General features: G+C 70.7%; 108 protein-coding genes and 3 tRNA genes (1 of these 111 cut by a window edge). 78 read left to right on the top strand and 33 right to left on the bottom strand.

All coding sequences use genetic code 11. The features are described 5' to 3' along the window. The 3 genes in view from ASG73_RS14910 to ASG73_RS14900 are tightly spaced (at most 52 nt apart) and all read right to left on the bottom strand, a layout consistent with a single transcriptional unit that may run on beyond the window. Positions 1-510 carry the 5' portion of a DUF3152 domain-containing protein gene (locus tag ASG73_RS14910; protein WP_055996944.1) on the bottom strand. Its footprint begins 345 nt before the window's first position, so the window shows 510 of its 855 coding nt (coding positions 1-510); the start codon lies at positions 508-510; the stop codon falls past the left edge of the window. A gap of 5 nt (positions 511-515) precedes the next feature. After that, positions 516-2,054: a TM0106 family RecB-like putative nuclease gene (locus tag ASG73_RS14905; protein WP_055996941.1), complete on the bottom strand. Its 1,539-nt coding sequence runs from the start codon at positions 2,052-2,054 to the stop codon at positions 516-518. Between the two features lie 52 nt (positions 2,055-2,106). After that, positions 2,107-3,657: a dolichyl-phosphate-mannose--protein mannosyltransferase gene (locus tag ASG73_RS14900; protein ID WP_055996938.1), complete on the bottom strand. Its 1,551-nt coding sequence runs from the start codon at positions 3,655-3,657 to the stop codon at positions 2,107-2,109. Between the two features lie 59 nt (positions 3,658-3,716). Between ASG73_RS14900 and rsmI the strand changes: the two genes are divergently transcribed. The 7 genes from rsmI to ASG73_RS14865 are packed head-to-tail and all read left to right on the top strand — an operon-like array spanning position 3,717 to position 9,587. After that, positions 3,717-4,553: a 16S rRNA (cytidine(1402)-2'-O)-methyltransferase gene (rsmI, locus tag ASG73_RS14895; RefSeq protein ID WP_055996935.1), complete on the top strand. Its 837-nt coding sequence runs from the start codon at positions 3,717-3,719 to the stop codon at positions 4,551-4,553. Positions 4,554-4,571: 18 nt separating this feature from the next. Next, positions 4,572-5,348: a histidine phosphatase family protein gene (locus ASG73_RS14890; RefSeq protein ID WP_082567287.1), complete on the top strand. Its 777-nt coding sequence runs from the start codon at positions 4,572-4,574 to the stop codon at positions 5,346-5,348. A 9-nt stretch (positions 5,349-5,357) separates the two neighbouring features. Further along, on the top strand, positions 5,358-5,948 hold the full coding sequence (locus ASG73_RS14885) for a TlpA disulfide reductase family protein (RefSeq protein ID WP_055996932.1): 591 nt from the start codon (positions 5,358-5,360) through the stop codon (positions 5,946-5,948). Beyond that, positions 5,945-6,721: a cytochrome c biogenesis CcdA family protein gene (locus tag ASG73_RS14880; RefSeq protein ID WP_082567286.1), complete on the top strand. Its 777-nt coding sequence runs from the start codon at positions 5,945-5,947 to the stop codon at positions 6,719-6,721. Before ASG73_RS14885 ends, ASG73_RS14880 begins: the two co-directional genes overlap by 4 nt. Next, positions 6,721-8,286 carry a cytochrome c biogenesis protein ResB gene (resB, locus tag ASG73_RS14875; RefSeq protein WP_055996929.1) on the top strand — a complete coding sequence of 522 codons (1,566 nt, stop codon included), beginning with the start codon at positions 6,721-6,723 and terminating at the stop codon, positions 8,284-8,286. Before ASG73_RS14880 ends, resB begins: the two co-directional genes overlap by 1 nt. Further along, a complete protein-coding gene (ccsB, locus tag ASG73_RS14870) occupies positions 8,283-9,257 on the top strand; it encodes a c-type cytochrome biogenesis protein CcsB (RefSeq protein ID WP_055996927.1) in 975 nt (324 codons plus the stop codon). The genes resB and ccsB overlap by 4 nt, the downstream gene beginning before the upstream one ends. A gap of 9 nt (positions 9,258-9,266) precedes the next feature. Continuing rightward, on the top strand, positions 9,267-9,587 hold the full coding sequence (locus ASG73_RS14865) for a DUF4229 domain-containing protein (RefSeq protein WP_055996924.1): 321 nt from the start codon (positions 9,267-9,269) through the stop codon (positions 9,585-9,587). Between the two features lie 208 nt (positions 9,588-9,795). Here the strand turns inward: ASG73_RS14865 and ASG73_RS14860 are convergent, their stop codons facing one another. The 5 genes from ASG73_RS14860 to ASG73_RS14845 all read right to left on the bottom strand — a co-directional run bounded on the left by ASG73_RS14860 (position 9,796) and on the right by ASG73_RS14845 (position 13,949). After that, positions 9,796-10,686, bottom strand: coding sequence for a 1,4-dihydroxy-2-naphthoate polyprenyltransferase (locus ASG73_RS14860; protein ID WP_055996920.1), 891 nt, complete (start codon positions 10,684-10,686; stop codon positions 9,796-9,798). Between the two features lie 22 nt (positions 10,687-10,708). Continuing rightward, complete coding sequence (menE, locus tag ASG73_RS14855) at positions 10,709-11,857, bottom strand: o-succinylbenzoate--CoA ligase (RefSeq protein ID WP_055996916.1); 1,149 nt, start codon at positions 11,855-11,857, stop codon at positions 10,709-10,711. After that, positions 11,854-12,012, bottom strand: a complete 159-nt coding sequence (locus tag ASG73_RS17965) for a hypothetical protein (protein WP_156466313.1) — start codon at positions 12,010-12,012, stop codon at positions 11,854-11,856. Before ASG73_RS17965 ends, menE begins: the two co-directional genes overlap by 4 nt. Positions 12,013-12,190: 178 nt before the next feature. Next, complete coding sequence (locus ASG73_RS14850) at positions 12,191-12,961, bottom strand: NYN domain-containing protein (protein WP_235499472.1); 771 nt, start codon at positions 12,959-12,961, stop codon at positions 12,191-12,193. Positions 12,962-12,992: 31 nt separating this feature from the next. Continuing rightward, positions 12,993-13,949, bottom strand: a complete 957-nt coding sequence (locus tag ASG73_RS14845) for a 1,4-dihydroxy-2-naphthoyl-CoA synthase (protein ID WP_055997621.1) — start codon at positions 13,947-13,949, stop codon at positions 12,993-12,995. Positions 13,950-14,065: 116 nt separating this feature from the next. Here ASG73_RS14845 and ASG73_RS14840 point away from each other — a divergent pair, with 116 nt between their 5' ends. After that, entirely contained in the window at positions 14,066-14,521 is a 456-nt protein-coding gene (locus ASG73_RS14840; protein ID WP_055996910.1) for a DoxX family protein, read from the top strand. A 57-nt stretch (positions 14,522-14,578) separates the two neighbouring features. Here the strand turns inward: ASG73_RS14840 and ASG73_RS14835 are convergent, their stop codons facing one another. Next, positions 14,579-16,003: a GntP family permease gene (locus ASG73_RS14835; RefSeq protein WP_055996908.1), complete on the bottom strand. Its 1,425-nt coding sequence runs from the start codon at positions 16,001-16,003 to the stop codon at positions 14,579-14,581. A 278-nt stretch (positions 16,004-16,281) separates the two neighbouring features. Between ASG73_RS14835 and ASG73_RS14830 the strand changes: the two genes are divergently transcribed. From ASG73_RS14830 to menD, 7 genes are all read left to right on the top strand, one after another. Then, complete coding sequence (locus ASG73_RS14830) at positions 16,282-17,115, top strand: hypothetical protein (RefSeq protein WP_156466312.1); 834 nt, start codon at positions 16,282-16,284, stop codon at positions 17,113-17,115. Positions 17,116-17,154: 39 nt separating this feature from the next. Continuing rightward, positions 17,155-18,147, top strand: coding sequence for a GTP pyrophosphokinase (locus ASG73_RS14825; RefSeq protein WP_055997618.1), 993 nt, complete (start codon positions 17,155-17,157; stop codon positions 18,145-18,147). Positions 18,148-18,181: 34 nt separating this feature from the next. After that, positions 18,182-18,586 (top strand): VOC family protein, encoded by a 405-nt coding sequence (locus tag ASG73_RS14820; RefSeq protein WP_055996903.1) that lies wholly within the window; start codon positions 18,182-18,184, stop codon positions 18,584-18,586. Next, positions 18,583-19,590 carry an o-succinylbenzoate synthase gene (locus ASG73_RS14815; protein WP_055996900.1) on the top strand — a complete coding sequence of 336 codons (1,008 nt, stop codon included), beginning with the start codon at positions 18,583-18,585 and terminating at the stop codon, positions 19,588-19,590. Before ASG73_RS14820 ends, ASG73_RS14815 begins: the two co-directional genes overlap by 4 nt. 94 nt (positions 19,591-19,684) lie before the next feature. Beyond that, on the top strand, positions 19,685-19,981 hold the full coding sequence (locus tag ASG73_RS14810; protein ID WP_055996896.1) for a hypothetical protein: 297 nt from the start codon (positions 19,685-19,687) through the stop codon (positions 19,979-19,981). Then, positions 19,978-21,429 (top strand): PGAP1-like alpha/beta domain-containing protein, encoded by a 1,452-nt coding sequence (locus ASG73_RS14805; RefSeq protein WP_055996893.1) that lies wholly within the window; start codon positions 19,978-19,980, stop codon positions 21,427-21,429. The genes ASG73_RS14810 and ASG73_RS14805 overlap by 4 nt, the downstream gene beginning before the upstream one ends. A 29-nt stretch (positions 21,430-21,458) precedes the next feature. Further along, entirely contained in the window at positions 21,459-23,204 is a 1,746-nt protein-coding gene (gene menD, locus ASG73_RS14800) for a 2-succinyl-5-enolpyruvyl-6-hydroxy-3-cyclohexene-1-carboxylic-acid synthase (protein ID WP_055996890.1), read from the top strand. A gap of 57 nt (positions 23,205-23,261) precedes the next feature. Here the strand turns inward: menD and ASG73_RS14795 are convergent, their stop codons facing one another. After that, positions 23,262-24,563, bottom strand: a complete 1,302-nt coding sequence (locus tag ASG73_RS14795) for an isochorismate synthase (protein WP_055996887.1) — start codon at positions 24,561-24,563, stop codon at positions 23,262-23,264. 41 nt (positions 24,564-24,604) lie between these two features. Here ASG73_RS14795 and ASG73_RS14790 point away from each other — a divergent pair, with 41 nt between their 5' ends. From ASG73_RS14790 to ASG73_RS14710, 17 genes are all read left to right on the top strand, one after another. Beyond that, a complete protein-coding gene (locus ASG73_RS14790) occupies positions 24,605-25,297 on the top strand; it encodes a demethylmenaquinone methyltransferase (RefSeq protein ID WP_055996884.1) in 693 nt (230 codons plus the stop codon). A 119-nt stretch (positions 25,298-25,416) separates the two neighbouring features. After that, on the top strand, positions 25,417-26,727 hold the full coding sequence (locus ASG73_RS14785; RefSeq protein ID WP_082567283.1) for a geranylgeranyl reductase family protein: 1,311 nt from the start codon (positions 25,417-25,419) through the stop codon (positions 26,725-26,727). 78 nt (positions 26,728-26,805) lie between these two features. After that, positions 26,806-27,168: an NADH-quinone oxidoreductase subunit A gene (locus ASG73_RS14780; protein WP_055996881.1), complete on the top strand. Its 363-nt coding sequence runs from the start codon at positions 26,806-26,808 to the stop codon at positions 27,166-27,168. Between the two features lie 16 nt (positions 27,169-27,184). Continuing rightward, positions 27,185-27,772, top strand: a complete 588-nt coding sequence (locus ASG73_RS14775; protein ID WP_055996878.1) for a NuoB/complex I 20 kDa subunit family protein — start codon at positions 27,185-27,187, stop codon at positions 27,770-27,772. Further along, positions 27,769-28,599 (top strand): NADH-quinone oxidoreductase subunit C, encoded by an 831-nt coding sequence (locus tag ASG73_RS14770; protein WP_082567282.1) that lies wholly within the window; start codon positions 27,769-27,771, stop codon positions 28,597-28,599. The genes ASG73_RS14775 and ASG73_RS14770 overlap by 4 nt, the downstream gene beginning before the upstream one ends. Next, positions 28,599-29,954, top strand: coding sequence for an NADH-quinone oxidoreductase subunit D (locus ASG73_RS14765; RefSeq protein ID WP_055996875.1), 1,356 nt, complete (start codon positions 28,599-28,601; stop codon positions 29,952-29,954). Before ASG73_RS14770 ends, ASG73_RS14765 begins: the two co-directional genes overlap by 1 nt. Further along, the gene (gene nuoE / locus ASG73_RS14760; RefSeq protein WP_055996872.1) at positions 29,954-30,835 is read left to right on the top strand and encodes an NADH-quinone oxidoreductase subunit NuoE; all 882 of its coding nucleotides are present in this window, start codon (positions 29,954-29,956) and stop codon (positions 30,833-30,835) included. The genes ASG73_RS14765 and nuoE overlap by 1 nt, the downstream gene beginning before the upstream one ends. A gap of 53 nt (positions 30,836-30,888) precedes the next feature. After that, a complete protein-coding gene (gene nuoF, locus ASG73_RS14755; RefSeq protein WP_055997610.1) occupies positions 30,889-32,154 on the top strand; it encodes an NADH-quinone oxidoreductase subunit NuoF in 1,266 nt (421 codons plus the stop codon). Continuing rightward, positions 32,151-34,529 (top strand): NADH-quinone oxidoreductase subunit G, encoded by a 2,379-nt coding sequence (locus ASG73_RS14750; RefSeq protein WP_055996869.1) that lies wholly within the window; start codon positions 32,151-32,153, stop codon positions 34,527-34,529. The genes nuoF and ASG73_RS14750 overlap by 4 nt, the downstream gene beginning before the upstream one ends. After that, the gene (gene nuoH, locus ASG73_RS14745) at positions 34,526-35,920 is read left to right on the top strand and encodes an NADH-quinone oxidoreductase subunit NuoH (RefSeq protein ID WP_055996866.1); all 1,395 of its coding nucleotides are present in this window, start codon (positions 34,526-34,528) and stop codon (positions 35,918-35,920) included. The genes ASG73_RS14750 and nuoH (ASG73_RS14745) overlap by 4 nt, the downstream gene beginning before the upstream one ends. Further along, entirely contained in the window at positions 35,913-36,542 is a 630-nt protein-coding gene (nuoI, locus tag ASG73_RS14740) for an NADH-quinone oxidoreductase subunit NuoI (RefSeq protein ID WP_055996863.1), read from the top strand. The genes nuoH (ASG73_RS14745) and nuoI overlap by 8 nt, the downstream gene beginning before the upstream one ends. Beyond that, positions 36,539-37,306 (top strand): NADH-quinone oxidoreductase subunit J, encoded by a 768-nt coding sequence (locus tag ASG73_RS14735; RefSeq protein WP_055996861.1) that lies wholly within the window; start codon positions 36,539-36,541, stop codon positions 37,304-37,306. The genes nuoI and ASG73_RS14735 overlap by 4 nt, the downstream gene beginning before the upstream one ends. After that, positions 37,303-37,602 (top strand): NADH-quinone oxidoreductase subunit NuoK, encoded by a 300-nt coding sequence (nuoK, locus tag ASG73_RS14730; protein ID WP_055996858.1) that lies wholly within the window; start codon positions 37,303-37,305, stop codon positions 37,600-37,602. Before ASG73_RS14735 ends, nuoK (ASG73_RS14730) begins: the two co-directional genes overlap by 4 nt. Before the next feature lie 9 nt (positions 37,603-37,611). Next, positions 37,612-39,495 (top strand): NADH-quinone oxidoreductase subunit L, encoded by a 1,884-nt coding sequence (nuoL, locus tag ASG73_RS14725; RefSeq protein ID WP_055996855.1) that lies wholly within the window; start codon positions 37,612-37,614, stop codon positions 39,493-39,495. After that, on the top strand, positions 39,495-41,168 hold the full coding sequence (locus ASG73_RS14720; protein WP_055996852.1) for an NADH-quinone oxidoreductase subunit M: 1,674 nt from the start codon (positions 39,495-39,497) through the stop codon (positions 41,166-41,168). Before nuoL ends, ASG73_RS14720 begins: the two co-directional genes overlap by 1 nt. Then, entirely contained in the window at positions 41,168-42,733 is a 1,566-nt protein-coding gene (gene nuoN, locus ASG73_RS14715; protein ID WP_055996849.1) for an NADH-quinone oxidoreductase subunit NuoN, read from the top strand. The genes ASG73_RS14720 and nuoN overlap by 1 nt, the downstream gene beginning before the upstream one ends. Positions 42,734-42,737: 4 nt before the next feature. Next, a complete protein-coding gene (locus tag ASG73_RS14710) occupies positions 42,738-43,742 on the top strand; it encodes a polyprenyl synthetase family protein (protein ID WP_055996846.1) in 1,005 nt (334 codons plus the stop codon). Between the two features lie 70 nt (positions 43,743-43,812). Here the strand turns inward: ASG73_RS14710 and rarD are convergent, their stop codons facing one another. Both rarD and ASG73_RS14700 read right to left on the bottom strand, forming a co-directional pair. Beyond that, a complete protein-coding gene (rarD, locus tag ASG73_RS14705; protein ID WP_055996843.1) occupies positions 43,813-44,751 on the bottom strand; it encodes an EamA family transporter RarD in 939 nt (312 codons plus the stop codon). A 30-nt stretch (positions 44,752-44,781) separates the two neighbouring features. Beyond that, positions 44,782-45,297: a class F sortase gene (locus ASG73_RS14700; RefSeq protein ID WP_055996840.1), complete on the bottom strand. Its 516-nt coding sequence runs from the start codon at positions 45,295-45,297 to the stop codon at positions 44,782-44,784. Here ASG73_RS14700 and ASG73_RS17960 point away from each other — a divergent pair. After that, the gene (locus ASG73_RS17960) at positions 45,296-45,595 is read left to right on the top strand and encodes a hypothetical protein (protein ID WP_055996838.1); all 300 of its coding nucleotides are present in this window, start codon (positions 45,296-45,298) and stop codon (positions 45,593-45,595) included. The two genes, ASG73_RS14700 and ASG73_RS17960, sit on opposite strands and share 2 nt — an antisense overlap. On the opposite strand, the gene ASG73_RS14690 is transcribed toward ASG73_RS17960, so the two are convergent. Further along, positions 45,589-47,649, bottom strand: coding sequence for a PhoX family protein (locus ASG73_RS14690; RefSeq protein WP_082567278.1), 2,061 nt, complete (start codon positions 47,647-47,649; stop codon positions 45,589-45,591). The two genes, ASG73_RS17960 and ASG73_RS14690, sit on opposite strands and share 7 nt — an antisense overlap. Before the next feature lie 161 nt (positions 47,650-47,810). Here ASG73_RS14690 and ASG73_RS14685 point away from each other — a divergent pair, with 161 nt between their 5' ends. Both ASG73_RS14685 and ASG73_RS14680 read left to right on the top strand, forming a co-directional pair. Further along, positions 47,811-48,968, top strand: coding sequence for an alanine racemase (locus tag ASG73_RS14685; RefSeq protein ID WP_055997607.1), 1,158 nt, complete (start codon positions 47,811-47,813; stop codon positions 48,966-48,968). Continuing rightward, positions 48,965-50,272, top strand: coding sequence for a D-arabinono-1,4-lactone oxidase (locus tag ASG73_RS14680; protein ID WP_055996836.1), 1,308 nt, complete (start codon positions 48,965-48,967; stop codon positions 50,270-50,272). Before ASG73_RS14685 ends, ASG73_RS14680 begins: the two co-directional genes overlap by 4 nt. A gap of 108 nt (positions 50,273-50,380) precedes the next feature. Here ASG73_RS14680 and ASG73_RS14675 read toward each other — a convergent pair whose 3' ends face one another. From ASG73_RS14675 to ASG73_RS14655, 5 genes are all read right to left on the bottom strand, one after another. Next, a complete protein-coding gene (locus ASG73_RS14675; protein ID WP_055996833.1) occupies positions 50,381-51,484 on the bottom strand; it encodes a 2-oxoacid:ferredoxin oxidoreductase subunit beta in 1,104 nt (367 codons plus the stop codon). After that, positions 51,481-53,358 carry a 2-oxoacid:acceptor oxidoreductase subunit alpha gene (locus ASG73_RS14670; protein ID WP_156466311.1) on the bottom strand — a complete coding sequence of 626 codons (1,878 nt, stop codon included), beginning with the start codon at positions 53,356-53,358 and terminating at the stop codon, positions 51,481-51,483. Before ASG73_RS14670 ends, ASG73_RS14675 begins: the two co-directional genes overlap by 4 nt. Positions 53,359-53,481: 123 nt before the next feature. Beyond that, a complete protein-coding gene (locus ASG73_RS14665; protein WP_055996830.1) occupies positions 53,482-53,928 on the bottom strand; it encodes a hypothetical protein in 447 nt (148 codons plus the stop codon). Then, positions 53,925-54,422 (bottom strand): DUF4870 domain-containing protein, encoded by a 498-nt coding sequence (locus ASG73_RS14660; protein ID WP_082567276.1) that lies wholly within the window; start codon positions 54,420-54,422, stop codon positions 53,925-53,927. Before ASG73_RS14660 ends, ASG73_RS14665 begins: the two co-directional genes overlap by 4 nt. 231 nt (positions 54,423-54,653) lie before the next feature. Beyond that, positions 54,654-56,159: a M20/M25/M40 family metallo-hydrolase gene (locus ASG73_RS14655; protein ID WP_055996826.1), complete on the bottom strand. Its 1,506-nt coding sequence runs from the start codon at positions 56,157-56,159 to the stop codon at positions 54,654-54,656. A 128-nt stretch (positions 56,160-56,287) separates the two neighbouring features. Between ASG73_RS14655 and ASG73_RS14650 the strand changes: the two genes are divergently transcribed. Genes ASG73_RS14650 through htpX form a run of 12 tightly spaced genes read left to right on the top strand, consistent with a single transcriptional unit; the run spans position 56,288 to position 66,981 of the window. Next, positions 56,288-56,644 (top strand): NADH-quinone oxidoreductase subunit A, encoded by a 357-nt coding sequence (locus tag ASG73_RS14650; protein WP_055996823.1) that lies wholly within the window; start codon positions 56,288-56,290, stop codon positions 56,642-56,644. 13 nt (positions 56,645-56,657) lie between these two features. Then, the gene (locus ASG73_RS14645) at positions 56,658-57,239 is read left to right on the top strand and encodes an NADH-quinone oxidoreductase subunit B (protein ID WP_055996820.1); all 582 of its coding nucleotides are present in this window, start codon (positions 56,658-56,660) and stop codon (positions 57,237-57,239) included. 1 nt (position 57,240) lies between these two features. Next, entirely contained in the window at positions 57,241-57,810 is a 570-nt protein-coding gene (locus ASG73_RS14640) for an NADH-quinone oxidoreductase subunit C (RefSeq protein WP_055996817.1), read from the top strand. A 20-nt stretch (positions 57,811-57,830) separates the two neighbouring features. Continuing rightward, entirely contained in the window at positions 57,831-58,988 is a 1,158-nt protein-coding gene (locus ASG73_RS14635) for an AAA family ATPase (RefSeq protein ID WP_055996814.1), read from the top strand. Beyond that, positions 58,985-59,941 carry an NADH-quinone oxidoreductase subunit NuoH gene (nuoH, locus tag ASG73_RS14630; RefSeq protein WP_055996811.1) on the top strand — a complete coding sequence of 319 codons (957 nt, stop codon included), beginning with the start codon at positions 58,985-58,987 and terminating at the stop codon, positions 59,939-59,941. Before ASG73_RS14635 ends, nuoH (ASG73_RS14630) begins: the two co-directional genes overlap by 4 nt. After that, the gene (locus tag ASG73_RS14625; RefSeq protein WP_055996809.1) at positions 59,938-60,471 is read left to right on the top strand and encodes a NuoI/complex I 23 kDa subunit family protein; all 534 of its coding nucleotides are present in this window, start codon (positions 59,938-59,940) and stop codon (positions 60,469-60,471) included. The genes nuoH (ASG73_RS14630) and ASG73_RS14625 overlap by 4 nt, the downstream gene beginning before the upstream one ends. Continuing rightward, on the top strand, positions 60,468-60,986 hold the full coding sequence (locus ASG73_RS14620) for an NADH-quinone oxidoreductase subunit J family protein (RefSeq protein ID WP_055996806.1): 519 nt from the start codon (positions 60,468-60,470) through the stop codon (positions 60,984-60,986). Before ASG73_RS14625 ends, ASG73_RS14620 begins: the two co-directional genes overlap by 4 nt. Continuing rightward, positions 60,983-61,282: an NADH-quinone oxidoreductase subunit NuoK gene (gene nuoK / locus ASG73_RS14615; protein ID WP_055996803.1), complete on the top strand. Its 300-nt coding sequence runs from the start codon at positions 60,983-60,985 to the stop codon at positions 61,280-61,282. Before ASG73_RS14620 ends, nuoK (ASG73_RS14615) begins: the two co-directional genes overlap by 4 nt. Next, entirely contained in the window at positions 61,282-63,126 is a 1,845-nt protein-coding gene (locus ASG73_RS14610; protein WP_055996800.1) for an NADH-quinone oxidoreductase subunit 5 family protein, read from the top strand. Before nuoK (ASG73_RS14615) ends, ASG73_RS14610 begins: the two co-directional genes overlap by 1 nt. Next, positions 63,123-64,601, top strand: a complete 1,479-nt coding sequence (locus tag ASG73_RS14605; protein ID WP_055996797.1) for a complex I subunit 4 family protein — start codon at positions 63,123-63,125, stop codon at positions 64,599-64,601. The genes ASG73_RS14610 and ASG73_RS14605 overlap by 4 nt, the downstream gene beginning before the upstream one ends. After that, the gene (locus ASG73_RS14600) at positions 64,598-66,106 is read left to right on the top strand and encodes a proton-conducting transporter transmembrane domain-containing protein (RefSeq protein ID WP_055996794.1); all 1,509 of its coding nucleotides are present in this window, start codon (positions 64,598-64,600) and stop codon (positions 66,104-66,106) included. The genes ASG73_RS14605 and ASG73_RS14600 overlap by 4 nt, the downstream gene beginning before the upstream one ends. A 23-nt stretch (positions 66,107-66,129) precedes the next feature. Continuing rightward, positions 66,130-66,981, top strand: coding sequence for a zinc metalloprotease HtpX (gene htpX, locus ASG73_RS14595; protein ID WP_055996791.1), 852 nt, complete (start codon positions 66,130-66,132; stop codon positions 66,979-66,981). A 72-nt stretch (positions 66,982-67,053) separates the two neighbouring features. Here htpX and ASG73_RS14590 read toward each other — a convergent pair whose 3' ends face one another. The 3 genes from ASG73_RS14590 to ASG73_RS14580 form a co-directional block, all read right to left on the bottom strand. Next, positions 67,054-67,530 carry a (2Fe-2S)-binding protein gene (locus tag ASG73_RS14590; RefSeq protein ID WP_055996788.1) on the bottom strand — a complete coding sequence of 159 codons (477 nt, stop codon included), beginning with the start codon at positions 67,528-67,530 and terminating at the stop codon, positions 67,054-67,056. 10 nt (positions 67,531-67,540) lie between these two features. Beyond that, positions 67,541-69,862, bottom strand: a complete 2,322-nt coding sequence (locus tag ASG73_RS14585; protein ID WP_055996786.1) for a molybdopterin cofactor-binding domain-containing protein — start codon at positions 69,860-69,862, stop codon at positions 67,541-67,543. A gap of 145 nt (positions 69,863-70,007) precedes the next feature. Then, the gene (locus ASG73_RS14580) at positions 70,008-71,252 is read right to left on the bottom strand and encodes a PucR family transcriptional regulator (RefSeq protein ID WP_156466310.1); all 1,245 of its coding nucleotides are present in this window, start codon (positions 71,250-71,252) and stop codon (positions 70,008-70,010) included. A gap of 104 nt (positions 71,253-71,356) precedes the next feature. On the opposite strand from ASG73_RS14580, the gene pepN reads away from it, so the two are divergent. Beyond that, on the top strand, positions 71,357-73,825 hold the full coding sequence (gene pepN, locus ASG73_RS14575) for an aminopeptidase N (RefSeq protein WP_055996780.1): 2,469 nt from the start codon (positions 71,357-71,359) through the stop codon (positions 73,823-73,825). 52 nt (positions 73,826-73,877) lie between these two features. Here the strand turns inward: pepN and ASG73_RS14570 are convergent, their stop codons facing one another. Then, a complete protein-coding gene (locus ASG73_RS14570) occupies positions 73,878-74,888 on the bottom strand; it encodes an NADPH:quinone oxidoreductase family protein (protein ID WP_156466309.1) in 1,011 nt (336 codons plus the stop codon). A 64-nt stretch (positions 74,889-74,952) separates the two neighbouring features. Between ASG73_RS14570 and ASG73_RS14565 the strand changes: the two genes are divergently transcribed. From ASG73_RS14565 to ASG73_RS14550, 4 genes are read left to right on the top strand one after another with little or no spacing between them, the layout of a single operon-like run. After that, on the top strand, positions 74,953-75,477 hold the full coding sequence (locus ASG73_RS14565; RefSeq protein WP_055997596.1) for a methylated-DNA--[protein]-cysteine S-methyltransferase: 525 nt from the start codon (positions 74,953-74,955) through the stop codon (positions 75,475-75,477). Further along, positions 75,464-75,955: an RNA polymerase sigma factor gene (locus ASG73_RS14560; RefSeq protein WP_235499471.1), complete on the top strand. Its 492-nt coding sequence runs from the start codon at positions 75,464-75,466 to the stop codon at positions 75,953-75,955. The genes ASG73_RS14565 and ASG73_RS14560 overlap by 14 nt, the downstream gene beginning before the upstream one ends. Beyond that, positions 75,952-76,551 (top strand): methylated-DNA--[protein]-cysteine S-methyltransferase, encoded by a 600-nt coding sequence (locus tag ASG73_RS14555; RefSeq protein WP_055996777.1) that lies wholly within the window; start codon positions 75,952-75,954, stop codon positions 76,549-76,551. The genes ASG73_RS14560 and ASG73_RS14555 overlap by 4 nt, the downstream gene beginning before the upstream one ends. A 60-nt stretch (positions 76,552-76,611) precedes the next feature. Continuing rightward, on the top strand, positions 76,612-77,574 hold the full coding sequence (locus tag ASG73_RS14550; RefSeq protein ID WP_055996774.1) for a phosphotriesterase family protein: 963 nt from the start codon (positions 76,612-76,614) through the stop codon (positions 77,572-77,574). A gap of 19 nt (positions 77,575-77,593) precedes the next feature. Here the strand turns inward: ASG73_RS14550 and ASG73_RS14545 are convergent, their stop codons facing one another. Genes ASG73_RS14545 through ASG73_RS14535 form a run of 3 tightly spaced genes read right to left on the bottom strand, consistent with a single transcriptional unit; the run spans position 77,594 to position 80,366 of the window. Further along, positions 77,594-78,184, bottom strand: a complete 591-nt coding sequence (locus ASG73_RS14545; protein ID WP_055996771.1) for a dienelactone hydrolase family protein — start codon at positions 78,182-78,184, stop codon at positions 77,594-77,596. Between the two features lie 32 nt (positions 78,185-78,216). Then, positions 78,217-79,026: an enoyl-CoA hydratase-related protein gene (locus ASG73_RS14540; protein WP_055996768.1), complete on the bottom strand. Its 810-nt coding sequence runs from the start codon at positions 79,024-79,026 to the stop codon at positions 78,217-78,219. Beyond that, on the bottom strand, positions 79,023-80,366 hold the full coding sequence (locus ASG73_RS14535) for an MFS transporter (protein WP_235499470.1): 1,344 nt from the start codon (positions 80,364-80,366) through the stop codon (positions 79,023-79,025). The genes ASG73_RS14540 and ASG73_RS14535 overlap by 4 nt, the downstream gene beginning before the upstream one ends. Before the next feature lie 106 nt (positions 80,367-80,472). On the opposite strand from ASG73_RS14535, the gene ASG73_RS14530 reads away from it, so the two are divergent. Genes ASG73_RS14530 through ASG73_RS14515 form a run of 4 tightly spaced genes read left to right on the top strand, consistent with a single transcriptional unit; the run spans position 80,473 to position 84,114 of the window. Next, entirely contained in the window at positions 80,473-81,150 is a 678-nt protein-coding gene (locus ASG73_RS14530; protein WP_055996763.1) for an HAD family hydrolase, read from the top strand. Positions 81,151-81,189: 39 nt separating this feature from the next. After that, on the top strand, positions 81,190-82,410 hold the full coding sequence (locus ASG73_RS14525) for an acyl-CoA dehydrogenase family protein (RefSeq protein ID WP_055996760.1): 1,221 nt from the start codon (positions 81,190-81,192) through the stop codon (positions 82,408-82,410). Next, on the top strand, positions 82,407-83,423 hold the full coding sequence (locus ASG73_RS14520; RefSeq protein WP_200946860.1) for a phosphotransferase family protein: 1,017 nt from the start codon (positions 82,407-82,409) through the stop codon (positions 83,421-83,423). Before ASG73_RS14525 ends, ASG73_RS14520 begins: the two co-directional genes overlap by 4 nt. Before the next feature lie 10 nt (positions 83,424-83,433). Continuing rightward, a complete protein-coding gene (locus tag ASG73_RS14515; protein ID WP_235499469.1) occupies positions 83,434-84,114 on the top strand; it encodes a TetR/AcrR family transcriptional regulator in 681 nt (226 codons plus the stop codon). Positions 84,115-84,196: 82 nt separating this feature from the next. Here ASG73_RS14515 and ASG73_RS14510 read toward each other — a convergent pair whose 3' ends face one another. Then, complete coding sequence (locus ASG73_RS14510; RefSeq protein WP_055996754.1) at positions 84,197-84,982, bottom strand: SDR family oxidoreductase; 786 nt, start codon at positions 84,980-84,982, stop codon at positions 84,197-84,199. 133 nt (positions 84,983-85,115) lie between these two features. Here ASG73_RS14510 and ASG73_RS14505 point away from each other — a divergent pair, with 133 nt between their 5' ends. Genes ASG73_RS14505 through ASG73_RS14495 form a run of 3 tightly spaced genes read left to right on the top strand, consistent with a single transcriptional unit; the run spans position 85,116 to position 87,594 of the window. Further along, positions 85,116-86,117 (top strand): NADP-dependent oxidoreductase, encoded by a 1,002-nt coding sequence (locus ASG73_RS14505; protein WP_055996751.1) that lies wholly within the window; start codon positions 85,116-85,118, stop codon positions 86,115-86,117. A 20-nt stretch (positions 86,118-86,137) separates the two neighbouring features. After that, positions 86,138-87,091 (top strand): NADPH:quinone oxidoreductase family protein, encoded by a 954-nt coding sequence (locus tag ASG73_RS14500; protein WP_055996748.1) that lies wholly within the window; start codon positions 86,138-86,140, stop codon positions 87,089-87,091. Next, a complete protein-coding gene (locus ASG73_RS14495) occupies positions 87,088-87,594 on the top strand; it encodes a thioesterase family protein (protein ID WP_055996745.1) in 507 nt (168 codons plus the stop codon). Before ASG73_RS14500 ends, ASG73_RS14495 begins: the two co-directional genes overlap by 4 nt. 103 nt (positions 87,595-87,697) lie before the next feature. On the opposite strand, the gene ASG73_RS14490 is transcribed toward ASG73_RS14495, so the two are convergent. Continuing rightward, positions 87,698-88,168, bottom strand: a complete 471-nt coding sequence (locus ASG73_RS14490) for a MaoC family dehydratase (RefSeq protein ID WP_055996742.1) — start codon at positions 88,166-88,168, stop codon at positions 87,698-87,700. Positions 88,169-88,276: 108 nt separating this feature from the next. On the opposite strand from ASG73_RS14490, the gene ASG73_RS14485 reads away from it, so the two are divergent. The 9 genes from ASG73_RS14485 to ASG73_RS14445 are packed head-to-tail and all read left to right on the top strand — an operon-like array spanning position 88,277 to position 101,060. Continuing rightward, positions 88,277-89,038, top strand: coding sequence for an SDR family oxidoreductase (locus tag ASG73_RS14485; protein ID WP_055996739.1), 762 nt, complete (start codon positions 88,277-88,279; stop codon positions 89,036-89,038). Beyond that, a complete protein-coding gene (locus ASG73_RS14480; RefSeq protein ID WP_235499468.1) occupies positions 89,038-89,856 on the top strand; it encodes an SDR family oxidoreductase in 819 nt (272 codons plus the stop codon). Before ASG73_RS14485 ends, ASG73_RS14480 begins: the two co-directional genes overlap by 1 nt. Then, positions 89,853-91,376, top strand: coding sequence for a class I adenylate-forming enzyme family protein (locus ASG73_RS14475; RefSeq protein ID WP_055996736.1), 1,524 nt, complete (start codon positions 89,853-89,855; stop codon positions 91,374-91,376). The genes ASG73_RS14480 and ASG73_RS14475 overlap by 4 nt, the downstream gene beginning before the upstream one ends. 16 nt (positions 91,377-91,392) lie before the next feature. Further along, complete coding sequence (locus ASG73_RS14470) at positions 91,393-92,610, top strand: acyl-CoA dehydrogenase family protein (protein ID WP_055996733.1); 1,218 nt, start codon at positions 91,393-91,395, stop codon at positions 92,608-92,610. After that, positions 92,603-93,790 (top strand): acyl-CoA dehydrogenase family protein, encoded by a 1,188-nt coding sequence (locus ASG73_RS14465; protein ID WP_055996730.1) that lies wholly within the window; start codon positions 92,603-92,605, stop codon positions 93,788-93,790. The genes ASG73_RS14470 and ASG73_RS14465 overlap by 8 nt, the downstream gene beginning before the upstream one ends. Beyond that, positions 93,787-94,911 (top strand): acyl-CoA dehydrogenase family protein, encoded by a 1,125-nt coding sequence (locus ASG73_RS14460; RefSeq protein WP_055996727.1) that lies wholly within the window; start codon positions 93,787-93,789, stop codon positions 94,909-94,911. Before ASG73_RS14465 ends, ASG73_RS14460 begins: the two co-directional genes overlap by 4 nt. A 45-nt stretch (positions 94,912-94,956) precedes the next feature. Further along, positions 94,957-96,153, top strand: a complete 1,197-nt coding sequence (locus ASG73_RS14455; RefSeq protein ID WP_055996724.1) for an acetyl-CoA C-acyltransferase — start codon at positions 94,957-94,959, stop codon at positions 96,151-96,153. Between the two features lie 29 nt (positions 96,154-96,182). Beyond that, positions 96,183-99,371: a carboxyl transferase domain-containing protein gene (locus ASG73_RS14450; RefSeq protein ID WP_055996721.1), complete on the top strand. Its 3,189-nt coding sequence runs from the start codon at positions 96,183-96,185 to the stop codon at positions 99,369-99,371. Positions 99,372-99,386: 15 nt separating this feature from the next. Beyond that, positions 99,387-101,060 (top strand): AMP-binding protein, encoded by a 1,674-nt coding sequence (locus ASG73_RS14445; protein WP_055996718.1) that lies wholly within the window; start codon positions 99,387-99,389, stop codon positions 101,058-101,060. Positions 101,061-101,072: 12 nt separating this feature from the next. Here the strand turns inward: ASG73_RS14445 and ASG73_RS14440 are convergent, their stop codons facing one another. Further along, positions 101,073-101,669 (bottom strand): TetR/AcrR family transcriptional regulator, encoded by a 597-nt coding sequence (locus ASG73_RS14440; RefSeq protein WP_055996715.1) that lies wholly within the window; start codon positions 101,667-101,669, stop codon positions 101,073-101,075. 10 nt (positions 101,670-101,679) lie between these two features. Then, positions 101,680-103,350 carry an AMP-dependent synthetase/ligase gene (locus ASG73_RS14435; RefSeq protein ID WP_055996712.1) on the bottom strand — a complete coding sequence of 557 codons (1,671 nt, stop codon included), beginning with the start codon at positions 103,348-103,350 and terminating at the stop codon, positions 101,680-101,682. Positions 103,351-103,453: 103 nt separating this feature from the next. On the opposite strand from ASG73_RS14435, the gene ASG73_RS14430 reads away from it, so the two are divergent. Continuing rightward, the gene (locus ASG73_RS14430) at positions 103,454-104,800 is read left to right on the top strand and encodes an MFS transporter (RefSeq protein ID WP_055996709.1); all 1,347 of its coding nucleotides are present in this window, start codon (positions 103,454-103,456) and stop codon (positions 104,798-104,800) included. 82 nt (positions 104,801-104,882) lie between these two features. On the opposite strand, the gene ASG73_RS14425 is transcribed toward ASG73_RS14430, so the two are convergent. Beyond that, a complete protein-coding gene (locus ASG73_RS14425; RefSeq protein ID WP_055996706.1) occupies positions 104,883-105,377 on the bottom strand; it encodes a YajQ family cyclic di-GMP-binding protein in 495 nt (164 codons plus the stop codon). Between the two features lie 80 nt (positions 105,378-105,457). Here ASG73_RS14425 and ASG73_RS14420 point away from each other — a divergent pair. After that, positions 105,458-105,540, top strand: a tRNA-Tyr gene (locus ASG73_RS14420). A gap of 82 nt (positions 105,541-105,622) precedes the next feature. Here the strand turns inward: ASG73_RS14420 and ASG73_RS14415 are convergent. Together ASG73_RS14415 and ASG73_RS14410 are read right to left on the bottom strand one after the other, a co-directional pair. Then, on the bottom strand, positions 105,623-106,282 hold the full coding sequence (locus ASG73_RS14415) for a hypothetical protein (RefSeq protein ID WP_055996703.1): 660 nt from the start codon (positions 106,280-106,282) through the stop codon (positions 105,623-105,625). A 115-nt stretch (positions 106,283-106,397) separates the two neighbouring features. Next, entirely contained in the window at positions 106,398-107,141 is a 744-nt protein-coding gene (locus ASG73_RS14410; protein ID WP_055996700.1) for a ParA family protein, read from the bottom strand. 47 nt (positions 107,142-107,188) lie between these two features. On the opposite strand from ASG73_RS14410, the gene ASG73_RS14405 reads away from it, so the two are divergent. From ASG73_RS14405 to ASG73_RS14370, 8 genes are all read left to right on the top strand, one after another. Next, complete coding sequence (locus tag ASG73_RS14405) at positions 107,189-107,815, top strand: DNA-3-methyladenine glycosylase I (RefSeq protein WP_055996696.1); 627 nt, start codon at positions 107,189-107,191, stop codon at positions 107,813-107,815. Between the two features lies 1 nt (position 107,816). Continuing rightward, complete coding sequence (locus ASG73_RS14400; protein ID WP_055996693.1) at positions 107,817-108,254, top strand: acyl-CoA thioesterase; 438 nt, start codon at positions 107,817-107,819, stop codon at positions 108,252-108,254. Between the two features lie 70 nt (positions 108,255-108,324). After that, a tRNA-Thr gene (locus tag ASG73_RS14395) sits at positions 108,325-108,397 on the top strand. Positions 108,398-108,434: 37 nt separating this feature from the next. Further along, positions 108,435-108,508 (top strand) — tRNA-Met (locus tag ASG73_RS14390). Between the two features lie 169 nt (positions 108,509-108,677). Beyond that, positions 108,678-108,848 carry a 50S ribosomal protein L33 gene (gene rpmG / locus ASG73_RS14385; protein ID WP_055996690.1) on the top strand — a complete coding sequence of 57 codons (171 nt, stop codon included), beginning with the start codon at positions 108,678-108,680 and terminating at the stop codon, positions 108,846-108,848. A 90-nt stretch (positions 108,849-108,938) separates the two neighbouring features. Then, positions 108,939-109,385 carry an FAS1-like dehydratase domain-containing protein gene (locus ASG73_RS14380; RefSeq protein WP_055996687.1) on the top strand — a complete coding sequence of 149 codons (447 nt, stop codon included), beginning with the start codon at positions 108,939-108,941 and terminating at the stop codon, positions 109,383-109,385. 2 nt (positions 109,386-109,387) lie between these two features. After that, positions 109,388-109,822 carry a MaoC/PaaZ C-terminal domain-containing protein gene (locus tag ASG73_RS14375; RefSeq protein WP_055996684.1) on the top strand — a complete coding sequence of 145 codons (435 nt, stop codon included), beginning with the start codon at positions 109,388-109,390 and terminating at the stop codon, positions 109,820-109,822. After that, positions 109,822-110,895 carry a UDP-N-acetylmuramate dehydrogenase gene (locus tag ASG73_RS14370; RefSeq protein ID WP_055996681.1) on the top strand — a complete coding sequence of 358 codons (1,074 nt, stop codon included), beginning with the start codon at positions 109,822-109,824 and terminating at the stop codon, positions 110,893-110,895. Before ASG73_RS14375 ends, ASG73_RS14370 begins: the two co-directional genes overlap by 1 nt. Before the next feature lie 77 nt (positions 110,896-110,972). Here the strand turns inward: ASG73_RS14370 and ASG73_RS14365 are convergent, their stop codons facing one another. Further along, positions 110,973-112,469 (bottom strand): S8 family peptidase, encoded by a 1,497-nt coding sequence (locus ASG73_RS14365; RefSeq protein WP_235499467.1) that lies wholly within the window; start codon positions 112,467-112,469, stop codon positions 110,973-110,975. Positions 112,470-112,552 lie beyond the last annotated feature (83 nt).

Below are 112,552 nucleotides of genomic sequence, written 5' to 3'. Positions count from 1 at the left end.
GTCGGCATCGGTGGTGGTGACGCGCTGGAAGCGCCAGTGCCCACGCGCCGTCCAGCCTCGCGGGTGGCGCAGGGTGCGGTCGACCGCGGTGGCGAAGCCCCTCGGGGACACCCGAGCACCCTGCTCGACCTCGATGCGGTAGGTGATCAGCTCGCCCTTGGTCCCGCGGACCGGGCTGCGCGTGGGCACGGCTCGGTAGCGCCCGGTGGAGCGGTAGGTGCGCTTGCTCGACGAAGGGGTGGCGCGGGTCGGTGACGTCGTGGTCGACGAAGTGGTGGCGCGGGTCGGTGACGTCGTGGTCGACGAAGGGGGAGTCGTCGACGTCGTCGAGGTGGCGCCGGCCGGGCTCGCCGGCCCGGGCGAGGTGCTCTGCTCGGACTCCGAGGCGCGAGCGCCCTTGAGCCCCACCGCGATCGCGACGATCAGCACGACGACGGCGAGGACGGCAGCCACCTGGCGGCGCCGGGCCTGGTCGACGTCGCGAGGTGCGAGTGGGCGGTGTGAGGGCACGAGCCTCAGGATACGTGCGCGTGAGCGATCAACCAGTCACGCAGTCGCAGCGTGGAGAGGCAGTCGTACTCGTTGTACTGGCGCAGATCCTCCAGTCGGACGGCCGCCTCTGCCGCATCGCCCACGGCGACCGCCTCTCGGTAGCGCTGGTACTCGATGATCGAGTCCCCGCCGGCGGTCACGCCGTCGGCGTCACGCAGGTCATCGCCCATGTAGAGCGGCTCCAGCCGCTTGATCGAGTACGACGGGCTGCCCACCCGCACCGCCGACTTGACCGCGGCATAGAGGTCGACGAAGACGCCGCCGTCGAGCAGGTCGGCGACCTCCTGCTGGCAGACCTCGTGACGGGCGGCCAGTCGGGTGAGGGCGGTGCGCTCGTACGGGGAGTAGTGGAAGACGTGCAGGTCCGGCCAGCGCTCGAGCCGCTCGCGCAGCCAGTCGACGAAGCCGACGAGTGCGGCGCGCTCCTGCTCGCGGTCATGGGCCCAGAAGGGGACGAACTCCCCACTCGCCGTGAGGGACCCGAAGAGGTACTCCAGCCCCTGATCGGTGAGGGTCGCGCCCTTCCACAGCGGGTCGCCCTCGAAGTCGAAGAAGACATCGCCCTCGCTCGGCAGGGGGAGCGCCGCGAGCGCGGCCGGGTCGTGGATCTCGTAGGGCAGCGGTTGACCCGGGCTCGGCTCGGTGAGCTGGAGCGTGGCCTGGCTGCGGATGCTGACGAGCCGCGAGTCGTCAACTCCCGCAACGGGGTCGGTGCCCTCAGCGAGCTGGGTCATGGTGGTGATGCCCGCCTCCAGGAGCAGCCGCCGGATCGAGGAGCTGACCCCCGCCACGAGCCCCACATCGCCGCGCGAGGCGAGCTCGGCCCGGCAGGCGTCGCAGTGCAGGCAGGCGCGCCAGCGCGCATCTCCCCAGGTGACGGGTCGCGTCTGCTCGACATGGGTGTCCAGGACCTCGAGCAGACGCTCGCGGACCTCGGCGAGCTCCTCCGCCAGGTCCTCGCGCAGGGTGTCGTGGTGGGTCCCGTCGCCGAGGATCAGGCGGACGAAGGGAGCGACCTGCACCCCGGCGTCGGCGAGCGCCTCGGCGTAGGCGGCGACCTGCAGGAGCGCGTGCGGCCGAGCGCTGCGAGCCAGCTTGGTCTCGGCGACGACCCACCTCCCGTGGTCATCGCGCAGGAGGTGGTCGGCACGGCCGACGAAGCGCTCGCCACGCACGGCGGCCTGGTGCACGAGGCGGGTCCGGGGGTCCCGGAGCGTGCCGAGGACCTCGTCGGGGCCCAGGCGACGGGCATCGACGACGCCGTCGCCGGCGAGTCCGCCGACCTCGACGGTCAGCGCCTCGGTGACCTCACGCTCGTAGTCCCGGCCGAGGTCGCCGAAGCGCTCCCGGATCGGGTCGGGCTCGACCGGCACGCTCGCGCGGCGCCCCAGCCGCACGTCAGCGGTCACGAGCAGCCCGTACTCGCACTCGCGCCCGTATCTCAGGTCACCCGCGGTGATGACCGCGGGCTGGGGGAGACCGTCGACGAGGGGGAAGTCCATGGCCTCGAGGGTACGAGGAGGCTGCGACAGCGCTGCGTCACACCCGGCTGCGTCACACCCAGCTGGGGAACCACATGCGCCAGCGCCACTGGTCGTACGGGATCACCTGAGCGGTCCAGATCGGCCAGTAGAAGGCGAAGTTGGCCAGGACGATCAGCAGGTAGATGCCCACGGCGATCTGCCCGATGCGGCGTCGGCGGGCATCGGCGCCCGGTGGGCCGAGCGCGAGGCCGAGCATGAAGACCACCGCGAGGATCACCCAGGGCTCGAAGGCGATCGTGTAGAAGGTGAAGATCGTGCGGTGCTGCAGGAAGAACCACGGCACCCAGCCGCCGACGAACCCGGCGAGGACCGCCCCGGCGCGCCAGTCGCGCTTGAAGGCCCAGTGGTAGGCGAGGAAGAAGAGCGCGGCCGTCGCCAGCCACCAGATCGAGACGGAGCCGAGCGAGGTGATCGCCTTGGAGCACTTCTCCACGTGGCAGCCGGTCATGCCCTGCGTCGGCGACTCGTAGAAGAAGGAGGTCGGTCGGGACTGGATCATCCACGACCAGGGGTTGGACTGGTAGGTGTGCGGCGAGGTCAGGTGATCGTGGAAGTCCAGGACCTGCACGTGGTACTGCCACAGCGAGCGAAGGGCGGGGGGCAGCCACTGCACGCCCTCACCCGGGTGGTCGGCGGCCCAGGTGCGGTCGTAGCCCGTGCGCGTGACGAACCAGCCGACCCACGACGCGAGGTAGGTCGCGAGGACGACGAGGGTCATCGACAGGCCGGCCCAGACCCCGTCCTTGCCGATGCCCGCGACGACCCAGTGACGGGCGCCCGCCGCCCTTCGTGCCCCGATGTCCCAGAAGACGGTCATCAGGCCGAAGGCGGCGAAGAAGTACAGACCGGACCACTTCGTGCCGCAGGCCAGACCCAGCGAGAGTGCGGCGACGAGCCGCCACGGCCGCCACCAGAGCATCGGCCCGGTGCGGAAGCTCGACGAAAGCGTGGCGGCCCGCTCCGCCAGTCGGGCTCGCGACCAGTCCCGGTCGATGAGCAGCGCGCCGAAGGCGGCCAGGGCGAAGAACATCAGGATGATGTCGAGCAGACCCGTGCGCGAGTGGACGAAGTGGTGCCCCTCGAAGGCCATCAGGAAGGAGGCGATCGCCCCGAGCCAGCTGGACCCGAAGAGGCGCCGCGCGATCCGGCCGACCATGAGGATCGAGATGGTGCCCAGGAGGGCGACCGAAAAACGCCAGCCGAAGCTGGACGTCGGTCCGAAGATCCACTCGCCGAAGGCGATGATCCACTTGCCGACCGGCGGGTGCACGACCATGTCGCCCTCGGTGGCGTTGAAGATCGCGGTCGTGCCCTGGGTGAAGAGGGGGTCGACCTTTTCGCCGTCGCCGTTCCAGCGCTGCTCGACGCCGTAGTCGAGCATCGAGACGCCCTGCTTGACGTAGTAGGTCTCGTCGAAGACCAGCTGGTGGGGGCGACCCAGGGCCGAGAAGCGCAGGAACCCGCCGATCGCGGCGAAGAGCAGCGGACCGACCCAGCCCCACAGGACATCGGTGGGGCGGAATCCGAGCAGGCGCTCACGCAGCTGCTGCCCCCGGTCCATGCGCGCCATCGTAGGCGAGCGAATGGCTCCTCGCGGCGAGGTGCTGGGATGATGCCCGCATGCCCCTCGTCCTCGCTGCCACACCCATCGGCGATCCGCGCGACGCCAGCCCGCGTCTGCGGGAGGAGCTCGCGGGGGCGGACGTCATCGCCGCGGAGGACACCCGGCGCCTGCGCGGCCTCGCCGCCCGGATCGGTGTCGACCTGCCTGCGCGCGTCGTCAGCTACCACGAGCACAACGAGGCCACCAAGACCGCAGAGCTGCTCGAGCTGGTGCGGGAGGGCCAACGGATCGTCCTCGTGACGGACGCCGGGATGCCGTCGGTGTCCGACCCCGGCTACCGCTTCGTGCGCGCCTGCATCGACGCCGACCAGGTCGTGACCTGCGTCCCCGGTCCGAGCGCCGTGCTCATGGCGCTGGCCGTCTCGGGGCTGCCGGTCGACCGCTTCTGCTTCGAGGGCTTCCTCCCGCGCAAGGCAGGGGAGCGGCGCTCGGTCCTGCAGGAGGTCGCGGCGGAGCGCCGCACGATGGTCTTCTTCGAGGCGCCCCACCGCATCGCCGCGTCGCTGGAGATCATGGCCGAGGTCCTGGGCGCCGACCGTCAGGCCGCCGTCTGCCGTGAGCTGACCAAGACCTACGAGGAGGTGCGCCGGGGCGGCCTCGCCGAGCTCGCCGAGTGGGCCGCCGAGGGGGTCAAGGGCGAGATCACGATCGTCGTCGGTGGGGCCGAGGAGAGGAGCGTCTCCCTCGAGGACGCGGTCGCCGAGGTCCTCGCCCGCAAGGACCGCGGCGCCCGGCTCAAGGACGTCTGCGCCGCCGTGGCCACGTCCACGGGGCACGGCAAGAAGGCCCTCTACGACGCCGTGCTGGCCCACCGCAGGTCCCTCTCAGACTGAGGTGGGACAATCCCGGCCATGACCGAGCCGCTGCCCGAATCAGGCACCGACCTGCCCGTCGACACCGAGACCGCAGAGACCTCAGCCCAGGCCGCAGAAGCCGCCAGAGAAGCCGCAGAGGGCGCCAGCGAGGCCCGCGCCGAGCACGGGGCCCGGCCCGGGAGCGAGCGCACCGTCGTGCACCTGCTGCGTCACGGCGAGGTCGACAACCCCGACAAGGTCCTCTACGGGCGTCTGCCCGACTACCACCTCTCGGCCCTGGGTCGGGAGATGGCCGAGGTCGTCGCGGAGCACCTCGCGGACGCCGATCTGGCACTCGTCGTGCACAGCCCGCTGGAGCGCACCGCCGAGACCGCGGCGCCGACGCTCGCCCGTCATGGCCTGACGGCCGTCGTCGACCCCCGGGTCATCGAGGCGGGCAACAAGTTCGAGGGGCGTCGCTTCCGCAAGCGCCTGCTGCTCGACCCGCGCCGCTGGTGGTGGCTGCGGGACCCGACCAAGCCCACCTGGGGTGAGCCCTACCGAGCCATCGGCAAGCGGATGATGGCCGCCATCGAGGACGCCCGCGACCACGCTCGAGGCCAGGAGGTGCTGATCGTCAGCCACCAGCTGCCGATCTGGACCATCCGCAGCGTGCTCGAGCACCGCAACCTCTGGCACGACCCGCGCCGGCGCAAGTGCAACCTTGCCTCCCTCACCTCGGTGACCTTCACCGGGGACGAGATCACCGATGTCACCTACAGCGAGCCCGCTGCGCACCTCTACGCGCACGCCGCCACGACCCCTGGAGCCTGACCCCCCTCGATGAAGACCCGTCGCCTGACCTCCACCCTCGTCGCCTCCGTGAGCGCGCTCGCCCTCGTCGGTGGGCTGTCCGCGTGCGGTGAGTCCGCCACCGAGAAGGCCGCCAAGGAGGTCGGCTCACGCAACGGCGACGGGTCGATGACCCTCTTCGCGCCGCAGGATCGCGGCGCGCCCGTGGAGCTGGCGGGTGACACCATCGCCGGCAAGACGTGGGACAGCGCGGACGAGCGCGGCCAGGTCGTCGTGGTCAACCTCTGGGCCAGCTGGTGCGGGCCGTGCGCCAAGGAGGCCCCGCACCTCGTCGAGGCCCACCAGGAGACGAAGGGGGAGGACGTCGAGTTCGTCGGCATCAACTACCGCGAGTCCTCCAAGGCGACCGGCCTGGCGCAGGCCAAGGAGTGGGGCTTCACCTGGCCCTCCGTCTACGACAAGTCGGGCAAGAGCGCGATCGACATGCAGGGCAAGATGACCACCCAGCCCTCCACCGCGGTCCTCGACCGTGAGGGGCGGATCGCGGCCGTCGTCCTCGGTCCGGTGACGACCTCGACCCTCGTGGGGGTCGTCCAGGACACGCTGGCAGAAGCCGGATGATCACTGCCCTCCCTTCGCTCACCGCGGCCTCGTCCTCGCTGAGCGACCAGATCAGTGGTGGAGCCCTGCCGCTGGCCGTGCTCGTCGCGGCGCTGGCCGGCCTCGTCTCCTTCGCCACGCCCTGCGTGCTGCCACTCGTCCCCGGGTACCTCGGCTACGTCACCGGCCTGTCCGATGTCGCGCTCGAGAAGCGGGGCAAGGGACGGATGCTCCTCGGGACGCTCCTGTTCATCCTCGGGTTCACCGCGGTCTTCATCCTGCTGTCGATGTTCGTCGCCGGCGTGGGGCAGGTCCTCGGCGAGCACCGCGAGCTGCTCATGCGCGTCGGCGGCGTCCTCGTGATCCTCATGGCCTTCGTCTTCCTCGGGACGGGCACGCAGCGCACCTTCCGACTCCCGATCAAGCCGGTGGCCGGACTCGCCGGAGCGCCGCTGCTCGGTGCGGTCTTCGGCCTCGGCTGGGCCCCTTGCATGGGGCCGACCCTCGCGGCGGTCCTCACGCTCAACCTCACCGGTGACGCGTCGACCACCCGTGCCGTGATCCTGGCCGTCGCCTACTGCCTGGGGCTGGGCCTGCCCTTCCTGCTCATCGCTGCTGCCTACGAGCGCTGGGCGCCCGTGTCGGCCTGGCTGCGCCGCCGCCAGCGCGCGATCCAGGTCGTCGGCGCGCTGCTGCTCATGGTCATCGGCCTGCTGCTGGTCACCGGCGCCTGGGACGGCCTGACGCAGTGGCTGCAGATCCACCTCCTCAACGACATGGAGCTCATCCTCTGATGGCCCGCAGCACCCGGTCCACGCCTGACGTGACGCAGCCCAAGCTCGGGCCCATCGGCTACCTGCGGTGGGGCTGGCGACAGCTGACGAGCATGCGCACCGCGCTCTTCCTGCTCCTGCTGCTCGCGATCGGCGCCGTGCCCGGCTCGGTCTTCCCCCAGCGCAGCCTCGACCCGGCGCGCACCGCCGACTGGATCGCCCGCCACGAGACCACCGGGCCGACCCTCGACAAGCTCGGTGCCTTCGAGGTCTACTCCTCGCCGTGGTTCTCCGCGATCTACCTGCTGCTCTTCATCTCGCTCATCGGCTGCATCCTGCCGCGCACCGCGGTGCACTGGAAGGCCTTGCGCAGCAAGCCTCCTCGCGCGCCGAGGAGGCTCGCTCGGCTCGAGGCCCATGCCGACGGTGAGGTCGACGGCAGCCTCGAGGAGGTCCGCGCGGCCGCCACCGCGGCGCTGCGTGGGCGCCGCTACCGGGTCGCCAGCCACGACGACGCGTCCGTGTCCGCGGAGAAGGGGTACGCCAAGGAGACCGGCAACCTCATCTTCCACACGGCGCTCGTCACCCTCATCATCGGCGTGGCCGTCGGGCACCTGTGGGGCTGGAAGGCCGACATCGTCGTCCCCTCCGGGGACTCCTTCGTCAGCACGGTGACGCGCTACGACACCTTCGCCCCCGGGCCGCTCGTCGACGAGTCCACTCTCTCCCCCTTCGCCATCGAGGTGGAGGAGATGACGGCCGACTTCAACGACCGTGAGCCCGGCGCAGCGACCTTCGGCCAGCCGCGCGACTTCGAGGCGCACGTCAAGGTGGTCGAGGAGGACGGCAACGCCTTCACCGACAGCGTCAAGGTCAACCACCCGCTGGAGATGAAGGGCGCGACCGTCTTCCTCCTCGGCAACGGCTACGCCCCCGTCGTCACGGTCAAGGACAAGGCGGGTGAGGTCCTCTACCAGGGGGCCACCCCCTTCCTCGCGCAGGACGGCAACTACCGCTCGACCGGCGCGATCAAGGTGGGGGCCGCCAAGGAGCAGTTCGGCTTCGTCGGGCTCTTCCTCCCCACCGCCTTCATCGACCCCGACCAGGGCCCGATCTCGGTCTTCCCGGACACCAAGAGCCCGGCGCTCGCGATGAGCATGTACACCGGCGAGCTCTACCCCGACGGCCGTCCGCAGTCGGTCTTCACCCTCGACACGGCATCGATGGAGAAGGTGGAGACCAAGGACGGCAAGGACGCGCTGCGACTGTGGCTGCAGCCCGGCGAGGGCGCCACGCTGCCCGACGGCAAGGGCACGATCACCTTCGACGGTGTCGAGCGCTTCGCGGGCTTCTCGGTCCGGCACGACCCCGGCAAGGGCCTGACCCTGTGGTCGGCGCTGGCTGCTCTGGCCGGCCTGATCGCGACGCTGACCATCAAGCGCCGCCGCGTCTTCGTGCGACTCGTCCAGGAGGGCGAGGTCGTGCGTGTCGACGTGGGCGGCATGAGCAAGGACGACGACGAGGGCCTCCTCGAGATCGTCCAGGAGATCCGCGACGAGCTCGTGGGACAATCGAGGACATCATGACGAACGAGATGCTGGCCCAGAACGCCAACTACGCGCTGGCCTCGGCCGCGCTGGTGATCACCGTGGCGATGCTCTGCTACGCCCTCTACCTCGCGCAGGCCGTGCCCGTGCGAGAGCAGGCGACGGCGGACGCCAAGGTTCCCGCGACCGTCGGGGGTGGCGACTCCGCCGAGCCCGGCACCACAGACCCGGACGAAGGGGGTGCTGCCGCGGAGGTCGTGAGCGAGACCCCTGCTCGGGCCCGCAAGGCGGCCGGCATCGCCCAGTCCCTGTCGTGGCTGGGCGCCGCTCTGCTGCTGCTCTCGTGCATCTTCCGTGGGCTGGCCGTGCAGCGCTTCCCGCTGGGCAACCTCTTCGAGTTCAGCATCGCCGGCGCCTTCTTCGCCATGGCGGTCTACTGCGTGGCGACCCTGCGCCGTGACGTGCGCTGGCTGGGCGTCTTCGTCACCGCCTTCGTCACGCTGCTGCTGATGGTCGCGTCGACCGCCTGGTACGTCGAGGCCGACGAGCTCGTGCCCTCGCTGAAGTCCTACTGGCTGCCGATCCACGTCACGGTCGCGACCCTGTCCGTCGGGATCTTCGTCGTCGGCGCCATCGTGTCGGCCCTCTACCTGATGAGCGACCGGGGGGTGGGCGGTGAGCGCTTCTGGCGCAAGCTGCCGGACGCCAAGTCCCTCGAGAAGTTCTCCTACTCGCTGCACATCATCGGCTTCCCGCTGTGGACCTTCACGCTCATCGCGGGCGCGATCTGGGCCCGCGAGGCCTGGGGCTCCTACTGGAACTGGGACCCCAAGGAGGTGTGGACCTTCGTCATCTGGACCGTCTACGCCGCCTACCTGCACGCCCGAGCGACCAAGAACACCTCACGTCGCACGGCGAACTGGATCGCCATCGCCGGCTTCGCGTGCATCGTCATCAACTACACGGTCGTGAATTTTTACTTCATCGGCCAGCACAGCTACGCCCAGTGAGGCTCTGACATGGTCCGCTACACCCTGCTCCGCATGATGATCTTCTTCGGCTGCCTCGCGCTGCTGTGGCTGGTCGGCCTGCGCGAGCCCACCGAGCTGCCCTGGCTGGTCGTCGGCGCAGCGCTCGCCTCGATGATCATCTCGGCGGTCGTCCTGCGGCCCTTCCGGGCCGAGATGATCCAGCAGATCCAGGACCGTCAGGCCGCCAAGGAGAACGCCCGCTCGGCGCGCACCGACACCGACGAGGCCGTCGAGGACGCTGCTCGGGAGCGCTCGGACGCCGCACCTCTGGCGAAGTCGGCCGACGAGGAGCCCGAGACCTTCCGCTGAGTGGCGACGCGCCCGGCCTCGGATTGGGTGTCGCCCAAGGTCTTCGGTGAGTGTCCCTACCCGGCGTCGTTAGGGGGGCCTGGCGTCGTTGTGCCGGCATGGCCGACGACCGGTTGTCGGCCATGCCGGCACATCGACGCCGGGCGTGAGCGCCGGCCACGACGAAGGCCCCCGCTCCGGTGAGCGAGGGCCTGTCGGGCGAAGGGGGTCAGCGCGCGAGCGGGGCGAAGAGCCAGACCGCCCACATCAGCTCGGCGAAGCCGGTGAGCGCGAGTGCGGGGATGAGCGCGCGGCCGGTCTCGCCGGAGCGCACGGCCTGGATGCCCGGCCAGGCGATGACGAGGCCGAGCAGGCCGAGCGGGGCCCACGGGCGCCAGAAGGCCATGAGCAGGGTGCAGACGATCGCGACAGCGAAAAGTCCGAGGTAGAGCTGGCGGGTGCGGGCATCCCCGAGGCGCACCGCCAGGGTCCGCTTGCCCGTCACCGAGTCGGTCGGGATGTCGCGCAGGTTGTTGGCGACGAGGATCGCCGTGGCCAGTGACCCGACGGCGATCGCGCCGAGCACGCCCACGACGGTGAGGGTCCCGATCTGGGTGTACAGGGTGCCGAGGGTCGCGACGAGCCCGAAGAAGATGAAGACGTAGACCTCGCCGAGGCCGCGGTAGCCGTAGGGGTTGTCGCCGCCGGTGTAGCGCCAGGCCGCGATGATCGCCAGGACGCCGATCGGGATGAGGATCCACGCCTGGCTCAGGGCCACGAGCGTGAAGCCGGCGAAGGCCCCGAGCCCGAAGAAGGTGAAGGCCGCGATCTTGACGTTCGCCGGGTCGGCGAGACGCTGGCCGACCAGCCGGACCGGGCCGACTCGCTCCTCGTCGGTGCCGCGGATGCCGTCGCTGTAGTCGTTGGCGTAGTTGACGCCGATCTGCAGGCAGCAGGAGACGAGCATGGCGAGCAGCGCGAGCCCGAGGTTGGCGCCCGGCAGCCCCTCCTCGGGGTTCCGGTGGGCTGCTGCCGCTGCGGTACCGACGATGACGGGGGCGATTGCTGCGGGGAGGGTTCGCGGACGGGCGCCGGCGATCCACTGCTTGATGGTGGCCACGATCGCCGATCCTACGAGGCGGTCAGGCTCCGAGCAGCCGCGCCACGGCGGTGCGGTCCGGTTTGCCCGGGCCGCGCATGGGCAGCTCCGCGACGACGAGCACCCGACGGGGGAGGGCAGCGGCCTCGAGATGGGGCCGCAGCATGTCGCGGATCTCGGCGACGCCACCCTCCGGGACCGGGCCGACCGGCGGCCCCCCGGGGGAGGTGACGACGGCCAGCGCCACGGACTGACCCCACTGCGGGTCGGGCACGCCCACGACGACGGCTTCGGTCACCGCGGCGATGTGCGCCACGACGGCCTCCTCGACGACGCGTGGCGCGATCTTGAGCCCGCCGGTGTTGATGATGTCGTCGGCGCGACCGGTGACGCTCACCCGACCGTCACCGTCGACGGACCCGAGGTCGCCGGTGCGGAACCAGCGCTGCCCCCCTTCGGTCGTGAAGGCGTCGCTCTCCCGGCCGAGGTAGCCGTGCGCGACGACTGCGCCGCCGAGCTCCAGGACGCCGTCGGCGCCGGCGCGGGCCGCGACGCCCTTGAGGGGCTTGCCGTTGTAGACGCAGCCGCCGCCGGTCTCGGACATGCCGTAGGTCGTGACGACCCGGACGCCCTCGGAGCGGGCCCGATCGAGCAGCGTGCGCGGGGTGGCCGCGCCGCCGACGAGGATCGCGTCGAAGCGTCGCAGCGCCTCCAGCCCCAGCGGGTCCTCGACGAGGCGGGCGAGCAGGGTCGGGACGAGCGAGGTGTAGCGGCGCTCCCCGTGCATGCCCGCCGTGGCCTGGACGAGGTCGAAGGGGGTGACGCTCCCGGGGTCGAGGACCACCGGGGTGGTCCCGGCGGCGACGCTGCGCAGGAGGACCTGCAGGCCCGCGATGTGGTGCGCAGGGAGGGCGAGCAGCCACTGGCCGTGGCCGCCCAGGCGCTCGGCCGTCGCGTCCGCGCTCGCGATGAGGCCGGCCGCGGTGAGCAGCGAGAGCTTGGGGGTGCCGGTCGAGCCGGAGGTCGCGATGGCGACAGCCAGATCGTCGGGCAGGTCGCCGGCGGGCAGGTCCGGCGACGTGTCCGGTGCGTGCGGGTGGATCGGCGCCGTCCCGGTCAGCGCGCGCTCGAGCGAAGGGAGTGACTCGAGGACCGCGGGTCCGGTGGGGAGGGGGAGCGTGGTGATGGTCATGGGCGGGTCATCCACTTGTCCGCGAAGTGTGCGCGCACCACGTCGGAGGGGATCGCTCGCGACGGGTCAGCCTTCAACGAGTCGTAGGCATCGGCCACTTCGGTGAACAGCCATGGCTCAGTGGAGGGGTCGACGTCCTCGATGCTTTCCCGCATGGACCGAGTTTAGGTGGTCAAGCCGGTCGGACGACGAGGCCTGTCCACAGCGCACGTGCAGGCACCCAGACCTCAGAGCGACCGAAGCTGAGCGGGCGCGGTGGGTGCGCGTGAAGAAGGTCTGAGACCCCCTGGTGCGCACAACGCCGAGGCGACACGGGACCGGTCGTCTCCACGGTCACCGCAGTCGCGCGCAGTTGTCCTTCACCTCGACCTGACTTGTGTAGCGGCCGAGGAGATCACTGAAGCTGCCTGCCTCGTAGTCCCTCTCCTTGAACGTCGAGTCGATGCGCAGGATCTGGTTCTTCAGGGCGCTGAGAGCGTGCCAATCACGTTCGGGGTGCTGCGCAATCAGGCCCTGGAGCGCCTCGTTGATCAGTGGGTAGGGCCGACGCGGTGTGCGTGGCCCGTGACTCGGTGTCGGCGCGCCCTTCGATGCATGCGGAGCGTCGTCCTTCGCCTGTGCTTCGAGTTTCTCCCTGTCGTCCAGCAACTCGTCGTAGTCGATGTAGACGTCGCAGGCACTGGCCAAGGTCTTGCTGATGCTGCCCGCGACGCCCACGCCCAGCACCACACGGCCAAGGCGGCGGGCTCGCTGGGCGAGGGGAACAAAGTCGGAGTCGCCAGCGGCGATCACGACGTGCGTGATGTCGGGATGCAGGTAGAGGTCCTCGATGGCGTCCACGGCGAGCCGGATGTCGGCGCCGTTCTTCGTCTTCGCAGCGGGGAAGAGCTGGACCAACTCGACCGCACGGGCCACGAGTTGCTCCTTGTAGTCCGCGTTCTTCTTGACCGACCAATCGGCGTAGGCCCGCGAGATGGTCAGGCGCCCATAGCGGGTGGCGAAGTCGAGCAGGACGTTGATGGCCACCTCTGCCGAGTCTCCGGACTCCTTCACCTGACTGGCGCGGGAGATGACGACGTTGTCGAAGTCGATGTAGATCGCCACGCGGGACTCGGGCTGACCCATCAGCAGAACCTCAGAAGTACCAGGGGAAGGGCGACCAGTCAGGCTCACGCTTCTCGAGGAACTGGTCGCGTCCCTCGACGGCCTCGTCGGTCATGTACGCCAGGCGAGTCGCCTCGCCGGCGAAGACCTGCTGGCCCATGAGCCCGTCGTCGGTGAGGTTGAAGGCGAACTTGAGCATGCGGATCGCGGTGGGCGACTTGGCCATGATCTCGCGGGCCATCGTCAGAGCCTCGACCTCGAGCTCGGCGTGGTCGACGACCGCGTTGACCGCGCCCATCTCGAACATCTCCTGACCGGTGTAGGTCCGGCCGAGGAAGAAGATCTCGCGAGCACGCTTCTGCCCCACCATCTTGGCGAGGTAGGCGCTGCCGTAGCCACCGTCGAAGGAGCCCACGTCGGCGTCGGTCTGCTTGAAGCGCGCGTGCTGGCTGGCGAGCGTCATGTCGCACACGACGTGCAGCGAGTGACCGCCGCCTGCCGCCCACCCGCCGACGAGGGCGATGACGACCTTGGGCATGGTGCGGATGAGGCGCTGGACCTCGAGGATGTGCAGGCGCCCCCCTTCGGCCTTGACGCGACGCTCGTCGATGCCCGCGACGCTGTCGTCGCCGGTCGGGTCGGCCGCGTACTGGTAGCCGGAGCGGCCGCGGATGCGCTGGTCGCCACCGGTGCAGAAGGACCAGCCCTCGGTGGTCGCGCTGCTGCCCTCGCGCGGGGTCGGGCCGTTGCCGGTGAGCAGGACGACGCCCACGTCGGAGGTGCGACGGGCGTGGTCGAGGGTGCGGTGGAGCTCGTCGACCGTGTGCGGACGGAAGGCGTTGAGGATCTCCGGCCGGTCGAAGGCGATGCGGACGCACCCCACGTCCTTGGCCCGGTGGTAGGTGAGGTCGGTGAGGTCCTCGAAGCCGGGGACCACCTCCCAGGCCTGTGGGTCGAAGGTCTCGCTGACGTTGTCCAGTGCGCTCACGGGGGTGAGCCTACTGACCGGCACGCTCCGGTCGATGGGCGCCCGATTGCGCGCGGCCGGTCGCATTCGTTAAAGTGACAACTGTTGTAAGTGCAATCAATCGGAAGGACGCGCACATGCGCCGCCACCAGATCGACTCCGCCCTCCTCGTCCTCCGGGTCGCGGGCGGGCTGACCATCTTCCTCCACGGATGGCAGAAGCTGACCGGAGCAGGCTTCGGCGGGGTCGGGGACATGTTCGCCGGGATGGGTGTGCCGCTCGCCGGCGTGGCGGGTCCGATGACCCTCCTCGTCGAGCTCGTCGGCGGGATCCTCATCGTCCTCGGGCTCGGCACCCGCGTCGTCTCGGCGATCTACGCCGCCGTCATGCTCGGGGCGCTCGTCATCGTCCACCTGGCCGCCGGCTTCTTCGTCGCCGAGGGTGGCTACGAGCTGGTCCTGATCCTCGGCGCCGTGGCCGCTGCGCTGGCCCTCGCCGGCCCGGGAGCGTGGTCGCTCGACGCGGTCATCGCCGGGCGCCGTCGTGCGGACGCGACGGTCGACGACACAGAGCGCGAGCGCGTCGCGGCCTGACCGCGCACGACCGTCGGGCCGGAGCCCCCTTCGTCACGACGACAAAGGGGGCTCCGCTCATGCGACGAGGCTGATCAGCAGCACCATCGGCAAGGAGACGACCGCGCCGAGCGAGGTGGCGAGGGTCAGCGTCTTGAGCGCGCCCTTGGTCGACAGCCCCAGCAGGCTCTTGAACATCCAGAAGAAGTTGCTGTTGACGTGCAGCGCGAACATCGCGCCCGAGGCGATCGCCAGGCCGATGACGACCGGGTCGACACCCGTCGAGGCGACCACCGGGCCGATGATGCCGGCCGCCGTGATCGCGCCGACCGACACCGAGCCGATGGCGAAGTGCAGCAGCGCGGCGATGAACCAGGCCAGCAGCACGCTGATCAGCACCGGTGCGCCGGCGTCCGCGGAGAAGAGGCCCTTGAGCGTGTCGCCGAGGCCGGTCGCCTTGATGACCGCGCCGAGCGAGCCGCCGATGCCGGTGATGAGCAGGATCTCGCCGGTGGTGCGGAAGCCGCTGGACAGCGCATTCTCGGTACCGTCCCCGCCGAGCGTGGTCCGGCCGATGAGGAAGGCGATGAGCAGACCGATGAAGAGCGCGATGTTGGCGTTGCCGAAGAAGGCGATGACGTCGTTGCTGCGCTTGAAGAGCTCCATGAAGGCGCCGAAGGCGATGAGGACCAGCGGCACGAGGATGGGGGAGAGGCGCACGAGCAGCGGGAGCCGGAGGGCGCGCTCGGGGACGGCGTCCGGGTCCTCGACATCGGTGGCGACGTGGTCGGCGTCGCGCGGGGTGGACTCGGCATCGGCGCGGGCGAGGTAGGTGCGGTGACCCGGGTTGTCGGGGTGCTCCTCCTCGTCGGGGTCGATGTCGGTCAGCTCGTTCCAGAGGCCGGCGCGCAGCAGGAGGCGGAAGAGGAGCGTCGTCACCAAGGCCGTGGCCAGCCCGATGGGGGCGCCGAAGACGAGGTAGCGACCGAGTGGGACCTCCAGGAGCCCGGCGACCGCGACAGCGGCCAACCCCGGGACGACGAAGACGTAGCCGGCGAAGATGCCGATCCCGATGGCGCCGGCGAGCCAGGGCAGGCCCTTCTTGCGGTCGACGACCGGCGCGGCCTGGCGGGCCATGGGGGAGGCGAGGACGACCTGCACGTCGACGTAGATCGACGGGAAGATCGTGGCCAGCGCTGCCGCCATGGCGTACGGGAGCTTGCCGCCCACCCGGCGGGCGATGATCTCCACGAGTGCGCGGAAGGTCCCGGTGGCCTGCAGCAGCGAGCCGATGAGCACGCCGAAGCCGATGAGCAGGCCGACCTCGCCCATGATCTCGCCGAAGCCGCCGGTGATCTCCGTGACGGTCTTCTCCAGGCCCACCCCTGCCGACAGCCCGAGGAAGACCGAGGCGATGATCAGCGAGATCACCGGATCGACCTTGAAGCGGATGATGAGCAGGATCGCCAGGGCGATCGCGATGAGGGTCAGCGCAATGGTCACCCGCCGAGCCTACGCGTCTGTGACGCCCCTCACAGGACGGGCTCAGGTGCGGTTGATGTCGAACATCCGCCTCGTGGCAGCTTCGCGGCGCTCGCGATCAACCACGTGGCCAAGGCGGTCAGCACCGTGCTGTGACCGTCCACATCCCGCACGCCGGGCCGGGGTCCGTCCACAGCAGGCGAAGGGGGGTCCCCCTCGCTCTTCGTAGGCGGTGGGGTGGAGTGCACGGCCACACACCGGGGGCGGCCACGACGGGAGGACAGCACATGGTCGACGGGATGATCAGGGAAGCGGACGGGCTCTTCGGACCTGAGCGCTGGTACGTCGAGCACGAGACGCACGACGAGGACGACGGGTACGACCAGCAGGCAGCGCGTGGAGGTCTCGGCGAGCTCACCGAGATCGTGGTCATCGACGGGCACGTCGTCGAGTCCTGCCGGCGGCCGATCAGTGGCAGTGGGTACGAGTGCGCTGCGCTCGAGCTGGACCACCTGCGCGGGAGGGCGCCCGCGCCGATCGTCCAACGGGTCGAGGTACGTGTGCCTCCGCACGAGGCGATGCTCGACTGGCTCACCCGGGTCGTCGGCGGGGAGCGGCCGCTCGCCGAGCTCGACGCCCAGCCGCTCCCGGCCTCGTCGCCGGTCGACGTCGGTGGGTTCCCGGACCAGGAGCGCGAGCTCGCGCAGGCGGTCGACGAGCAGCTCGCGCGGGCCTCCGCCGGGTGGCTCGTCACCGACGAGGTGCTCACCGCGTGTCGTCGCCTGCTGACGGCAGCCGCGACGGCGGGCACGTTGCGCCTGTGGCGCGACCTCGAGCCCGCCAAGGTCGCCGCTGTCGTCGTGCACTGCATCGTCAAGGCCAACGGCCTGGCGGGGGCGGGGGCGCCCTTCACCGTCGCGCACTGGCTGCGTGACCTCGGGACGACCCAGGCACCGTCGAGCCGGTCGGCGACCCTCGCCACGACGATCGGCGGCAGTCGCTGGGCGCACGGGCAGACGCCGACCGAGGTCCCTGACGTCTACGTGCTCGGGGACGCAGGCATGCTCGTCAGCCGATTTCGCCGGGAGCTCATGGACTACCGCGACCTCGCGGTCAGGATCCGCGAGGAGTGACTCGCCCCCAGCGGGCGAGCCGTGGTGCACCATGTCCCCATGGCGAGCACGCAGTCGACCCGGATACGCCGGGCTGTCCAGAGGTACGCCGCGAGCCAAGAGGAGCTGCGCGGCGTCACCGACGCCTATGTCGCGCTCGTGACCCGGCTGCTGGACGACGCCGGTATCAACTACCTGGCGGTGACGGGCCGGACCAAGTCGGTGGAGTCCTTCGCCGGCAAGGCCGCACGACGGCTGCAGGGCGGCCGACTCGCACACCCCAAGCCGCTGAGCGACATCACCGACCAGGTCGGTGTGCGCGTGGTGACCTATGTCCTCGCCGACGTCGACGCGGTGGCGCAGCTGCTCTCCTCCCAGCTCGTGGTGCGCGAGGACCGGGACATGGGCCAGGAGACGGCCGATGCCGGACGCTTCGGCTACTCCAGCCGCCACCTGCTGGTCGCCCTCGACGAGGAGCGCGCGGAGGCGGGCATCCCGACGGATCGACCGGCCTCGGTGCAGATCCGCACGGTGCTCCAGCACGCCTGGGCCGAGTTCGAGCACGACGTCCGGTACAAGGGCTCGGTCTCGGCCGAGCACGCCCCCGACTTCGACCGCCGCTTCACCCTCGCCGCCGGTCTGCTCGAGCTGGCCGACCAGCAGTTCTCGGCCATCAGGGACCGCCACCGCGAGGAGCTCACCTCGCCGGCCGAGGGCGCTGACGACGACCCCCGGATCAGCCCGACCGACCTGGCGGCCTTCCTCGCCGGCCAGTTCACCGACGCCGGCTGGTCGCGCACCGACCACTACGCGTGGATCAGCGGGCTGCTGCTCGAGCTGGGCATCGGCTCGCTCTCCGAGCTGCGTGAGGTCCTGCGCGACGTCGACGTCGAGTCGATCGAGGGACACATGGGCTATCGCTACCCGCCCGGCGCAGTCCGTCGCCTCGACGACGCGCTGCTGTCCGTCTACGGCGACCACTACGTGGCGCTGCACGGCAATGCGCACCGCATCCCGCTGCTGACGGCCCGGCTCGGCCGGCTCGCCGACTGATCCGCGGCGGGGCTGCCGGGTTACCGTCTGCCCCATGGCCCTGCACCTGTACCAGCTCTCCGTCGACGCGCATGACCATGCGGCCCTCGCGAGGTGGTGGGCCGACGTGCTCGGGTGGCGCGTGGACTACGAGGACGAGCACGAGTGCAATGTCGTGCCCCCCGAGCACACCGACGACCCGGTGGACGACACGGCGAGGTGGATGACGCGCCGGACCTCGCTCGTCTTCGCCCCCGTGCCCGAGGGCAAGACGATCAAGAACCGCCTGCACATCGACCTGGCCCCGCACATCGACCAGGACCGCGACGCGGAGATCGAGGCGCTGCTGGCCAAGGGAGCCACTCGCGTCGACGTCGGCCAGACCCACGATGTCACCTGGACCGTGCTCGCCGACCCGGAGGGCAACGAGTTCTGCGTGCTCTCCTCCCGCGACCGATGAGCCGCGTGCAGCCCACGCAGTGGCCGGACTCCGTCGACGAGCTGCTCGACGGGCTGCGAGTGGTGACCCTGCCGCTCAACACCCGCTTCCGCGGCGTCGACGAGCGCGAGGTCGCGCTCGTCCAAGGACCCTGCGGTTTTGGAGAGTTCGCCCCCTTCGTCGAGTACGGACCGACCGAGGCGGCGCGCTGGCTCGACGCCGCGGTCGAGGCCGCGTGGACGACGTGGCCCGACCCGGTGCGCACCGAGGTGCCGGTCAACGCGACCGTGCCCGCGGTGCCGGCCGAGCGCGTCGCACAGGTGCTGAGCCGGTACGACGGCTGCACCACGGCCAAGATCAAGGTCGCCGAGCGCGGCCAGGTCGAGCAGGACGACATCGACCGGGTGGCCGCCGTCCGCGACCTCATGGGGCCCGACGCGCGGATCCGCGTGGACGCCAACGGCGGGTGGTCACTCACCCAGGCGGCCGACATGCTGGCCAGGTTGGCCCCCTTCGAGCTGGAGTACGCCGAGCAGCCGTGCGCCGACGTGCGGGACCTCGCCCATCTGCGGATCGACTTGGCGCACAACGGTGTCGATGTGCCCATCGCCGCGGACGAGTCCATCCGCAAGGCGGAAGACCCCTTCGAGGTCGCCCGTCTGCGTGCTGCTGATGTCATCGTCGTCAAGGTCGCGCCGCTCGGCGGCGTGGCCGCTGCACTGCGCATCGTCGACGAGTGCGGCCTCCCGGCCGTCGTCTCCTCGGCCATCGACTCCAGCATCGGACTGCGGGCCGGCGTCGCCCTCGCCGCCGCGCTGCCGAGCCTCGAGCATGCCTGCGGACTGGGCACCGGCGCGCTGCTCGCGGCAGATGTCACGACCGCCCCACTCCTGCCCGTCGGCGGTGTGCTGCCCGTGCGTGAGGTGGTCCCCGACGAGGAGCTGTTGGTGCAGCACGCGTCTCCTGCCCACCGTGAGCGGTGGTGGCGCGAGCGGGTGCGCGCGGCCTGGGCCGCACGCGGCTGAGCGCTCGTCCACATCCCGGCCAGGGGTGTGGTCAGACATGCACAGCGAGGCGAAGGGAGCCCCGCTCACCGCGTCGAGGCGGTGGGCTGGGTCCATGGACATGGGGACATTCCTTCCGGGGGAGCTGAGCGGAGTCGCGGCCCGACTGGATCGGAGCGCGCAGCGACTCGAGGTGTGCGCGGCGCAGGTGCGCGTCGCGACGGCGACGACCTGGCGGGGCGGGGCCGCGGACCTGCACCGTGACCGGGTCACCGGCCACGCCGACGACATCACGACCCTCGCGAGTCGAGTTCGCGAGAGCGCGCGCCTGGTCCGCGAGCTGCAGGCCGTCGCCGAGTCCCGGCTGCGGCTGATCGGCGACGTCGACCTGACCGTCGGGCTGCTGCCGTGAGCGGCATCGAGGTCACCGGAGGTGTCGCGGGCCTGTCGGTCGGGCTCGCCGAGCTCGAGGACTCTGCCCACAGGCTGCGCGGCATCGGGACCCAGCTGACGGAGATCGCCGTGTCGGTGGCCTCGGTGGCGACCGAGCCACGGCTGGTGCTGGCCGGGGTGCTTGCACCGCGTGAGCTCATGGCCGTCGAGCTGGCCCTGCTCGGCTGCTCAGGCGCCTCAGGGGTGGCCGGCGCAGCGGCCGATGTCGTCGCCACCTCGCTCGCGACGACCACCGCGGTGCGGACCTACCGGGCGGGCGAGGGCGCCGCCGAGGCCCTCACCGACGGCATCGCGACCGCAGCCGGGCGCTGGGTGGGGCGGAGCGCCGGCCCGGTGCTCCTCGGAGCGGGGGTGGTGGTCGCGCCAGTCGCCGCCGCCGTGCTGTCCGTGCCCGCCGGCCGAGATGCCGCACTGGCCGTGGGGCTCGGCCTCGGTCGAGAGGTGGACGAGATCCTCTTCGACCACCCTTGGCTCGTCCCGGTGGCAGCAGACGGGCTCGACGGACTGGTCCTCGGGCTCGGCGAAGGGGTCCCCGCCCTCGGCGTGCTGATGGCCCGGCGCAGCGGCCGGGCAGGAGCGAGCTACCCGCCCCGGACGCAGGAGGAGGCGCTCGCCGTCGTCCTCGCGACGACCCGGGGGGTGATGCTCGACGAGAGCAGCAAGGACGTCCGCCTCACGGCACACGCCCCTCGGGTCGGGGTGGCTCCCCGGGGGGTTGGCGACCTCGTGACGGGCGACGGACCCACGTCGGGCGGGTCGCGGGTTCGGGTGTCCGGCATCCCTCAGCCGGACGGGTCCTGGACCTGGGTGGTCGACGTGCCGGGGACGCAGACCTTCGACCCACGAGCCGGCAGCAACCCCTACGACATGACGAGCAACATCCTGCTCGCCGCTGGTCAGCGCACCCGCACCATGCAGGCCGTCGTCGACGCGGTCGAGGACGCCCGTCGCCGCACGGGCGACACCGGCCCCCCACGCGTGATGGTCACCGGTCACAGCCAGGGCGGGCTCACGGCGGCGGCGCTCGCGGCGGACCCCGCCTTCAGGGCGCGGCTCGGCATCACCCATGTCGTGACCTCGGCGGCTCCCGTGGCGCGCCTCGACATCCCGCAGGACGTGTCCGTCCTCAGCCTCGAGCACACGCAGGACCTCGTGCCGGCGTCCGAGGGCGCGGACAACCCCGACCGGGCGAGCTGGGTGAGCGTGGAGCGGTCGATCGCCGACGAGCTGGGTCCCGACGGGCGGGCGACGCAGGCTCATGACAACGGGCTTTACGCGGACACGGCACGGATGGTCGACGCGAGCGATGATCCGTCGATCGCTGCCTGGCGGGACGGCGCCGCTGCCTATGTCGGTGGCTTCGGTGGCCCCACCGTGACGATCGACTACGACATCGAGCGCCGATGAACCACGGCGCAAGTGGCAGGATCGAGCCCGTGAACCCCTCGACGACCGGCGCCCGCGTGCTCCTCGACGAGCTCGTGCGTCTGGGGCTGCGCGAGGTGGTGCTCTGCCCCGGTTCGCGCTCGGCCCCGCTGGCCTACGCCGCCCATGACCTCGAGCTCGCTGGTCGGATCCGGCTGCACGTGCGGGTCGACGAGCGCAGCGCAGCCTTCCTCGCACTGGGACTGGCCAAGTCCTCCCGGCGTCCCGCGGCCGTCATCACGACGAGCGGCACAGCCGTGGCCAACCTGCACCCTGCGGTGCTCGAGGCGCACCACGGCGCGGTCCCGCTGCTGCTGCTCACCGCTGACCGTCCGCCCGAGCTGCGCGGCATCGGCGCCAACCAGGCGACCGACCAGATCGGCGTCTACGGCGAGCACGTCCGCCTCGCCCTCGAGCTCGAGACGCCCTCCGACCCGGCGCGACAGTCACCCGGTTGGCGCACGGCTGCTGCACGGGCCGTCGCTGCCGCCACCGGTGCCCTCGGCGGGACCGGCGCGGCCGGACCGGTGCACCTCGACCTGCCCTACCGTGACCCGCTGGCGCCGACCGGGCGCGACGACCTGGCGCCGACCGGGCGCGAGGGTCTCGACCCGCTGCTCGGTCGACCCGACGGCGCGCCCTGGGTGACCTTGCCCGAGCCGACCACCGCGACCGCTGACCCGAGCGTCGGCGCAGCGACTCCGCTGACCCATGACCCCGACACCCTCGTCGTCATCGGCGAGCTGCCGACGCGGCAGCACCGTGACGTGGCCCTCGCCTGGGCGACGCACCACGGAGCGCCGGTCATCGCCGAGCCCGGACCGGGGAGCAGCCCGCTCGTCCTGCCCCACGGCGACCGGATCCTCGCGGCGACGGACTGGGTGGGGGAGCACCTCCCTTCGCGCGTCGTGGTCATCGGCCGGCCGACCCTCGGCCGGGCCGTCCCCATGCTCACCCGCGCCCCCGGGCTGCGGGTCGAGGTGGTCACCCCGGGTGAGCCCGGAGCCGCCGGCTGGGCCGACGCCACGCACACCGCCGCGGCGGTCCACCCCTTCGCTGCGCTCGCGGTCCCGGACGAGGAGCGAGGAGCCACCCCCTTCGCCCGCAGGTGGCAGGCCGCAGGGGAGCGCATCGCCGAGGCACTCGCCACCGAAGGCACCGCCCTCGACGGGCCGGCCACTGCAGCGGCCGTCCACGACGCCCTCCCCGAGGGCAGCGCGCTCTTCCTCGGCAGCAGCAGCGTCGCCCGCGACATCGCGCACGGCGTCGCCCGGGTGCGTGAGGACGTGGAGATCGTCACCAGTCGTGGCCTGGCCGGGATCGACGGGTGCGTCTCCACCGCCGTCGGTCTGGCACTCTCGCGGCGCGGCCCGACCGTCGCGCTGCTGGGCGACCTGACCTTCCTCCACGACGCCAACGGCCTGCTCATCGGTCCGGACGAACCCCGACCGGACCTGACGATCGTGGTCGTGGACGACGACGGCGGAAGCATCTTCAGCACCCTCGAGTACGGCGCCGACGAGCTCGCGGGACCGATGCGCCGACTCTTCACCACGCCGACGGGCACCGACATCGAGCTGCTCTGCGCGGCCCACGGGGTGCCCGCCACGACAGTGAGCGGTGCCCAGGGGCTGGCTGATCTGGTGAGCCGTCCGAGCACGGGCATCCGGGTGGTCCGGGTCCCCGTCGACCCGGGGGCCCGTCGGGCTGCCGGTCAGGCGGCGCGTGATGTGGTGATCGCGGCGCTCTCGCGCTGACGAAGCGGCGCTCTCGCGCTGACGAAGCGGCGCTCTCGCGCTGACGAGGGGGAGCGCTCAGCCGCCCAGCGCGGAGCGCATCGGCATCAGCTTGGCCACCGACTCGGCGACCTCGTCCTCGGCGACCGATCCCGCCACGATGCCGCAGCCGGCGTACAGGCGCAGGGACTGCGGGTTGTCGTACCAGCCGCAGCGCAGGGCGATGCCCCACTCGCCGTCGCCGGAGGCGTCCATCCAGCCGACCGGCCCGGCGTAGCGGCCCCGGTCCATCTGCTCCAGCTCGGCGATGACGGCGTCGGCGTCCGTCGTCGGGGTGCCGCACACGGCGGCCGAGGGGTGCAGCGACGCGGCCAGCGCCAGCGAGGTCGACCCGTCACGCACGACGCCCGCGACATCGGTCGCCAGGTGCATGACGTTGTTGAGGTGCAGGACGAAGGGGGTCTCCGGCACGTTGATCGACGAGGTGTGCGCCGTCAGCGCGTCGGCCACCGAGCGCACCGCGTACTCGTGCTCCTCGAGGTCCTTGCTGCTGCGGGCCAGCGACCCGGCGAGGGCCAGGTCGTGGCTGTCGTCGCCGGTGCGGCGGATCGTGCCGGCGAGCACACGCGAGGTGACCAGGCCACGCTCGAGCCGGACGAGCATCTCGGGGGTGGCCCCCACGAGCCCGTCGACGGCGAAGACCCAGGTCGTGTCGTAGTCCTCGACCAGCCGGGTGAGGAGCCAGCGGGGGTCGATGCGCTGCTGGGCGGTGGCCTGGACGGCCCGGGCGAGGACGACCTTGTCGAGGTCGCCGGTGCTGATCCGGGCGACGGCCTCGTCGACCGCACCTGCCCAACGCTCGGCGCTCAGGTCGCGGTCGACGAAGGTGACCTCTCCCGGGTCGCGGGGCCCGGGCTGGGCGGTGAGCGGCTCGTCGGCCGGCGGGACCGTGGAGTCGGTGGTGGTCGTCGTGATCCAGGCGAGGTCCCCGCGGCGTCCGACGACGACCTCGGGCACGACGAGCACGGACTCGGTCTCGGAGCGACGGGAGTAGGCCATCGACCCGAAGGCGATCGGCCCCGTGCCGGGCTCGTCGACGTCGTCGCGCACGATCGCCTCGGCCGTCACATCACGCCACCACGCCTGGGCCCGTTCGAAGCGGTCGGCCCCGGTCGCGCGGAAGGTGGCCACGCGGCCCCAGCCGACCAGGCCCTCGCCCTTGCGTACCCAGGAGACGATGTCGCCGGCGTCCTCGGGCTCCGGGAGCAGTGCCAGCAGGTGGCCGACGCGGGTGACCGGGACGGCGACGGTGCGCACGACCAATGCCGGGTGCGGGGAGCCGAGCGGGTGGGGGACGTCGACGGGCGATGGTGAGGTCATGGCGGGCAACAGCCTACGACCGTAGGTGCGAAGATGAGCACATGAGTCGCGCCACCCTGCAGAAGGACCCCAAGGACGTCGCCGCGATGTTCGACGAGACCGCCGCGAAGTACGACCTGATGAATGACGTGATGTCCCTGGGTCAGACGCGGCTGTGGCGTCGGGCCGTGCTGCGCGCCATCGCCCCCCGGCCGGGCGAGCGCATCCTCGACATCGCCGCCGGCCCCGGCTCCTCCTCCATCCCCCTGCGCCGTGCGGGCGCCGAGGTTGCCTCGGCCGACTTCTCCCTCGGGATGCTGCGCCAGGGCCTCAAGCAGAGCCCCGAGCTGCACTTCACCGCAGCCGACGCGACGCGGCTGCCCTTCGCCGACGAGTCCTTCGACGTGGTGACGATGTCCTTCGGCTTCCGCAATGTCGTCGAGCCGGAGGTGGCGCTGCGCGAGTTCCTGCGGGTGACCCGCCCCGGCGGTCGGCTGCTCATCTGCGAGTTCAGCCAGCCGGTCAACAAGGTCTTCCGCACCGTCTACTCCGAGTACCTCATGGCGGCATTCCCGCCGGTGGCTCGCCGCCTCAGCTCCAACCCGGACTCCTACGTCTACCTCGCCGAGTCGATCCAGTCCTGGCCGGCGCAGGAGCCGCTGGCCCAGATGGTGGCCGGGGCCGGGTGGGGCGATGTCGAGTGGAACAACCTGACCGGCGGGGTCGTGGCGATGCACCGGGCCACCAAGGCCTAGCCGCCCTTTCGCCTCGGCTGGGGCACAAGTTAGGCCAACCTGTGTGACCGAGGTTGTGTCCAGCGAGTAGGCTTCCGGCCGATCGTGAAATACTTCACAAGCAGCTGAGGAACCCTTTCGTGACCAGTTCACTGCCTGCGGCCGACGGCGACCGCAGTGTCGACGTCATCGTCGTCGGAGCCGGCCCCGGTGGCAGCGCCACCGCTGCGTGGTTGGCGAAGGCCGGCAAGGACGTCGTCCTGCTGGAGAAGTCGCGCTTCCCCCGGGACAAGATCTGCGGTGACGGCCTGACCCCGCGTGCGGTGCGTCAGCTGATCAACCTCGGCATCCCCCTGTCAGAGACCGACGGGTGGGCCCACAACAAGGGCCTGCGCATCATCGGCGGCGGCATGCGGCTGCAGCTGGACTGGCCCGATGTCACCTCCTTCCCCGGCTACGGCATGGTCCGGGCCCGCGAGGACCTCGACGAGGTCCTCGCCCGGCACGCGGCCTCCTGCGGGGCCGAGCTCCTCGAGGGACGCAATGTCTCCGAGCCGATCCGTGACGAGGACGGCCGCATCGTCGGCGTCGTCGCCAAGGTCGTCGACGAGCGCGGGCGCGCCACGGGGGAGCGCGAGAGCTACCGAGCGCCCGTCGTCGTCGCCGCTGACGGCGTCTCCTCCCGACTGTCGGTGAAGATGGGCCGCGAGAAGCGCGAGGACCGGCCGATGGCCGTGGCCGTGCGCGCCTACTACGAGACCCCCCGCCACGACGACGAGTACCTCGAGAGCCACCTCGAGCTGTGGTCCCCGACGCCCGACGGGGGGCGCATCCTCATGCCGGGTTACGGCTGGCTCTTCGGTCTGGGCGACGGCCGCTCCAACATCGGGCTCGGGGTGCTCAACACGTCTGAGGCCTTCGGTCGGACCGACTACAAGGACGTCATGCGTCGCTGGGTCGAGACGATGCCGTCCGAGTGGGGCATCAACGAGGGCACGATCACCGGCGAGATCACCGCAGCTGCGCTGCCCATGGCCTTCAACCGCCAGCCGCTCTACGCCGACGGGCTCATGCTCGTGGGTGACTCCGGTGGCATGGTCAACCCCTTCAACGGCGAGGGCATCGACTACGCCCTCGAGGCCGGCCACGCCGCCGCCGAGACGATCGTCCAGGCCCTCGCCCGACCCACCGCCGCCGACCGCGAGCGCGTGCTCGTCTCCTACATCGCGCGGATGAAGGACATGCACGGCGGCTACTTCACCCTCGGTGCCCAGTTCGCCAAGCTCATCGGCAAGCCGGAGATCATGCGCCTGGCGACGAAGTACGGGCTGCCGCGGCAGACCCTGATGAAGTTCATGCTCAAGCTCATGGCCAACCTGCCGGAGGAGAAGGGGGGCGGTCTCGACGACCGTCTCGTCCAGCTCATGACCCGGGTGGCGCCCAATGCATGAGCCCGGCGTCGACGCGCCTCAGGTCACCCCTAGGATCGGGCATGGCGTGCATCACACACAAGAAAGCGAGGCGCAGCGATGAACCCGTACATCCCGCTGCTCATCCTCTTCGCGCTCGGCCTCGGCTTCGCGCTCGTCTCCGTCGGGACGAGCCTGGTCGTGGGCCCGGCCCGCTACAACGCGGCAAAGGCCCAGGCCTACGAGTGCGGCATCCAGCCGACGCCGCAGGCCGCTGAGGGCGGCCGCTTCTCGGTCAAGTACTACCTGACCGCGATGCTGTTCATCATCTTCGACATCGAGGCGCTCTTCCTCTACCCCTTCGCCGTCGCCTTCGACGAGCTCGGGGCCTTCACGCTCGGTGCCGTGGTGCTTTTCCTGTTCAACGCGTTCTTCATCGCTGATGCCTATGTCTGGCGTCGCGGTGGGTTCGAGTGGGACTGACGAGGACGGATCTGACATGGGTATCGAGGAAAAGCTGCCTTCGGGCATCGCACTCACCACGGTCGAGAATCTTGCGGGCTACATGCGCAAGTCGTCGATCTGGCCGGCCACCTTCGGTCTGGCCTGCTGCGCCATCGAGATGATGGCCGTCGGCACGCCGCACTACGACATCGCGCGCTTCGGCATGGAGCGCTTCGCTGCCACGCCGCGCCAGGCCGACCTGATGATCGTCGCCGGTCGGGTGAGCAACAAGATGGCGCCCGTCGTGCGCCAGGTCTACGACCAGATGGCCAACCCCAAGTGGGTCATCTCCATGGGTGTGTGCGCCAGCTCCGGCGGCATGTTCAACAACTACGCGATCGTCCAGGGCGTCGACCACATCATCCCGGTCGACATCTACCTGCCCGGCTGCCCGCCACGGCCGGAGATGCTCCTCAACGCGATCATCACCCTGCACGAGCAGATCCAGAGCACGCCCCTGGGCGTCAACCGGGTCGCCGCCGCCCGCGCCGCCGAGAAGGCCGCGCTGGGCGCCACACCGACGGAGCTGCAGCCCCCCACGCACGATCACGAGGGCCTGCTCGGAAGGAACCTCCTGGCATGACCGACGACTCCAAGGACATCGCCGTCCCCACCCCCGAGGGTGTGCACCCGCAGGGACCCGGCCTCGCCGGCACGGCCAACAAGGGCTTCCCGTCCACGCAGGGCCTGACCGGTGGCAACCGCCCGGTCGAGTACTCCAATGTCGAGGGGGAGCCGGCCGCCGAGGTCGACCCCGAGAACGCGCCCGTCGTGCGCGAGGAGCGTCGGGGCATGTTCGGCGTGCGCGAGGGGCAGGACACCTCCGGCTACGGCGGGCTCAAGCGGTCGATCGCCTTCCCCGGTGCCACGCCGCGGCCCTACGGCGGGTGGTACGACGAGGTCGTCGACCGACTGGCCGAGGCCACCGGCGGTGACCTGCTCGAGCGGGTCGTCGTCCACGCCGACGAGCTGACGCTGCACGTGCGCCGCGAGGACCTGCCCGTCGTCATGCGCGCGCTGCGCGACCGACCGGACCTGCGCTTCGAGATGTGCATGTCCGTCTCCGGCGTGCACTTCCCGCAGCAGGAGGGCGCCGAGCTGCACGTGGCGTACCACCTGCTGTCCATCACCCACGGTGGTCGCCGGCTGCGGGTCGAGGTCACGGCCCCCGACAGCGACCCCCACATCCCGAGTGTCGTCGCGACCTACCCGGCCGCGGACTGGCACGAGCGCGAGACCTGGGACATGTTCGGGGTCATCTTCGACGGTCACCCGTCGTTGACGCGCATCCTCATGCCCGACGACTGGGCCGGGCACCCGCAGCGCAAGGACTATCCGCTGGGTGGCATCCCGGTGGAGTACAAGGGCGGCACCGTCCCGCCGCCCGACCAGCGGAGGTCGTACAACTGATGGCTCGCACGCACACGCACACGGCCGGGGTGCACTCCACCCCCGGGGCCGACGACCTCGCCGAGGGTCATGTCGTCAACGTCCAGGGCGGTGACTGGGACCAGGAGATGGGCGAGCTCGGGATGAACCCCGAGGAGCGCATCGTCCTCAACATGGGTCCGCAGCACCCCTCGACGCACGGCGTGCTCCGACTGATCCTCGAGCTCGACGGCGAGACGGTCACCGAGGCCCGCGCGGGCATCGGGTACCTGCACACCGGCATCGAGAAGAACATGGAGTTCCGGACCTGGACGCAGGGGGTCACCTTCTGCACCCGGATGGACTACCTGACCCCGATGTTCCAGGAGACGGCCTACTGCCTGGCCATCGAGAAGGTCCTGGGCATCACCGCGGACATCCCCGAGCGCGCCAGCGCGATCCGGGTGCTCATGATGGAGCTGACCCGCGTCTCCAGCCACCTGATCTGCCTCGGCACCGGCGGCATGGAGATGGGCGCGACGACGATCATGACGATCGGCTTCCGCGAGCGCGAGCGCATCCTGTCCGTCATCGAGAACATCACCGGCCTGCGGATGAACAACGCCTACGTCCGCCCCGGCGGCGTGGCCCAGGACCTGCCGCACGGCGCGATCGACAAGATCCGCGAGATGATCCCCCAGGTGCGCAAGGGCATCCTCGAGCTCGACAAGCTGCTGCTCGAGAACCCCATCCTCAAGGGCCGCACCAAGAACGTCGGCGTCCTGTCCCTCACCGGCTGCACGGCGCTGGGCATCACCGGCCCGGTCCTGCGCTCGACGGGCCTGCCGCACGACCTGCGCAAGCTGTCGCCCTACTGCGGCTACGAGAAGTACGACTTCGACGTCATCACCCGCACGGGGGCCGACGCCTATGACCGGCTGGTCATCCGCATCGAGGAGATGCGCGAGAGCCTGAAGATCATCGAGCAGGTCATCGACGAGCTGCAGCGCAACCCCGGCGAGACGATGGTCGCGGACAAGCGCATCGCCTGGCCGGCCAAGCTCGCCGTCGGCGGGGACGGCCAGGGCAACAGCCTCGACCACATCCGCGAGATCATGGGCACCTCGATGGAGTCCCTGATCCACCACTTCAAGCTCGTCACCGAAGGCTTCCGGGTTCCGCCCGGCCAGGCCTACGTGGCGATCGAGTCGCCCAAGGGCGAGCTGGGCTGCCACGTCGTCGCCGACGGTGGCACGCGCCCCTACCGGGCCCACTTCCGGGACCCGAGCTTCAACAACCTGCAGGCCGTCGCGGCCATGTGCGAAGGGGGCATGCTCGCCGACGTCATCGTCGCCGTGGCCTCCATCGACCCGGTGATGGGAGGAGTGGACCGCTGATGTCCGTGAACTTTGGAAGGCAGACCGCCTCGGGGCACCTGCACGTGCCCTCGGAGAGCAAGGAGCCATACCCCACCGACGTGCTCGAGCAGCTCTCGCTCGAGGCCGAGCAGGTCATCGCCCGCTACCCGCAGCCGCGCTCGGCGCTGCTGCCGCTGCTGCACCTCGTGCAGAGCCTGGACGGGTACATCACCGGCCGCGGCATCGACTTCTGCGCCCGCACCCTCGACCTGACGACGGCCGAGGTCTCGGGCGTCGCGACCTTCTACACCCAGTACAAGCGCCACCCCAACGGCGAGTACACCGTGGGTGTCTGCACCAACACGCTGTGCGCGATCATGGGCGGCGACCAGATCTGGGAGACCGTCAGCGAGCACCTGGGCATCGGTCACGACGAGACGACCGAGGACGGCAAGATCACCCTCGAGCGCGTCGAGTGCAATGCCGCGTGCGACTACGCCCCGGTCGTCATGACCAACTGGGAGTTCTTCGACAACCAGACCCCGGACTCGACCGTGCAGCTGGTCGACGACCTGCGCTCCGGAGCCCCCGTGGCCCCGACCCGCGGCCCGAGCCGGGTGTGCAGCTTCAAGGAGGTCTCGCGCGTGCTCGCCGGCTTCACCGACGGCCTCGCCGACGAGGGCATCGGTGCCGGACCCGCCTCCCTTCGCGGGGTGGAGCTGGCCAAGCGCGAAGGGTGGACCGCTCCCGGCGAGGAGTCGGCCGCCTCCGTCGACGCCCAGCCGTCCGCGACCGCGGACGGACCCGGCGGCGGGCTGGCCGCAGGTCAGCGGACCTCGGTCGACACCCCGGCCAACGAGCCCGACGAGCGGCCCGGTGGGCAGGACGCCCAGGAGCAGGCGAAGGAGGACGACAAGTGACCACGTTGACCCCGATCCTCACGAAGTTCTGGGACCACCCACAGTCCTGGACCATGGCCACCTACGAGGACAACGAGGGCTACACCGCCCTTCGTCAGGCGATGCAGAGCGACCCGGCCGACCTCATCCAGGCGACCAAGGACTCCGGCCTGCGCGGCCGTGGTGGCGCCGGGTTCCCCACCGGCATGAAGTGGGGCTTCCTGCCTCCGCCGGACGGCGGGCCGCGCTACCTCGTCGTCAACGCGGACGAGTCCGAGCCGGGCACCTGCAAGGACATCCCGCTGCTCATGGCGGCACCGCACTTCCTCATCGAGGGCATCGCGATCACCTCCTTCGCGATCGGCTGCAACCACGCCTTCATCTACCTGCGCGGTGAGGTCGTCCACGTCTACCGGCGCGTCATGCGCGCGGTCGAGGAGGCCTACGCGGCCGGCTACCTCGGCAAGGACATCCTCGGGACGGGCTTCGACCTGGACGTGACCGTCCACGCCGGCGCGGGTGCCTACATCTGCGGCGAGGAGACGGCTCTGCTGGACTCCCTCGAGGGTCGCCGGGGCCAGCCTCGTCTCAAGCCCCCCTTCCCCGCCGTCGCTGGTCTGTACGCCCGCCCGACGGTCGTCAACAACGTCGAGTCCATCGCGTCGGTCCCCGCGATCATCAAGCAGGGTGCCGAGTGGTTCTCCGACATGGGGACCGAGAAGTCGCAGGGCTTCGGCATCTTCTCCCTCTCCGGGCACGTGAAGCACCCCGGCCAGTACGAGGCGCCGCTCGGCATCACGCTGCGCGAGCTGCTCGACATGGCCGGTGGCATGCGCGACCCGGGTCACCCGCTGAAGTTCTGGACCCCCGGTGGCTCGTCGACGCCGATGTTCACCGACCAGCACCTCGACGTGCCCCTGGACTTCGAGTCCGTCGCTGCCAACGGCTCGATGCTCGGCACGCGTGCGCTGCAGATCTTCGACGACACCGTCTCGGTCGTGCGCGCCGTGAGCCGCTGGACCGACTTCTACATGCACGAGTCCTGCGGCAAGTGCACCCCGTGCCGTGAGGGCACGTGGTGGCTCGCGCAGATCCTGCAGCGGATCGAGCACGGTCAGGGGACCCCCGAGGACATCGACAAGCTCGTCGACATCTGCGACAACATCCTCGGACGGGCCTTCTGCGCCCTCGGTGACGGTGCCACCAGCCCGATCACCTCTGCCGTGAAGTACTTCCGTGAGGAGTTCGAGGCCGGGTGCCACACCCCGGCCGCTGAGCTCTTCCCGCCCGCCGCCTCGACGCTCTTCGCCAAGGAGCAGAACACGATGGTGACCGCATGAGCGTCACGAGCGACAAGAACCCGGCGTCGAACGAGGTCAAGCCCGACCTCATCGGCGTGACCATCGACGGCATCGCCGTCTCGGTCCCCAAGAACACCCTGGTCATCCGGGCCGCGGAGGAGGCGGGGATCGAGATCCCGCGCTTCTGCGACCACCCGCTCCTGGAGCCCGTCGGCGCCTGCCGCCAGTGCCTCGTCGAGGTGGCGACGCCCGACCGCGAGGGCAATGTCAAGCCGATGCCCAAGCCGCAGGCCAGCTGCACCATGACGGTCAGCGAAGGCATGCAGGTGCGCACGCAGCACTCCTCGCCGGTCGCCGACAAGGCGCAGCAGGGCATCATGGAGATGCTCCTCATCAACCACCCGCTCGACTGCCCGGTCTGCGACAAGGGCGGCGAGTGCCCCCTGCAGAACCAGTCGATGAGCCACGGCCGGGCCACCTCGCGCTTCGACGACATCAAGCGCACCTACCCCAAGCCGATCAACATCTCCTCGCAGGTCCTGCTCGACCGTGACCGGTGCGTGCTCTGCGCACGCTGCACCCGCTTCTCCGACCAGATCGCCGGCGACCCCTTCATCGCGCTCGTCGAGCGAGGCGCCCTCCAGCAGGTCGGCATCTACGAGGACCAGCCCTTCGAGTCCTACTTCTCGGGCAACACCGTGCAGATCTGCCCGGTCGGCGCGCTGACCGGTGCCGCCTACCGCTTCCGCTCTCGCCCCTTCGACCTCGTCTCCACCCCCGACGTCTGCGAGCACTGCGCCGACGGCTGCGCGATCCGTACCGACCACCGCCGCGGCACCGTCCTGCGCCGGATGGCCGGCAACGACCCGCAGGTCAACGAGGAGTGGAACTGCGACAAGGGTCGCTGGGCCTTCAACCACGCCAGTCTCGGTGACCGCTTCGAGTTCCCGATGGTCCGCGATGTCGGCGGAGAGCTGCGGGTCGTCTCCTGGCAGGAGGCGCTGACCGCCGCCGCCGAGGGTCTGCGTGCCGCGCGGGGCCACGGCGTGCTCGTCGGCGGGCGGGTGAGCGTCGAGGACGCGTACGCCTACGCCACCTTCGCCCGCTCGGTGCTGCGCACGGAGCACGTCGACCACCGCGCCCGCCCGCACTCCGCGGACGAGCGCGACTTCCTGCTGCGCCACGTCGCGGGGACCACGCCGGAGACCGGCGTGACCTACGACGAGATCGGCGCAGCCGGCTCGGTCCTGCTCGTCGGCCTGGAGCCGGAGGAGGAGAGCCCGATCCTCTTCCTGCGACTGCGCAAGGCCTACCGCGAGGCCAAGACGACGATCCACTCGATCGCCCCGCTGGCCACCCGTGGCCTCGACAAGCTGGGCGGCACGCTCATCCCGTCCGCGCCCGGCACCGAGACCGAGGTGCTGACCGCGCTCACCGGCGAGGTCGGGCCCGGCTCGGACACTGACCCGATCACCACCGCCCACGCCGCCCTGCGCGGCGAGCGGCCGATCATCCTCGTCGGCGAGCGACTGGCGACCGTGCCCGGCGCACTGCCCGCCGCCGCCGAGCTCGCGCGGGCGACCGGGGCACGTCTGGCCTGGATCCCGCGTCGTGCAGGGGAGCGCGGTGCCGTCGAGGCCGGCTGTCTGCCCGGCGAGGGTGCTCTCGACACTGCCGGCATCGTTGCCGGCGCGGCCTCCGGCCAGCTCGGTGCCCTCGTCGTCGGTGGCGTGGACGCGCACGACCTCGGCCTCCCCGGAGCGAGCGAAGCCTTCGAGCGCTCCTTCGTCGTCTCCCTCGAGATCCGGCCCAGCAGCGTCACCGAGCACGCCGACGTCGTGCTCCCCGTCGCCCCGCACGCCGAACGCGCAGGTGCCTTCGTCAACTGGGAGGGTCGCGTGCGGCCCTTCGAGGCTGCCCTGTCGACCAATGCGCTGCCCGACCACCGGGTGCTGCACATGCTGGCCGACGAGATGGGCGAGTTCCTCGGGACCCGCACCGCCGCCGAGGCCCGCAGCTCGCTGGAGGCCACCACGCCCCCGGCCGCCAAGGGCTACCCGCCGCGCGTGCGGCGCGCCCCGGTGCCCGAGCCCGGGACCGGTGAGCTGGTCCTGGCCACCTGGCGCCTCATGCTCGACGAGGCGACGATGCAGGAGGGCGAGCCCTTCCTCGCGGGGACGGCCAAGGCGCCGCGCGCCCACGTCTCCCCGGCGACCGCCCTGGCCTTCGGACTCGCCGAGGGTGACCTCGTCACCGTCCTGGGCGATGACGTGCGGGTGACCGTCCCCGTCGTCATCCAGGACATGGTCGACCACGTCGTGTGGTTGCCGACCAACTCGAGCAGCTGCGATCTGCGCAGCCTCGCTGGCCGAGCCGGAGCCATCGTCTCCGTCACGAAGGGTGGTGCGGCATGACCGGTCTGTCACTCCTGATCGCCGCTGCGGACAAGCCGGTGGCAGCTGACTTCAGCGACACCCCGCTGTGGCTCTCGCTGGTCAAGGCGCTCTTCCTCTTCGTCTACCTGCTCGTGTCCGTGCTGCTCGTCATCTGGTTCGAGCGCCGCGTCATCGGCCGGATGCAGCAGCGGCCCGGGCCCAACCGCACCGGACCCTTCGGTCTGCTGCAGACCCTCGCCGACGGCATGAAGTCGATGCTCAAGGAGGACGTGCGCCCGAAGGGGGCCGACGCGCTGATCTTCACGATCGCGCCGGTGATCTTCGCCTCGATGGCCTTCGTCGCCTTCTCGATCATGCCGCTCGGCGGGATGGTCTGGATGTTCGGTCACCACACGCCGCTGCAGCTGACCGACCTGCCGGTCGCCGCCCTTCTCGTCCTCGCGGTCGCCGGTGTCGCCGCCTACGGCATCGTCCTGGGCGGTTGGTCGGCCGGCTCCACCTACCCGCTGCTCGGTGGTCTGCGCGCCACCGCCCAGCTGATCTCCTACGAGATCGCGATGGGCCTGGCCCTGGTCGCGGTCTTCATGTACTCGGGCTCGATGAGCACGAGCGAGATCGTCGCGGCCCAGGCCGACCTCTGGTACATCATCCCGGCCTGCGTCTCCTTCGTCATCTACGTCATCACGATGGTCGGCGAGACCAACCGCCTGCCCTTCGACCTCGCCGAGGGCGAGGGCGAGATCGTCGGTGGCTACTTCACCGAGTACTCCGGCATGCGCTTCGCCATGTTCTTCCTCGGCGAGTACATCAACATGTTCACCGTCTCCGCGCTGGCCACGACGCTCTTCCTCGGCGGCTGGCAGGCACCTCCCGGCATCGCCGCGATCGGCGACGGCATGCTCAACACCGGCTGGTGGGGCCTGCTGTGGTTCTCGGTCAAGCTGTGGATGTTCATGTACTTCTTCGTCTGGCTGCGCGGCACGCTGCCGCGCACCCGGTACGACCAGTTCATGCGTTTCGGCTGGAAGTTCCTCATCCCCGTCACCGTGGCGTGGGTCATCGCGGTGGCCTTCATCCGTGGCGCCGACGCCGGCTTCTTCGGCGACGGCACCGTCGGGATCTTCGGCCTGAACTTCCCCGTCTCCTCGCTGATCATCGTCGCGGTCCTCGCCGTCCTCGTCCTGGGGTCCACCTGGATCTGGGAGAGCAAGGTCGAGGCCAGGGCCCATGCCCAGGAAGAGGAATCGATCGTGCCCGACGAGATCGACCCATGGGCCGAGGGGTACCCCGTCCCGCCGATGCCCGGACAGCGTCTCGTCGAGAGCCGTGGCGCCACCGCGATCGACACCAAGCCCGCGACCACCGGGGCGGCAGCGCCGACCCGTGAGGAGGAGCAGCACCGTGGCTGACGATTCCCAGGGAGGGTTCTTCTCGGACCTCTTCGCCCCCGTAGCCGGGTTCGGCGTGACCTTCGCGACGATGTTTCGCAAGGTCGCCACCCAGGAGTACCCCGAGGTCAAGTGGCCCACCCAGCCACGCTTCCACGGTCGGCACCAGCTCAACCGTCACCCCGACGGGCTGGAGAAGTGCATCGGCTGCGAGCTGTGCGCGTGGGCCTGCCCGGCCGACGCGATCCTCGTGCAGGGCGGCGACAACGACGACGAGCGCGGCCTGCGCTTCAGCCCCGGCGAGCGATACGGGCACATCTACCAGATCAACTACCTGCGCTGCATCTTCTGCGGGCTGTGCATCGAGGCCTGCCCGACGCGAGCGCTGACGATGACCAACGACTACGAGCTGGCGGACAACAACCGCGCCGACCTGATCTTCACCAAGGAGCAGCTGCTCGCCCCGATGCAGGAGGGGATGCTCCCGGCGCCCCACCCGATGGTCGAGGGCATGCAGGAGCGCGACTACTACCAGGGCAAGGTCGCCACGGCCACCGACGCCCAGCGCGAGTGGGTCGACCAGCACGCTGCGGCGAAGAGCGACGAGGCCGCACCGACGGACACCACGGAGGAGGTCCGATGACGGGCACCGGAGAGGCCGCAGTCTTCTGGGTCCTCAGCTGCATCGCCGTCCCGGGCGCGCTGGCCCTGCTCTTCGCCCGCAAGGCGGTGCACGCGGCCATCGGCATGGTGCTGACGATGATCATCCTCGGTGTCTTCTACCTCCTGCAGGAGGCGGACTTCCTCGGTGTCGTGCACATCTTCGTCTACACCGGCGCCGTGATGATGCTCTTCCTCTTCGTCGTCATGCTCGTCGGCGTCGACCACTCCTCCTCGCTCGTCGAGCCGCTCAAGGGTCAGCGACTGCTGACCGTGCTGCTCTCGCTCGCTGCGATCGTCTTGCTCTTCGGCGCCATCGGCAAGGTCAGCTACACCGGTGACCCGTCACTGGCGGAGGTCAATGCCGACCCCGGCAATGTCGAGGCGATCGCCTACCTCGCCTTCGGCAAGTACGTCTGGCTCTTCGAGGTCACTGCCGCCCTGCTGACGGTCGCAGCGCTCGGCGCCATGGTCTTCGCCCACCGCGAGCGGATCATCGCCAAGCCGACGCAGAAGGAGTGGATGGCCAAGCGCTTCCGGGACGGCAAGAACCTCGCCGGCCTGCCCGTCCCCGGCGTCTACGCCCGGCACAACGCGGTCGACACCCCGGCGCTCCTGCCCGACGGCAGCGTCTCCGAGCTCTCCCTCAACCGAGTCCTCGTGGCCCGTGACCAGGTCACCACCCCGACCCGGTACACGCAGCTCGAGGACGCCGAGACCACGACCGAAGGGGGCCTGGAGCGATGAGCCCGATGAACTACATCTACCTCGCGATCATCCTCTTCACGATCGGCAGCGCCACCGTCCTGCTCCGCCGCAACGCGATCGTCGTCTTCATGGGTGTGGAGCTCATGCTGAACGCTGCCTCGCTCGCCTTCGTGACCTTCGCCCGCATGCACGGATCGATCGAGGGGCAGGTGATCGCCATGTTCGTCATGGTCGTCGCTGCCGCCGAGGTCGTCGTCGGACTGGCCATCATCATGGCCGTCTTCCGTGCCCGCCGCTCGGCCTCGGTCGACGACGCCAACCTCCTGAAGCTGTAAGGAGCCACCTTGCTCACGGATCTCGCTTGGCTGCTCGTCGCCCTGCCCCTGCTCGGCGCTGCGCTGCTGCTCCTCGGCGGCCGCCTCACCGACTCCTTCGGCCCGCTGCTGGCCACCGCCCTGTCCTGGGGGTCCTTCCTCGTGGGCGCGGCCATCTTCGTCTCGATGCTCGGCTCCGACCCGGGGGAGCGCGCGTCCTCGATCGAGCTGTGGAACTGGGTCCCGGCAGGCAGCATCGATGTCATGGCCGGGTTGCTCGTCGACCCGTTGTCGATGGCCTTCGTCCTGCTCGTCACCTTCGTCGGGTCGCTCATCCACGTGTACTCGCTCGGGTACATGGAGCACGACCCCGACAAGCGGCGCTTCTTCGCCTACCTCAACCTCTTCGTCGCGTCGATGCTCCTGCTCGTCCTCGCCGACTCCTACCTGCTGCTCTTCGTCGGCTGGGAGGGCGTGGGCCTCGCCTCCTGGCTCCTCATCGGCTTCTGGAACCACAACCCGGCCTACGCGACCGCGGCCAACAAGGCCTTCATCGTCAACCGGATCGGCGACGTCGGCCTGCTGCTCGCGATGTCGATCATGCTGGCGACCTTCGGCACGCTGGACTTCGCCGCGGTCGACGGCGGCGTCGCCGGCGCTGGCGAGGGCACGCTCACGGCCATCGGCCTGCTGCTCCTGCTGGCCGCCTGCGGCAAGTCGGCACAGTTCCCGCTGCAGTCCTGGCTCGGTGACGCCATGGCCGGCCCGACCCCCGTCTCGGCGCTCATCCACGCCGCGACGATGGTCACCGCCGGCATCTACCTCGTCGTGCGCAGCCACGCCATCTTCGAGGGAGCACCCAATGCCCAGCTCGCCGTGGTCATCGTCGGTGCCATCACCCTCGTCTACGGGGCGATCGTCGGTTGCGCCAAGGACGACATGAAGAAGGCGCTGGCCGCGTCGACCATGAGCCAGATCGGCTACATGATGCTCGCCGCGGGGCTCGGCCCGGTCGGCTACGCCTTCGCGATCTTCCACCTCATCACCCACGGCTTCTTCAAGGCCGGGATGTTCCTCGGCGCCGGCTCGGTGATGCACGGCATGGACAACCAGGTCGACATGCGCCGCTTCGGTGGCCTGTCCACGGCCATGAAGATCACCTGGGTGACCTTCGGCCTGGGCTGGCTGGCGATCCTGGGGGTTCCCCCCTTCTCCGGCTTCTGGAGCAAGGACAAGATCATCGAGGCCGCCTTCGTCGGCGAGGGCTGGCGCCCGTGGGTCTTCGGCCTGACCGCCCTCATCGGCGCCGGGATCACCGCCTTCTACATGTCGCGTCTGTTCTTCATGACCTTCCACGGCAAGAAGCGTTGGACCGAGGATGTCCACCCGCACGAGTCGCCGCTGACGATGACCATCCCGATGATGGTGCTGGCCGTCGGCTCGGCCTTCCTCGGCCTGGTCCTCGCGACCGTCGCACCGATCGGGACCTGGCTCGAGCCGGTCTTCGGTCATGTCGAGCACCACGAGCCGGTGCTGCCGGTGCCGGTGCTCATGGCCGCCACGCTGATCGTGGTCGCCATCGGCGGCGTCTGGGCCTGGCTGACCTACGGCCGCGACGAGGTCCCCGTGGTGGCGCCGGAAGGCTCGGCGCTCACTCGCGCGGCCCGCCGCGACCTCTACCAGGACGAGCTCAACGCGACCCTCCTGCAGTGGCCGGGCCTGGCCCTCACGCGCGGGCTGGTCTCCGTCGACGCCGACGGCATCGACGGTGCCGGGGTCGGTGGGCTCGCCCGCTGGACCGAGCGCTCCTCCTCCTGGCTGCGCGGCGCCCAGAACGGCTACGCGCGCACCTACGCCCTGACGATGCTCTCCGGCGTCGTCGTCTTCCTCGCAGCCCTGTGGGTGATCAACTGATGGACAACATGCCCTGGCTCACTCTGCTCATGGTCGTGCCGCTGGCCGGCTCGATCGCGGTGGCGGCGCTCCCTTCGCGCAGCTCCGCCCTCGCCCGGCCCGTCGCTCTCGGCGTCGCGCTGCTCACCCTCGTGATCGGTGTCGTCGCCGCGGCGACGAGCTTCACCCGCGGCAGCGACCAGCAGTTCCAGATGGTCGAGCAGCACGAGTGGATCCCGCAGCTCGGGGTCAGCTACTCGCTCGGCGTCGACGGCATCGCGCTCTCGCTCATCCTCATGGCGCTCGTCCTCATGCCGATCTGCCTCCTGGCGGCGTGGGACGACGTGCCGGAGGGCGGCGGCCGCGAGAAGGGCTACTTCGCCCTGCTCCTGCTGCTCCTGCCCTTCATGGTCGGTGTCTTCGCCGCGACCGATGTCTTCCTCTTCTACGTCTTCTTCGAGGCCATGCTCATCCCGGTGTACTTCCTCATCGGGATGTACGGCGGCGAGCGTCGCCAGGCGGCGGCCGTGAAGTTCCTGCTCTTCAGCCTCGCGGGCGGGCTCATCATGCTCGTCGGCGTCATCGCGTTGTACCTGCAGGGTCCGGGTGGCTCCGACGGATTCCTCCTCGAGCGCCTCACCGGCCTCGACATCGGCGGCAGCACCGAGCGCTGGCTCTTCGTCGCCTTCTTCATCGCCTTCGCGATCAAGGCACCGATGTGGCCGGTCCACACGTGGCTGCCCGACGCTGCGACGGCTGCCCGCCCCGCGGTCGCGACGCTGCTCGTCGGCGTGCTCGACAAGGTCGGCACCTTCGGGATGATCCGCTTCTGCCTGCAGCTCTTCCCCGAGGCGAGCCGGTGGGCGACGCCGGTCGTCATCACCCTCGCCGTGATCTCGGTCCTCTACGGCGCGATCCTGGCCATCGGCCAGCGGGACATGATGCGCCTGATCGCCTTCACCTCGATCAGCCACTTCGGCTTCATCGTCATGGGCATCTTCGCCTTCACCTCGGTCTCCCAGGCCGGCAGCAACCTCTACATGGTCAACCACGGGTTCGCGACGGCCGCGCTCTTCCTCATCGCGGGCATGCTCGTCGCCCGCCGAGGGAGCAAGCGGATCGACGACTACGGCGGCTGGCAGCGGGCGACCCCGGTGCTCGCCGGCAGCTTCCTCGTCGCCGGCCTGGCGACCCTGTCGCTGCCCGGCCTGTCGACCTTCGTCTCCGAGTTCCTCGTCATCGCCGGCACCTGGTCGCGCTATCCCGTCGCGACGGCCTTCGCCGTATGGGGCGTCGTGCTCGCCGCGATCTACATCCTGCTGATGTACAAGCGGATCTTCACCGGACCGCCGCCCATCCTCGAGACGGACGAAGGGGGAGGCCCCGCCCTGTCGTCGGACATGGAGTCGTCGGTCATGGTGTCGTCGGACACGGACCGGGACTACCTCAGCGCCGACCTCGACGAGGAGCGTCGCCCCCTTCGCCTCACCGCGCCGCTGCGTGACCTGGGCCTGCGCGAAAAGCTCGTCGTCGCGCCGATCCTCGCGATCCTCATCGGCCTCGGCTTCTTCCCCCAGCCCGTGCTGGAGACGCTCAACCCCGCGGTCGAGCGCACCCTCCAGATCGTCGGCGCCACCGACACGACCCCGTCGGTCCCGGCTGACGCGGGCTCGACCTCAGGGAGTGACCACTGATGCCCCCCACCGTCCCCGCGGCCTTCGAGGCCGTCGACATCAGCTACTGGGCGCTCTCGCCGATGATCGTGCTCCTCGTGGGCGCCTTCGTCGGGGTCCTCGTCGAGGCCTTCGCCCCGCGCGGGACGAGGCACCTCACCCAGGTCGTCGTCGCTGTCGGCTCCATCGTCATCTCGCTGGCCGCGCTGGTCTTCATGACCGCCGACGAGGTCGGTGTCACCGTGGGCGGCACGATCGCCGTCGACGGACCGACCCGGTTCATGCAGGGCACCCTGCTCGTCTTCGGTCTGCTGAGCCTGCTCGTCATGGCCGACCGCCTCGGTGGTGACACCGCTGATGCGCTCACCCCGATGGGTGCTGCCAGCCCGGGGTCCGAGCTCGAGGCCCAGGCCGCGCGCAAGGGATGGTCGACGACCGAGGCCTTCCCCCTGGCGCTGTTCGCCCTCGCCGGCATGCTGCTCTTCCCGGCGTCCAACGACCTGCTGACGATGTTCGTGGCGCTCGAGCTGCTCTCGCTGCCGCTGTACCTCATGTCGGGTCTGGCCCGTCGTCGTCGCCTGCTCTCCCAAGAGGCCGCCCTGAAGTACTTCCTCCTCGGCGCCTTCTCGTCCGGCTTCTTCCTCTTCGGCGCGGCCCTGCTCTACGGCTACGCCGGATCGATCGGCCTGCCCGAGATCGCTGCCGCGGCGACCACCTCGACGGGTGAGTTCGAGGGGCTCCTGCTCCCCGGCGTCGTCATGGTCCTCGTCGGCCTGCTCTTCAAGGTCGGCGCCGTCCCCTTCCACTCCTGGACCCCGGACGTCTACCAGGGCGCTCCGACCCCGGTCACCGGCTTCATGGCCGCGTGCACCAAGGCAGCCGCCTTCGGTGCGCTGCTGCGCCTGGCCTATGTCGGGCTGGAGACCACGCGGTGGGAGTGGCACATGGGCGTCGTCGTCATCGCCGCCCTGACGATGGTCATCGGCTCGGTCCTGTCGGTCACCCAGACCGACATCAAGCGTCTGCTGGCGTACAGCGCGATCGCCCACGCGGGCTTCGTCCTCGTCGCGTTGATCAGCTTCGACCGCAGTGGCGTCGTCGGCGTCCTCTTCTACGTCACCGCCTACGGCATCTCCACGATCGCTGCCTTCGCCATCGTCAACCTCGTGCGTGAGCGCGACGCCGAGGCGACCCACCTGTCCCAGTGGGCGGGGCTGGGGCGCAAGCACCCGTGGCTGGCCGGTTCCTTCGCGCTGCTGATGCTGGCCTTCGCGGGGATCCCGCTCACGTCGGGCTTCACCGCCAAGGTCGCGGCCTTCATGCCGGCCCTGGAGCACGGTGGCCGCTCGGGCGTCGTCCTCGTGGTGATCGCGGTCCTGATGTCGGCCATCACCGCCTTCGTCTACGTCCGCCTGATCGTCCTGATGTTCTTCACCGAGCCGACCGGCGAGGTCACCGCCGCGACGCCCGCCACGCTGTCCCTGACTGTGATTGCCGTGGGAGTCCTCGTTACGATCGCTCTCGGTGTCTTCCCGGGCCCGCTGCTCGACCTCGCCGAGCAGTCCAGCGTCTTCATCACGAGGTGACCTCTTGACCAGCTCGACCCCGCCGGTCCTCGCCCTGCCCCAGGCGAGCGAGGACCTGACCTCGCGCCTGGCTGCCGGTCTCGAGCAGGTGGAGGCGCTGATCATCGAGCGCACCCGCAGCGAGGACGGCTTCATCACCGAAGCCAGCCTCCATCTGGCCAAGGCCGGGGGCAAGCGGTTTCGGCCGATGCTCACGATGCTCGTCGCCGAGCTGGGCGAGGGGATCAACGAGCAGGTCGTGGCGGCCGCTGCCGGTGTCGAGCTGACCCACCTGGCGAGCCTCTACCACGACGACGTCATGGACGAGGCGGACCTGCGCCGAGGTGCTCCGAGCGCCAACGCCCTGTACGACAACTCGACGGCGATCCTCGTGGGAGACCTGCTCTTCGGCACGGCGTCGGACATCATCGCCGACCTGGGTGCCGACGCGGTCAAGATCCAGGCGCAGACCTTCATCCGACTGTGCTCCGGCCAGATCCGCGACGACCGGCCCTGCCCGCAGGGTCAGGACGCGCGCGAGTACTACCGCGGGGTGCTGGCCGACAAGACGGGTGTTCTCGTGGCCACGGCGGCCCGGTACGGCGCGATGTACGGCGGCTGCAGCCCCGAGGTCATCACCATGGCCACGGAGTACGGCGAGCACCTCGGTGTCGCCTTCCAGCTCGCCGACGACCTCATCGACATCTCGAGCGAGTCCGACGAGACCGGCAAGACGCCCGGGACGGACCTGCGCGAGGGCAAGCGGACCCTGCCGGTGCTCAATGCACTGGCCTCGACCGACCCGGCCGACGCCGAGCTGCAGGAGCTGCTGCGCTCCGAGCTCAAGGAGCCCGAGCGGGTCGAGCGCACGCTGGAGCTGCTGCGGCCGCACCAGGCCATGGCCGACGCCCGCGAGGAGACCCTCGCCGTGGGCCGGCAGGCCGTCGACTCGCTGGGCTCGCTGCCCGACAGCGATGCCAAGACCGCGCTCATCGCCCTCATGGAGGGCGTCGTCCACCGCGTGGGCTGAGACACCGGCTGTTCTGCCCCTCAGGCCGGTCCGACCGGCTGTGCCTCAGGCCGGTTCGACCGGCTGCGCCTCAGACCGGTTCGACCGGCTCCAGCGACTCACACTCGTCCGGGCTGGGCCGACGGCGCCGCCGCGCCGTGCGCAGCGAGTCCACCGTCAGGCAGACGAGGGCGATCCACACGATCCCGAAGCCGAGCCATCGGGCGGTGTCGATGTGCTCGCCGAGGAGGGTGACGCTGACGACGAGCTGGATCACCGGGGTGATGAACTGGATGAGCCCGATCGTCACCAGCGGGATGCGGCGAGCGGCCTCGGCGAAGAAGAGCAGCGGGACCGCGGTGATCACCCCTGCTGACACGAGCAGCAGCGGGTGCCACGGGGCATCCGTGGTGAAGGTCGAGTCGCCCTGGGCCGTCAGCCACCAGACCAGTCCCACGGCTGGCGGCAGGAGGAAGATCGTCTCCGCCGACAGGGAGTGCAGGGCCGGGAGGGTCGCGCCGAGCTTCTTCTTGGTCAGGCCGTAGCCGCCGAAGCTCATCGCGAGGACGAGCGAGATCCACGGCAGCCCCCCGCCGGCGAGCGTGAGGTAGACGGCCGCGAGCGCACCGATCGCGACGGCGACCCACTGCAGGGTGCGCAGCCGCTCGCCGAGGACGAGCACGCCCAGCGCGACGGTGACGATCGGGTTGAGGAAGTAGCCGAGCGCCGCCTCGTTGGTCCGCCCGATACCCACGGCGTAGACGTAGACGAACCAGTTGATGCCGATCAGGTAGGCGGCGATGCCGACGCCCAGCGCCAGCCGCCCCCGCAGCTGCCTAAGGAGCGCCATGAGCTCCGTGCGCAGCAGCAGCACGATGACGCACAGGACGAAGGTCCAGACGACCCGGTGGGCCAGGATCTCCAGCGCCCCCGCAGGGCGAAGGGCGTGGAAGTACAAGGGGAAGAGCCCCCAGATGCCGTAGGCGAACCAAGCGGCGAGGACGCCACGGGCGTCACGTTGAGGGGTCACGCCGCGAGGCTACTCCGGGCGGTGGTCGGCTCAGGAGGGCAGTTCCGCAACCGCGACGAAGTTGGCCTTGCGGTGACCGTCGGTGCGAAAGCCCAGCTCGTCGTCGCAGGTCACCAGGACGACCCGGCGGTCGTCGGTGTTGGCCCCCCAGACCTCCTTGCTGGTGGTCAGCTCGTCCTTGTCGACGATCTCGGTGCTCGTCACCTCGAAGCGCAGGGTGGCCCCGCCGGGGTAGCGCAGGAGCACACCGTCCCCCTTCGTCAGCTGCTCGAGGGAGGCGAAGGAGTCGGCCGTGCCACCCGAGATCACGTGACCGGCGATGACGCTCGTCCCCGTCGCTCCGGGCCGCACCCGCTCGTACCCGGTGAACCAGATGACCTGGCCCGGCGCCGGGTTGACCTTGCCGCCCCGAAGGCCCTGGGCATCAAGCGTGCTGGAGAGCCCGACGGCCGGGATGCTCAGAGTGCTCGCGGCGGTCCTGGCGTCGGCTGCGGCGATGCCTGCGGCGCGGTCCGCGGACGACTGGGGGACGTCCTTGGCAGGCATGATCGAGACCGTGGGGTCAGGCTGGTGGGTCGAGCTGCTGGGCGATGCCGACGTCGTCGAGGAGGCAGACGAGGTGGCCGCGCTGGTCGTCGACCCCGAGGACGAAGGGGAGGCCCCTCCCGGGGTCGTGGGCTCACCGGACCCGCACGCGGCGAGGGCCAGGACGAGCGCGCTCATCGCGAGGCTGCTGCCTGACCGGCGGGGGAGGGGCATGTCCGTCACCTTGTCACGAGTGGTGGGCCGTCCGCGAGAGATCCGACGGACGGCCCACCGGTTGCTGCCTCGGAGCGGTCAGTGACCGGTCGTGGTCTTGCCCTTGCCCTTGCTCGCGTTCTTGCCGTGGCCGCCCTTCGCCTCGGGCCAGATCATGATGACGGCCGGGCGTGGCTGCCTGTTGCCGGTGTACGGGAAGGTGCTCTTGACATTGGTCGTGCTCGCGCCGTCGTCCTCCCCGGGGTGCTGGACCGCGGCGAAGACGACGCGCTCGTCCCACTCGATGAGCGGGCCGCAGCACTCGCCGAAGGCGGGGACCGACAGGAACTGCTGCAGGTGGCCCTTGTGCTCACCCTCGAGCGGCATGAGGTACATGCCGTCGCAGTGACCGAGGGCGTTGCCGTCGGTGGAGATCCACAGGTTGCCGGCCTTGTCGAAGGCGACATTGTCCGGGCAGGAGATCGGGCTGACCTGCGACTTGTCGTACCCGTTGAAGTAGGTCTCCGGGTCGTCGGGGTCGCCGCAGATGAGCACGAGCGTCCAGTCGAAGCCCGTGACCGTGTGGTCGCCGGCGCGCGGCGTGATCTCGAGGACCTGGCCGTGCTTGTTGTTCGCGCGCGGGTTGACCTCGTCGAGCTGGGCCGGCGTGCGCTTGGAGTTGTTGGTCAGCGCGGTGTAGACGCGACCGTTGACCAGGTTGACCTCGACGTCCTCGGGACGGTCCATCTTGGTCGGGCCGACCGTGTCGGCGGCCAGACGGGTGAAGACGAGGACCTCCTCGAGGGTCATGCCGTCGACCGTGGACTGCCCGTCGACGACGAGCGGCAGCCACTCGCCGGTGCCGTCGTGCAGGCCGTCGGTCGAGCCGTTGCCGGTGAACTTGGCGACGTACAGGTCACCCTCGTCGAGCAGCGTGCGGTTGTTGTCGAGGTTGCCCTCGATGTACGTACCCGAGGAGACGAACTTGTACATGTAGTCGAAGCGCTCGTCGTCACCCATGTAGGCGACGACCCGGCCGTCAGCGGCGACGACGACGTTGGCGCCCTCGTGCTTGAAGCGGCCGAGCGCGGAGAGCTTGCGCGGGGCGGCGTCGGGCTCGAAGGGGTTGACCTCGACGATCCAGCCGTGACGGTGGGCCTCGTTGGGCTCCTCGGTCAGGTCGAAGCGCTCGTCGAGACGGTCCCAGTCGTGCTGGGCCGAGCTGCCACCGGCGAGGCCGTAGCGCGCCGCGGCGGCGCCCGCCATGTCGTCGCTCGGAGCGGCCGGCTGCGTGAAGTAGCCGTTGAAGTTCTCCTCGCCGGAGAGGATGGTGCCCCAGGGGGTGGTGCCACCGGCGCAGTTGCCGAAGGTGCCGAGCGGGGTCGTGCCGGCGGGGTCGGCGGAGGTCTTGACGAGGTCGTGGCCGCGGACCGGGCCGACGAGCTCGAAGGGGGTCTCGGCCGTGATCCGGCGGTTCAGCGGAGCGGCCTTGGTGTAGACCCACTTGCTGTTGGGGTTCTTGCGCGTCATCTCCACGACCGTCATGCCGTGGGCATTCATCGTCAGCTGCACCTGGTCGTCGGTCATGGACGCGGCATCGGTGTAGCCGTGGAACATCAGCTCGTTGTTGGTGTACTCGTTGTTGACGACGAGCACGGCCTGGTTGGCGCTGCCGTTGCGCAGGACGCCGACGTAGTCGCAGTTGTAGCCCATCTGGCCGGCCTGCGCGGCTGCGGTCTGGCGGTCGAAGTCGAAGGCAGGTGCGCCCGCGAGGATCGGGTCTCCCCAGGCGATGACCGGAGCCCACTGGAAGCCCTCGGGCACGACGACCTCGTCCGTCCCGGCCGTGACGGGGTCGATGCCGGTGAAGCCGAAGGGGGCCTTCTTGCCCGGCCCGGGGGCGGCGACGGCGGGCTCGGCGAGCGCGGCACCGGCGGCGGTCGTCAGACCGGCGAGGGCCGCGGCGGCGCCACCGGCCTTGAGGACCGAGCGACGGGAGGTGGCGACCACGTCGCCGAAGTACTCGTTGTCGGAGGTGTTGGGCACCGGCTTGCTGCAGGCGTCGTTGCACTTCCAGGTGCACGTTGCGGCCGAGCGGCCACCGTCGCGGTGGCCCGTGGCCAGCGGGAGCAGGGTGCGGTCGTTGCGGGGTGGGGTCATGTCGTTCTTCCTCCGAGGGGCCCATCGTGCGGGCGGGGTGGCGCAAGGGACCTTCGCAACCTAGGGAGGGGAGGGTCCTGCGGGGCGGCGGCGAGGTGTCCTGGAGGTGACGCTCGGCAGAACGTCGCACCTCGTGGTGACCCGCGAGTAGCGTGGGCGGCGTGAGCAGAGCGGATGTGTGGGACCGAGCGACGAAGGGGAGGTCCGCCCCCTTCGCCGTGGTGGACCTTGATGCCTTTGACGCCAATGCCACGGACCTCGTGAGGAGGGCTGGGGGACTTCCGATCCGGGTGGCCAGCAAGTCCGTCCGGGTGCGGCACCTGCTCGAGCGGGCCCTGGCGCACGAGGGCTGTGCGGGCGTGATGGCCTACTCGCTGCCCGAGGCGCTCTGGCTCGTCGGGCAGGGAGTGCGCGACGTCTTCGTCGCCTACCCGACGACTGACCGCGAGGCGCTCGCCGCCCTCGCCCACGACGAGATCGCGCTGGAGCAGGTGAGCATCGCCGTGGACTCGGTCGAGCACGTCGACACCCTGCGGCAGTGGCTGACCGCGGGCACCCCCGTGCGCGTCGTCGTCGACGTCGACGCCTCCCTGCGCATCGGGCCGGCGCATTTGGGTGTGCGCCGCAGCCCCACACGTTCACCGCGACGAGCAGCGAGTGTTGCCAGGGCCGCTCGCGACGCGGGCCTGCGGGTCGTCGGCCTGATGTTCTACGACGCGCAGATCGCCGGGCTGCCGGACAGCTCGCCGGCCATCCGGCTGGTCAAGTCCCGCAGCGATGCCTCGCTGCGGCGCCGTCGCTCGGCCGTGCGGTCGGCGGTCGAGGACGTCGTCGGACCGCTCGAGATCGTCAACGGCGGCGGGACCGGGTCCTTGCACCTCACCGGCCAGGACGACTCCCTCACCGAGCTCGCGGCCGGGTCGGGACTCATCGGACCGACCCTCTTCGACGGGTACGACGACTTCACCCCGCAGCCGGCCGTCGCCTTCGCGCTGCCCGTCGTGAGGCGTCCGGCCAAGGACGTCGTCACCTGCTTCTCCGGGGGCTACATCGCCTCCGGGCCGGTCGGGGACTCGCGCGCGCCTTCGGTGCACCACCCGGCCGGGCTTCGGATGATCGGCACCGAAGGAGCGGGCGAGGTGCAGACCCCCCTGCGCGGCAAGGCCGCTCGCGATCTGGCCATCGGCGACCGGGTGTGGTTCCGCCACGCCAAGGCCGGTGAGCCCGCCGAGCGCTTCGACGAGTACGTCGTCATCAGCGGCGACGAGGTGGTCGACGTCGTGCCGACCTACCGGGGCGAGGGGAAGAACTTCGGATGAGCCACGGCTCGACGACTGCGTGGTCCAACTGGGCCGGCAATGTCACGGACGACGCGACGGTGCTGCGGCCCCGCACCCCCGAGGAGGTGGCCGAGCAGATCCGCTCGGCGGCTGACGAGGGCCGGCGCATCCGCCCCGTCGGCAGCGGCCACTCCTTCACGGCGATCGCACAGGCGGACGACCTGCGGCTGGACCTGGCGCAGCTGAGCGGGATCGTCTCCGCCGACCGGGGGACGGGCCGCGTGCGCGTGCTGGCGGGGACCCCCCTTCGTGTCCTCAACACCGCCCTCGACCTGCTCGGTCTGGCCATGCCCAACCTCGGCGACATCGATGCCCAGACGGTCGCCGGTGCCACGTCCACCGGGACCCACGGCACCGGAGCCGCTCTGGCTGGCCTGTCCGCCGGCGTCGTCGGGCTGCGGCTCGTCACGGCCGACGGCAGCGACCGGTGGGTCGACGAGGGCGACCCGGACCTCTTCGGAGCGGCCCGCGTGGGCCTCGGTGCGCTCGGTGTCATCACCGAGATCGAGCTGCAGTGCCTGCCCGCCTACCGCCTGAGGGCCGTCGAGCGACCGGACTCGCTGGACGCGGTGCTGCCGCGGATCCAGGAGTACTTCGATGCCCACCGGCACTTCGAGATGTACTGGTTCCCCGGGACCCGCCGCGTGCAGACCAAGGCCAACGACCTCGTCGCCGACGACGTGCAGGAGCCGCTGGCTCCTTGGCGCCGCCGGCTGGACGACGAGCTGCTGTCCAACACGGTCTTCGGTGCCGCCAACCGGATGCTCACCAAGGCGCCGCGAGCAGTGTTGTCCTTCAACGCGATCGCGGCGCGGGCGCTGACCGGGCGGTCCTACACGGCGGCCTCCCACGAGGTCTTCGTGACGCCGCGCACCGTGCGCTTCGTCGAGTCGGAGTACGCGGTGCCCCGGGAGGCGGTCGCGGATGTGCTCACCGACCTCGTCGCGTGGGTGGAGCGGCACCGCGAGCCGATCTCCTTCCCCGTCGAGGTGCGGGTCGCTGCCCCTGACGACATGTGGCTGTCGACGGGGTACGAGCGCGCCAATGCCTACATCGCCGTGCACCAGTACCACCGCGGGGACCACCGGGCCTACTTCGCGGCCTTCGAGGAGATCGTCGCCGCGCACGCCGGCCGACCCCACTGGGGCAAGATGCACACGCTCGGAGCCGAGCAGCTCGCGCAGCTGTACCCGCGGCACGCGGACTTCGTCGCCCTGCGCGACCGGCTGGACCCCGACCGGGTCCTGACCAACGACTACCTCGCCCGAGTCCTCGGCCCCTGACCACGCATTGCCCTATGGCAATGCACCCCGAACTTGCATTGCCCTATGGCAGATGCACTCCGACCTTGCATTGCCCTATGGCAATGCGGGGCGAAGGGAGGGGGCCGGTCAGCCCTCGACGGTCCAGGTGTCCTTGCCGTAGAGGAGCGACTGCAGGTCGTCGTCGTTGGCGGGGCCGCCGGCGAGCTCGACCGCGGCGTCGACCTGGGCGCGGGTCTGGTCGTCGTAGGTGGGGCGGTCGACGGCACGGAAGATGCCCATCGGCACGTGGGTCATCGACTCGGAGTCCAGGCGGCTGATCGAGAAGGCCTGGCTGGGGTCGGTGAGCGTGACGTCGTGGACGACGACCTGGTCGGCCAGGCCCTGCGCGGAGACCTCGCCCTCGCGGACGAACCGGACGGAGCCCCCTTCGCCGCGGACGAGGACCTCACGCTCGTCGTCCTCACCGATGGTGATGGGCTCGCCATCGTTGAGGTGGACCAGGCGGGCCTTCTTCTGCTCGACGTCCTTGATCAGCTCGAAGGCACCGTCGTTGAAGATCGGGCAGTTCTGGTAGATCTCGACGATCGAGGTGCCACGGTGTGCCGCAGCGGCCTTGAGCACCTCGGTGAGGTGCTTGCGGTCGGAGTCCATCGTGCGTGCGACGAAGGTGCCCTCGGCGCCGAGCGCCAGCGAGATGGGGTTGAAGGCGGCATCGACGCTGCCCATCGGCGAGGACTTGGTGACCAGGCCGGGCTGCGACGTGGGGCTGTACTGGCCCTTGGTCAGGCCGTAGATCCGGTTGTTGAAGAGCAGGATCGTCATGTTGACGTTGCGGCGCATCGCGTGGATGAGGTGGTTGCCGCCGATCGACAGGGCGTCGCCGTCGCCGGTGACGACCCACACCGACAGGTCCGGGCGGCTGGTGGCCAAGCCGGTCGCGATCGCCGGGGCGCGCCCGTGGATCGAGTGCATGCCGTAGGTGTCGAGGTAGTACGGGAAGCGTGAGGAGCACCCGATGCCGGAGATGAAGGTGATGTTCTCCTTGCGCAGCCCCAGCTCGGGCAGGAAGCCCTGGACCGCGGCGAGGATCGCGTAGTCACCGCACCCGGGGCACCAGCGCACCTCCTGGTCGGACGTGAAGTCCTTGCGGTTGTGCTTCTCACCCTCGGGGAGGGTGGGGACACCGTCGGTGCCGGAGGCGACCGTGGGGATGCCGAGATCGATGCTCATGCCGAGACCTCCTGGAGGGCCGTGTCGATGACCTCGGCGAGGTCGGCGACCTTGAAGGGCAGACCGCGCACCGAGGTGTGGGAGCGGACGTCGACGAGGTACTTCGCGCGCAGCAGCATCGCCAGCTGTCCGAGGTTCATCTCGGGGACGATGACGCGGTCGTAGCGGCGCAGGACCTCACCGGTGTTGCTCGGGAAGGGGTTGACGTGGCGCAGGTGCGCGTGGGCGACGGACTGGCCGTCTGCCCGCAGGCGTCGGACCGCCGCGAGGTTGGGTCCGTAGGTCGAGCCCCACCCCAGGACGAGGACCTTGGCGTCGCCGCTGGGGTCGTCGACCTGCAGGTCACCGATCGTGGCCGCGATCCCGTCGATCTTTGCCTGGCGGGTGCGGACCATGTGGTCGTGGTTGTCCGGGTCGTAGGAGATGTTGCCGGTGACCGCGTCCTTCTCGATGCCGCCGACGCGGTGCTCCAGGCCGGGGGTGCCGGGGACGGCCCACGGGCGGGCGAGGGTCTCCTCGTCGCGCACGTAGGGGTGGAAGACGGGGTTCCCCTTGGCGTCGACGCCGTTGGGCTCGGTGGCCAGCTGCACGGGGAAGGACGGCAGGTCGGCGACGGCCGGGACCTGCCAGGGCTCGGAGCCGTTGGCCAGGTAGCCGTCGGAGAGCAGGAAGACGGGTGTGCGGTAGGTCGTGGCGATCCGCACGGCCTCCATGGCCGCGTCGAAGCAGTCGGCCGAGGTCTGCGGCGCGATGATCGGCACGGGGGACTCGCCGTTGCGGCCGAACATCGCCTGCAGCAGGTCGGACTGCTCGGTCTTGGTCGGCAGGCCGGTGGACGGCCCGCCTCGCTGGACGTCGACGATGACCAGCGGCAGCTCGAGGCTGACGGCCAGGCCGATGGTCTCCGACTTCAGAGCGACGCCGGGCCCGGAGGTCGTGGTCACGCCGACCGACCCACCGAAGGAGGCGCCGAGCGCGACACCGATGGCGGCGATCTCGTCCTCGGCCTGCACGGTCGTCACGCCGTGCCGCTTGTAGTTGGACAGGGCGTGCAGGATGTCGCTGGCCGGGGTGATCGGGTACGAACCGAGGACCAGCGGGCGGGTGGCGCGGTGGGCGCCGGCGACCAGACCCAGGGCCAGGGCCGCGCTGCCGGTGATGTTGCGGTAGGTGCCCGGAGGGGTCTTGGCGGCGGCGACGGTGAAGGGGACGGCGAAGTCCTCGGTGGTCTCCCCGTAGTTCCAGCCAGCCCGCAGCGCGGCGAGGTTGGCCGCGAGGATGTCGGGCTTGGCGCCGAACTTCGACGTGAGGAAGTCCTCCGTGGACGTCGTCGAGCGCGAGTACATCCAGGACAGCAGGCCGAGGGCGAACATGTTCTTCGCCCGCTCCTTCTCCTTGCGCGTCAAGGAGGTGAACTCCGCCAGGGCCGCGACCGTGATCGAGGTCAGCGGCACGGCGTGCACGTGCCACGACTCGAGGGTGTCGTCCTCGACCGGGTTGCTGCTCCACCCGACCTTCTTGAGGCTGCGGGTGGTGAACTCGTCGGTGTTGACGATGATCGTCGCGCCGCGCGGCACATCGCTCAGGTTGGCCTTCAGCGCTGCGGGGTTCATCGCGACGAGCACGTCGGGGGCATCGCCGGGGGTGAGGATGTCCCAGCTGGCGAAGTGCAGCTGGAAGGAGCTGACGCCGGCCATCGTGCCCTGGGGTGCGCGGATCTCCGCGGGGAAGTTGGGCAGCGTGGACAGGTCATTGCCCAGGGCCGCGCTGTCGGCGGTGAACCGGTCGCCGGTCATCTGCATGCCGTCGCCGGAGTCGCCGGCGAAGCGGATGATGACGCGATCCTTGGCCTGGGTCGTCGCTGTGCTGCTCATGGTGGGTGGTCGTGCCCCTCGCAGATCGGTCGTGCCGCGGGAGTCCCCGTGACGTCCTTCCATGTTAGGTCGCCCTGATCCCACGAATCCAGTCGGTCACGTTATGAGACGGATAACGCCACGTTATGTGAAGTCACCCTGCTCGGGATCGAGCCCCACGGACAGCTCGTCACCCGCGACGAGACCCGCCAGACGCGGCAGCAGCAGCTCGAGCACCGTCGACGGCTGGTGGTGCATCGGCTTGGTCTCCGGGTGGGGGAGGTAGACCAGCCCCGCGTACTCCTCCTCACCCCGCCGGACCGTGCACTCGACGAAGGAAAAGGTCTCCGGGCCGTGCACATCCGTCCACCGCACGTCGGCGAAGGTCCACCGCGGCCGGCGCAGCACGAGAGTCAGCGGAGCGACGTCGAGATTGACCGTCGCCATGACGAAGGGGGCCAGGTCCAGTCCGCGGGCCGCGAAGTGCGGGGCCTGCAGCTCGATCGTCCCGGCGGCGAAGGGGGAGTCGCTCGCCCTCCCGGAGGCGACCCCGTGGCCGGCGACGACGACCCCCTTCGCCGTCGTGGTCACCGGACGAGCTGCGGGGTCATCGGCGGCTGCCACCACTCACCGTTGTTGGCCTTGACCGCACCGAGGATGTGGATGATCGTCGCGACCACGATGACGAGCGGGTAGGCGAGGAAGCCGATGAGCACGAGCATCAGCACGCTCGAGATCAGCAGCAGGATCGCGGTGATGATCTGGACGTTGAGGCTGTTGGCCGCGTGCTGGCGCACGAAGGGCCCGCGGTCCTTGTACATGAGGTAAATGACCAGCGACCCGACGAAGCCCAGGGTCCCGGCGCTGAGCGGCAGCAGGACGGCCGGCACGAGGTGGGCCACCATCCCGAGGTTGCGCTCCTCCGTCGGGGACAGCGCCGTCGGCGTGTAGCCGGGCGGCAGCCCGGCTCCCGGTGGCAACTGCTGCGGCGGCGTCTGCCCGTGGGCCTGGCCGTGGGTCTGGGCCGAGGGCTGCTGGGGCGGTGGCTGCTGGGACTGGTGCGGGAGCTGTGGGTGCTCGCTCATGGGTTCCTCCTGTGGTCTCAGCACGACTCTGCCCGTTCGACGGCGGCGAGCCAATCCGGGCCGCCTCCGGGTCGAAGGGGGGACATCCCCCCTTCGGCCGTGGGCACGACGAGGGGGACGTCCCGCAGGACGTCCCCCTCACCGGTACCGGTGCTCCGGACTGCATTGCCCTAGGGCAATGCGGATTCAGGTGTGCTCGTTGCGTGCATTGCCCTAGGGCAATGCAGATGGTCAGGCTGCCTCGAGGCCGTCCGGCAGGACGGTCGGTGCGGGCTGGCCACTCTTGCCACGGCTGGACTTGCCGTTGATCGCCTTCGTCGACTGGGCGAGCGTGATCGTCGAGTGGGCGATCGCGTCGCTCATGATGTCGAGCGCGTCCATGTTGATGTTGCTGATGTCGTCAGCGGGGGTGTGGTAGTTCGGGTCGTAGATGATCCCCGCGGTACCGCCGAACATCTCGGCCTCCTCGGGGGTCTTGGTCCCGTCGGCGCCGGTGAAGAGACCGGACGCCGGGACACCCGCGTTGATGAAGGCCGAGTAGTCGCTGCGGCCGGAGAACTCCGTGTCCACCCACGGCTGGTCGATGCCGTCGAAGTAGTCGGTGAAGACGTCCTCGGTCTCGGCGGAGCCCGCCGGGACCTCGACGGGTGCCTCGTAGGTCGACTCGTCCGCGTCGTACACACCGATGATGTGGTTGGGCGAGCCGATCATGTCGAAGTTCATGTAGGTCGCGATGTCGGCCAGCGCTTCCGGGTCGTTCTCCTGCAGGTCGGCGACGTAGTGGTCGGAGCCGAGCAGGCCGAGCTCCTCGGCGCCCCAGAAGGCGAAGCGGACCTTGTTGTTGAGCTTGTTGACCTTGCCCAGCTGGACGGCCGTCTCGAGGATCCCGGCGGTGCCGGAGCCGTTGTCGTTGATGCCCGCGCCGTCGCCGACGCTGTCGAGGTGGGCACCGAGCATGACGACGTTGTCGTCGCGCCCGGAGTCGGTCTCGGCGATGACGTTGAAGGTCTGGCGCTCCTCCAGGGTCTTGGTGAGGACGAGCTTCATCGTCACCGGGCCGGTGGCCATCTTGGCGAGCAGTGCCTTGCCCTCGTCCTGGGTGACGCCGGTGGCGGGGGCGCTGTCGGGCTCGACGCCACCGAGCGTGCCGTTGAGGGCGCCGGTCGTGTTGTTGTAGATGATCACGGCGTCGGCCCCGGCGGCCTTGGCGGTCACGGCCTTCTGGGCGAAGGAGCAGTCGCCGCGGCTGACGAGCGCGATCTTCCCGGCGACGTCGGCGCCGGCGTAGTCACCGGCGACGCAGCCGATGGCCGTCGTCGGGGCGGCCAGCTCGGCGGTGACGCCCTCGGCCGGGGTGGGCTGGCTGTACGACATCGGGGTGCCGTCGACCGTGCGGGCATCGGGGGAGACCTCGGTGAGGCTGGACTCGTGGATCTCCTCGTAGATGAAGGAGAAGTCCTGCCGCTGCGTCGTGTAGCCGGCGTCGCGCAGCGTCCTCTCGACATACTGCGCGCTGGCCTCGTAGCCGGAGGTGCCGGCACCGCGGTTGCCGTCGTTGGCGTCCGCGACGTCCTGCAGTGCCTGCAGGTGCGCGTGGACATTTTCCACGGTGACGGCCTGCGTCATCTTCTTCGAGTTGTTGGGGTTGTCTGCTTGGGCGGGCCCACTGGCGAGGGTGGTGAGTGCCAGGGCCGCGGTAGCGGCGGCCGCGGTAGCGGCTGCGGTACGTGATCGCACGATGCATTCCTCCGGTAGGCCGGCGGGCGCCGTTGCCCGCCGGTGTGAGAGAGAACCTAGGGGCTCCACGCAGGGTTCGGGGCTTTACACACCGACCTGTCGACGGACGGCGCGGATAGGGTGCGGACGTGGATGGTTACCTCGTCGTCGCCGGCACGCTCGTCGTGGGCGTGCTCCTCGTCGTGGCCGCCTACACCGCCCGGCGGCTGCTCGCGCCGGCTGCGCCTACCCACGCCAAGCTGACGACCTACGAGTCCGGGGTCGACCCGGTCGGGCGCGACTGGGCGCAGACCCGGGTGCGCTACCTCGCCTACGCCTTCCTCTACGTCATCTTCGCCGTGGACGCGGTCTACCTCTTCCCCTGGGCCCTCGTGCTGCGCACGGACCTGGGCCCGGTGAGCCTGCTCGAGGTCGCGATCTTCATCGGGGTCGTCCTGCTCGGGCTCGTCCACGCCCTGCGACGCGGTCTGCTGCGGTGGACCTGATGGAGGTGAGGCGATGACCACCGACCTGCCGATGCCGCGCGTGGGGCCCGTCGCAGCCCACGCACCCCAGCCGATGAAGATCGTCCTCAACTGGGGCCGCCGCTACTCGCTGTGGGTCTTCAACTTCGGGCTGGCCTGCTGCGCCATCGAGTTCATCGCTGCGTCGATGGCCAGGCACGACTTCATCCGGCTCGGGGTCATCCCCTTCGCCCCCGGCCCGCGCCAGGCGGACCTCATGGTCGTCTCGGGCACGGTGACCGACAAGATGGCGCCCGCGATCCGCCGGCTCTACGACCAGATGCCCGAGCCCAAGTACGTCATCTCCTTCGGTGCCTGCTCCAACTCCGGCGGTCCCTACTGGGACAGCTACTCCGTCACCAAGGGCGTCGACCAGCTCGTCCCGGTCGACGTCTACGTGCCGGGATGCCCGCCGCGCCCCGAGGCGCTCCTGCACGGGATCCTCACCCTGCAGGACCACATCGCCGCCGAGTCGCTCTCGACCGAGACCCTGAGGACGCGCTATGCGGGTCACCGGACCGCCGACGCGGGCGAGGTGCGCCGCGGCCTCCTGCGACGCCCGACGAAGGGGGCGTGACATGTCCCAGCAGGACCTCACGGTCACTCCGCCGGAGTGGCTGCGCGCGGTGCGCGACGCCCACGAGGACGGCTTCACCTACTTCGACTGGTTGAGCGCCGTCGACGAGAGCGACCGCGAGGACGTGCCGGGTCTCGACATCGTCTGCCACCTGGTCGACCCCGTCCCGACCCCGGAGCGCGACCAGCGCACGCTGCTCATGCGTACGCGAGTCCCCTTGGGGGAGAGCCTGCAGAGCATCACCGGCGTCTTCGCCGGCGCCGCGTGGCACGAGCGTGAGACGCACGAGATGTTCGGTCAGGACTTCGAGGGCTTCGTCGACGGCACCGGTCTCGGGCTGCGCCCCCTCCTGCTGCCCGACGGCTTCGAGGGGACGCCGCTGCGCAAGTCCTTCGTCCTGGCCGCCCGCGCGACCCGGCCCTGGCCCGGCGGCAAGGAGCCCGGCGAGGGGCACTCGAGCAAGTCGCCGAGCCGTCGCCGCGTGGCCGCACCCGGGGTGCCCGGGCCCGAGTGGGGGCCACGAGAGCCGAGTGAAGGGATTGACAGGTCTTTACAGTTGCCCGAACTGTAAAGACCTGTAAGAGTCGCGCCATGAGCCAGCCGAGTCCGTACACGCCCGGCGAGATCGCCCATGACGTGCCGGGCCGTGCCGACCACCTCGACAGGGTGGCCGACCTCCTGGCCGTCATGTCCACCCGGCGTCGTCTCGCCGGTCGCGTCCACGTCTTCGTCGGCCCGAGGGGCGTCGGCAAGACCTCGCTCCTGCGGGAGATGCAGCGTCAGGCCGAGGATGCCGGGCACGCCAGCGTCTTCGTCACCGCCGGACACGGTGGGCTGGTCGCCTCGCTCGTGGAGTCCATCGGTCTCGGTCCGCTCAAGTGGCGGCCGGAGGCCCTGGGGGCACGACTGCGTGAGATGGGGATGAGCGTCGGCGTCCCGGGGGCGCGCGTGGAGGCCACCTTCGACCGGGCCCCCGACCCCACGGTCGTGCGCCGTCTGGAGACCGTGCTGCGAGCGGCCGCCGCAGAGGCAGTCGAGGACTCGCGGGTCGGGACGGTCCTCTTCATCGACGAGCTGCAGGCTGGTGACCGGGACGGCCTCCGCGCGCTGGCCTATGCCTGGCAGCACCTGCAGGCAACGCCCGACGGGCTGCCCCTCGCGCTCGTCTGCGCCGGTCTGGGCCACACCGAGGACGTCGTGACCGACGCAGCGAGCTTCGCCGAGAGGTTCGCCTACCGACCGGTCGGTGCCCTGACCGAGGCAGCCACCCGTGAGGCGCTCTCGGCGCCGGCCACGGCGCTCGGAGTGGGTTGGGACATGGACGCCTTGTCCGAGGTCGTCGACAACGCGCAGGGCTATCCGTACTTCGTGCAGGTGCACGGGGACGCGGTGTGGCGCGCTGCGGGTCGACCGGACCCGGGCGGCAGGCTGACCCGCGCCCACGTCCAGCAGGCGCGCGACGGCGTCCACGACGACTTGGAGGCCCTCTACCGCAGTCGTTGGGCCAAGGCCTCGCCGTCCGAGCAGCGCTTCCTCTCGGCCATGGCGGGCAGTGACGGCGGCAGCGTGCGCCGCGGTGACATCGCCGCCGCGCTCGGCGTCCCGACCGAGGCGTTGGGGATGGCGCGCCGATCCTTGATGGACAAGGGGCTGATCGAGGTCGCAGGGCACGGCTTGCTGAGCTTCACCGTCCCGGGCTTTCGTGGTTTCCTGCGTGAGTACGCAGATCTCGGGGAGGCCGACGGATGAGCCTGCTCGAGATCTCCCTTCGCTCCCTCGCAGCCCTCGCGGCGGTGCTCGTGCTGCCGCTCGTCGCCGGGCAGGCCGAGCACAAGGTGATGGCCCACATGCAGGGGCGGCTCGGCCCGATGTACGCCGGGGGCTTCCACGGCTGGGCCCAGCTCGTCGCCGACGGGGTGAAGTTCGTGCAGAAGGAGGACATCACCCCCGCTGCCGCGGACCGGTCCGTCTTCCGCATCGCACCGGCCGTCGCCTTGATCCCGTACGTCATCGCCATCGCGCTGCTGCCGATCCACCCCGGGTTGTCCGCCGCCGAGGTGCCGGGCAGCGTGCTGCTCGTCCTGGCCGTCATCGGTGTCGGGGTGCTCGGCACGCTCATGGCCGGGTGGGCGAGCGCCAACAAGTACGCGCTGGTCGGTGGGATGCGCTCTGCCGCGCAGCTGCTCGCCTACGAGCTGCCGCTCGTGCTCTCGGTGGCGTCGGTCGCCATGGCGGCCGGCACGCTCTCTCTCGCCGGCGTCGTCGAGGCGTGGTCTCCCTGGTGGCTCCTCTGGCAGCTGCCCGGTGCCCTCGTCTTCCTCGTGGCCGCGACCGCGGAGCTGCAGCGGGTCCCCTTCGACGCCCCGATCGCCGACAGCGAGGTCGTCATGGGCCCGTGGACCGAGTACACCGGCCTGCGTTTCGCCTTCTTCATGCTCGCCGAGTACGCGGGCATGGTCGTCATGGGCCTGCTCTTCGGCATCCTCTGGTTGGGTGGCTGGCAGGGGCCCTTCGCCGACCAGCTCGGCTGGCTGTGGACCCTGCTCAAGGGGGCGCTGATCGTGCTGCTCATCATCTGGATCCGGGTCTCGTGGCCACGGATGCGCGAGGACCAGCTGCAGCGCCTGGCCTGGACCGTCCTCGTGCCCCTCGCGCTGGCCCAGCTGGCGCTCACCGCAGGAGGAGTGGTGATGACAGCATGAGCAAGGACTTCATCCCCGGACTGGTCAAGGGCATGGCGACGACGGCCCGCCAGATGATGAGCCCGCCGCACACGGCCGAGTACCCCGATGTCGCGCCGGAGCTGCCCGCCCGCTCACGCGGCGTCATCGCCCTCGTCGAGAGCAACTGCACCTCGTGCATGCTCTGTGCCCGCGAGTGCCCCGACTGGTGCATCCACATCGACTCGCACAAGGAGGAGGTCCCCCCGGCCAAGGAAGGGGGCCGTGCCCGGCAGCGCAATGTCCTCGACCGCTTCGCCATCGACTACTCGCTGTGCATGTACTGCGGCATCTGCGTCGAGGTCTGCCCCTTCGACGCGCTCTTCTGGAGCCCGCAGTTCGAGTACGCCGAGACCGACATCCGCGACCTCCTCCACGAGAAGGACCGCCTCGGCCAGTGGGTCGCCGACGTCCCCGCGCCGCCGGAGCTCGACCCCGCGGCCGCCGAGGCGCCCGAGGTGACGGCGGCCAACAAGCCAGCCAGGGGTGGACGCGCCGGGGGAGCGCGATGACGGGACTCGACCTCGCCTTCGCCGCGACGGGACTGGTCACGGCGGCCGCCGCCGCGCTCGCGGTCACCACGCGGCAGGTCGTGCACTCCGCGCTCTGGCTCGTCGTCGCGCTGCTCGGCCTCGCGGGCTGCTACCTCGTGCTCGGGGCCGAGCTCGTCGCGCTGGTCCAGCTGCTCGTCTACGTCGGGGCCGTCGTGGTGCTCATCATCGTCGCGCTCATGCTGACCCGGGCTCCCATCGGACCGCGGGCCGAGCACTCCACCGGCCCCGCCCACCGGGTGCTCGCCGCGTGCGTCGGCGCCGGCACCGGTGGACTGGTGGCAGCAGTGCTCCTGCCGACCGCGACCCGCGCACAGGTGCGTCCCGCCGGCAGCGAGGAGCTGGCCCGGCAGATCTTCTCCACCTGGGTGTGGCCCTTCGAGCTGCTCTCGCTGCTGCTGCTCGCCGCACTGGTCGGGGCCTTCGCCGTCTCCGGTCTGACGACCTCTGACGCCTCGGGGGAGGGCACCCGATGATCCACACCGCCGGCCCGTACCTCCTGGCCAGCCTGCTCGTCGCCCTCGGGCTCTACGGGATCCTCGCTCGCCGCAATGCCGTGCTCATGCTCGTGGGCGCCGAGCTGGTCCTCGCCGGCGGCGGGCTGCTGCTCGTCACGGCCGGTGCCGTCGGTCGCGACCCGTCGTGGTCGGGACAGGTGCTCACCCTCTTCGTGATCACCATCGCGGCCGCTGAGGTCGTCATCGCCCTCGCCGTGATCGTCGCGGCCTACCGCCGCCGTGGACACATCGACCTCGCCCAGGACGCCGGCTGATGGCCTGGATGCTCCTCGCGCTGCCGTGCCTGACGGCAGCCCTGGCCTTCGGCCTCGCGCGCCGGGGTTCGCTCGCGGCCCTCGTCGCCGTGCTGGGCAGCGCGACCACCCTGGTCCTGTCCGTCGTCGCACTCGCCGGTGCGCCGACCGGGGCGCGGGGGGCTCCCTTCGCCGAGGGGCAGGGCAGTGGGCCCGGCTCCACCCTCGGAGGGATCGACCTGACACTGCAGCTGTCGCTCTCGACGACCAGTGCCTTCCTCGTCCTCGTCGTCGTGCTCGTCACCCTCCTGGTGCAGACCTACTCGGCCTGGTACCTCGCCGACGACGACCGACGTGGTGTCTTCCACGCGAGCATCGCGCTCTTCGCTGCGGCGATGCTGATGGTGGTCCTGTCCGCGGACCTGGTCCTCACGGTCGTCGGGTGGGAGGTGATGGGCTGGTGCTCCTACCTGCTCATCGGGCACTGGTCGCGTCGGGAGGCCCCTCGGCGCGCCGGGCACACCGCCTTCATCGTCACCCGCATCGCCGACATCGGGCTGCTCCTGGGCGTCAGCGTGCTCATCGCCGGGGCGGGCACCAGCGGTCGGGCCGAGGTCATCGAGCACTGGACCTCGGCGGCCGCCGACCCGGGCACACGCTCGGTCGCGCTCGTGCTCGTCGTCATCGGCGTGCTCGGCAAGTCGGCGCAGCTGCCCTTCCACGACTGGCTCCTCGACGCCATGGAGGGGCCGACTCCCGCCTCTGCGCTCATCCACGCTGCGACGATGGTCGCCGCAGGCACCGTCGTGCTCGCGCAGCTCCTGCCGCTGCTGCTGCGCGCCGAGCCCGCGCGGGCCCTGCTCGGGCTGTCCGTCGCCGCCACGATGGTGCTCGCCGCGATCTGCGCCCTCGTCGAGCCCGACCTGAAGCGACTGCTCGCCTGGTCGACCATCAGCCAGGTCGGCGTCATGCTGGCGCCGCTCGCCGCCGCCGGGACCGGCCCCACCGCAGGAGCGGCCCTCGGCCACCTGTACGGGCACGCGATCTTCAAGGCGCTGCTCTTCCTCACCATCGGATGGCTCGCCGTGACCCGCGGGTCCACTGCTGCCGGTGCCCTCGTCGGGAGCGGGCGCTCACACCCGGTGGCGCTGCTCGCCTGGGCAGCCGGCCTGGTCTCCCTCGCCGGGATCCCACTCGTCCTCGGGGGACTGACCAAGGAGCACGTCATCGCCGCGGTCGGGGAGGACGTCGGCGCTCGCGGGCTCGTGGCGCACCTCGTCCTCGGGTCGCTGCTCGTCACGGTGGTGCTCACCGCGGCCTATGCCACCCGTGCGCTGATCGTCGTCGTCCTCGGCGGCGAGCAGCGGGTCCGTGCCCGGGCCGTCATGCCGGCCGCGGTCAGCGGGATCCTCGTCGTGCTCGCAGTGGCCAGCATCGTGGGCGGCCTCGCACTGGGCGGGCGGCTGCCCGATGCCGGCCACGTGCCACTCGGACTCTTCGTGCTCGTGCTCGCCCTGGTCCTGCTCGGCGTCGCCGTCGGGTACGCACTGAGCCACCTCGGGGTGCAGCAGCGACTCGTCGACGGTCGCGCCGGACGAGCTGTCGGCGCCGGGCTGGGAGTGGGGACCCTGCAGCATCTCGTCGTCGTGCGACCCGTGACGGCGCTGGCCCGGCTCGTGGCCTTCCTCGACCGCGAGGTCATCGACACCTATGTGCGCGCCGCCGCCTGGGGCGTGCTCGGGGCCGGTGACGCCGGCACCACCGCGCACCGACGCTCACGGCCGGCCTCCGGCCTCGCACTCCTCGGTGGTGGCCTGCTGGCCATCGCCGTCATCACCGCCATCGTCCTCGTGGGGGCCTCGTGATCGGCCTCGCCTGCGTCCTGCCACTCCTCGTCGGCACCGTCCTGCTCGGCGGTGGCACCGAGCTGTCCGGCAGGACCGCGACCCGAGCGGGCGTGGTCGGCGCCCTGGCCACACTCGTCCTGCTGGTGATCGCCTGGTCGACGCACGCCGTCGTCGACGTCCCATGGCTACCGGCCCTCGGTCTGCGCATCCACCTCGGTCTCGACGGCATCAGCGGCCCGCTCGCCGTGCTCGCTGCTGCCGTCACCGCAGCGGCCTGCCTGACCACGTGGGGGGAGCGTCCGCGGGGCGGGAGCCGGGCCACCTTCGTCGGCTGCCTGCTGATCACCCTCGCGGGCGCCGTCGCGACCTTCGCCGCGCGCGACGCACTGCTCTTCGTCGTGGCCTTCGAGCTCGTGCTCGTGCCGATGTGGGTGCTCATCACCCGCTTCGGTGACGAGCGCGACCCACAGGCGCGAAGGGAGGCCGGCGCCCGCTTCGTCCTCTACACCGGCTTCGGGTCGACCCTGATGCTCCTCGGCGTGCTCCTGCTCGTCAGCAGCGCGGGGACCGCTGACCTCCGGGCACTCGGCGCCGCCCGCGGTGACGGGCTCGGCACCGCGACCCAGGTGACCATCGCCGTCCTGCTGACGCTCGGCCTCGCGGTCAAGGTGCCCGTGTGGCCCCTGCACTCGTGGCTGCCACTGGCCCACACCACCGCGCCGACCGCTGGCTCGATGCTCTTGGCCGCTGTCCTGCTCAAGATGGGCACCTACGGCCTCGTCCGGCTGCCACTGGCGACCGTGCCCGACGGCTTCGCCACGATCGCCCCGGTGCTCGCCGTGTGCGGCACCGTCGGCATCATCTGGGGTGGTCTGGTCTGCCTCGTCGAGCGTGACCTCAAGCGCCTGATCGCCTGGTCGTCGATCGCGCACATGGGGTTCGTCGCCCTGGCCCTGGCCACCGGGTCGGACACCGGCGTGGCCGCCGCGCTCTACGCCAACATCGCCCACGGCGTCATCTCGGCGCTGCTCTTCCTCGTCGTCGGCGGGCTGAAGCACCAGTGGGGCGACGACGACCTGAGGACCCCCCGCGCCGCCCTGCGCGAGGGGGCTCCGGTCACCGGGCTGCTCCTGCTCGTCGGCCTCGCCGCTGGACTGGGGCTGCCCGGGCTCGCCGGCTTCTGGGGCGAGTTCGCCGCTGTCATCGCTGCGCTCTCCCCGGCGGCAGACCGACCGGACCTCCTCTTCGTCTGCTGCGCGGTCGTCGCGGCCGTGGGGGCTGCGCTCGCTGCGGCGTACTCCCTTCGCGTCGCCCGACTCGTCTGGTTGGGGGAGGGGCACTCGGCCGACGAGGACGCGCCAGCCGCAGAGCTACCGCGTACGAACCTGCTCGCGGGGGGTCTGCTCGCCCTCGCAGTCCTGGTGCTCGGCGTCCTCCCCGGGCTCCTGCTGGCCGTCACCGACCCTGCACTGGTGGAGGTGGTGACCCGATGAGCGCGCCCACGATCGACGTGCTCGTCGCGGCCCCCGTCCTTGCTCCCGCGCTCGGTGCGGTCGCCGCGCTGGCGGTCGACGCCATCGCCCCCAGACGACGGCTGCCCGCTCCCGTCGTCGGTGCCGTGGCACTCACGCTCGCTGTGGTGTGCGCGGTCGTCCTGCGGCTGCGCGCCCACGGGGGCGGCGAGGTGTCCACGCTCTGCCTGACGGGCGACCCGGCGCTGGCCGTCACCGACGCTCCGGGCATGGTCGCCAGCGACTGCCTCCTGCGGGTCACCGCGTCCGGCGCCCTGCTCCAGGCCCTCGCCGCGGCTGCCGGCCTGGCGACGCTGTTCCTCCTCGCGCGCCACCGTGGCAGCCCGCCCGAGAGCCCGGACTCGCGGGCCGGCCGGCCGGTCGCCGACCCCGGCGTCGAGGTCGCCCTGGTCCTGGCCACCGTCTCCGGAGCCGCCGTCGTCGCCGTGGCCCATGATCTCGGTACCTGGCTCGTCGGTCTCGAGCTGGCCACGCTGCCCGTCGTGGCGCTCGCCGTCATGCGCGGAGCCCCTCGCGACAGCGGTGCCCTCAACCTCATCACCACCTCCGTCACCTCCTTCGCGATCGCCGTGGTCGGTGCCGGGCTGTGGGTCACCGCGACCGGCAGCCTGCGGCTCGGCGGTGTCGCCTCGTGGGCCGCCGGCCAGGATGCGTCGATGCGTGCTGTCCTCACGCTCGGGATCGTGCTGCTCGTCGCTTCGGTCGCCTTCAAGCTCTCACTCATCCCCTTCCACGCGTGGGCGCCGACGACCTATCCGCGCGCCGGCGCCGAGGTCGCCATGCTCCTGGCGAGCGTGTCGACGGTGGCCGCGCTCGGGGGCATGGTCGCCGTCGTCCGCGGGTCGGTCAGCGTCCACCCCGCGATCCAGCCCGCGCTCTCGGTCCTCGCCGCCGTGTCCATGGTGGTCGGCGCCGTCCTCGCCCTCCGGGCACAGGACCCCCTTCGCCTCATCGCGTGGTCCGGCGTCACCCAGGGCGGCTGGGTGCTCGCCCCGCTCGTCGCCGGCGACGTCGATGCCGCCGTCGGCTACCTCGCCGTCTACGTCGTCGCGGTCGTCGCGGCACTGTCCGTCGTGGCGGCGCTCTCGGTCGACGGGCCGCGCCGCCTCGAGGACGATCGTGGGTTGCTGCGTCGTCGCCCCCTCCACGCGGCCGTCCTCGGGCTGGCCCTGCTGACCTTCGCCGGGCTCCCTCCCGGGGTCGCCGGTCTGCTCGCCAAGTTCGTCGTGCTGCGCCCCCTCGCGGCGCAGGGTCTGTGGTGGGTGGCACTGCCGGCCGTCGTCGCAGTCGTCATCGGTCTGGCCGCCTACCTGCGCTGGGTGGCGCTGCTGCTCCTGCCCGCCCCCGACGACCGCACGCCCGAGGCGGTCGACCCGACCGCCACGCGGGTGGCCGTGGTGGTCGGCCTCGTGCTCCTCAGCGTCACCGTCGTGCCGGTCATCCTCCTCGGCACGGGAACGACCTGAGCCCTCGCGGCGTTGGACGAGACATGCACAACCATTTCAACGGGCTGAAGACCGCGGCGCTCTTCGGCGCGATCTTCACCCTGCTGCTCCTTGTCGGCTACGCCATCGGCGGGAGCACCTACCTGTGGCTCTTCGGCCTCGCCGGCGTGGCCATGACCGCCTACGGGTACTGGAACTCGGACAAGCTGGCGATCAAGGCGATGCGCGCCGTGCCGGCCGACCCGCAGCAGTTCCCGCAGATGCACCGGATCGTGCAGGAGCTGAGCCAGCGGGCGGGCCAGCCGATGCCCAGGCTCTTCGTCTCCCCGACGGCGGCCCCCAATGCCTTCGCCACGGGTCGCAACCCTGAGAACGCGGCCGTCTGCTGCACCGAGGGCATCCTCCAGCTGCTCGACGAGCGCGAGCTGCGCGGCGTGCTCGGCCACGAGCTCATGCACGTCTACAACCGCGACATCCTCACCGGGTCCGTCGCCGGCGCCATCGCCGGCATCATCTCGTCGGTGGCGTCGATCGCGCTGTGGTTCGGCGGACGCGACCGCAACCCCATCGCCGCCATCGCGGTGGCGCTCCTGGCCCCCGTCGCCGCGATGGTCATCCAGATGGCGATCTCGCGGACGCGGGAGTACGACGCCGACGAGGACGGGGCATCGCTCACCGGTGACCCGCTGGCCCTCGCCTCTGCGCTGCGCAAGCTCGAGTCGGGTGTGCAGAATGCTCCGCTCCAGCCCACGCCGGAGCTGCAGAACGCCAGCCACATGATGATCGCCAACCCCTTCAGCGCCCGCGACGTCTCCAAGTTCTTCTCCACCCACCCGCCGATGGCCGAGCGCATCGCGCGCCTGGAGGGGATGGCCGGGGGCCCGCGCCTGCACTGAGGCCACCTCGCGACGCACCAAGGGCCCGACACCGCTGTGGTGTCGGGCCCTTCGCTCGTGCTCGGGCGCGTGTCACATGTGCTGCTCGCCCGTACGGATCGCCTGCCGGATACGCGGGTAGGTCCCGCACCGGCACAGGTTGCGGATGCCGTCGAGGTCGGACTCGGCGATGGCGCGCCCCTCCGCCTTGACCTTGTTGACCAGGGCGACGGCGGCCATGATCTGACCGGGCTGGCAGTAGCCGCACTGCGCGACGTCGTGCTCGATCCAGGCGTCCTGCATCGGGTGCAGGTCGGTGTCGACGGTGTCGGCGAGGCCTTCGATCGTGGTGATCTCGTCGTCGGCGGACAGCTCGCTCACCGGTACGGAGCAAGGGTTGAAGGCCTTGCCGTTGATGTGCGACGTGCAGGCCTTGCAGACGTTGATCCCGCACCCGTACTTGGGGCCGGTGACGCCGAGGACGTCACGCAGCACCCACAGGATGCGCACGCCGGGCTCGACGTCGACGGTGACCTTCTCGCCATTGAGGACAAAGGTGTGACTGGACATGGCGTGCTCCTCAGTAGGTGTGGTCTAGGCCGTCGGTCGGCGACTGGACCACCGAAGGGGTGAAGGGCTTGGGCTCGAAGGCGAGCTCGTCGGCGTGGTTGATCGGGAACTCGGTGGGCATCTTCCCGGTGGCTCGCGCATAGGCGCAGGCGATCGCGGCGAAGCTCGCGGCGACGCCTGCCTCACCGGCGCCACCGGGCTGACCGGCGTCCGAGGGCATGATCTCGACGGTGATCTCCGGTGGGACATTCCACTGGCGGGTGTAGAAGTAGTTGTCCCAGCTCGCCTCGAGGAAGTGTCCGTCCTCGAAGTGGCAGCTCGAGGTCAGCGCGAGCGCGATGCCGTCCATGACCCCCCCGAGCATCTGCGCCTCCAGCCCCGTGGGGTTGATGACCAGACCGGCATCGACGGCGAAGAAGGCCTTGGTCACGCGTGGCCCGGTGACGCCGTTGCGCACGTCGCGGTTCACCGTCGCGGGGCGGGTGTCGAGCTCGACGAGGCAGGCGGTGACGCCCTTGTACTCCTTGTGGATCGCCACGCCCTGGGTCACACCGTCGGGAAGCGTGCGTCCCCAGTCGCCCATCGCGGCGACCTTGTCGAGGGCGGCCTTGGCCGCGCTGCTGCGCAGGAACTTGCGGCGGAAGGCCACCGGGTCCTTGCGCATCTTGCGGGCGAGCTCGTCGACGACCAGCTCATTGGCCGTGCGCACGTCGGGGGAGTAGATGTTGCGCATGCTGCCGGTGTTGAAGCGGTCATCGGTCTCGTTGAGCAGCTGGGTGACGGCGCCGAAGTTGTACGGCACCTCCTGGGTCAGCGTGAAGATCGTCTGCGCGAAAGAGAGGTTGCCTCCCACCGGGAGCTTCGCTGCGTGGTTGGTGATGATGTCGCCCAGGCCGTGGCCGAAGTCGGTCTGGACGCTGGTGTGCCGTTGCTCGAAGGAGAGCACCTCGCCCAGCAGGTGGGTGGCTCGCACCCGTGAGGTGGCCATGGGGTGCAGCCGCCCCTGGCGGGGCTCGTCGACCCGGTGCCACATGAGCCGCACCGGCTTGCCCATGGCCTTGGAGATCCGGGCGCCCTCCAGCGCGGCGTCGTGGAAGAGCTTGCGGCCGAAGGACCCGCCGCCCTGGGCCACGTTGACGGTGACCTCGGAGACCGGCAGACCGAGCTCGCCGGCGATCTCCTCCTGGGCCACGACCGGAGACTTCAGGGAGGCCCAGATCTCGGCGGAGCCGGCACGCACGTCGGCGATGGCGCAGTTGGGCTCGAGGGAGGAGTTGCTGCGGAAGCGGAAGGTGAACTCGGCATCGACGCGCTGGGTCAGCACCGGCACCTTGGGCACGACCATGGGCAGCTGGGCCTGCTTGACCTTGGCGAGGATGCTGGCATCGGACTCGCCGGCGAGCTCGCCCCCTTCCCACTCGATGTCCATCTCCCTGATGGCGTCGATGCACTGACCGAAGGTCTTGGCCCGTACCGCGATGCCGGTCGGGACCTGGGCGACGTGGGTGACACCGGGCAGGTCGAGCACCGCGGCCTCGTTCCTCAGCCGGACCGGCGCGCCGTTGTGGGTCGGCGGGCGGGCGACCATCGTCGGCAGGGCGTCGGCCACGTCGAGGTCCATGGCGAACTTCTTCTTGCCCGTGACGGCGTCGCGTGCGTCGGTGCGGCCCTGCGGCGTGCCGATGACGGTGTGCTGCGCGCGGGTCTTGAGGGTGACCTCTGCGCGCACGGTGTCGGTCACGGACGCCTTGACGGCGAGATCGCCGTAGCTGATCTGGCCGGACGGACCGGTGATGACGCCGCTCTTGGCGACGAGCGCGTCCACGGTGTCGCCGAGCACGACGGCAGCTGCCCTCAGGAGCTGCTGCTTGGCGAGCGCGGCCGCGACCCGGATCGGGGTGTAGGTCGAGATCGTGGTGTTGGAGCCGCCGGTCAGCTGGTTGAACATCAGCTCGGGGCGGGCCTTGGCCAGGGTGACGTCGATCTTGTCCAGCGGCAGGTCGAGCTCTTCGGCGATCATCATCGTCGACGAGGTGATGATGCCCTGCCCCACCTCGGCGCGGGGGAGGGCGAAGGAGGCGCGGCCGTCGGTGCCGATCTTCACGGTGATCAGGCTGGCGGTGGGCGCGGCGGCCAGGGTGAGCAGGTCGTTGAGGTCGAGGATCTCTGCCGGACCCGGCGCCGTCGGGATGACCGCCTCGGCAGGCTCGCTGCCGAGGGTCATCTCCGCACCGGTCGCGAGGGTGGCACCGGCGATGACGTAGCCCATGAAGCTCCGTCGACTCGGGCCAGAGCGGGAGTCGAGGTGCTCTGTGGGGGGCGGATCAGTCATCGTCAGCTCCGGGGTCGACGGCGTTGTCAGGACTCGTACATTGGACCGTCCAGCCGACCTCCCGCGCAATGCGAGCCTGCCCACGCTCCGGTACGCGCGGTTGTGCAGCACGCACAGGAGGTGTGTCGGGTGTCGGTCGGGTGCCTCAGCGCAGGCCGGCCGCGTACGCCTGCAGCGCAAGAGCCAGACCTGTCGGCGGTGGCCCGTCCAGCAGGTGCTGCTGGGTGATCGTCGAGACCCGGACCAGTCGGTTGAGGACCGTGTTGCGGTGGCACGGGATCACCGTGGCGGCACGGCTGGTCGAGCCGCCGGCGGCCACCCATGCGAAGAGCGTGTCGAGCAGCTCCGCGGACTCGGCCTCGGGCAGGGCGAGGAGGGGGCCGAGCCAGTGGTCGACAAGCTGTCGAGAGATCTGGGGAGAGCTGAGGAGCAGGGCCGGGACGAGCCGGTCGTCGTGCGAGCGCAGGCCCGCGCCGTCGAGACCGGCCGCCGCCATCCGTGCCTGCTCGAAGGCCTCGTCCACCTCGGCGAGCCCACCGCAGCGCCCCGAGACGCCGCCACGCAGCCCGGTGCTCTCTGCCGCGTCGACGAGCGCGGCGACCACCCGATGGTGGCCGGCTTCGTCGGGAAGGGCGAGGACGCCGACGACGTCACCGTCGGCGCGGGTCTGCCATGCGGTGAGGAGGTGGTGCTCCTCGACGACGTCGGCCAGGGCATCAGCAGCGTCCTCGGGAGTCGTGCAGCGCAGCAGCACGAGCAGCAGTGGTGCGTGGGCCGGCAGGTCCATCGACCGGGAGGCCTCTTGGGCGAAGGCCTCCTCTCGTGCCCGACCGCCGAGCAGGCCCTCCCACAACGCCGCCATCCGCTGGGTGTCGGCGCGCAGGAGTCGTTGCTCGGTGCGCCGATAGGCGCGCGCGACCTCGGCGGACGACGTGTCGACGCTGGACCACAGCCAGACGCCGAGGTTGAGGAAGCTCTCCGGGTCGAGCGGTGGATCTGATCGGGTGACGAGGTCCTCCCAGATGAGCCGGCCACCGATGCGGTACGAACGCAGGACGTCGTCGAGGGGCAGGCCCTGCTCGGCGCGACGTCCGCCGGTCGCGCGGGCCGCGTCGAGAAGCTGGTCGAGGTCGTCGACCGGGGAGAGGCTGCCGTCAGGCTGAACCGACAGGACGAGCATCTCGAGCACGCGCTCGACGTTGTCGTGGCAGGAACGCCACAGGTCGTCGTCGGGCACGACGCCGGTGGCGTCGTAGGCATTGTTCTCCCGCGAGATGGAGGCGACGAGTCGTCGCGTGATCGGCTCCACCCGCTGGGCGCGGGCGCGAACCAGCAGCTGGGCCAACAGCCCGGGTTCGCGAGTGGGCAGGTCGCCCGCTCCTCGGCTCATCCCGCTCCGTCCTTCACGTCGTCTTCGTCGCAGCCAGTCAGTCTAGGACCCCGAGGCGACCCGTCCCGTCGCGGCTCACGGACTGACGGTGACAGGATGCGGGGGTGCCTTCCCTGACCCGTGACGAAGCCGTTGCCCGCGCCGACCTGCTGTCGGTGACCCGGATGGACGTCGAGCTCGACCTCGACCGTGACCCGCAAACCTTCTACTCGCTGACCCGTATCCACCTGACCGCGACCGCCGACGGTGACACCTTCGTCGACGTCAAGCCGCGCGAGCTGCACCGGGCGAGCCTCGACGGCGCCGACCTCGACGTGGGCCTGCTGGCCGAAGGGAGGTTGCCGCTGTCGGTGACCGCGGGCGAGCACGTCGTCGAGGTCGAGGCGACGATGGCCTACAGCCACGACGGCGAAGGGCTGCACCGCGCGACCGACCCTGCGGACGGTGAGGACTACGTCTTCAGCCACCTCTTCCTCGACGCCGCCCCGGCGGTCTTCGCGTGCGTCGACCAGCCCGACGTCAAGGCCCCGTACGCCTTCAGCGTCAAGGCGCCGGCGGACTGGCAGGTCATCGGTAACGGCTCCGGTGTCATCGGTGACGGGGGTGTGTGGCACCTCGCGGAGACCAAGCCGCTGTCGACCTACTTCGTCGCGCTGTGTGCCGGTCCCTACGTGTCGGTGACCGACGAGCACGACGGGATCACGCTCGGCATGTGGGCCCGCCGCTCCCTCACCGAGCAGCTGCAGGAGCACGCCCCCGAGATGCTCGAGGTGACCAAGCGCAGCTTCGACTACTTCCACTCGATCTTCGGCATCCGCTACCCCTTCGACGACTACGACCAGGTCTTCGTCCCCGAGTTCAACGCCGGTGCGATGGAAAACCCGGGCTGCGTCGTCATCCGCGATGCCTACCTCTTCCGCGGGGCCGTCGGTCGCGACGAGCTGCTCACCCGGGCCAACACGATCAGCCACGAGATGGCGCACATGTGGTTCGGCGACCTGGTCAGCCCGCAGTGGTGGGACGACCTGTGGCTCAACGAGTCCTTCGCCGAGTACATGGCCCACCGCTGCCTCGTCGAGGCCACGGAGTACACCGAGGCCTGGGTCGACTCGACGATGTCGCGCAAGTCGTGGGGCTACGGCGCCGAGCGCGCGCCCTCGACCCACCCCGTCGCGGGCTCGCCGGCGCCGGACGCCAAGTCGGCGTTGGCCAACTTCGACGGGATCTCCTACGCCAAGGGCGCCGCGGTCATCCGTCAGCTCATCGAGTTCATCGGTGACGAGGCCTTCCTCGAGGGCATCCGTCAGTACCTGGGCGACCACTCCTTCGGCAACGGCACGCTGGCCGACTTCCTCGGTGCGATGGAGCGCTCCAGCGGCATGGACCTGTCGGACTGGAGCCAGGCCTGGCTCCTGACCGCCGGGGTCGACACGATCGCGGTCGATCGGGCCGGGAGGGTGACGCGGCAGGCGCCGTCGGACCACCCAGCGGACCGCCCCCACGCCTTCGACATCGCGACGTACACCGACGGCAAGGAGACCTCCCGCCAGGCGCTGACCCTCGACGCGGACTCCGCCCCGGTCGCCGGCCTGGACCTCGACGCAGCGCTCGTGCTGCCCAACGCCGGTGACCGCACCTGGGCCACGCCGTTGCTCGACGAGGCCTCCTTGGCCGCACTGCCCACCGAGTTGCCGCTCACCGCCGACGCTCAGGCCCGCGCGGTCATCTGGGTCGGTCTGCGCGACGGCGTGGCGCTCGCCCAGGTCGACCCCAGACTGCTCGTCGACCTCGGTGAGGCGGCCCTGCCGACGGAGACCAACGACTCGATCTTCTCCCGTGCCGGGATGCACCTGACGGGTCGCGTCATCCGCGTGCTCCTGCCCGAGGAGGAGCAGGACGCCGCCCGTGCACGCCTGACCCGCGTCGGCGAGCAGGTCCTCGCGGCGTCGGAGCCGGGCTCGTCGATGGCCCTGCACGCCGCCCGCCTCGTCGCCCGCACGACCGACGACGTCGAAGGTCGGCTCGTGCCGTGGTCGGAGGGGCGCGATCTGCCGGCCGGCCTCGAGGGCGACGCGGACTTCCGCTGGATCCTCCTGGGGCAGCTGACCCGTCGCGGGGTCATCGGGGCCCTCGAGATCGACGAGGCGCTCGCCCGGGACAAGACGATGAGCGGGCAGCTGGGTGCGCTCACCGCGCGGGCCGCGATCCCGACGCCGGAGGCCAAGGCCGCCGCCTGGGCGGACCTGACGACCAACCGCGAGCGGAGCAACTACGAGCTCATCGCGATCGCCGCCGGCTTCTGGGGGCCGCAGGACCTCTCGCTCGTCGAGCCCTATGTCGCCCGGTACTTCACCGACATCCCGCCGATGACCGCGTGGCTCGGCGAGGACGCGCTCTCGCGGGTGGCATCGATGACCTACCCCTCGCGCTTCGTCAGCGAGGAGACGCTCGAGCTCTCCCGGACCGCGCTCGCGGGCGACCTCCAGCAGGGCGTGCGGCGCTCGATGGTCGACCAGCAGTCGGAGCTCGAGGAGGCGCTGGCCTCCCGCCGAGCCTTCCCGCCGGCTGGCTGACCCCCCTTCGCCCGCATCTCCTCAAGGTCGTGCGCACCCAGGGTGCATCTCCTCAAGGTCGTGCGGATGAGCCAGATGCAGTGACGACGATCCGGCCCGTGCTCGACCCGCCCGCGAGGCGGGCGAGCGCGGCCGGTGTCTCCTCGAAGGGAAAGGTCTCCGCGACGAGCGGCGCGACGTGGCCGGCATCGGCGAGGCGGACCAGGTCGGCGTGGGCCGCGACGACCGCGGCCGGGTCGTGCTGCTGATACAGGCCCCAGTGCAGGCCGAGGATCGAGTAGTTCTTGACCATCGCGTGGTTGAGCCGTGGCTCGGGGACGCGGCCGCTGGCGAAGCCGACGACGATGATCCGCCCCTCGAAGGCGATGCACTTGGTGCTCGCCGCGTACGACGGCCCGCCCACCGGGTCGTAGACGACATCGGCGCCGTGACCGCCGGTGACCTCCTTGACCGTCTCGATGATGTCCTGCTCACGGCGGTCGATGACGACATCGCACCCGAGGCTGCGGGCGATGTCGACCTTGTCCGCGCCTCCGACGACGCCGATGACGTGCGCACCGGCCGCCTTGCCGAGCTGGACGGCAGCCGACCCGACGCCACCGGAGGCCGCGTGGACGAGGAGGTGCTCCCCTTCGCGCAGGGCCGCTCGTCGGTGCAGGCCGAACCATCCCGTCTGGTAGCTGATCATCAGCGCCGCGCAGGCGGCGTCGTCCAGCCCGTCGGGTGCGGGGAAGGTGCTCGCCCCGTCCATGAGGCACTCGCTCGCGTAGCCGCCGTGCGGGACGGCGGTCCCACCGAGGACGCGGTCGCCGACGGCGACGTGGGTGACGTCGACGCCGACCTCGAGGACGTCACCGCAGACCTCCAACCCCGGGACGAAGGGGGGTTGCGGCCGCACCTGGTACTCCCCGCGGCACATGAGGGTGTCGGCGAAGTTGACCCCGGTCGCGCGCACCCGTACCCGCACCTGACCCGGGCCGGGCGGCGGGGCCTCGGTGTCGACGAGGGTGAGGACGTCGGCGGCTTCACCGAGCTGCTGGACCTGCCATGCGCGGATGCTCATGAGCGGGACAGTACCGATCTCACACATCCGGGTCCCGATGCGTCTATGGGACATGATCGACATCATGACGACCCGCCACGCTCTGCTCCCGACCCGACTCGGTGACCTTGTCGCTGTGCTCGACGAGGCGCAGTCCGGCGAGGGGAGCGTCCTGATCGGTCTGTACTTCCCCGGTCACTGGACCCTCCCCGACGGGGCCGACCACGGACTCGAGGTCGAGGTCGCGGCCGAGCCCGTCCTCGCCGCGGTGGCGCACCAGCTCCAGGAGTACCTCGACGGGACGAGGACGGACTTCGACCTCCCCTACGAGCTGCGCGGGGGCGAGCACCACCGACGCATCTGGGAGCTGCTCGAGCGGATCCCGTACGGGCAGACGGTCAGCTACGGCGACCTCGCCCGAGAGACCGGAGGGGCGGCGCAGGCCGTGGGCCGGGCGGTCGGGGCCAACCCGGTCTCGATCATCGTCCCGTGCCATCGCGTGATCGGGGCCGACGGGTCGATCACCGGGTACGGCGGCGGTCTCGACCGCAAGCGGGCGCTGCTCGCCCTCGAGGAGCCGGACGCCGAGGACCGCGGTGCCCTCTTCTGAGGAGACTCCCCGGAGCCTGCCTCCCTTCGAGCAGGTGGTGGAGGAGCACGGTCGACGAGTGCTGGCGGTGTGTCGGGCTCGCGTCGCGTCCGCCGATGTCGACGACGCGTGGAGCGAGACCTTCCTCGCGGCGCTGTCGGCGTGGCCGGACCTGCCGGGGGACCTCGACGTGACCGCCTGGCTGGTGACCGTGGCCAAGCGGAAGTGCACCGACATCCACCGGTCACGGGCTCGCCGGCGCACCGACCCGGTCGCCGACCTGCCCGAGGTCGTGGCGCCGGGAGCCGAGACCGACGACGAAGGGGTGTGGCGTCACGTCGCCGCCCTGCCGGACAAGCAGCGGCAGGTCATCACCTATCGCTACCTCGGGGGGCTGCCCTATGCCCGGATCGTCGACCTCGTCGGCGGGAGCGAGGCCGCCGCCCGCCGGGCGGCGAGTGACGGCCTCAGATCGTTGCGAGACAAGGAGATCCGATGACTGCAGAGACTGATGACCTGGCTCGTCTCCACGACCGCCTGGTGGCGCGCGCCGGTGAGGTGGGCCTGATCGACCTCGCCTACCGGGCCGTCGACTCGCCCCTGGGGGCGCTGCTGCTCGTCGCCACGGAGCAGGGGGCGGTGCGTCTGGCCTTCGAGGAGGAGGGCCACGACGCGGTGCTCGCCGACCTCGCCGAGCGGGTCAGCCCGCGCATCCTGCGGGCGCCGCGTCGTCTCGACGAGACCGCACGCAGGATCGAGGACTATCTCGGCGGCCGCAGCCGGTCACTCGACGTCCCGATCGACCTGCGGCTGCTCGCGGGCTACCGGCGTGAAGTCGTCGAGGCCCTGCCGCGAATCGCCTACGGGCACACCGCGACCTACACCGAGATGGCCGGGATGACCGGTCGGCCGCGTGCGGTGCGCGCCGTCGGCAGCGCCTGCGCCAACAACCCCGTGCCGCTGCTGCTGCCCTGCCACCGGGTGGTGCGTAGCGACGGCAGCGCCGGAGGCTACCGAGGTGGCCTCCAGGCCAAGCGTTGGCTGCTGGGGCTGGAGGCAGCAGGCGCACCGGCAGCGCGCGAGCGGCTCGACTGACACTTCAACTCGGGCACGTGGGTCTAGGGTCGCAGGAACCGACTCGAAGGAGAGTGCGCCGTGGTGGCTGTACCGACCGTGACCGGGAGCATCGACTCCGCCGATCTGGGCCGTGTGCTGGCCCACGAGCACATCTTCGTCCTGGGCGAGGAGTTCCGGAACAACTACCAGGGCGACTGGGACGAGGACACCAAGGTCGCCGAGGCCGTGGCGGAGCTGGCCCAGCTCCCGGGGCTGGGGATCGACACGATCCTCGACCCGACGGTCCTCGGCCTGGGGCGCTACCTCCCGCGTGTCCAGCGCGTCGCCGAGCAGGTCGACGTCAACATCGTCGTCGCGACGGGCTTGTACACCTACAACGAGATCCCCTTCCAGTTCCACTACAGCGGACCCGGTCTGCTCTTCGACGTGCCCGAGCCGCTCACCGAGCTCTTCCTCAAGGACCTCACCGAGGGCATCGCCGACACCGGTGTGCGCGCAGGGTTCCTCAAGTGCGCCATCGAGGAACAGGGCCTGACCCCCGGGGTCGAGCGAGCGATGCGCGCGGTCGGCGCGGCCAGCGCCCAGAGCGGCGCGCCGATCACGGTGCACACCAACCCGCACACCGGCTCGGGACTCGTGGCGCAGCGAGTCCTCGCGGAGGAGGGGGCCGATCTGACCAAGGTGGTCATCGGGCACAGCGGTGACTCGACGGATGTCGACTACCTGTGCAAGGTCGCCGACGCCGGCTCCTACCTGGGCATGGACCGCTTCGGGCTGGACGTGCTCCTGCCCTTCGAGGACCGGGTCGCGACCGTCCTCGAGCTGCTGCGCCGCGGCTACGCCGAGAAGATGGTGCTCGCCCACGACGCCGCGTGCTTCATCGACTGGTTCGACCCCGAGGCCAAGCGCCAGATCGTGCCGCGGTGGAACTACCGGCACATCAGCGAGGACGTCATCCCGGCGCTCCTCGAGGGTGGTGCCACGCAGGACGACATCGACACCATGCTCGTGAAGAACCCGCGCACGTACTTCGAGCGGTAGTCAGCCGTCGAGCGGTGGGTCAGCCGACCGCGTCGACGAACTCCAGGATGCGGCGGGTGAGGATGCGCGCCTCCTCGGGCTGGTACTCCGCCGGAAGGGTCGGGTCGTTGAAGAGGTGACCCGCGCCCTGGTACTCGACGAAGGTGAACTCGCCCCCGGCGTGCTCCACGTCGTCCTGGACCTCGTCGTCGAACTGCTTGTCCTCCTCGTGGAAGGGATCCTCCGAGGTGACGTGCACCTGACCGGGGACGCCTGTCGGCCAGGTGGCCTCGAGGAAGCGCATCGGCAGGCCGCCGCCGATCATCACGACCCCTCGGGCGTCGTCGGGGCGCTGGGCCGCAATCCACTGAGCCATCCCGGCACCGTTGGAGAAGCCCACGGCCACGAAGGGGCCGGGGACCCCCTTGGCCGCCTCGAGGGCAAAGGCCATCTGGGCAGGGAAGCCGATCTCCTGGGACCGGGCCCCCGCCGGCTCGTAGTCGTCGTAGGTCGTGCCGGCGAGGTGGTCGACGACGGTCACGGTGTGCCCGGCGCCGGTCAGCGCGTCGGCGAGATCGGTGACGCCCCGACGGACGCCGAGGACGGAGGGGAAGAGGAGTACCTGGGCCATGTCCTCAGCCTAGGCTCGCGCACCGACAGCCGTCAGCGCGCGAAGACCGGAGGTCGCTTCTCGACGAAGGCGCGCGCGGCCTCGACGTGGTCAGCGGTCAGGCCGCAGGCCTTGTGGCGAGGCACCTCTGCGGCCATCGACTCCGACAGCGTCTGGTGGGGCGCCTCGAGGAGGTTGCGCTTGATGTGGGCCAGCGTCAGGGCGGAGCCGTCGGCGAGCCGGGCGGCCAGCGCGCGGGTGCTCTCCTCGAGCTCGTCCTCGGGCACGAGCCGCGTGAGCAGGCCGAGGTCCAGACAGGCCTCCCCGTCGAGCCGCGGGCTGAGGAGCATCAGCTCACGGGCGCGCGCCGGTCCGACGAGCCGGTCGAGCAACCAGGCCACGCCGAAGTCGCCGGACAGGGCGACCGTGGCAAAGGCCGTCGCGACGACGGTGCGCGGGGTGCCGATGCGCAGGTCGGTCGCGAGGGCGAGTCCCAGACCTGCTCCGGCGGCTGCTCCGGGGAGCGCGGCGATCGTCGGCTTGGTGAAGGTGTGCAGGCGGCCGACGGTCAGCTCCTGGTGGCGCAGCTGCTCGGCGACCGCAGCCGGGTCGACCTCGGTGGCGCCACCCCCTTCGCCGCCGTCCTCGTCGAACTGCTGGACATCGCCACCGGCGCAGAAGGCGCGACCGGCGCCGGTGAGCACCAGGGCACGCACCGCCGGGTCCTCGTCGGTCTGGGCGAAGAGCTCGCCGAGCCGCTCGATCATCGGGACCGACATCGCATTTCGCCGGTCGGGTCGGTTGAGGGTGATGGTGGCGATGCCATCGGTGAGGTCGTACAGGACGTGGTCGGTGTCGGTCACGAGATCTCCTGGGGTCGGGGGTCGGGGCGGTGGGTCGAGATCGGACGGGCGAAGGCGAGTGCCGCCACTGCCGGCAGGGCGGCCAGGACGAGCAGGGCGCGAGGGAACCCGATGACGTCTCCGAGGCCCCCGACGGTGGCGGCTCCGAGACTGGCCCCGAGCAGGAAGACGAGGGTGAGCAGGCCGAGCGCTCCACCGCGGGTGTGCACGGCGACGGAGTCGGCGACGAGAGCCGTCATCGCTGGCTGCCCGAGGCCGAAGGAGAGCATGAGCAGCAGCGTCGCGGCGATGAGTGCGAGGGGGTTCACGAGCGCGGAGCCGAGTGCGGCGAGGACCACCGCTGCGGTGACTCCCGCGGTGGCGAGCAGCTGGCTGCGGGCCGCGCCGAAGCGGATGAGCGCCGGGCCCGTGATGCGGGGCGCGATGACCCCCAGGGCGGCGCACGGCAGGAGCAGCAGCCCCACCTGGGTGCCGGACCAGCCATGGGCGATGAGGACGGTGGGCACGGCCACGAGCATCCCGAACCAGGCGGACGGCAGGCTCGCCGCGGTCAGCAGGCTGAGCCGGGCGGCGCGATCGCGCACGAGAGCGGCCGGGACGACACCGTGCGGACGACGGCGTGAGCGCAGCACGGCCGCCGGAGCGCTCGCCAGCAGCACGACGAGGCCGACGAGCGCCGTGGTGCCGCCCAGCGTCGCCGCCTGCAGGGACAGCACGGCGCCGATGGCGGCGCCTGCCACGAGCAGGGCGCCGACGGGATCGAGTGTCGCTCCGGGCTGGCGGTGGGTCGGCAGGTCACGCCAGACGAGGGGGACCACGAGGAGGGTGAAGACCGGGATGGCCACGACGGGTCGCCACCCGAAGGGGTCGACGAGCAGGGCCCCTGCGACGGGGCCCAGAGCATTGATCGTGGCCCCGACACCGGAGTACGTCGCCATGGCCCGGGCTCGACTGTCACCGGCGAAGAGGGCCTGGATGGCGGCGATCGTCAGGGCCGGAACCGCCGCTGCCCCCAGGCCCTGCAGGGTCCGCGTGACGATGAGTGCGGGAAGGGAGTCCACGAGCGCGCCCGCGCAGGCTGCGGTGACCATGACGGACATGCCGATGAGCAGGGGCAGGCGGATGCCGAACATGTCACCGAGGCGGCCGAAGACCGCACTGCCGACCGCGAGCGCGAGGGAGTAGCAGCTGACGACGAGCGCGGCCCGGCCGGTGGTCAGCTCGAGGTCCTGGGCAAGAGCAGGCAGAGCGACGGCGACCGCTGCGCTCCCCAGGCCGGTGACGCCGAAGAGCACGGCGATGGCGCTCGCGAGTGCCCCGCGGTGGGGTGGGGGCAGCACGGCGGCGGTGGAGATGGGCGCTCCTCGGACTTCGTCGTCACAGACTTGAATCTGAATCTAAGTTCAAGTATACCTATGGCGAGGCCGAAGACCACAAGGAGTCACCATGACGACGACGTCACCCGATCCGACCCCGCTCGACGCGCGGCCGGCGCAGGCGCTGCTCATCGACTTCGGGGGAGTGCTCACGGCCCCGATCGGCGCCGCCTTCGGGGCGCTCGGCGCCGACGCGGGACTCGAGCCGCAGGAGGCCCTGCGCGTGCTCGCCACCCACGAGGGCGCGCGTGCCGCGCTCGTCGCGCACGAGGAGGGTCGACTCGACGACGAGGGCTTCGAGGACGCCTTCGCCGGTGCGCTCGTCGAGGCCGGTGGTGACATCGCCCCCCGGGGCCTCCTCGCCGGGCTCGCCACGCACATGGACCTCGACGAGCCGATGATCGAGCTGGTCCGTCAGGCCCGGGCCGCCGGTGTCCCCGTCGCGCTCGTCTCCAACTCGCTGGGCCGCGACTGCTACGCGCGCATCGACCTCGACGAGCTCTTCGACGTCACGGTCATCTCCGCGCAGGTCGGCGTACGCAAGCCCTCTCGGCAGATCTACCGCATCGCCTGCGACCGGCTGGGCGTCGACCCGAGGCAGTGCGTGCTCGTCGACGACCTCGAGCACAACCTCGTCGGCGCCGCGCGCCTCGGGATCCGCGGCATCCTCCACCGCACCGCTGCCGAGTCCCTGCCCCGCATCCGCGAGGCACTCTCCCTTCCCACCCCGACCGGCGCCACCCGCTGACGGTCGTTCGACCACACCACGAGCCAAAGGATCACCACGATGTTCGAACTCAGTGAACGCGGCCAGGACTACCGCGACCGCCTGCTCACCTTCATGGACGAGCACGTCTACCCCGCGGAGAGCGTCTACCGCCAGCAGATGCGGGACTCCGGCAACCCCAACCACCACCCGCAGGTCCTCGAGGACCTCAAGGCCGAGGCGCGCAGCCAGGGCCTGTGGAACCTCTTCCACCCGCACCCCGAGTGGGGGCCGGGGCTGACCAACCTCGAGTACGCCCACCTCGCGGAGATCACCGGGCGCAGCATCGAGATCGCCCCCGAGGCCATCAACTGCAACGCCCCGGACACCGGCAACATGGAGGTGCTCACGCTCTTCGGCACCGACGAGCACAAGGAGAAGTACCTGAAGCCGCTGCTCGCGGGCGAGATGGCCTCGGCCTTCGCCATGACCGAGCCGGCGGTCGCCAGCTCCGACGCGACCAATGTCGAGACGCGCATGGAGCGAGACGGCGACGAGTACGTCATCAACGGCCGCAAGTGGTGGACGTCCAACGCCCTGCACAAGAACTGCAAGGTCCTCATCGTCATGGGCAAGACCGACCCGGACGCCCCGACCCACCGCCAGCAGTCGATGATGGTCGTCCCGATCGACGCCCCGGGCGTCACGGTCGAGCGTGGCCTCCCGGTCTTCGGCTACATGGACCGCGAGGGCCACGCCGAGGTCAGCTTCACCGACGTGCGGGTGCCCGTCGACGCGCTCCTCGCCGGTGAGGGCGACGGCTTCATGATCAGCCAGGCCCGCCTCGGGCCGGGCCGGATCCACCACTGCATGCGCGCCATCGGTGTCGCCGAGCGCGCACTCGACCTGATGATCGACCGGGCGCAGTCCCGGGTGACCTTCGGCGAGCCGGTGGCCAACCGGTCCAACATCATGGACTGGGTCGCCGAGGCCCGCATCGAGATCGAGATGGTGCGTCTGCTGACCCTCAAGACCGCGCACATGATGGACACCGTGGGCAACAAGGTCGCGCGCACCGAGATCGCGGCGATCAAGGTCGCCGCCCCGCAGATGGCGCTGAAGATCATCGACCGGGCCATCCAGGTGCACGGCGGCGGTGGCGTGAGCGACGACTTCCCCCTGGCCATGTGGTACGCCCACATGCGCACCCTTCGTCTGGCGGACGGCCCCGACGAGGTGCACAAGATGACCATCGCCCGCCGCGAGTACCGCCGTCGTAGCCCGGAGTGGGGCAAGAAGTGATCGAGGGTCTCGACACGGCCGCGATGACGGCGTGGACCCGCGGGCGGGTCGACGTCGAGCCACCGCTGGCCTACGAGCGGGTGGGGTTGGGTCAGTCCAACCTCACCTACCTCGTCACCGACGCGAAGGGGGCCCGCCTGGTCCTGCGGCGCCCCCCGATGGGCGAGCTGCTCGCCTCGGCCCACGACGTGGCGCGGGAGCACCGGATCCTCTCCGGGCTGCAGGGCAGCGATGTCCCCCTCCCCGTCGTGCACGGCCTGTGCGAGGACCCGGCGGTCGCCGACCGGCCGGTGCTCGTCGTCTCCTTCGTCGACGGGCTCGTCCTCGACGAGCGCAGCGACGCGGAGGGTCTGGCGCCGGCTGCCCGGCACGCGGTCGGCCTCTCCCTGGTCGACACCCTCGCCCGCATCCACGCGGTCGACCTGGACCGGGTGGGGCTCGCCGACCTCGCGAGCCACAAGCCCTACGCGGCCCGACAGCTCAAGCGCTGGTCGGGCCAGTGGGAGCTGTCGCGCACCCGCGACCTCGCCGACCTCGACCGCCTCACCGGGCGGCTCCACGAGCGTGAGCCCGAGGCCGGCGAGGTCACCCTCGTCCACGGGGACTGCCACCTGCGCAATGTCATCATCGACCCCGACGACGCGCAGGTGCGGGCGATCCTCGACTGGGAGCTGGCCACGCTCGGCGACCCGCTCGCCGACCTCGGGACCGCGCTCGCCTACTGGCCCCAGGCCGGCGACCCGCCGACGATGCGCTTCGACGCCTCGACGGTGGCGGGCTTCGCCACCCGGACCGAGCTCGTCCAGCACTACGCCGAGGTGTCCGGCAGGGACGTCTCCGCCGTCCCCTTCTGGCACGGCCTGGGGCTGTGGAAGCTCGCGATCATCCTCGAGGGCGTCCGTCGCCGTCAGCTCGACGACCCGCGCAACCTCACCGCCATGGGCTCGATCCCGGCCGACGCGGTCGACCAGCTCGTGGCCGCGGCGCACGTCGTTCTGGACGAAGCGGTTTAGCATGGCGGCCATGCCCAGCGACAGCGAGACCACGAGCGAGGTACCCGACCTCGTCGACGGTGCCAAGCTCGGCACCCAGCCGCAGACCGCGCGTGGCCAGCGCACCCGTGACGCGCTCATCACCGCGGCGCGCACCGTCTTCGAGCGGGACGGCTACGTCGACTCCCGCCTCGTCGACATCGCGGCCGAGGCCAAGTGCTCGATCGGCAGCTTCTACACGTGGTTCGACAGCAAGGACGAGGTCTTCGCGGCCGTCCTCCACGAGGCGCAGAGCGACATGCTGCACCCGGGCACCACCTCGATGGAGCGCACTGACGACCCCATCGAGATCATCGCCGCGAGCAACCGGGCCTACTTCGAGGCCTACCGGCGCAATGCCCGGCTCAACCAGCTGCTCCTCCAGGTCGCGGCGGTCGACCCGCGCTTCCGCGAGCTGCGGCAGGCCCGCGCCCACGCCTTCGTCGTCCGCAACAGCCGGGCCATCGCCGACCTGCAGTCCCGCGGCCTCGCGGACCGCGGCATCGACGCGCTGACCGCCGCCATGGCGCTCTCCGGCATGGTCTCGCGACTGGCCCAGGACGCCTTCGTCAACGAATTCCTCCTCGTCCCGGTCGACGACCTCGTCGACGGCGCGACCCGGCTGTGGACCAACGCGCTCGGGCTCACCACGCCCGAGCTGCGGGCGGACTGAGCCTCCTCGAGAGCGGCAGCCAGACGGGCGAAGGGAGGGGGTCGGCCCCCTCCCTTCGCCCGCCACCTGACACCCGGGAGCGTCACCTTGCGATGGTGACCCCGCCGTCGACGGTGAGGGTGCTGCCGACGACGTAGTCGCCGGCGTCGGAGGCGAGGTAGATCGCAGCGGCGGCCATGTCCTCGGGGCGGCCGACGCGTCCGGAGGGGATGTCGCCGGAGATCTCGTCGGCGTGGTCGCGTGCCTCCTTGTTCATGCTGGAGGCGAAGGCACCGGGAGCGATCGCGCTGACGATGATGCCCTCGGGCGCGAGCGTGACCGCCATCCGCTTGGTGAGGTGCACGACGCCCGCCTTGCTCGCGTGGTACGAGTACGTCTCCATCGGGTTGAGCGAGAGCCCGTCGATCGACGCGATGTTGATGACCTTGGCGAGGTGGCCACCGCGCTCACGGCCGGCGAGCAGCAGTCCCTTGGCGGCCTGGGTGAGGAAGAACGGCGCCTTGACGTTGAGGTCCATGACCTTGTCCCACCCGCTCTCGGGGAAGGTGTCGAAGGACTCGCCCCAGGCCGCGCCCGCGTTGTTGACGAGGATGTCGAGGTGGCTCTCGTGCTCGCCGAAGGCCTCGAGCAGGGAGGCGATGCCGGCGGTCGTCGAGACGTCGCCGGGCAGTGCGACACAACGCCCTTCGCCGAACTGCTCGGACAGCTCGGTGGCCGTCGCGCGGCAGGCCTCCTCCTTGCGGGCGGTGATGTAGACCGTCGCGCCCTGGCTGAGCAGGCCCTCGGTGATCATCCGGCCGATGCCGCGGGAGCCGCCGGTCACGAGGGCGACGCGTCCGTCGAGGGAGAAGAGGGCAGGGATGTCCATGGTGGTCCTTCGCTCGGTGTGTGTTCCCCTGACCGTAGCCGCACTTGAATCAGGGTTCAAGAGTAGTTGAACCCTGATTCACGTTGTGGGATGGTGGCCACGTCAGCGCCGACCCGAGCATCAGGAGCACCCCATGACCCGGACCTCGCAGGAGATCCGCCTCGCCGCCCGCCCCCAGGGCCGCCCCGACGCCAGCACCTGGGAGCTCGCCACGACGGAGGTGCCCGACCCCGGTCCGGGCGAGTTCCTCGTCGAGATGCAGCAGGTCTCCCTCGACCCGGCCATGCGCGGCTGGCTCAACGACGTGCGCTCCTACCTCCCGCCGGTGAAGATCGGCGCCGTCATGCGGGCCTTCGGTGCCGGCACGGTCATCGCCTCGCAGCACGACGACTTCGCCGTCGGTGACGTCGTGAGCGGGACCTTCGGAGTGTGTGAGTACGCCATCTCCAGCGGGAAGGGGGTGGCGCACCTCGACCTCGACGTCGCCCCGATGAGCACCTGGCTCGGTGCCCTCGGCATGCCGGGCATGACCGCGTGGTTCGGCCTCGAGGACGTCGGTCGGGCCAAGCCCGGCGACACCGTGCTCGTCTCGGCCGCGGCCGGTGCCGTCGGCAGCACCGTCGCCCAGCTGGCCAAGGCCAAGGGCTGCCGGGTCATCGGCGTCGCAGGCGGTCCGGACAAGGTCGCCTGGTTGCGCGAGCTCGGCCTCGACGAGGTGATCGACCGCCGCGAGGGCGACCTGCTGCGCCAGGTGCGCAAGGCCGCGCCCGACGGGGTCGACGTGTACTTCGACAACGTCGGCGGCGAGCTGCTCGATGCCGCCCTGGCCAACCTCGCGCAGGGCGCCCGGGTCGTCATCTGCGGTGCCATCTCGACCTACAACGACGAGACCCTGGCCGAGGGCCCGCGCCGCTACATGGCCCTGCTCGTCTTCCGCGCCAGCATGCAAGGCTTCGTCGTCATGGACTACGCCGACCGGTACCCCGAGGCCATCACCGGTATCTCCGAGCTGATCGGCGAGGGCCGCTTCGAGGCCACCGAGACCATCCTCGAGGGCGGCATCGCCGCCTTCCCCGACGCCCTGCTCGGCCTCTTCGACGGGGTCAACACCGGCAAGCTCCTCCTCCAGCTGTGAGTATCTCGAAGGGAACCACCATGCGTGCCATCCACATCTCCTCCCTCGACGGCCCCGAGGCCGTGGAGGTCGTCGAGATCTCCGACCCCTCCGACGACCGGCTGGTGACGATCGACGTCAAGGCCGCCGGGGTCGCCTTCCCCGAGCTGCTGCAGACCCGGGGGCTCTACCAGGTGAAGCCGGACCTCCCCTTCGTCCCGGGGGCCGAGGTCGCCGGCATCGTCTCCGCCGCCCCCGAGGGCAGCGGTCTGTCGGTCGGCGACCGGGTCGCCGCGCTGACCCTTCTCGGCGGCTTCGCCGAGAAGGCGCTCGCCCGACCCGACCTGACCTTCGCCCTCCCCGACGAGGTCTCCTTCGAGGAGGCCGCGTCCTTCACCTTCAACTACGCGACCGTCTACTTCGCGCTCGTCGAGCGGGGTGGCCTGGTCGAGGGCGAGACCGTCCTCGTCCACGGCGCTGCCGGCGGCATCGGGACCGCGGCCATCCAGATGGCCAAGGCCTTCGGTGCGAGCAAGGTCATCGGGGTCGTCTCCACCGAGGCGAAGGGGGAGATCGCCCGGGCCGCAGGGGCGGACGAGGTCGTCATGGCCGACGGCTTCCTCGAGGCGGTCGGCAAGGCCAGCGTCGACATCGTCGTCGACCCGGTCGGCGGTGACCGCTTCACCGACTCGCTGCGGACCCTGCGCGAGCACGGCCGGCTCCTCGTCATCGGCTTCACCGCCGGGTCGATCCCGGAGGTCAAGGTCAACCGGCTGCTGCTCAACAACGTCTCGGTCGTCGGTGTCGGCTGGGGAGCCTTCGCGATGTCGCGTCCCGGCCACGTGGGCAAGGAATGGGCGGCGATGCTGCCGCACCTGCGCAGCGGAGCTCTCCGGCCGATCGTCGGCGCGACCCACCCGCTCGAGGACGCTGCCACGGCGATCGCGTCGCTCGAGGGGCGCACCGTCACCGGCAAGGTCGTGCTGGTGCCATGAGCGTCGACCAGCTTCCCGGCGTCGAGGAGATCGCGCAGATCCCGGAGTCCGTCCGGGTCGTCGCAGGCTCGGAGTGGGAGGACGGCAACGGCCACGTCAACGTCGCCCACTTCTACGGTCTGCACATCCGTGCCGCCGAGGCGGCCCTGCTGCGGATGGGGGTCGACGAGACCTATCGCTCGAGCCGTCGGCTGGGTGTCTTCAGCATGGAGCAGCACCTGCGCTTCCTCCACGAGGTGCACATCGGTGAGGAGCTCTCGGCGCACGTGCGGTGGCTGGACCGAGGGGACAAGGTCTTCCACGGCATCTCCGTCGTCGTCAACCGCACCACCGGGCAGATCGCCAACACGCTCGAGGTGCTCGAGGGGCACGTCGACCTCGTCGCGCGGCGAGCCACCCCCTTCCCCGCGGACATCGCCGACCGCATCGACGAGGCGGTCGCCGCCCACCGCGACCTGACCTGGCAGCTCCCGCTGAGCGGCGCGATCGGCGTACGCCGCTGACCCCTTCGCCCGGGTGGTGACGTCTCCCGGGTCCGGACCCAAGAGATCTGCCCAGGCACACTCGCACCGACGCGAGCGTGCCTGGGCAGATCGGTGTCAGGGGTCAGACGCTGAAGCGGCCGATCGAGTTGGCCACCACGATCGGCTTGTCGATGCCGTCGGCCTCGACGGTCAGCTTGGTCACGACGTTGACCTGGCCGGGGGAGGTCTCCTCGACCTGCGTGACCTCGGCGCGCATGCGGATCCGTGAGTCGACCGGCAGCGGGTGGATGAAGCGGATGCGGTCGTAGCCGTAGTTGAGCGAGTGGGTGAAGCCGTCGAAGGCCATCAGCTCCTCGAAGAAGGCCGGCGTGCGCGAGAGGCTGTAGAGCCCGTGCGCGATCGTCGAGCCGAAGGGGGAGTCCGCCGCCTTGGCGGGGTCGACGTGGATCCACTGGTGGTCGCCCGTGATGTCGGCGAAACCGTCGATCTTGGTCTGGTCGACGACATGCCACTCGGTGGGTCCGAGCTCGACGCCGACGAGGTCCTTGAGGTCCTGGACGGAGGTGGGGCGGTGCTGGGCGGTCTGGGTCACGATGAGCTCCTTCGGTCATGTGCGGGTTGGCTCGAACCTAGTTGAACTTGAAGCCGGGTTCAAGTATGTTCGAAGTGTTCCGGCAGTCGAGATCACAGGAGCTCTCACATGACCAATGACCAGCAACGCGTCGCCGTCGTCACCGGCGCGGCCCGAGGCATCGGCGCAGGTGTCGCGCGCCGTCTCGCGACCGACGGCATGGCCGTCGCCGTCCTCGATCTCGACGAGTCGGCCTGCGCGCCGGTCGTCGAGGAGATCACCGCGGCCGGGGGCCGGGCCCTGGCCGTCGGCGCCGACGTCTCCGATGCCGAGCAGGTCGAGGCGGCCGTCCGGCGGATCGCCGACGAGCTCGGCACGCCGACCGTGCTGGTCAACAACGCCGGCATCATCCGCGACAACCTCATCTTCAAGATGAGCGTCGAGGACTGGGACGCCGTCATGGCGGTCCACCTGCGCGGCGCCTTCCTCATGACCAAGGCCTGCCAGGCCTTCATGACCCAGGAGCGGTACGGACGCATCGTCAACCTGTCGTCGACGTCGGCCCAGGGCAACCGCGGCCAGACCAACTACTCGGCCGCCAAGGCCGGCATGCAGGGCTTCACCAAGACCCTGGCCATCGAGCTCGGCAAGTTCGGCGTGACCGCCAATGCCATCGCTCCCGGATTCATCGAGACCGAGATGACCGCCGAGACCGCGGCCCGCATCGGCATCAGCTTCGACGACCTCAAGTCCGCCGCCTCCACGCAGGCAGCGGTGGCCCGCACCGGTCGACCCGAGGACATCGCCCACGCCGTGTCCTTCTTCGTCAGCGAGGGCGCCGGCTTCACGACCGGTCAGGTGCTCTACGTCGCCGGCGGGCCCTGCGACTGATGGCCACCGCGATGCAGGTCAAGGACAAGGTCGCCGTGGTCACCGGCGCTGCCGGGGGCATCGGCGCGGCACTCGCCGAGGCCCTGCTCGAGGCGGGTGCCCGGGTCGTCGTCTCCGACATCGACGAGCAGCGCCTGACGGCCACCGCCGAGCGGATCGGCGCCGTCGCCGTGGCCGGTGACGCCTCGAGCGAGGAGTGCATCGCCGCGATGATCGCGGCAGCCGAGGAGCACTTCGGCCCGGTCGACATCTTCTTCGCCAACGCCGGTGTCGGCGACGGCTCCGGCCTCGCGGCCACCGACGACCAGTGGCAGCTCGCCCTGGACGTCAACCTCCTCGCCCACGTGCGGGCGGCCCGCCAGCTCGTCCCGGGCTGGGTCGAGCGGGGGAGCGGTTACTTCGTCTCCACCGCCTCTGCCGCAGGCCTGCTCACCCAGATCGGCTCGGCCACCTACTCGGTGACCAAGCACGGCGCGGTCGGATTCGCCGAGTGGCTCGCCGTCACCTACGGCGACGACGGCGTCGGGGTCAGCTGCCTGTGCCCGATGGGTGTCGACACCGACATGCTCCGCTCGGGCATGACGTCGGGAGGGGGCGAGGGCGGCAAGGTCGCCGCTGCCGCGGTCACGCAGGCCGGCGAGGTGCTCGCCCCGCGCGATGTCGCCGACCAGGTGCTTGCCGCCGTCGCCGAGGGCACCTTCCTCGTCACGCCGCACACCCACGTGCGCGAGTTCCTGCGCCGCAAGGTCGACGACCAGGACCGCTGGATCCACGGCATGCAGCGCTACCAGCGCCAGCTGAAGGGGGACGTGCGATGACCAACGGCACCAGCCTGATCTGGAGCTGGGCCGACGAGACACCTGACGCGTTGGCCCTGCGCGAGGGAGAGCGCTCGTGGACCTTCGCGCAGCTGCGCGACGACATCCGCGCCGCTGCCGCCCAGCTGGCCGGGCGGGGAGTGCGTGCGGGCGACCGCGTCCTCGTCGTCGTGCCGACGAGCGCCGAATTCGTCCTGACCTACCACGCGGTCCTCGCGCTCGGCGCGACCGCGGTGACGGTCAACCCGCTGTGCACCCGACGCGAGCTCGAGCACTTCGTCCGTGACGCCGGCTGCTCCTTCGCGCTCGGCTGGCACGAGGGCTCCGAGGCAGTCACCGCCACCGCGGCGGCGGAGGGGTTCGACCTGTGGCTCCTCGAGCCCGGCTGCGTCGTGCCCGGCGCCGGACCCGAGCCGGTCGCCGTCGACACCGCCGACGCAGCCGTGCTGCTCTACACCTCCGGCACGACCGGCGCCCCCAAGGGCGCGGTCCTCACCCACGGCAACCTGCTCGCCTGCGGTGAGGCCCTGGCCGAGGCACTCGACCTGACGCCACAGGACCGGATGGGCACCGCCCTTCCCCTCTTCCACGTCTTCGGTCAGTCGGCCGTGATGTTCACGGCCTACAGCGCGGGCGGGTCGCTGTCCCTGCTGCGTCCCTTCGACCCGGCAGCGCTGCTGCGGATGGCAGCCGAGCAGCAGCTCACCGGGCTCGCGGGCGTGCCGACGATGTGGAACGCCATGTTGCACGCCGACACGGACGTCACCGCGCAGGACCTCTCGCACCTGCGCCTGGCCTGCTCGGGCGGCGCCGCGCTTCCCCTGCAGATCGCCAAGGCCTTCCGCGAGCGCTTCGGCGCCGTCGTCCTCGACGGCTACGGCCTGAGCGAGACGGCGGGCGCGTCGACCTTCAACCGCGCGATCTTCCCCTGCAAGGAGATGAGCGTCGGGCGGGCCCTGCCCGGGAGCAAGCTGGCGATCCTCGACGAGGACCGCGCCCAGCTGCCCGTCGGCGAGGTCGGCGAGGTGGCGATCAGCGGCCCCTTCGTCATGCGTGAGTACTGGAGGCGGCCCGAGGCCACCGAGGCCGTGCGCCACGGCGAGTGGTTCCTCACCGGCGACATCGGCCGGATGGACGGGGACGGCGACCTGTGGATCGTCGACCGCAAGAAGGACCTCGTCATCCGCGGCGGCTACAACGTCTACCCGCGTGAGATCGAGGAGGTCCTCTACAGCCACCCCGACATCCGGGAGGTCGCGGTCATCGGCGTCCCCGACGAGCGGCTCGGCGAGGAGATCGCCGCCGTCATCACGCCGCAGCCCGGCAGCACCATCGAGCCGACGGTGCTGCGCGCCTGGCTCGAGGAGCGGCTCGCGGCCTACAAGGTCCCCCGGATCTACCGGCTCGTCGAGGAGCTGCCCAAGGGACCGACCGGCAAGATCCTCAAGCGGGGGATCGACCGGAGCGACATCGCGAGCACCGGTGAGCGGCCCGCCCGGGCCGCCACCCCCACCACCTGAGCGAAGGGAGCGACCCGTGGACTTCACGCTGGACGCCAGGACCACCGAGCTGCAAGAGCAGCTCACCGCCTTCATGGACGAGCACGTCTACCCCATCGAGGCGACATTCCAGGAGCAGATCGACACCGCCCCCGACCGCTGGTCGCCGCCGCCGATCATCGAGCCGGCCAAGGAGGCTGCGCGCAGCCAGGGTCTGTGGAACCTCTTCCTCCCCGGTGAGGACGGCGCCGGCCTGACCAACCTGCAGTACGCGCCGCTGTGCGAGATCCTCGGGCGCAGCCTGCACATCGCCCCCGTGGCGACCAACTGCGCGGCGCCGGACACCGGCAACATGGAGGTGCTGAACATGTTCGGCACCGACGAGCAGAAGGAGCAGTGGCTCCAGCCCCTGCTCGCCGGCGAGATCCGCTCGGCCTTCGCCATGACCGAGCCGCGGGTGGCCAGCTCCGACGCGACCAACATCGAGACCTCGATCGTGCGCGATGGTGACGAGTACGTCATCAACGGCCGCAAGTGGTACATCTCCGGCGCGATGAACCCCAATGCCAAGGTGCTCATCCTCATGGGCAAGACGGACCCCTCGGCAGATCGTCACAAGCAGCAGTCGATGATCCTCGTGCCGCGGGACACCCCCGGTGTGGACGTGCGTCGCGGGATGAAGGTCTTCGGGTACGACGACCGGGACCACGGCGGCCACGCCGAGATCGACTTCACCGACGTGCGGGTCCCGGTGAGCAACCTCATCGGCGAGGAGGGCAGCGGCTTCGCCATCGCCCAGGCCCGGCTCGGCCCCGGTCGCATCCACCACTGCATGCGCCTGATCGGCATCGCCGAGCGTTCGCTGGAGCTGATGATCGACCGCGCAGCCAGCCGCGTCGCCTTCGGCAAGCCCTTGTCGGAGCAAGGCGTGATCCGTGACTGGATCGCGGAGTCGCGCGTGCGGATCGAGCAGCTGCGGCTGCTCACCTTCAAGGCCGCCTGGCTGATGGACACAGTCGGCAACAAGGGCGCCCACACGGAGATCCAGGCGATCAAGATCGCCGCGCCGGCGACCGTCGAGTGGATCCTCGACAAGGCCGTCCAGGTCCACGGTGCCGGCGGACTGAGCCAGGACTTCCCGGTCGCCGAGTGGTACGCCCAGGTGCGTACCCTGCGCTTCGCCGACGGCCCCGACGAGGTCCACAAGAATGCGCTGGCCCGCCACGAGATCCGACGGAGGACGACACATGTCTGATCAGCAGCAGAGTCCTGACCTGCAGCAGCGGGTCGACGACCTCCTCGCGAGCCACGACCCCGAGACGACACCCCCTGCCATATTTCTTGGCGCCCAGTACGACGCAGGCCTCGCGTGGGTCCACTTCCCGCAGGGCCGTGGGGGCCTGGGTCTCTCTCGTGGCCGTCAGGTCGAGGTCGACGAGCGGCTCGAGGCCGCCGGCGCACCGCGACCGGACTTCGCACGCAACTCGATCGGGCTCGGCATGGCCGCGCCCACGATCTTGGCCTTCGGCTCCCAGGAGCTGCAGGAGCGCTACCTGCGGCCGCTCTTCGCCTGCACCGAGATCTGGTGCCAGCTCTTCAGCGAGCCCGGTGCCGGCTCCGACCTGGCGGCCGTCGCCACCCGCGCGGTCCCGGACGGTGACGAGTGGGTCGTCGACGGTCAGAAGGTGTGGACCTCCGGCGCGCACAACGCCGACTTCGCCATCCTCGTCGCCCGCACGGACACCTCGGTGCCCAAGCACGCGGGTCTGACCTACTTCCTCGTCGACATGAGGGACCCGGGGATCGAGATCCGCCCCCTTCGTCAGATCACGGGCGAGGCCGAGTTCAACGAGGTCTTCCTCACCGGGGTGCGCGTCCCCGACCACAACCGTGTGGGCACCGTCGGCGAGGGGTGGAAGGTCGCGACGACGACGCTCAACAACGAGCGGGTCGCCATCAGCGCCGGCAACGACCGCGAGGCCGGCCAGATCGGTCTGGTCACCGAGCGCTGGCGCACCGATCCCTCCGTGCGCACGCCCGGCAACCACACCGAGCTCATGCAGTGGTGGGTCGAGACCGAGGTGACCCGCCTCGCCGGCGAGCGGCTGCGGCAGGGCCTCGAGGCCGGACAGCCCGGGCCCGAGAGCTCGGCGATGAAGCTGGCCTTCGCCCAGCAGGCCCAGCAGGTCACGGGGTTCGCTCTCGAGCTCGCTCCCGAGGAGGGCCTGACCTACCACGACTGGACGATGGTCCGCCCCGAGGGCGGCTCCTTCCTCGGCCACGGCCCAGGCTTCCGCTACCTGCGCGCCAAGGGCAACTCGATCGAGGGTGGCACCAGCGAGATCATGCGCAACATCGTCGCCGAGCGCGTGCTCGGCCTGCCCCCGGACCACCGCCCCGACAAGGGCATCCCCTTCAAGGACGTGCCGCGATGACCGATCTCCTCTACACCGATGTCGAGGAGTCGCTGCGCTCCAGCGTCCGCTCGACCCTGCAGCGTTCCCTCGACGAGGGTCTGCCTGCCCGCCTCTACGACGAGCCGGACACCGACGTGAGCGCGCTGTGGCAGGCGCTCGCCGGTCAGCTCGGCCTGGCCGGTCTGCTCGTCCCCGAGTCGCTCGGCGGCGTCGGCGCGGGCGCACGGGAGGCGGCCGTCGTCCTCGAGGAGCTCGGCCGTGCGGTCGCACCCGTGCCTTTCCTCACCAGCGCCGTCATCGCGACGACCGCTCTGCTCCAGGCGGGGGACGAGCAGCACCTGCCGACGCTCGCCTCTGGCGAGCGCACCGCGGTCCTCGTGCTGCCCTGGACCGCCCGTCGAGGTGCCTGGTCGGCGGTGTCGGGGAGTGCGGAGCCGGTCGCCGGTGCGCTGGGTGCCGACCTCTTCCTCGTCCCCACCACTGGCGAAGGGGGAGGGACCTCCCTTCGCGCGTACGGCCGTGACGAGGTCGAGCTCGAGCCGATCGTCTCCCTCGACATGACCCGTCCGCTCGCCCGCGTGACCGTGACCGGCCAGGGGGACGAGATCGCCTCTGGCGCAGGGGCCGAGGCGGCCGTCGACGCCGCGCTCGCGGCGGGCGCCGCGCTGCTCGCGTCCGAGCAGCTGGGCCTGGCCCAGTGGTGCCTCGAGACGACCGTGGAGTACGCCAAGACGCGGGTGCAGTTCGCCCGCCCGATCGGCTCCTTCCAGGCGATCAAGCACCGCCTGGCCGACCTCTACCTGCTGCTCGTGAGCGCACAGGCGGCGGCCCGACAGGCTGCCGGCACGCTCGCCGACGGCGACCTTCGAGGCGCCCACGCGGCGCGTGGGACCCACTCCGTCGCACCTCAGGGAGCAGCGGAGCAGCAGATCGCCCAGGCCGTGGCCCAGGCCTTCTGCTCCGACGCGGCCGTCCGCGCCGCGGAGGAGGCCCTGCAGCTGCACGGCGGCATCGGGATGACCTGGGAGGCGCCCGTGCACACCCGGCTCAAGCGGGCCAAGGCCGACCAGCTCGCCCTCGGCACGCCCGACCGCCACCGCAGCGACCTGGCGGTCCTCGTGGACCTGCCCGCCAGCTGACCGACAGACTCGACCCCACACCCCCTTCGACCACCAGGAGTGACCATGCGCGAAGCAGTCATCGTCTCCACCGCCCGTACCCCGATCGGCCGCGCCTACCGCGGCGCCTTCAACGACACCCAGCCCCAGGAGCTCATCGGCCACGCGATCCGTCACGCGGTCGAGCGCGCCGGTGTCGAGGGCGCCCAGATCGAGGACGTCGTCGTCGGCGCCGCCCTCCAGCAGGGTGCCACGGCCATGAACATCGGACGCCAGGCCGCGCTGCGCGCCGGCCTGCCGGTGTCCGTCGCCGGCATGTCCGTCGACCGCCAGTGCGCGAGCGGCCTCATGGCCATCGCGACCGCGTCCAAGCAGGTCCTCTTCGACGGCATGGACATCGCCGTCGGCGGTGGCGTCGAGTCGATCTCGTTGGTGCAGAACGAGCACATGAACACCTACCGAGCCCAGGACCCCTGGCTCGTGGAGCACGTGTCGGCGACCTACATGTCGATGCTCGAGACGGCCGAGGTCGTCGCCAAGCGCTACGGCGTCAGCCGCGAGCAGCAGGACGAGTACGCGCTCGAGTCCCAGCGCCGCACGGCCGCAGGGCAGGAGGCCGGCGCCTTCGACGACGAGATCGTGCCCCTGACGTCGACGATGCTCGTCAAGGACAAGGCCACCGGTGAGGTCAGCTCGAAGGAGGTCACCCTCGCCAAGGACGAGGGCAACCGCCCCGGCACGGTCCTCGCCGACCTGTCCAAGCTCAACCCCGTCCTGGCCAAGGACGGCACGGAGGGCTTCTCGATCACCGCCGGCAATGCCTCGCAGCTGTCCGACGGCGCCTCCGCCGCCGTGATCATGGAGGCCGCCGAGGCCTCGCGTCGTGGCCTGACCCCGCTCGGTGCCTTCCGCGGGATGGCCGTCGCCGGCGTCGAGCCGGACGAGATGGGCATTGGTCCCATTGCCGCGGTGCCGAAGCTGCTGAAGCAGCACGGGCTCAGCGTCGACGACATCGGCCTGTGGGAGCTCAACGAGGCCTTCGCGGTCCAGGCGCTCTACTGCCGCGACCACCTGGGCATCGACCCGGCGAAGTACAACGTCAACGGTGGCGCGATCTCGATCGGCCACCCCTACGGCATGAGCGGTGCGCGCATGGCCGGTCACGTCCTCATCGAGGGCAAGCGTCGCGGCGCGAAGTACGGCGTGGTCACCATGTGCATCGGTGGTGGCCAGGGAGCCGCTGGCCTCTTCGAGATCTTCTGACCCACCGCCACCCACCACGAGGAGTACCCGTGCCCGAGTCCGTCTTCGTCGCCAACCGTGGTGAGATCGCCGTCCGCATCGTGCGGGCGGCCCGGGAGGCCGGCCTCGACGTCGTCGTCGCCGTCACCCGCGCGGAGGCCGACTCGTCGGCGGCCCGCCTGGCGACCGGCGTCCACGTGCTCCCCGGCGAGGGGGCGGCGGCCTACCTGGACGCCGCCTCCCTCCTAGCGGGGGCGACCGAGCACGGGTGCGGGCTGCTCCACCCGGGATACGGCTTCCTCAGCGAGAGCCCGGTCCTCGCCCGGGCCTGCGTCGAGGCCGGCGTGACCTTCGTCGGCCCCGACGCCGACCTCCTCGAGCTCTTCGGCGACAAGGGCAGTGCCCGCGCGGCCGCCGAGCGGGTGGGCGTGCCGGTCCTGCCGGCCACGCCCGTCGGTGTCACCGAGGAGGAGGCCGCGGCCTTCGCGCGGGAGCAGCTCCCGGCCGGCGTGATGGTCAAGGCGGCGGCCGGCGGTGGCGGCCGCGGCATGCGCGCCGTGCCCGCCGGCGCCTCGCTCGTCGAGCCGTGGGAGCGCGCCCGCTCCGAGGCGGAGCGCAGCTTCGGCTCCGGCGCGCTCTTCGCCGAGCTGTACGTCGAGCGGGCGCGGCACGTCGAGGTCCAGGTCGTGGCCGACGCGACCGGCGCGGTCACCCATCTGGGCGAGCGTGACTGCACGGTCCAGCGGCGCTTCCAGAAGGTCCTCGAGATCGCCCCGGCTCCCGACCTGCCGCAGGGGGTGCGCACGGACCTGCACGCCGCGGCGATCCGTCTGGTCGAGGGCAGCGGGTACCGCGGGCTCGCCACCGTCGAGTTCCTCCTCGACGCCGATGACCCGACCCGGTGGTGGTTCATCGAGGTCAACCCGCGCCTGCAGGTCGAGCACCCGGTCACCGAGATGGTCACCGGTGTCGACCTCGTCCTCACCCAGCTGCGGATCGCGCAGGGTCACGAGCTCGCGGACCTCGGCCTCGGGACCCCGCCGACCGTCACCGGCTGCGCCGTCGAGCTGCGCATCGCGGCCGAGCGCACGGGCAGCAGCGGTGAGGCACTGCCGGCGCACGGGGTCGTCGCCGGTCTCGCGCTGCCGACCGGCCCGGGGGTTCGCGTCGACACCCATCTCGTCGAGGGCACCCGCGTCGACGGCTCCTTCGACTCGCTCGTCGCCAAGGTCATCACCCACAGCCACGGCGGGCTCACCGGCGCCCTCGACAAGGCGCGCCTGGCCGCGGCCGAGTGCAGCATCGGTGGGGTCGAGACCAACCTGCCCGTGCTGCGGGCCCTCCTCGAGCACGAGGACCTCGCGGGCTGGCAGCTCACGACCCGGTGGTTCGACGACGCCGGCCTCACGCAGGCCACGACCCCGACCGACGAGGGCGGCGAGGTCCGCTCCGAGATGGCCGGCAGCGTCGTCGCCGTGCTCGTCGAGGAGGGCCAGCAGGTCACCGCCGGCACCCCGCTCGTCGTCGTCGAGGCGATGAAGATGGAGCACCTCGTCCCGGCCCCCGTCTCCGGCACCGTCACGTCCGTGCGGACCCGACCCGGGGCGAGCACCTCGCCGGACGACCTCCTGGTGCGGCTGCTCCCTTCGTCGGAGCAGGAGACCGCCGGTGCGGTGGACGACGGCCCCGACCTCGGCGCGGAGCGACCCGACCTGACCCGCCTGCTCGAACGTCGCGACCGGCGTCTCGACGAGGCGCGCCCCGAGGCGGTGGCCAAGCGCCATGCCCGCGGGCACCGGACGTCGCGGGAAAACATCGCCGACCTCGTCGACGAGGGCAGCTTCGTCGAGTACGGAGGCCTCGCGGTCGCCGCGCAGCGGGCCCGCCGCAGCGAGGAGGAGCTCATCGCCACCACCCCGGCCGACGGCATCGTCACCGGGATCGGGCGGATCACCTCGGTGCCGGCGCAGGACACGCGGTGCGCCGTCCTGGCCTACGACTACACGGTCCTGGCGGGCACGCAGGGCTACCTCAACCACAAGAAGACCGACCGCCTGCTCGAGATCGCCGAGCGGCAGCGCCTGCCCGTCGTCCTCTTCGCCGAAGGGGGTGGCGGTCGCCCCGGCGACACCGACACCACGGTGGCCAGCGGGCTCGACGTGCCGACCTTCGCGACGATGGGCCGCCTCAGCGGGCTCGTCCCGACGGTCGGCATCGCCGCGGGGCGCTGCTTCGCGGGCAACGCGGCCCTGCTCGGCTGCTGCGACGTCATCATCGCCACGCGTGACTCGACGATCGGCATGGGCGGTCCGGCGATGATCGAGGGCGGCGGCCTCGGCGTCTTCGCCCCCGAGGAGGTCGGGCCGATCGAGGTCCAGGGGAGCAACGGCGTCGTCGACGTGGTCGTCGACGACGAGGCCGATGCCGTCGCGGTGGCCAGGCGCTACCTCGGCTACTTCCAGGGCGTCCACGACGAGTGGACCGCGGCCGACCAGCGGGCACTGCGCCACGTGGTGCCGGAGAGCAGGGTGCGCGCCTACGACATCCACGCGGCGATCGACACGCTCGCCGACGAGGACTCCGTCCTCGAGCTGCGCGCTGGCTTCGCGCCCGGTGTCGTCACCGCCCTCGTGCGCATCGAGGGCCGACCGATGGGCCTGGTCGCCAACAACCCGCGCCACCTCGGCGGCGCCATCGACGCCCCGGCGGCCGACAAGCTCGCCCGCTTCCTCCAGCTGTGCGACGCCCACGGACTGCCCGTGGTGTCCCTGTGCGACACCCCGGGCTTCATGGTCGGCCCGGACCACGAGCGCACGGCGACCGTGCGCCACTTCGCCCGGCTCTTCGTCATCGGCGCGCACCTGCGGGTGCCGATCGTCACCGTCGTCCTGCGCAAGGCCTACGGGCTCGGCGCGCAGGCCATGGCGGCGGGCAGCTTCCACCGGCCCGCCGCGACATTGGCGTGGCCGACCGGCGAGGTGGGTGGCATGGGCCTCGAGGGCGCGGTCCGGCTCGGCTTCCGCCGGGAGCTCGAGGCGGTGGCCGACCCGACGGAGCGTCGTGCGCTCGAGCAGTGGCTGCTCGACGACCTCTACGAGCGGGGCCGTGCGGTCAACGCCGCCGCGGTCGTCGAGCTCGACGACGTCATCGACCCGGTGGACACCCGCCGCTGGATCCTCACGGCCATGGCGGGCGCGGTCCCGGCCGAGCGGCCGGCCCGCTACATCGACACCTGGTGACGCAAGGGAGCGCACATGGACCTGACCCAGCACCTCGACGAGATCCGGCGACGGCAGGAGCGGGTGCGCCCCGCGGGCCTGCCTCGTGACGTCGTCCACCCCCTCGGGGAGCGCGCCGTCCCGGAGTACCTGGACGAGTGGGCACGGCGCCAGCCCGAGCGTGCGGCCGTCGTCCACGACGACGTCGTCACCAGCTACCGCGAGCTCGCCGACCGCCACGCGCGGTGGGCCGGCTGGCTGCGGGCGAAGGGGGTGGCCCCCGGCGATCGCGTCGGTGTCCACCTGGGCAATGTCCCCGAGTTCGTCGTGGCCTTCCTCGGCACGCTGCGGGCCGGCTGCGTGCACGTCCCGATCAACCCGATGTTCCAGCACGCCGAGCTCGTGCACGAGCTCGGCGACAGCGACGCCAGCGTCGTGGTCACGAGCGCCCCTCTGGCGCAACGCCTCTGCGACGCAGCGGCGCAGACCCGGGTTCGCACGGTGGTGGTCCTGGGAGGTGAGGGGGACCCCCTTCCCTCCGTCGCGGGGGTCGAGGTGGTGCGTTGGTCCGACACCGTGACGGCGCAGCCCCTCGTCGAGCCGGCGCGTGACCTCGAGGCGCTCGCCGCGCTCAACTACACCGGAGGCACCACCGGTCTGCCCAAGGGCTGCGAGCACACCCAGCGGCACATGGTCTACACGGCGGTCAGCGCGGCGGGGGCCAACGGGCTCGTCGGCACCGAGATCGTCTCGCTGTGCTTCATCCCGGTCTTCTGGATCGCGGGGGAGGACCTGGGCATCCTCATCCCGCTCGTCATGGGTGGCACGACCGTGCTCCTCGAGCGCTGGGAGGCGGCCACCGTCGTCGACCTCGTCGAGCGCCACCGGGTGACGATGACCGCCGCCACGGTCGAGAGCTACCTCGACATCCTCGCGCTGCCGGGGATCGCCGAGCGCGACCTGACCTCCTTCACCGCACCCATGGCGATGTCCTTCGTCCGCAAGCTCACGCCCGACGTGCGGCGCCGCTGGTCCGAGGCGGTCGGCGCGGGGTCGGTCCTGCGTGAGGGCTCCTACGGCATGACCGAGAGCCACACCGTCGACGTCGTGCCCTACGGCTTCCACGAGGGCGACCACGACCTGCTCAGCGAGCCGGTCTTCTGCGGCCTGCCCGTGCCCGGCACCGACGTGGTCGTCGTCGACCCGGCGACCGCCGAGCCGATGGGCTTCGGCGAGTCCGGCGAGATCCTCCTGCGCAGCCCGTCGATCATGACCCGCTACTGGCGCAACCCGGCCGCCAGCGCCGAGCAGCTGCGTGACGGCTGGCTGCACACCGGTGACACCGGCTACCTCGACGACGACGGGTGCCTGCACTACCTCGCCCGCAGCAAGGACCTCATCAAGGTCAAGGGGATGAGCGTCTTCCCGGCCGAGGTCGAGATGATCCTCGCCGGCCACCCCGACATCGCGTCCGTCGCGGTGGTGCCGGCCGAGGACGAGGACAGCGGGCAGCGACCCGTCGCCTTCGTCAGCCTGGGCGAAGGGGGCGCCACCCCCGCCGACCTCGAGGCCTGGGCCAGCGGGCAGATGGCGACCTACAAGGTGCCGCTCGTCGAGGTGGTCGAGGACTTCCCGATGACCGACACGGGCAAGATCCGCAAGGCCGAGCTGCTCGCTCGCGCGGGCGAGGTCGTCGCGGCGCGAGGCTGACGCGGGGCGCGGTCAGACGAGCGCGGCGATGAGCATGTCGCCGTAGGCGCTCGCGACCTCGTCCGGTGTGCGGGGGCCGTCGGGGGTGAACCACACGGTCAGGTACCCGATGGCGCCCATGAAGTTGAACATCACGAGGTCCACCGACAGGTCCTCGCGCAGCTCACCCGAGGCGATGCCCTCCCGGACGACGTCCTCGAAGGTGCGCCGGAAGGTGCGTCGCTGCTCGCGGATCGTCGTGCGCGAGGGCGCCCTGAGCAGGTGCATCGAGTTGTGGAAGGCCGTGGCCCGATCGAGGTCGGCCAGGGTCGTGAGCACGAGGACCTCGGCGATCAGCCGCAGGCGCTCGACGACGGGCAGGTCGCGCCCGGAGATCTCGACGAGGTGCTCCAGCTGGCGGTCGAGCAGCTGGCGGTAGCTGGCCGTGAGCAGCTCGTCCTTGGACGAGAAGTAGTGGTACATCGCGCCCTTGGTCACGCCCGCCGCGTCGACGATCTGCTGCACCGAGGTGGCCTCGAAGCCCTGCTGGGCGAAGAGCCGCGTGGCGGCGGCGAGCACGAGGTCCGGGACGCTCGCCCCCGAGATGCGGGTCCTCGGCTGCGTGGCCATGGGGCGGAGTCTACGAATCGGTCGTCGCGTAGAGGGCATCGAGGACGTGCGCGTAGCGGGACTCGACGACCGAGCGGCGCAGCTTGAGCGTCACGGTGAGCTCGCCGGTCTCGGGGGAGAAGTCCGTGGGCAGGACCGCGAAGCGCTTGACCTGCTCGACCCGGGCCAGGTGCGCGTTGGCCGCGTCGACGTCCGCCTGGATGCGCTCCAGCAGCCGTGGGTGCTCGCTGAGCCCGGCCGGGTCGTCGGGCAGGCCCTCCTCGCGCGCCCACGGGCCGACCTGGTCCTGGTCGAGCGTGATCAGGGCGACGGGGTAGGGCCTCCGGTCACCGTGCATGACGACGTGCGACACGAAGGGGGACTGCCGCAGCTCGTTCTCGAAGACGGCGGGCGCGATGTTCTTGCCGCCCGAGGTGATGATGATGTCCTTGATCCGACCGGTGATCCGCACGTAGCCGTCGGCGTCGATCTCGCCGATGTCGCCGGTGCGCAGCCAGCCGTCGTCGGTGAAGGAGGCGGCCGTCGCCTCGGGGTTGCGCCAGTACCCGGCGAAGACGTGCGGCCCGCGCAGCTGCAGCTCGCCGTCGTCGGCGACCCGCACCTCGCCGAAGGGCATGGGACGGCCGATGGTCCCGAGGCGGGTGGCGTCCGGCAGGTTCACCGTGCCGAAGGCGGTGGACTCGCTCAGGCCATAACCCTCGTAGACGGGTACCCCGGCGGCATGGAAGAACTCGAGGACCTCGCCGGCGATGGGGGCAGCACCCGAGATCGCCACCCGGATCCGGCCGCCGAAGGCGCCGCGCACGCGGGCGAGGACCGCGTCGGTGCGCGGTGCCCCGGCGAAGGCGGCGTGGACCTTCTCGTAGATCCGCGGGACGGAGGGGAAGCAGGTGGGCCGCACCTCGGCGAGGTCCTGCATGACCTGTGCCGGGCCGGCGGAGGCGTAGGAGACGCAGCTGCCGAGGGCGTGGGCGGTGACATTCTGCGTCTGCGCGTAGACGTGCGCCAGCGGCAGGAAGAGATAGGTGGAGTCCTCGCTCGTCACGATGCCGAGCTCTGCGGTCTGCCGGGCGCAGGACATGAGGTTGTCGTGGGTGAGCACGCACCCCTTGGGGCGGCCGGTCGTGCCCGAGGTGTAGATGATGACGGCGACGTCGCCGGCGTCCACGGCGTCGGTCCGGGCTGCGCGCTCGGTCGCGGGCACCTGTCGCCCCCGGGACCGCAGGCCCGCGAGGTCGATCTCGTCGGGGACCGGGTCGATGGCCAGGACGTGGGTGAGCGCGTCGAGGTCGTCGGCCACGCCTCGCACCTTGGCGACCTGGGCGGCGTCCTCGCAGACCACGATCCGCGCTCCCGAGTCCTCGAGGACCCAGTGGCACTCCTCGGGGCTGTTGGTCGCGTAGATCGGCACGATGATCCCGCCGCCGGCCGCGATCGCGTAGGCGACCTGCATCCACTCCGGTCGGGTGTCGGCGAGCACGGCGACCCGGTCGCCGGGGACCATGCCCAGTGCGATGAGGCCACGGGCCAGCTCGTCGACGACGGTGCCCATCTCGCGGAACGAGACGGTCGGCCACGTCCCGTCCGCCCGGCGGGAGGCCTGGGCGGGCGCCTCGCCGAAGGCCTCGGAGCAGGCGAAGGGCAGTGCTGACAGGGTCTTCGGGGTGGTCGCGTCGGCCATCTGTGCAGGCTACCGACCAACCGGTCGGAATGTGTCCCTTGACACGTATATGAATCCAAGTTCAAATATGACTTGAATCGTCATTCAAATATGGGAGACCCAGATGACCTCACCGACAACGGCGTCGGACCGCCTGCACGCGCGGGCGACGAAGAAGGCCTTCGTGCGCCTCGTGCCCGTGCTGATGGCCGCCTACTTCATGGCCTTCGTCGACCGGACCAATGTGGGTCTGGCCAAGACCTCGCTCGAGCTGGATGCCGGCATCGACGCGGCCGCCTACGGGCTCGGAGCAGGCCTGTTCTTCATCACCTACGCCGCGCTGGAGGTGCCGAGCAACCTGGTGCTGCACAAGGTCGGGGCGAAGGTGTGGATCAGCCGCATCGCCGTCACCTGGGGCCTGATCACGATGGCGATGATGTTCGTCTCCAGCCCGACGGTCTTCTACGTCCTGCGCCTGCTCCTCGGTGCGGCCGAGGCTGGCCTCTACCCGGGGATCATGTACCTCATCACGACGTGGTTCGCCCAGAAGGACCGCGCGACGGTCGTCGGCCTCATCCTCACCGCGTCGTCGGTGGCCTTCATCGTCGCCAACCCCATCGGTGGTGCGCTGATGAAGCTGGACGGTGTCGCGGGCCTGCAGGGCTGGCAGTGGCTCTTCGTCCTCGAGGGCATCCCGACCGTCCTGCTCGGCATCTTCATCTTCTTCGTGCTGCCCAACTCGCCGGCCAAGGCGAGCTGGCTCGACGCCGACGAGGCCGCGGAGCTCACCCGCCGCGCCGTGGGGGAGGAGGCGCACGTCGAGAGCCCCGGGGCGATCATCCGCAATGCGATGTCCAAGCCCTTCCTGCTGACCGTCGCCGCGATCTACTTCATGAACCAGATCGCCACGTACGGCGTCATCTTCTTCGTCCCCTCGATCGTCGAGGCGATGGACGTGACCGACAGCTTCATGATCGGGCTCATCTCGGGTGTCGTCGGCATCGGTGCCGTCGTCGGGGTCCTCGTCGTGCCCCGGATCCTCAGGCGCAACCCGGGGCGCGAGGTGCCGCTCATCGCCATCACGACGGCCGCGGCCATCGTCTTCGCGCTCGTCTTCATCGCGGTCGACAACCCGGTGGCCAAGATGGTCATCCTCAGCGTGACGATGCTCTTCATCGTCGGCGTGCAGCCGCTCTACTGGTCCGTGCTCATGGCACGACTCGGTGGCGTGGCGGCTGCGGCCGGCCTGGCCTTCGTCAACACCATCGGGCTCACCGGTGGCTTCGTCGGGCCCTACGCCTTCGGCCTGACCGAGGAGGCGACCGGATCGCCGTCCTCCGGCCTGTGGGTGCTCGTCGCGGCGACCCTGCTCGGGCTGCTCTGCGTGCCCCTGCTGGGCAGGACGCTCGCCCGGCACGACCGCACGCGCGCCGAGGAGGAGCCCGAGGTCGAGGCGATCCCCGCCGTGTGACGTCTGCCGGCCGGCCCGGCGCGGCCGAGACGGCGAACCGGCCGTGGTGACCACGAGGTCGCCACGGCCGGTTCGTCGTCGGTCAGCGGTAGTTGACGAACTGCAGCGCCACGTCCAGGTCCTTGCCCTTGAGCAGCGCGATGATCTCCTGGAGCTCGTCGCGCGACTTGCCGGTGACCCGCAGCTCGTCGCCCTGGATCTGCGGCTTGATCCCCTTGGGTCCCTCGTCGCGGATGATCTTGGAGATCTTCTTCGCGTTGTCCTGGTCGATGCCCTCCTTGGTGGGCCCCGAGAGGATGTACTCCTTGCCGGAGAGCTGTGGCTCCTTCTCACCGAAGTCGATGTTCTTCAACGAGACGCCACGACGGATGAGCTTGGACTCGAAGGCGTCGACGACGGCGAGCACGCGCTCGGCCGAGTTGGCCTTGATGACGATGTTGTCGCCACTCCACTCGATGGACGCTCCGACGTTCTTGAAGTCGTAGCGCTGGGAGACCTCCTTGGCGGTCTGGTTGAGCGCGTTGTCGACCTCCTGGCGGTCGACCTTGCTGACGATGTCGAAGCTGCTGTTGGCCATGTCCTGCGGGCTCCTTCGGGGAGGTTGTGCTGGGAATTGCGCGAGAGGGTGGTCTGCTTGCTATCCTTCCAGACGCACACGGCAGGTTGTCCGAGCGGCCAATGGAAACGGACTGTAAATCCGTCGGGTTATCCCTACGAAGGTTCGAATCCTTCACCTGCCACCCACGTGCACGAAGGCCCCCGGGAATCATCCCGGGGGCCTTCGTCATGAGGTGTGGGGCTGTGGCGGCCGCAGTGCGCGGGTCAGTTGGCGACACCCCCGCACAGCACGGGCATGGTCGCCTCGAAGGGGACGCCCGAGCCGGGCACGAGGGGAGCCTCGCCCGCACCCGCGAGGTCGTAGGTCCCGCTGCCGTTGACGTCGATGCCGTGGACGACGACCTGCACGGTGTCGGCGTTGGCCAGCGCGCTGGCGTTGGTGAAGGTGCGGCTGTACTCCAGACGGCCGTCCTCGTCGGCGGTGGCGAAGTGGGCCAGGTCCAGGGCGTGGCCGGCGTCGGTCGGGCCGCTCGTGGTCAGGGAGGCGAGGATGCCGCCGTAGAAGGGGGCGCCCTCGGGCACGGAGACGTAGCCGTCGCCGTCCGCGTCGGCAGTCGACCCGGGGCAGGCCATGTCCTTCTCGGGGCCGTCGACGCCGTGCAGGTGCATCGCGTGGGGGAGCCCGGGTGCGAGTCCATCAGCCGTGACCTGGACGCGGACCTTGCCGTTGGGCAAGGACGTGATGCGGGTGCTGCCCTGGGCCGCAGAGCCGGGCACGCTGCCGGCCTGGACGGCGGTCAGCCCGTAGGAGTAGGACGCGACCTTCGCGGACGGGTTGGTGTCGTGCGCGGCGACTGCGGCGCCGGCGGCCGCGAAGGTCGAGGCGGTGACGACGGCGGCGAGACTGATCAGGCGGAACTTCATGGCGGACTCCCTTGTCGCTGGTCCGCGTCGCGGACCTGTGACCAGTGTTCGTCGCCGACGGCGAGGTCGGATTGGTCAGGTCACACCCGGGCCCGCTCCGCGGTCGTGGCCGAGGTCACTTCAGGCGCTTGCGCACCTCGCGCCACAGGTCCTGATAGGCGATGGCCGCTGCCGAGCGCGGCTGCCACTGGACGATCGGAGCACGGTGCACGCCCATCTGCTCCACCGCGCTCGCCGCCGGGATGAAGGTCTTGGCGACATCAGGGCGTGAGCCGGGGAGCTCCTCGACGAGGTCCTTGTGCAGTCGCCGGCGGCGATCGACCATCGACAGGAAGGCGAGCAGCTTCGGCGACTTGCCCTTGGTGTCGTCGATGAACTCGCGCAGCTGGTCCAGGGTGCGCATCGACAGGGGCGAGGGCATGACCGGGGCGAGGACGAGGTCGGCCGCGCGGACGATGCTCTCCGACACGAGGGAGACGCTCGGGGCGCAGTCGAGGACCACGAGGTCGTACTTCTTGGACAAGCCGTCGAGCAGCTGACCCAGCGTGCGCGTCGGCTTCTTCTCGGCATCGAGCAGCAGGTCGAGGTTGCGGTAGGAGAAGTCGGAGGGCAGCACGTCGAGGTTGTCGAAGTCGCTCGACTTGATCGCGTCGGCCAGATCGAGCTTGCCGGCCACGAGCGCCTCGCCGCCCCCCTTCACCTTGGGTTTGACCTTGAAGAGCCAGGTGGAGCCGCCCTGAGGGTCGAGGTCCCACAGCAGGACGCGCCGCCCCTCGCTCGCGGCGAGCCAGGCGAGGTTGGCTGCGGCGGTCGTCTTCCCCACCCCACCCTTGATGCTGTACGAGGCAATGATCTTCATGCGCACATGCTCGCACCTGGCACGGCGCCGTGGGGCACGATGCAGGCATGGACGTGACCGTGGGCGAGGACGGGCTGGCGAGGCCGGCATGGGCTGACGGACGCGGAGCCCATGGTGACCTGCTGCGGGAGTACTACGACACCGAGTGGGGCATGCCCGTGCGCGACGAGCGTGGGCTCTTCGAGCGGCTGAGCCTCGAGGCCTTCCAGTCCGGGCTGTCCTGGGCGACGATCCTGCGCAAACGGGAGAACTTCCGGGCGGCCTTCGACGGCTTCGACCCCGACCGGGTCGCCGCCTACGACGAGCGGGACGTCGAGCGGCTCATGGCTGACGCCGGGATCGTGCGCAACCGGGCCAAGGTGGAGGCGACGATCCGCAATGCCGGCGCGACCCTCTCCCTTCGTGACGATGGTGGACTGCCGGACCTCGTCTGGTCCTTCCGTCCGGCGCGCACCCCCATGCCACGGACCTTCGCCGACGTCCCGACGACCTCCGAGGAGTCCAAGGCCCTGGCCAAGGAGCTGAAGAGGCGCGGCTTCGCCTTCGTCGGCCCGACGACGGCCCATGCCCTCATGGAAGCCGTCGGCGTCGTCGACACGCACCTGCTGGACAGCCACCGGCGCGGCTCGTCGGGTGTGTGGCGACCGGACGGCGCGCCGGTGCAGGATGTCTGACATGAGCGACCTCGAGCGTGACCTCTATCCGCACTGGGTGAGCGTCCCCACCCGGTGGAGCGACAACGACCAGTTCGGTCACGTCAACAACGCCGTGCACTACTCGGTGATGGACACGACCATCAACAACTGGCTCAAGGCGCACGACTTCGACGTGGCGCAGGGCGGCGACACGATCAACCTCATCCCGGAGACGGGCTGCCGCTACCTCGCCGAGATGTCCTACCCGGACGTCTTCGAGGTCGGGCTGCGGGCGCTGTCCGTCGGGCGCTCGAGCGTGCGGTGGGAGTGCGCGCTCGTGCGGGCCAGCGACGGTGAGCTGGTGGCGCTCGCGACCTCCGCGCACGTGTTCGTCGACGCCGTCACCCGGCGTCCGTCGGCGGTCCCTCAGGCCCTGCGGGCATCCCTCGAGGAGCTCGTCACCGGCCCGATTTCATGACCGGGCACTCTGCCGTGTAATCTCTCCCGAGGTTGTTCACCGAAGCGCTGCGAAGCACTCGGTGGACCCCGCCCCCTTAGCTCAGTCGGTAGAGCGTTTCCATGGTAAGGAAGAGGTCGTCGGTTCGATTCCGACAGGGGGCTCTCGTTCGACCGGCGCCTGGCGTGGGTCGGTCGTCACGGCGGGGTAGCTCAGCTGGTTAGAGCGCACGACTCATAATCGTGAGGTCGCGGGATCGAGTCCCGCTCCCGCTACGCAGTGCCGCGGAGAACGAGCCGCCGATTTCCGGTGGAGGCGTCCCGTGGACTATTCTTGTGCGTCGCCGTGCTGTGCCCTAGGGCTGCAGCACCACACGCACCTCCCGCCCAGCGCAGACCGGCGCAGGCGAGTACCACCCGAAGTGTCTGAGAGCAGGTTCTTACCGTGGCATCCAAGAGCGCCGACGTCCGTCCCAAGATCACCCTGGCGTGCACGGAGTGCAAGGAGCGGAACTACATCACCAAGAAGAACCGCCGCAACACCCCGGACCGCATCGAGCTCGCGAAGTTCTGCAACCGGTGCCGCGCGCACACCCCGCACCGCGAGACCCGCTGAGTCCAGCACCCCGCACCACCACGACGCGGCCGCCGAGCATCTGCTCGGCGGCCGCTCGTCGTATGCACTGCTCCTGCCTACACTGGCTCCATGGCCGTGAACGAGGACTTCCAGGGGCGCAGCTACGACCCGACCCCGCCCTTCGCCGTCGGGCGTGAGCACATCCGCGACTTCGCTGACGCGGTGGGCGCCGTCGACCCGATCCACCACGACGTCGAGGCCGCCCGTGCCGCCGGTTACGCCGACCTGGTGGCCCCGCCCACCTTCGCGGTGATTCCCGGGCAGCGCACCGACGCCCAGTTCGTGGCGGACCCCGAGGCCGGGGTCGACTACACCCGCGTCGTCCACGGAGAGCAGCGCTTCGCCCACCACCGGCCGATCGTGGCGGGGGACGAGCTGCGAGGCGTCCTGCACATCGACGCGATCCGCGCGGCCGGCGGCCACCAGATGGTGACCATGCGCAGCGAGATCATCGACGCCCAGGACCAGCCGGTCGCGACGAGCCTGTCGACGATCGTCGTGCGAGGAGGGGAGTGAGCATGAGCGAGCAGACCGTGCGTCAGTTTTCGCAGGTGAGCGAAGGGGAGGCCCTTCCGGAGCGCTCGATCCCCGTCACCAGGGCTCACCTCGTGCACTACGCGGGTGCCTCCGGCGACCGCAATGTCATCCACTGGGACGAGCGCACCGCGAAGGCAGTCGGGCTGCCCGATGTCATCGCCCACGGCATGTGGAGCATGGGCGCCGCCGTCCAGGTCGTCACCGACTGGGTCGGCGACGCCGGCCGGGTGATCGACTACGGCACCCGCTTCACCAAGCCGGTCGTCGTCCCCCACGACGGAGGCGCCCAGCTCGAGGTCACGGGCAAGGTCACCAAGACCGACCCCGAGAGCAAGCAGGCGACCGTCGAGCTGACCGTGACCTGCGGCGGCGACAAGGTCCTCGGTCGCTGTCGCGCCGTCGTCCAGCTCGACTGATGGCGACCACCTCGCACGGCGCCTCGCTGGCGCCGCTCACCACCATGCGTGTCGGCGGACCGGCCGACACCCTCGTCACCGCTGAGACCCGTGACGAGATCGTCGACGCCGTGCGTTCCGCGGACTGGGCGGGGACCCCCCTTCTGGTCCTGTCGGGTGGCTCCAACCTGGTCATCGCGGACGAGGGCTTCCGCGGCACCGTAGTGCGCATCGCGACGAAGGGGGTGCGCGTCGAGTCCCAGGACGAGGACCGGGTCATCGTCACGGTCGCGGCCGGCGAGGTCTGGGACGAGGTCGTCGCACGTGCTGTGGCCGAGGGCTGGTCGGGTGTCGAGGCCCTGTCCGGGATCCCCGGGCTGGCCGGAGCGACCCCGGTGCAGAACGTGGGTGCCTACGGGCAGGAGGTCGCGCAGACCATCACCCGGGTGCTCGTCTGGGACCGTCAGGAGCAGCAGCAGGTCAGCTTCGACAACGCGCAGTGCGAGTTCACCTACCGGCACTCGCTCTTCAAGCAGTCGGGACGCCACGTCGTCCTCGAGGTGACCTTCGAGCTGGGGCGCGGTGGGCTGTCCGAGCCCGTGGCCTACGCCGACCTGGCCCGCCAGCTCGGCGTCGAGCAGGGGGAGCAGGTGCCGCTCGCAGCGGCCCGCGAGGCCGTGCTCGTCCAGCGCGGCAACCGCGGCATGGTCCTCGACGAGAGCGACCACGACACGTGGAGCTGTGGTTCCTTCTTCACCAACCCGATCCTCCCCTCGGCACAGATGGACGCCCTCGTGGAGCGGGCCGCCCGGCGACTCGGTCCCGCTGGGCCGGTCCCGCCGATCTTCCCGGCAGGGGAGGGGCAGTCCAAGACGAGCGCCGCCTGGCTCATCGACAAGGCGGGCTTCGGCAAGGGGCACCGGATGCCGGGGCCGGCCGCGTTGTCGACCAAGCACACGCTCGCGGTGACCAACCGTGGCAGCGCCACGGCCGGCGATGTCGCCGCTCTCGCCCGCGAGGTGCGCGACGGGGTGCATGAGGCCTTCGGCGTCACGCTCGTCAACGAGCCGGTCTTCGTCGGCCACGCGCTGTAGCCGCCGGACTCCCTTCACCATGACGAGGGGCCACGGTCGACATCGACCGTGGCCCCTCGTCATCCGTGCGCGTCCGGTCAGCGGACCGCCGCGTAGGCGTCGACGATGCCGTCGCCGTAGTAGGAGTTCTCCTGCGGGGTACCGACGCACTCGGCGCCACGGGTGGTCGTCGAGCACGGGGTGTCCGTGGCCTGGGAGCGCAGCTCACCGGCGATCCTGTCCGGGCCCCACGTCGGGTGCGCGGACTTCATCAGGGCAGCGACCCCAGCGACGTGCGGCGACGCCATCGAGGTGCCGCTCTTGGTCCCGTAGCCGTTGTTCCTGACGACGGTCGACAGGATGGAGCTGCCGGGTGCCGCCACGTCGATCGAGCCGAGGCCACGGTTGGAGAAGTACGACAGAGCGCCCTGACGGTCGATGGAGGACACGGTCAGGACGTCGTCCAGCTCGGTCGGGATGTCCTTGCACGAGCTGTTGATGACGCGATCGGTCTGCACCTCGGCGTCATTGGGGCTGGAGTCGTTGGTCGTCTTGTCCGACAGGTCGTACGCGCTGTTGCCCGCAGCCGCGACGTGCACGGCGCCCTGGTCGGTCGACCACTCGACGGCACGACGCACCGCCTCCAGAGCGGGTGCCTGCTCCGGCTGGTCACCGCACCAGAACTCGAAGGGGTCGACGTAATAGCTGTTGTTGGTGACGTCCATGCCCTTGAGGCCGGCCTCCATGAAGCCGCAGACCGCGTACTCGGGGTAGATGAACCCGTCGTCGTTGACCACCTTGACCGAGGCCATCTTGGCTCCGGGTGCGATGCCGACGATGCCGACGCCGTTGCGTTCGGCGCCGATCGTGCCGGCGACGTGGGTGCCGTGGTCGCTCGTCGTCGGGGCCCACGCGTCCTCGCCGGTCGCGGGTTGGCCGGCATTGGTGCAGCCGACCGAGTTGGCCCGGTCGATCTGGTTGACCAGGTCCGGGTGGTCGGGGTCGATGCCGGAGTCGAGGACGCCGACGGTGACGTCAGGAGAACCGGTCGTGATCGTGTGCGCCTGCGGCACGTTGATCATCTGCATGTCCCACTGCTCGCCCTCGCGCGGGTCGGTCGTGGTCGCGGCCGTGCCCTCGGAGATGTCGCCCTTCTTGGTGACGGACGTCTTCAGCTGGCCCTTGCCCGGTCCCCATGGGGCTTGGACGCTCTCAGGAGTGCCCTCGCTGACTGCGACGGAGCGGGTCGGCCCGACGGACTCGATGGCGTTGTTGGCCTTGGCTGCCACGGCGGTGCGGAAGTCGGCTGCGGTCGAGTGGGCGACGACGACGCCGATCTGCGGCCAGGACTGCACCACGACGCCGCCGGCGGCGGTCACCGCTCTTTCGGCCTTGCGGACCTGACCGGGGTTGGCGGTCGTGGTGTTGATGACATAGCTCGACACCTGGCCCTCGGGGGTCGAGATGGGTACGGGTGTCGAGGTCGGCTCGTCCTGGGTCGCGCCGGTGGCGGACTGGGCGCCGATCACGCCGAGCCCGAGGATCGCGGCGGTGGCCGCGAGACGGGCCGTGCGGGGCCTCATGCGGGTGGTCATGTGCACTCCTTTGTGCCTGTGTGACGTGACGCGGCGGCAGGGAATCCGCGCGCGTTGGGCCCGATGGTGGCAGAAGGATCGCC

It is taken from the genome of Janibacter sp. Soil728, assembly GCF_001428305.1.
GTDB lineage: Bacteria > Actinomycetota > Actinomycetes > Actinomycetales > Dermatophilaceae > Janibacter.
The sequence above is the reverse complement of the archived record's forward strand: the minus strand, read 5'-3'. Positions and strand labels throughout refer to the sequence as shown.

Coding starts and splice junctions, on each gene's coding strand:
- ASG73_RS14905 (WP_055996941.1), bottom strand. CDS start 2,054: ATGGACTTCCCCCTCGTCGACGGTCTCCCCCAGCCCGCGGTCATCACC.
- ASG73_RS14900 (WP_055996938.1), bottom strand. CDS start 3,657: ATGGACCGGGGGCAGCAGCTGCGTGAGCGCCTGCTCGGATTCCGCCCC.
- rsmI (WP_055996935.1), top strand. CDS start 3,717: ATGCCCCTCGTCCTCGCTGCCACACCCATCGGCGATCCGCGCGACGCC.
- ASG73_RS14890 (WP_082567287.1), top strand. CDS start 4,572: ATGACCGAGCCGCTGCCCGAATCAGGCACCGACCTGCCCGTCGACACC.
- ASG73_RS14885 (WP_055996932.1), top strand. CDS start 5,358: ATGAAGACCCGTCGCCTGACCTCCACCCTCGTCGCCTCCGTGAGCGCG.
- ASG73_RS14880 (WP_082567286.1), top strand. CDS start 5,945: ATGATCACTGCCCTCCCTTCGCTCACCGCGGCCTCGTCCTCGCTGAGC.
- resB (WP_055996929.1), top strand. CDS start 6,721: ATGGCCCGCAGCACCCGGTCCACGCCTGACGTGACGCAGCCCAAGCTC.
- ccsB (WP_055996927.1), top strand. CDS start 8,283: ATGACGAACGAGATGCTGGCCCAGAACGCCAACTACGCGCTGGCCTCG.
- ASG73_RS14865 (WP_055996924.1), top strand. CDS start 9,267: ATGGTCCGCTACACCCTGCTCCGCATGATGATCTTCTTCGGCTGCCTC.
- menE (WP_055996916.1), bottom strand. CDS start 11,857: ATGACCATCACCACGCTCCCCCTCCCCACCGGACCCGCGGTCCTCGAG.
- ASG73_RS17965 (WP_156466313.1), bottom strand. CDS start 12,012: ATGCGGGAAAGCATCGAGGACGTCGACCCCTCCACTGAGCCATGGCTG.
- ASG73_RS14840 (WP_055996910.1), top strand. CDS start 14,066: ATGCGCCGCCACCAGATCGACTCCGCCCTCCTCGTCCTCCGGGTCGCG.
- ASG73_RS14830 (WP_156466312.1), top strand. CDS start 16,282: ATGATCAGGGAAGCGGACGGGCTCTTCGGACCTGAGCGCTGGTACGTC.
- ASG73_RS14825 (WP_055997618.1), top strand. CDS start 17,155: ATGGCGAGCACGCAGTCGACCCGGATACGCCGGGCTGTCCAGAGGTAC.
- ASG73_RS14820 (WP_055996903.1), top strand. CDS start 18,182: ATGGCCCTGCACCTGTACCAGCTCTCCGTCGACGCGCATGACCATGCG.
- ASG73_RS14815 (WP_055996900.1), top strand. CDS start 18,583: ATGAGCCGCGTGCAGCCCACGCAGTGGCCGGACTCCGTCGACGAGCTG.
- ASG73_RS14810 (WP_055996896.1), top strand. CDS start 19,685: ATGGACATGGGGACATTCCTTCCGGGGGAGCTGAGCGGAGTCGCGGCC.
- ASG73_RS14795 (WP_055996887.1), bottom strand. CDS start 24,563: ATGACCTCACCATCGCCCGTCGACGTCCCCCACCCGCTCGGCTCCCCG.
- ASG73_RS14790 (WP_055996884.1), top strand. CDS start 24,605: ATGAGTCGCGCCACCCTGCAGAAGGACCCCAAGGACGTCGCCGCGATG.
- ASG73_RS14780 (WP_055996881.1), top strand. CDS start 26,806: ATGAACCCGTACATCCCGCTGCTCATCCTCTTCGCGCTCGGCCTCGGC.
- ASG73_RS14775 (WP_055996878.1), top strand. CDS start 27,185: ATGGGTATCGAGGAAAAGCTGCCTTCGGGCATCGCACTCACCACGGTC.
- ASG73_RS14770 (WP_082567282.1), top strand. CDS start 27,769: ATGACCGACGACTCCAAGGACATCGCCGTCCCCACCCCCGAGGGTGTG.
- ASG73_RS14765 (WP_055996875.1), top strand. CDS start 28,599: ATGGCTCGCACGCACACGCACACGGCCGGGGTGCACTCCACCCCCGGG.
- nuoE (WP_055996872.1), top strand. CDS start 29,954: ATGTCCGTGAACTTTGGAAGGCAGACCGCCTCGGGGCACCTGCACGTG.
- nuoF (WP_055997610.1), top strand. CDS start 30,889: ATGGCCACCTACGAGGACAACGAGGGCTACACCGCCCTTCGTCAGGCG.
- ASG73_RS14750 (WP_055996869.1), top strand. CDS start 32,151: ATGAGCGTCACGAGCGACAAGAACCCGGCGTCGAACGAGGTCAAGCCC.
- nuoH (WP_055996866.1), top strand. CDS start 34,526: ATGACCGGTCTGTCACTCCTGATCGCCGCTGCGGACAAGCCGGTGGCA.
- ASG73_RS14735 (WP_055996861.1), top strand. CDS start 36,539: ATGACGGGCACCGGAGAGGCCGCAGTCTTCTGGGTCCTCAGCTGCATC.
- nuoK (WP_055996858.1), top strand. CDS start 37,303: ATGAGCCCGATGAACTACATCTACCTCGCGATCATCCTCTTCACGATC.
- ASG73_RS14720 (WP_055996852.1), top strand. CDS start 39,495: ATGGACAACATGCCCTGGCTCACTCTGCTCATGGTCGTGCCGCTGGCC.
- nuoN (WP_055996849.1), top strand. CDS start 41,168: ATGCCCCCCACCGTCCCCGCGGCCTTCGAGGCCGTCGACATCAGCTAC.
- ASG73_RS17960 (WP_055996838.1), top strand. CDS start 45,296: ATGATCGAGACCGTGGGGTCAGGCTGGTGGGTCGAGCTGCTGGGCGAT.
- ASG73_RS14700 (WP_055996840.1), bottom strand. CDS start 45,297: ATGCCTGCCAAGGACGTCCCCCAGTCGTCCGCGGACCGCGCCGCAGGC.
- ASG73_RS14690 (WP_082567278.1), bottom strand. CDS start 47,649: ATGACCCCACCCCGCAACGACCGCACCCTGCTCCCGCTGGCCACGGGC.
- ASG73_RS14680 (WP_055996836.1), top strand. CDS start 48,965: ATGAGCCACGGCTCGACGACTGCGTGGTCCAACTGGGCCGGCAATGTC.
- ASG73_RS14675 (WP_055996833.1), bottom strand. CDS start 51,484: ATGAGCATCGATCTCGGCATCCCCACGGTCGCCTCCGGCACCGACGGT.
- ASG73_RS14670 (WP_156466311.1), bottom strand. CDS start 53,358: ATGAGCAGCACAGCGACGACCCAGGCCAAGGATCGCGTCATCATCCGC.
- ASG73_RS14660 (WP_082567276.1), bottom strand. CDS start 54,422: ATGAGCGAGCACCCACAGCTCCCGCACCAGTCCCAGCAGCCACCGCCC.
- ASG73_RS14645 (WP_055996820.1), top strand. CDS start 56,658: ATGACCACCGACCTGCCGATGCCGCGCGTGGGGCCCGTCGCAGCCCAC.
- ASG73_RS14640 (WP_055996817.1), top strand. CDS start 57,241: ATGTCCCAGCAGGACCTCACGGTCACTCCGCCGGAGTGGCTGCGCGCG.
- ASG73_RS14635 (WP_055996814.1), top strand. CDS start 57,831: ATGAGCCAGCCGAGTCCGTACACGCCCGGCGAGATCGCCCATGACGTG.
- nuoH (WP_055996811.1), top strand. CDS start 58,985: ATGAGCCTGCTCGAGATCTCCCTTCGCTCCCTCGCAGCCCTCGCGGCG.
- ASG73_RS14625 (WP_055996809.1), top strand. CDS start 59,938: ATGAGCAAGGACTTCATCCCCGGACTGGTCAAGGGCATGGCGACGACG.
- ASG73_RS14620 (WP_055996806.1), top strand. CDS start 60,468: ATGACGGGACTCGACCTCGCCTTCGCCGCGACGGGACTGGTCACGGCG.
- nuoK (WP_055996803.1), top strand. CDS start 60,983: ATGATCCACACCGCCGGCCCGTACCTCCTGGCCAGCCTGCTCGTCGCC.
- ASG73_RS14610 (WP_055996800.1), top strand. CDS start 61,282: ATGGCCTGGATGCTCCTCGCGCTGCCGTGCCTGACGGCAGCCCTGGCC.
- ASG73_RS14600 (WP_055996794.1), top strand. CDS start 64,598: ATGAGCGCGCCCACGATCGACGTGCTCGTCGCGGCCCCCGTCCTTGCT.
- htpX (WP_055996791.1), top strand. CDS start 66,130: ATGCACAACCATTTCAACGGGCTGAAGACCGCGGCGCTCTTCGGCGCG.
- ASG73_RS14590 (WP_055996788.1), bottom strand. CDS start 67,530: ATGTCCAGTCACACCTTTGTCCTCAATGGCGAGAAGGTCACCGTCGAC.
- ASG73_RS14585 (WP_055996786.1), bottom strand. CDS start 69,862: ATGACTGATCCGCCCCCCACAGAGCACCTCGACTCCCGCTCTGGCCCG.
- ASG73_RS14580 (WP_156466310.1), bottom strand. CDS start 71,252: ATGAGCCGAGGAGCGGGCGACCTGCCCACTCGCGAACCCGGGCTGTTG.
- ASG73_RS14570 (WP_156466309.1), bottom strand. CDS start 74,888: ATGAGCATCCGCGCATGGCAGGTCCAGCAGCTCGGTGAAGCCGCCGAC.
- ASG73_RS14565 (WP_055997596.1), top strand. CDS start 74,953: ATGACGACCCGCCACGCTCTGCTCCCGACCCGACTCGGTGACCTTGTC.
- ASG73_RS14555 (WP_055996777.1), top strand. CDS start 75,952: ATGACTGCAGAGACTGATGACCTGGCTCGTCTCCACGACCGCCTGGTG.
- ASG73_RS14545 (WP_055996771.1), bottom strand. CDS start 78,184: ATGGCCCAGGTACTCCTCTTCCCCTCCGTCCTCGGCGTCCGTCGGGGC.
- ASG73_RS14530 (WP_055996763.1), top strand. CDS start 80,473: ATGACGACGACGTCACCCGATCCGACCCCGCTCGACGCGCGGCCGGCG.
- ASG73_RS14525 (WP_055996760.1), top strand. CDS start 81,190: ATGTTCGAACTCAGTGAACGCGGCCAGGACTACCGCGACCGCCTGCTC.
- ASG73_RS14515 (WP_235499469.1), top strand. CDS start 83,434: ATGCCCAGCGACAGCGAGACCACGAGCGAGGTACCCGACCTCGTCGAC.
- ASG73_RS14510 (WP_055996754.1), bottom strand. CDS start 84,982: ATGGACATCCCTGCCCTCTTCTCCCTCGACGGACGCGTCGCCCTCGTG.
- ASG73_RS14505 (WP_055996751.1), top strand. CDS start 85,116: ATGACCCGGACCTCGCAGGAGATCCGCCTCGCCGCCCGCCCCCAGGGC.
- ASG73_RS14500 (WP_055996748.1), top strand. CDS start 86,138: ATGCGTGCCATCCACATCTCCTCCCTCGACGGCCCCGAGGCCGTGGAG.
- ASG73_RS14495 (WP_055996745.1), top strand. CDS start 87,088: ATGAGCGTCGACCAGCTTCCCGGCGTCGAGGAGATCGCGCAGATCCCG.
- ASG73_RS14485 (WP_055996739.1), top strand. CDS start 88,277: ATGACCAATGACCAGCAACGCGTCGCCGTCGTCACCGGCGCGGCCCGA.
- ASG73_RS14480 (WP_235499468.1), top strand. CDS start 89,038: ATGGCCACCGCGATGCAGGTCAAGGACAAGGTCGCCGTGGTCACCGGC.
- ASG73_RS14475 (WP_055996736.1), top strand. CDS start 89,853: ATGACCAACGGCACCAGCCTGATCTGGAGCTGGGCCGACGAGACACCT.
- ASG73_RS14465 (WP_055996730.1), top strand. CDS start 92,603: ATGTCTGATCAGCAGCAGAGTCCTGACCTGCAGCAGCGGGTCGACGAC.
- ASG73_RS14460 (WP_055996727.1), top strand. CDS start 93,787: ATGACCGATCTCCTCTACACCGATGTCGAGGAGTCGCTGCGCTCCAGC.
- ASG73_RS14455 (WP_055996724.1), top strand. CDS start 94,957: ATGCGCGAAGCAGTCATCGTCTCCACCGCCCGTACCCCGATCGGCCGC.
- ASG73_RS14445 (WP_055996718.1), top strand. CDS start 99,387: ATGGACCTGACCCAGCACCTCGACGAGATCCGGCGACGGCAGGAGCGG.
- ASG73_RS14440 (WP_055996715.1), bottom strand. CDS start 101,669: ATGGCCACGCAGCCGAGGACCCGCATCTCGGGGGCGAGCGTCCCGGAC.
- ASG73_RS14435 (WP_055996712.1), bottom strand. CDS start 103,350: ATGGCCGACGCGACCACCCCGAAGACCCTGTCAGCACTGCCCTTCGCC.
- ASG73_RS14430 (WP_055996709.1), top strand. CDS start 103,454: ATGACCTCACCGACAACGGCGTCGGACCGCCTGCACGCGCGGGCGACG.
- ASG73_RS14425 (WP_055996706.1), bottom strand. CDS start 105,377: ATGGCCAACAGCAGCTTCGACATCGTCAGCAAGGTCGACCGCCAGGAG.
- ASG73_RS14415 (WP_055996703.1), bottom strand. CDS start 106,282: ATGAAGTTCCGCCTGATCAGTCTCGCCGCCGTCGTCACCGCCTCGACC.
- ASG73_RS14410 (WP_055996700.1), bottom strand. CDS start 107,141: ATGAAGATCATTGCCTCGTACAGCATCAAGGGTGGGGTGGGGAAGACG.
- ASG73_RS14405 (WP_055996696.1), top strand. CDS start 107,189: ATGGACGTGACCGTGGGCGAGGACGGGCTGGCGAGGCCGGCATGGGCT.
- ASG73_RS14400 (WP_055996693.1), top strand. CDS start 107,817: ATGAGCGACCTCGAGCGTGACCTCTATCCGCACTGGGTGAGCGTCCCC.
- ASG73_RS14380 (WP_055996687.1), top strand. CDS start 108,939: ATGGCCGTGAACGAGGACTTCCAGGGGCGCAGCTACGACCCGACCCCG.
- ASG73_RS14375 (WP_055996684.1), top strand. CDS start 109,388: ATGAGCGAGCAGACCGTGCGTCAGTTTTCGCAGGTGAGCGAAGGGGAG.
- ASG73_RS14370 (WP_055996681.1), top strand. CDS start 109,822: ATGGCGACCACCTCGCACGGCGCCTCGCTGGCGCCGCTCACCACCATG.
- ASG73_RS14365 (WP_235499467.1), bottom strand. CDS start 112,469: ATGACCACCCGCATGAGGCCCCGCACGGCCCGTCTCGCGGCCACCGCC.